The sequence below is a fragment of the Rhizobium sp. CG4 genome (genome assembly GCF_023701965.1).
GTDB lineage: Bacteria > Pseudomonadota > Alphaproteobacteria > Rhizobiales > Rhizobiaceae > Agrobacterium.
This window is the reverse complement of sequence record NZ_JABAEG010000003.1, coordinates 228,729-344,071: the sequence shown is the minus strand read 5'-3', so window position 1 is coordinate 344,071 and position 115,343 is coordinate 228,729. Positions and strand designations below refer to the sequence as shown.

The window sequence follows — 115,343 nt, the reverse complement described above, 5'->3', positions numbered from 1 at the left end:
GTTGATGGGCAGAATATTGCCGATGTGAAAAAGGCGTCGCTGCGCCACCACATCGCTTATGTTTCGCAGCAACCTTATCTGTTTGAAGGCACCATTCGCGACAATATCCGTTATGGCCGCCCCGATGCGAGCGATGCCGAGATTGAAGATGCGGCAAGACAGGCCTATGCGCATGATTTCATCATGGCTCAGCCGATGGGGTATGACACACCGGTTGGTGAAAATGGCATGAGCCTTTCCGGCGGCCAGCGCCAGCGTCTGTCAATTGCCCGTGCGCTGGTTCGCAACGCGGCGATCCTGCTTCTCGATGAGGCGACCTCGGCGCTGGACACGGAATCGGAATCCTACGTGCAGAAAGCCTTGGAAACGACGATGAACGGACGCACCGTCATCGTGATTGCCCACCGACTTTCCACCGTTGTCCGAGCCGACAAGATCGTTGTGATGCATGACGGCCAAGTGCTTGAGCAAGGCACGCATGAAGAGCTTGCGAAGCAGGAAAACGGGCTTTACGCTCACCTCAATAATCTTCAATCGACCGGCAGCGGTCTGAAGTCATCCGCAGAAGAGTGAACTGACGCATGAGCAGCAACGACATGAAACTGGTGGTGGTCGGCGCTGCCGGTCGTATGGGACAAACCCTGATCCGTCTTATTCACGAGACCCCGGGTGTCACGCTGCATGCTGCCATTGAACGCGAAACCTCTGCCTTCATCGGCAAGGATGCCGGTGAAATTGCCGGCTTAGGCGTGAACGGTGTTGCGATCACCAGCGATCCGCTGGAAGCATTCGTGAATGCAGAAGGCGTTATCGATTTTACCTCCCCTGCCTCAAGCGTCACCTTTGCTGCACTTGCAGCACAGGCTCGTATCGTGCACGTGATCGGCACCACCGGTTGCTCGCCGGAAGACGAGGCCAAGTTTGAAGCAGCGGCCCGTCATGCCCGCGTCGTCAAGTCAGGCAATATGAGCCTTGGTGTTAATCTTCTCGGTGTGCTGGCTCGCCAGACGGCAAAGGCTTTGCCTGCCAATGCGTGGGACATTGAGGTGGTTGAAATGCACCACAAACACAAGGTAGACGCGCCATCCGGTACCGCATTGCTTCTGGGTAATGAAGCAGCAATAGGTCGTGGTATCGATCTGGCATCATCGTCGGTGCGGGTGCGTGACGGCCATACCGGTGCACGCGTCGAAGGCACGATCGGTTTTGCAGCGCTGCGCGGCGGTTCGGTTATTGGCGACCACTCAGTGATTTTTGCCGGCGAAGGCGAGCGTGTAACGCTGTCGCATTATGCCGGCGACCGTTCGATTTTTGCACGCGGCGCACTGGCAGCAGCCATATGGGCACGCGGCCAGAAGCCCGGTCTTTATTCGATGCTTGATGTTTTGGGGCTGTCTGAAGACTGATAATTTCATTTTTACGGAGGGAATTGACTATGAGCGGAACTCTCGTGCTTGTTCGCCACGGCCAGAGCGACTGGAACCTGAAGAACCTTTTCACCGGCTGGCGTGACCCCGACCTGACCGAGCTTGGCGTGCAGGAAGCCAATGCAGGCGGCAAGGCACTGGCTGATTACGGCATCAAGTTCGACATCGCTTTTACGTCGGACCTGACCCGTGCGCAGAAGACCTGCCAGATCGTTCTCAACAATGTTGGCCAGCCTGACCTGACAACGATCCGCGACCAGGCGCTGAACGAGCGCGACTATGGCGATCTCTCGGGCCTGAACAAGGACGACGCCCGCGAAAAGTGGGGCGAAGAACAGGTTCACATCTGGCGCCGTTCCTATGATGTACCACCTCCGGGCGGCGAAAGCCTGCGCGACACGGGCGCGCGCGTCTGGCCTTACTACCTCACCGAAATTCTGCCGCGCGTGCTGCGTGGTGAAAACGTACTGGTTGCCGCTCACGGCAATTCGCTGCGTTCGCTGGTGATGGTTCTGGATCGCCTGAGCAAGGAAGAGATCCTCAAGCTCAACCTCGCGACCGGTGTCCCGATGGTTTACAAGCTGAACGCGGATTCCACCGTTATCTCCAAGGACGTTCTCGGCGACATGTCCGCCGCGCACTGAGTCCTGGCAGCACGGAAATTGAAAAGGTCGGGGCGTTCTGCGCTCCGACCTTTTTTATGTGACATCGTTGAATGTGTAAGTCCTGAAAATCAGTTCTCCATCCGGAATTCCACCGTGTCTGCCGGAAAACGGCTGATGGCATATTGAACGGGTTTGCCATCCAGATCGGTGTTCAGCGCATGCGTCACCAAAAGGATCGCCCCCGGTGAAAGCTCAAGTGCTACGAGATCATCGGCGCTGGCATGCATGGCAGAAATCTTTGTCGAGGCGCGCATATAGTCATTGAGGCCCACCGCCTTGAAAGCCGCAGTAATCGATCCGCTTTTTTCGTAGGCTGCGGCAATGCCTTCAAACCGGCCGGCAGGAAACCAGGTGGTGGAGCGTGATACCGGGCGACGGTCGGCCTTGCGCAACAGTTCGAGACAGATGACGGCCGCACCCTGCACCAGTCCCAGTTGTCGGGCAACTTCGATTGGTGCCGTCTCAATTGATGACGACAACAGCAGCCCCTGCATTTCGCGAACCTGATCGCCAACCCCTTCGGAAAAGCGGGTTCGTTTTGAAATCGGGAAACTCAGCCGATCCTTGCGCACAATCATCGTGCCACGACCTTGCAGTGGCTGAACGATCCCCTCATCCGCCAAGGCCGAGATGGCGCTACGTACCGTGTGCCGGTTGACGCTGAAGGTTTCAGACAGCACCATTTCAGGGGGAAGCATGCCAGCTTCATCATACTCACCGGCCAGAATAGATTGCCGAATGCGGTCGGCAATCTGCCGCCAGAGAGCGACGCCGTTTTTCCTGCGCACATTGGCGCCCATCGAGGCCGTTACAGTCATATGTCACACGCTTGTCATGTCATTCGGATAGCAATATCCTATCTTGTATGGTTATCTATATCAATAGACATTTGAGGATAAGATGCAAACAAAGAACATACCATCGATTGAAGGTCGTCAGCGGGTCGCAGCCCTGCTTGCACGCGCCAGCATGGAAGAACTGATGAGCGTGTGGGGCGGACTGGAACAGTCGCCCGAGGCTGAAAAGGTGCGTGGGCCGGAAACCGGCCTCGTCATGGTACGCGGCCGCATTGGTGGCGGTGGCGATGCATTCAACCTTGGTGAAGCAACCATGACACGTGCCACGATCCGCCTGGCCTCCGGCACGGTCGGTCACGCACATGCACTTGGCACCAACAAAAAGAAGGCCTGGGTTTCCGCGATCTTCGACGCCCTTTGGCAGGAACCGGCGACGCGGGACATGATTGAAGCCAATCTGCTGTCGCCGGTTGAACAGCGCCTTCAGGCCACCGCCAACCAAAAGAAACAGGAGACCGCGGCAACGCGCGTCAATTTCTTCACCATGGTTCGGGGAGACGACTGATGGACCACAAGGGCGATATTTTGTCGGGCGGTTTTGCCGATCCCGTTTTTGAATCCCAGGGCGTGTTTCGCAAGCTGATGGATGGCATGGCGCAGCCCGGAACCATTCATGTGGCTGACGCCCGTGTCAAACCGCCAGCACCGCTGGGCAAGGCCGCAGGTGCCGTGTTGCTGACGCTTTGCGACCACGACACGCCATTCTGGATGAACGGTGAGCTGGCCAAGTCAGGCGTTCCAGGCTGGCTTTCCTTCCATACCGGTTCCGAACTTGAAACCGACAAAAGTGGAGCCCGTTTCGCGGTGTTTGAAGCTGGCGCGGCCCTGACCTCGCTCGGCTTGTTTTCAGTCGGCACGCAGGAATATCCGGACCGCTCGACGACAGTGTTGATCGAGGTTGCAGCGCTTATCGGTGGTTCACCTCTTCGGTTGACCGGTCCCGGTATTCGCGACGAGCGCCAGATTGCACCGCAAGGATTGCCGCAGGTGTTTCTGCATATGTGGGCGGAAAACCGACTGGCCTTTCCACGCGGTATCGATGTCATCCTGACAAGTGGTGACAGTTTCCTCTGCCTGCCGCGCAGCACGCGCATAGACCTGATGGAGAATTGATCGATGTATGTTGCCGTCAAAGGCGGAGAGACCGCCATTGCCAATGCCCATCGTCTGCTGGCCGACCGTCGTCGCGGCGACCGTTCCTTGCCAGCATTGACCATTGAGCAGATCGTTGCGCAGCTTGGCCTCGCGGTTGACCGCGTTATGGCCGAAGCTTCGCTTCACGATACTGCACTTGCAGCACTGGCCATCAAACAATCGCGCGGCGACATGATCGAGGCGATCTTCCTGCTGCGCGCTTACCGCACGACACTACCGCGCTTCGGCACATCAAAGCCGATTGAGACGGGCACTATGCGGGTCGAACGCCGCGTTTCCGCCACCTATAAGGATTTGCCCGGTGGTCAGTTGCTTGGCCCAACCTTCGACTATACGCACCGTCTGCTTGACCCATCGCTACTGGAAGACGGCTTTGTTGAAGAAGCGGCGCTCGAAAGCGATGGCATCGACCCTGTTTCTAAAGTATCCGACATTCTGGCAGCCGAAGGCCTGATTGAAACCGATGGCGAAATGCCATTGGATCATAAGGCCGGTGACCTGACGCGCGAGCCGATGGAATTCCCGATGCCGCGCGACTTGCGTCTGCAATCGCTGGCACGTGGCGATGAGGGTTTTCTACTCGCACTCGCCTACTCCACGCAGCGTGGCTACGGCCGTAACCACCCGTTTGTGGGTGAGGTGCGTATCGGCGAAGTCGAAGTGGAAATCGACGTGCCGGAATTGGGCTTTGCTGTCTCGCTTGGAGAAATCCGCGTCACGGAATGCCAGATGGTCAATCAGTTCAAGGGTTCGTCCAAGGCGCCACCGCAGTTTACCCGCGGTTATGGGCTGGTGTTTGGCCAGAGCGAGCGCAAAGCCATGTCTATGTCACTGGTGGACCGCGCGCTTCGCGCCGAGGAATTTGGCGAGGATATCACTGCCCCTGCTCAGGATGAAGAATTCGTCATTTCCCACGCGGACAATGTCCAGGCAACCGGCTTTGTAGAGCACCTCAAGCTACCGCATTACGTCGATTTTCAAGCGGAACTCGCGTTGGTGCGACAAATGCGCTCCGACTATCAAGCGTCAAAAAACAGCGTGGCAGCCAATATTACGGGAAGTATTGCCGATGCTGCTGAATGAGCTTGTTCCTGCTACGCAGGCTTTCCGCATACCAAACTGCACAAACGATGTTCAGCGCAATGAACAGTGCAAAGAACAAACCAATCAGAATGCCAGTATCCATGAGCTTGTACTCCTTTTACATGAAGGGATAACGCACAATGCCGCCTGAAGTTTCATTCAAGGATGATTTAGCCGGTTACAACTTCGCTTATCTGGATGAACAGACCAAGCGAATGATCCGCCGCGCTATTCTCAAAGCCATCGCCGTGCCGGGTTATCAGGTACCGTTTGCATCGCGCGAAATGCCCATGCCATACGGCTGGGGCACCGGTGGTGTGCAGGTCACAGCTGCCATCATCGGACTGGACGATACGCTGAAAGTTATCGACCAAGGCGCCGACGACACCACCAATGCGGTTTCCATCCGCGCCTTCTTCCAGAAGGTGGCCAATGTCGCTGTCACCACCCATACCAGCCAAGCAACCATCATCCAGACCCGTCACCGCATTCCCGAGGAAAAACTGACGGCAGGTCAGGTGCTCGTCTATCAGGTACCGATTCCCGAACCATTACGTTTCCTTGAGCCGCGTGAAACGGAAACCCGTGTCATGCATGCGCTCGAAGAATATGGTCTCATGCATGTACGTCTGTATGAAGACATTGCCCATAATGGCCGTATCTCGCGCACCTATGCCTATCCGGTGAAGGTTGCTGGTCGTTACGTCATGGACCCGTCTCCGACGCCAAAGTTCGACAATCCGAAAATGCACATGTCCGATGCCTTGCAGCTGTTTGGTGCCGGTCGTGAAAAACGCATTTACGCAGTCCCGCCCTATACCGAGGTTGTCAGCCTCGATTTCGACGACCACCCGTTTGAGATCCAGACATTCGACAAGCCCTGCGCGCTGTGCGGCGCTGACAATGTCTATCTAGATGAAGTCATTCTGGATGATGCGGGCGGACGTATGTTCGTCTGTTCGGATACCGACCACTGCGAGGACCGTCGTGACCACGGCCACCGCGGTCACCTTTCACCAGACATGCCGGAGGCAGCAGAATGAACAGCGATACGCCTTTGCTGAAAGTGAGCAATGTCTCCAAGTTTTACGGTGGCCGGATTGGTTGCAAGGATGTGTCTTTCGAACTATGGCCCGGTGAAGTGCTGGCCATCGTCGGTGAATCCGGTTCGGGCAAGACGACATTGCTCAACTGTATCTCGACGCGCCTTCTGCCGACCGCCGGCACAGTTGAATATCGCATGCGCGACGACGTGACCCGCAATCTCTACCACATCAACGAAGCAGAACGCCGCCTGCTGATGCGCACCGACTGGGGTTTCGTGCACCAGAACCCTGCCGATGGCCTGCGAATGACCGTTTCGGCTGGAGGCAATGTCGGCGAGCGGCTGATGGCGGTTGGCGCACGCCACTACGGCAACATCCGCGATACGGCGTCGGACTGGCTGCAACGGGTGGAAATCGGCATTGACCGCATTGACGACCAGCCTCGCGCCTTTTCGGGAGGTATGCGCCAGCGACTGCAGATAGCCCGCAATCTCGTGACCTCGCCACGTCTTGTGTTCATGGATGAACCAACCGGTGGCCTGGATGTGTCCGTGCAGGCCCGTCTGCTAGATCTGGTTCGCGGACTGGTCAACGATCTCGGCCTTGCGGTTATCGTTGTTACTCACGACCTGGCAGTTGCACGTCTTCTGTCACATCGCATGATGGTAATGAAGGATGGCCACGTCATCGAACACGGTCTGACGGACCGTGTGCTGGATGACCCTCGCCAGCCCTACACACAATTGCTCGTTTCCTCGATCCTGCAAGTCTGAAAGGCATACTCTCATGACAACGCCTCTCGTGGTTTCAGAAGTCTTCAAAAGCTTCACCATGCATCTTCGCGACGGCATCGTTCTGCCCGTGGTCGAGAATGTCAATTTTTCAGTCGCCACCGGCGAATGTGCCGTGCTGGGTGGCCCATCCGGTATCGGCAAAAGCTCGATCCTGAAAATGCTCTACGGCAACTATGCCATCGACAGCGGGCAGATCCTGATCAGCCATGAAGGCCGGGTGATCGATATTGCCATTGCGCCGCCGCGCACCGTGCTGGAAGTGCGCAAAAGCACCATCGGCTATGTCAGTCAGTTCCTGCGGACCGTGCCGCGTGTCTCCGCACTCGACGTTGTTGCCGAACCATTGCTGGCAAGACAGGTACCATTGGAAGATGCACGTGAACGGGCACGGGCACTGCTGTGCGCCCTCAATCTGCCAGAGGCATTGTGGTTGTTGCCACCTGCCACCTTCTCCGGTGGTGAGCAACAGCGCGTCAACATTGCCCGCGGCTTCATTACCGACCATTCCATCTTGCTGCTGGACGAACCGACGGCTTCACTCGATGCACGCAACCGCCGCGTTGTCATCGACATGATCCAGAAGAAGAAACAGCAAGGCGTCGCACTGCTCGGCATTTTCCATGACGAAGAAGTGCGTGAAGCGGTTGCCGACCGCATCATTGACGTGGCCCAATTCTCGCCGAGAAAGATTGCAGCATGAGTGTGAAGGTTGGTCTTCAACCCGTTATCCACCCGACGGCCGATGTACAGAATTCGACCATTGGTCGCTACACGGAAATATCCGAACGCTGCCGCATCCATGAAGTGGAGATGGGCGACTACTCCTATGTGATGCAGGATGGTGCAATATGGTGCGCGACTATTGGTCGTTTTGCCAATATTGCCGCCTCGGTGCGTATCAACGCCACCAACCATCCGGTGGAGCGCGCCACGCTGCACCACTTTACCTACCGCGCCGCCAGTTACTGGGACGATGCCGAAGACGAAACGGATTTCTTTGAAGCCCGGCGACAACGGCGCGTCGTCATCGGCCATGATGTCTGGATCGGTCACGGTGTAACCGTCCTGCCCGGTGTCAAAATCGGCAATGGCGCGGTGATTGGTGCGGGTGCCGTGGTGTCCAAGGATGTCGCACCCTACACCATCGTCGGTGGTGTTCCGGCCAAACTGATCCGCGAGCGTTTTTCACAGGAACTGGGTGAGCGCATGGACCGCCTGGCATGGTGGAACTGGGACCACCAGACGCTTCGGTCCGCACTTGAGGATTTTCGTTCGATGGATGCGCAATCGTTCGTTGATCGATATGAGTACCGCGCGGCGGGCTGATCTGGCGTTTGTAACAATTTCTTCACCAAACTGACACTTCCGCTTCACAGGGTGGTGTTAGGTCCAAGTCCCGAAGCAATAGCGTACGGGACAGACAATGAGCCTTGAACTTCAACACGTCACACGCCGGTTCGGCAATCACGTTGCTGTAAATGCCGTGAACGTGGAAATTCCTCAAGGACAGATGGTCGGCGTCATCGGACGTTCGGGCGCCGGCAAGTCCACGCTGCTGCGCATGATCAACCGTCTGGTCGATCCGACCGACGGTTCCATCCGCTTCAACGGTACGGAAGTATCCAGCCTGCGCGGCTCCTCGCTGCGCAACTGGCAGCGCGACTGCGCAATGATTTTCCAGCAGTTCAACCTTGTGCCACGTCTCGACGTGTTGACCAATGTGATGCTGGGCCGCCTGAACCATCGTTCGACCGTGCTCAGCCTCCTCAGCATTTTTTCCCATGACGAACGCATCATGGCGATTTCCGCACTTGAGCGCCTTGGCATCGAACATGTCGCCCTGCAGGCCGCAGGCACGCTTTCCGGTGGTCAGCAGCAGCGTGTGGCGATTGCCCGCGCCCTGATGCAGTCTCCAAAGATGGTACTGGCCGATGAGCCAATCGCGTCGCTCGATCCGCTTAACGCCAAGATCGTGATGGACGCGCTGCGCGACATCAACGAGCGCGAAGGCATTACCGTACTGACCAACCTGCATACTCTGGATACAGCGCGCAATTATTGCGAACGCATCATCGGCATGTCGGCTGGCCGTGTGGTTTTTGACGGCACACCTTCGGAACTCACGGCTGCCGCCGTCAAGGAAATTTACGGTACGGATTCGCATGGGGCAGGCATCGACGAGAGCATGACCTCCACCAGCATCACCATACCAGGAGCTCGGCTTGACGCCGATGCAAAGCAATCTGCCGGTCTGGAGCCTCTGGCTGTCGCCGGGGTTTGAAGACCGCACAGTATCGTTACGCCCGCGTCAAGGGCATCACTCATCAGCAAAACCGGGCAACCGGACATCAGGAGATGATCTCATGTTCAAGAAAGCTCTTCTCGCGGCGACTGCCGTTGGTATGCTTGCAAGTGCCGCTATGGCTCAGGACGTCAAGGTTCTGCGCATCGGTCTCGACGGTTCTGAAAACGAAGCCGACCAGATCCGCAACACCCAGTGCCTGGTTGAAGGCCTGAAGGCTGCGACCGGCGTTTCCGAAGTTCAGATCTTCCCATCGCCTGACTACAACGGCGTTATCCAGGGTCTGCTCGGCGGCACCATCGACATCGCTTCCATGGGCGCGTCTTCCTACGCCAAGATCGCTCTGACAGATCCAAACGCTGTTGACCCGATCCTCACCTACACCCAGGCTGACGGCTCTTCCGGTTACTACTCCATCATGGTTGCCCGCAAGGACAGCGGTATCAAGTCTCTGGCTGACGCCAAGGGCAAGAAGATCGGCTTTGCTGACCCTGACAGCACCTCTGGCTACCTCGTTCCAAACGTTGCGCTGCCAAAAGAAATCGGCGCTTCCGTCAAGGAATACTTCTCTGAAAGCGGCTTCGGCGGCGGCCATGAGAACCTCGTTCTCGCCGTTCTCGACAAGAAGTTCGACGTTGGCACGACCTTCGGTTCGGGCGTTGGCAAGTGGGAAGAAGGCTACACCGGTGGCAACCTTCACCAGATGGTCAACAAGGGCAACCTCGACATGGACGATATCGTTGAAGTCTGGAAGTCCCCTCTGATCCCTAACGGCCCGCTGATGGTTTCCAACAAGGTCGGCGAAGAAATGAAGACCAAGGTTGAAGACTTCTTCCTGGCTCTGCCAAAGAACGACAACGCTTGCTTCAAGGCATTCACACAGGGCGACAACAAGGAATACATCAAGGTTGATGCTTCCTTCTACCAGACCATCATCGACGCCCGTAAGTCCGTTATCGGCGGCTGATTGGTACGGATAAAAACAGAGCGGCGGCTTCTAAGCCGCCGCTTTTTTTCGCAACAGGAAGATGCAGCATGAGCGGACATTCGACGACTTCGACACTGGGCGGGCTGGGACAATCCGCGTCCACCGTCATGCGTCATTATCAGCAGCAGTTGAGAACACGACGGATCTATACGGCCATTTCGATTGTCGTTTTCCTGATCGCGCTCGGCGCATCGCTGAACTTCGCGAACAATGCAAATTCGGGCAAGTTCTTTGAACGCCTTCCTTACCTGTTCGATTTCATCAAGACATTCGTGCCGGATAGCCCACTGGAAATTTTCCGCGCCATGTTCGATCTACCATCGCCCTATGATGATGGCTCACTCAAATACAACTACACGGCTGACAGGGTTTATGTGACGGACAATTTCTATATTCCGTTTTTCATCTACCAGCTGATCATCACCCTGAATATCGCGCTTGTTTCGACACTAATCGGCACCGGCTTTGCATTCATCCTGTGCTTTTTCGCCTCGACCAATCTGGTTGGTGCCGGAATTGTGCGCTGGGTTGTACGCCGTATCATGGAAGTGATGCGCGCCTTCCCGGAAATCGTGGTCGCCGGTCTGCTAACCGCCATCCTGTCCATCGGTCCGATTGCCGCTATCGTTGCCATTACCATCCACACCGTGGGCGCGCTGGGCAAGCTGTTCTTCGAAGTGGTCGAGAATGCCGATATGCGCCCCGATGAAGGTCTGCGCGCCGCTGGTGCCAACTGGCTGGAACGCGTCCGCTACGCCATCGTGCCGCAGGTTCTGCCAAACTTCGTTTCCTATGCGTTGCTGCGCGCTGAAATCAACGTGCGTGCCTCCACCATCATCGGCGCGGTCGGCGGTGGCGGTATTGGTGAGGTGTTCCGTCTGGCCATTGGCCGCGATCACGCTGCAAAGACCTACGCCATCATCATCCTGCTGCTGATCACAATCATCGCAGTGGACCAGTTTTCGTCATGGCTTCGCCGCCGGCTGATTGGCCAGCAGGCATTTGACAGCGCGCAAGGAACAGTCTGATGAAATCCACACCATCGATCCACGCCTCCGAACGCGAGCGCCTGACAAAGACCTACCCTCACGTCTTCCACAAGAGCTTCATGCAGCGCTACGGCCTGCTCATCAGCCTTGGGGCCGTGGTCTCCTATCTAGCGCTGTGCTTCGTGTTCTTCAACGTTGGCCCCGCGCTGATGCAGGGCCGCTGGGACCGTGCGTCGTCCTATATTCAGGATTGGTACTCCTGGCGCGCGCAACCGCGCCTGCGCTTCCAGGATGGCGCCGTGGTGCCACAATGGTCGAGCCGCGGACAATATCCGGCGGGCGCTGACATCGACTGGCTGATCCCCGGTCAGAATGGCAGCTATACGGTAACCTATGGCAGCATGGATGACCGGCTGGACATTACCACCGACAAGGTCGAGGTTTTCGTTGCCGGCACGCCTTATACGGTCACCATCTCACAGGACATGGTCACTGCGCCGGTTGATGCACCAGCCGCCATCCAGCAGGATGGAAGCAAGGTCATCGTCAACTACGGTTTCGAAGGTCAGGCTGAAATTCGCAACAGCCAGGTTTACGTGCAGCGTCGTTTCATGGGCTGGGCCAACTTCTTCTTCGATACGCAGTCGGAATTCTGGGGCAAAAGCGTTGGTGAGTTGATTGCGCTGGCGACGGTTGGTGAACGGCTGGATCCGAACCAGTCCAACATCGCCAACATGACCGACGACTTCCTCAACAACAAGGTCTGGCAGCATGCGGACATTCTGTCCAAGCTGATGCAGACGCTGGTCATGGCTTTTGTCGGTACCCTGTTGGGTACGCTGGTCGCGTTTCCCTTCGCCTTCATCGCGGCGCGCAACATCACGCCAAACCGCCTTGCCAACTGGGGCATGAAGCGCGCCTTCGATTTCCTGCGCTCCATTGATATGCTGATCTGGGCGCTGTTCTTTACCCGCAGCTTTGGTCCTGGGCCAATTCCCGGTATTGCGGCTATCTTTTTCACCGACACTGGCGCGCTTGGTAAGGTTTATGCCGAGGCGTTGGAAAATGTCGATGACAAGCAGCGCGAGGGCGTCAAGTCGGTGGGTGCGTCACCTGCGGTGGTCAATCGTTACGGCGTGGTGCCACAGGTGTTGCCAGTGTTCATTTCACAGTCCCTGTATTTCTGGGAAAGCAACACACGTTCTGCCACCATCATCGGCGCCGTGGGTGCTGGTGGTATCGGCCTCAAATTGCTCGAGGCCATGGGCACCAATGCCGACTGGGACAAGGTTGCCTATATGGTGCTGCTGATCCTGTTTGTGGTTTTCCTGTTCGACGGCATTTCCAACGCCATTCGCTCACGACTGATCGGCAAAACCGCACATTAACGATCGAGACGTAAACAGCATCATCATTCTGTCATGGAAATCATTTAGGCGCATGGCCTGACTTGCAGCGAACCCGGCTTTGGCTTCAAATGAGGTTCGCTGTAGTTCCCATGATGTTTGAAAGATCCCACAGTGCGATACGCTGTTTATTTCACACCTCCGCAGACACACCCTTTGAACCTTGCCGCAGCCCGTTGGTTGGGGCGAGATCCCTTCACCGGTGAGATCCACGCCGACAATGAAGCGCGCGAAGAGCTAACGGCCGAGCCACGACGTTACGGTTTTCACGCCACGCTGAAAGCGCCATTCGAGCTGTCGGAAAAAAAGACCGAAGCGCAATTGATTGCCGCTGTCAAAAACTTCGCTGAAACGCGCACGGCATTTGATATTCCGCAGATCGTGGTTGGTCAGCTCGGCCCGTTTTTCGCGCTTGTCCCGCATTCCGTGCACGGGCCATTGCAGGATTTTGCCGCTGATATCGTCGATTTTTTCGATGAATTCCGCGCACCGCTTTCTGACTCCGACATCGCCCGTCGCCGCCCACAAAATCTCACACCCAAGCAGCGCGACAATCTCATGCTGTGGGGTTACCCGCATGTGATGGAAGAATTTCGCTTCCACATGACCCTGACCGGTCCAACCGAAGAGCCGGATCGCCCTGATATTCATTCCGCGCTCAACGGGCATTTTTCAGAATTTATCAACCGTCCACTCGCAATTACCGGCCTTGCGCTTTTTGTTGAAGAACAGCGTGGAGAGCCTTTTAAAGTTCACTCCTGGCACTCGCTTGCCAACCGATAGAAAGACACCAGCAATGCGTTCCGAACAGGTTCTTTCCAACGCCCGTATCGTCCTTGAAGAAGACATCATTTCAGGTTCGGTCCTGATCCGTGACGGGCTTATCGCTGATATCAGCGCTGGCCCTTCTACAACCGGTGAGGATTTCGAAGGCGATTACCTCATCCCCGGCCTCGTTGAACTCCACACCGACCATCTGGAGCAGCACTATTCGCCACGTCCAGGCGTAACCTGGAACAAAACAGCCGCCGTGCAGGCCCATGATGCACAGGTTGCGGCCTCCGGCATCACCACGGTGTTTGACTGCCTGCGCCTTGGCTCCGACGAGGATGGTGGTTTCAAAAAAGGCGAGATGCGTGAAATGGCTGATGCCATTGAACAAGCCGCCAGCCAGAACCGTCTGCGCGCCGAGCACCTTCTCCACCTGCGCTGCGAAGTGGCGTCATCCGACGTGCTGGAACATTTCGATGATTTCGAAAACGATCCGAATGTGAAGCTGATTTCGCTGATGGACCACTCCCCGGGCCAGCGCCAGTTCCAGTCGCTCGATCAGTATATCCTCTACTACCAGAAGAAGCGTGGCCTAAGCGATGAGGCATTTGCCCGTTTTGTCGAACGTCGCAAATCGGCATCGGCGCAATATTCCGCCCCACATCGTGACTATCTGGCGGCGCGCTGTGCAGAACGCGGCATTACTGTCGCCAGCCATGACGATGCCACTACCGAACATGTGCAGGAAGCTATCGCCCATGGTGTCAAGGTTGCGGAATTCCCAACCAGCATCGAAGCCGCCCGCGCCTCGCACGAGGCCGGCATGAGCGTGCTGATGGGTGCGCCGAACATTGTGCGCGGACAGTCCCACTCCGGAAATATTGCCGCCAAGGATCTGGCAGAGCTGGGTGTACTCGATGTGTTGTCATCCGATTACGTTCCATTCAGCCTGCTATACGCGCCGTTTATCATCGCAGATTCGGTAGAAAGCATATCGTTGCCACAGGCACTTGCATTCGTGACAACCAATCCAGCCCGCTCTGTCAGCCTTGATGACCGTGGCGCTATACGCACCGGCCTGCGCGCCGATCTGGTACGTGTACACCGCGAAGAAGGCGTACCAGTGGTTCGTTCCGTCTGGCGTCACGGACGTCGCGTCGCCTGATGGACATCGACCCTACCGCCCAGTCCATGACACAAGGCAGACACGGCACTTTGGTTGCCGTGGTCGGCCCCAGCGGTGCCGGCAAGGATAGCTTGCTGGCGCTGGCCGCGCAGCATTTTCAAGGCTGCGCGGATGTGCACTTCGTGCGCCGGGTCATTACCCGCAGCAAGGATGCGGGTGGTGAGGATCACGACAGCGTCACATCAGATGAATTTGCGGCGCTTGAGGCGCAGGATAAGTTTGCCGTGTGCTGGAAAGCCCACGGCCTGAGCTACGGTGTTCCGGCTGACGTGTTTTCGCAGTTGGAGAAGGGCGATCTTGTCATCGTCAACGGATCGCGCTCTACCCTGCCCGATTTCCAGTCAGCCTTTGCTCGTCTGCAGGTCATCAACATTACGGCGCGGACGGAGGTTTTGGCGGAACGGCTCGAGAAACGCGGCCGTGAAAGCAAGGCCGACATTCTCTTGCGGCTGCAACGCAGTGTTTTTGACATCCCCCCCAACTTTAATGTTGCCACGATCGACAATAGCGGTAATCTTGAAACGGCTGGGCAAGCTCTCATTCGAATGCTGGAAAACTACCGTCAGAGATAAATCTCAAAGGCCTTCTTCAGTCCTCAAAACAGCTTGAGTGCAAGCCGGTGAAATTCAGGGCACTTCGCGAAAGAAAATTTCAAAACCACTCGACATCTAGCAATATCGCGATTACCATTTGGCGACGTTTGTTAAACATTACACGCCAATTGTGCTATGCCCCATCCAAGGCTCATAGACGAGATAACGATTGTGGCCGGTTTAGGATCGGCTATTTCCGGCTATGCGCAATCCTGTGGCATCGATATCAAGCCGATTGCTAAGTCCTTGGACATTGATCCTGACGTTTTGCAGAGTATGACAGCACGTGTCAGTCTCGATCGCCTGTGCCGTCTTCTGGAGACCTGCGCGACGCTGGCGGATGATGACACATTTGGTTTGCAGTGTGCGGGTTTTCTCACCCCTGGTGCAACTGGCCCATTCGGTTATGGCCTGATGAGTGCACCAACTGTGCGCGATTACCTGAAATTCGTGGACGAACATCTCTATTACGCGACCAATGCCAGCGATACACAGCTGGAGTTTGGCGAGAAGTTTGCCAGTCTCTCGTGGACTTTTGCGCCTGTGATTGCCAAACGCGACCAATATACCGATATGTCGCTCGCGATGGCGTTTAACCGGTTGCGGCAGATTACTGGCGACGAAATTGACACTCTTCTGGTCGAGTTGGAACGGCCTAAGCCCAAAAACACCAACCTTTTCAAAAAAGCTTTCTCCAAACACATCGAATATTCACGGCGTATCAACCGCGTACATGTGCCGGTACATCTACTGGACGCGGTGAACCCCAAAGGTGATATTCGCCTGTTTACGCTGATGGATTTGCAGTGTCGGGCCATGCGGCCGGAAATTTCATCTTTATCCGAGCAGAACTTTGTCAGTCAGGTTCGGCGTTACATGCAGATGCGCATGAATGAGCGCGATATTTCTCTTGAGGAGATATCACCCTACTTCAGCCTGTCGGCCCGTACATTCCAGCGGCGGCTTGCGGAAGCCGGGACCAACCTCAACACATTGCGGGACGAGGTCAGGCGTGAAGCCAGCCATACACTTCTGACCGAAAGCGAATTACCTATTGCGGACATTTGTTACCGACTGGGTTATTCGGCGCCAAGTGCCTTTTCGCGATCGGTGTCGCGCTGGTTTGGCATGACCCCAAAAGCCCTGCGCGAAAGTACGTCACGAAATTTTTGAATAACACAACCCGCTTTGACGCAGCAAAACATCGTAAAGTTGCTTGACATGTTCGATAAAAATCAGGAAATTCAGTGAATTGACCCAAATTGGCACAACACATTACTAAAAAATGTCTTTAGTGTACATTTTTTGGCGCCTGAGGTTATATATTTCCCATCTCCCTCTGTATATTAGGCTCCGCAACTGAATGACCGGACGCAACGTAGCGCCGTGCCTTTTCACTCATGACAGTCGCTGAAGTTGTGCTGCATTTGGCAGCATGCTTCCTAATTCTTGGAATAACGACAAAACCACCGACCCGCCCAAGCGGGCGATGAGCATGTTTGTCAGAATGGTATTGAAAAGAATGACCATGTCTCCGCATAAACAGCATGCGGGCGATTTTGCACGCCCTGAAACGCTGACCGACTGTGAAAAAACCTATCTCACCATGGCGGCGGAGGGCACTCACCCTTCGATTATCGCCAAAAATCTTGAAAAATCGGAAGATGAAATTCAGGCGGCACTTGCGAGTGCACGTCAAAAGCTTGGCGCGAACAATCTGTTGCACGCTATCAGTATAGCTCTGCTTAAGGGTATTATCGAGCGCGACATCTGATCCGCGACAAAAGTATTTTCCGCTCAACCCCGTTGTATTAGCGGAAAATAGCCGTTTTCTCTGCTTATTGCATGTGCCTACCCCAAAACGGTTAGTTGTGTTCGGTGAGCATGCTTTAGTTTTCGTATCGGATGCCCTCCACCCCGCATTGGGGAACCACTTTGGGGAGGGATGTTTTATCTTCGCTGCCAAGTTTTGCGTTTGCAGCGCAGCCCGTGTGGTGTTTCAAGGCGATGACGTCTTCGGTGCCATACGTAACCGCAGTGGCCGGGTTTACCCGGTGGCGGATCGCACTTGCGGTTGACGGCCTGGTGAGGTGAATGATTGCCTCACCAGGCCGCCTAGTTTTTGCAAACAGCACTTAACAGATCAGAGCGCGGCGATCTCTTCCAGAATGTCAGTTTCAATGATGATACCGTCATCATATGCGCGCTTGCGGTTTCCTTGACTGCGCCGCCCCGGCAAACGCACCTCCGGTTGCGCCTCGATCTCCGCGGCAAACATTGCCAGACGACTTGTAAACATATCTCCGGCCGTCACCGACGGATCAATGGCGATGATGGTGTGACCCAGCGCAACAGAACGGCTGTTTTCATCAAACAGCGATGGCGATTCAAATGCAAAGTCCCCCCCGGTCAGACCTGCCGCCATAATCTCCACCATGAAGGCGAGTGCTGCCCCCTTTGCGTCACCCGCCGGGATCATGGTGCCCGCCATTGCCGCCTCTGCGTCCGTCGTTGGTTTGCCATCGATATCGAGCGCCCAGCCCTCGGGGATTTTTACGCCTTTCTGCCGGGCGGCCATGACCTTTCCGCGCGCCACTTTGGACAGTGCCAGATCGATGACCAAGGGGTCCTGACCGGAAACCGGCGCTGCAAAGGCAATCGGGTTGGTGCCAAATAGTGGTTTGGTGCCACCCCATGGTGCAATTGCCGCGGGAGCATTGGCGACCATCAGTGCCACCAGACCCTGCTCGGCAAAACGTTCCACGGTCAAGGCCATGACACCCGCGTGGTGTGAGCGCGAAATGGCAGCCAAGGCAATGCCCTGCTCCCTGGCAATAGCTGGCAGTTCGGAAACCGCTGCATCCAGCGCTGGATAGGCGTAGCCATGGGCAGCATCGATAGCCAGAACGCCCGGTTTCAAACGTCTCGTTGTCACGACAGCCTTGCCGTCAACCTTGCCGGCGCGTGTCTGTTTGACATAGGCCGGAATGCGTCTGAACCCGTGACCGCCCTGCCCGGCAGCTTCTGCTGCAACAAGCGCTTTTGCGGTGGAGCGGGCGCTTGTGGAAATCACACCATTCTTTTCAAAAATATCGGAAACAAAATCTTCCGCATCGGAAATACTGAACTTCATAAAATGCTGGCCTTTTCTCAAATGCACCGCAAACAAACGTCTACGGAAAAGCACGTCATGACAAGCGATAGCAAGCTACCCTTGTCATGACCAGACGAGCATTCGGGATCATCCGTTGTAAATGCAGTTCACCACTCAGCGAATGGTGAACTGCACCGGTGCGACAATCGTCTTGCTGACGCCAGGTGGCGGGGCCGGAACCGGTGAGGCACGACGGACCATGGAAACGACTTCTTCGTCCAGTGCAGCAGAACCGGAAGAACGCGACAGCGAAACCGACAGGACATTGCCGCCCTCATCAATCTGGAACCGCACATAGGCCGTTCCCTGTTCCTTGCGGGAGCGAGCATCTGACGGGTAACGCTTGCGACGCTCCAGATGCGCCATTACTCGGTTTTGCCAACGGGCAGGTGAGACGGAAGACGAGGATGAACCAACACTGGTCTTCTGGGCCGCGGTACGATTGGACTCGGTCGCATCGACCTTGGCCATCTGCGAGGACTTTGAAGCTGGCGGCGGCTTTTTAGGTTGCGTGTCAGGCTTCTTTTTCTTGTCTTCGACCTTCTTTACTTCAGCCTTCTTTTCAACAGGTGGCGGCGGACGGCTGACCGGCAACGGTACTTCCACATTTTCAAGTGCAGCAACCATTTCCTGCTGAATCGGATCAATTTCTTCGATCGGTTCCGGCAGTTCTTCCGGCAGAGGTTCTGCAACCTCTTCTACCGGCTCAGGTGGTGTTTCCTCGACAACAGGCTCCGGGATAGGCTCTGGCTCAGGTTGCGGCTCAGGGGGCGGAGGAACCTCGGTCACTTCTTCGACTGGTTCTACCGTGTCACTCTTGATATCTTCTGCTTCAGCCGTATCGGGATTGATGACATTTTCCGTCGTATCAACCGATTCCGGCAGGGCAGCCATTTCAATCATGATTGCTGCCGGAGGCGCGTCCTGTGCCGCAGTCGGTACTGGTTCCAGCAACAGCAGTGCCGCAAGCCCTGCATGTGCCGAAAGCATAACGACGGCAGCGAAAGACCAGACCAGGATTTCTCCTACTCTGGAATGTCTTGCCTGCGGCTGACGGAGCGTTGTCATTGAGCCGTTCCCGTTGTTCCAGCGTTTGGCGCAGTTCCGGTTTCACCCGGCGCCGTTTGAGAAACCGGTGCGGGCAATGCTTCAAGCCCGACCAATGCGATTTTGAGATAACCCGCATCACGCAGCGCATTCATGACTTCCATGAACTGCCCGTAATCGACAGTTTTGTCTGCGCGCAGAAAAATGCGGGCATCCTTGTTGCCCTGCGTCTTGCCATCCAGCATCGAGGCAAGATTGGCCTTTTCGACGGGATCATTGCCAAGATTAAGGCTCAAGTCTTCCTTCACCGTCAGATAGATAGGTTCATCGGGACGCTCTGCAGGTTTGGCCGTCGAGGCCGGCAGGTCAACATTGACGTCGACCGTGGCCAGAGGTGCTGCCACCATGAAGATGATGAGCAGCACCAGCATGACGTCGATAAATGGCGTGACATTGATCTCATGGTTTTCGGAGAGATCGTCGCCGCTTTCTTCACGAATGCCGCCAGCCATAATCCTTATCTCCCAACAAGCGAAACGGAAGGTTTGTTGTCGCTAGGGGGAACGCGACGGAAATCGAGATCACGGCTAACGAGACGCTCGACACCTGCCGCAACGTCTGCCAGCAGGTGGCGATAACCGGTAATCGAACGGGCAAAGACGTTATAGATCACAACAGCAGGAATAGCGGCGACCAGACCGATCGCAGTTGCCAGCAGAGCTTCAGCGATACCCGGTGCCACAACGGCAAGGTTGGTGGTCTGCGATTCCGAGATGCTGATGAACGAGTTCATGATGCCCCAGACCGTGCCAAACAGACCGACAAACGGTGCGGTGGAACCAATGGTCGCCAGTACACCCGTACCGCGCGACATGCGACGCCCGCCGTGGCTTTCAATACGCGACAGGGCCGAGGCCACGCGCTCCTTGATGCCGGCGCCATCGGTGTGTTCGACAACTGGATCGGAAACCTTCGTTTCAAACGATGCCACCTTCAGCATCAATGCTGCAGGGCCGCCCTTGTTTTCAACCGCCTGAACAGCTTCCTCCAGCGAACGGGCACGACGAACAATGCGCAAGGCGGCGCCAACGCGCACGCGCGCACCGGCCAGTTCGATAATCTTGGCAAAACCAACGGTCCAGGTGACGATCGATGCGAAAGCAAGCCCGATCATAACCGCCTTGACCACCCAGTCCGCTGCCATGAACATGCCGACAGGCGACAGGTCGTGCGGAATGTCGGAGCGTTCGCCTGGGCTCTGGAAAATCTGCTCCAGCATGGTAGCGGGCTGCTCAGCTTCTGCTGGCGCAGCTTCTGGCTCCTGCGCTGCTGGCTCGGACTGCGGAGCAGCCGCTGGCTGTTGTGCGGGACCAGTCTGGGCCGCATTCGGCGCAGGTGTAGCAGCAGGTGGTGTCTGTTCACTGCCTGTTGCTGGCGCGTTGGTTGATGGCTCGGCGGCCTGCGGTGCAGGTGTCGCTGCCGGTGTTGTAGGAGCCGCCTGAACCGGAATTGCTTGTGCAGGATTTTGCTGGGTCGATGTTGCCGGCGCCGGCGATACCGGGGCGGTGGTCGCTGCAGGTGCCTGGACAGCTGCCGGTTGTTCAGAACTTACAGAAGGAGCCGAAGTCTGCGCCGCGACACTACCCGCAGTCATAAGAGCTGCTAAAGCGACAGCGTAAAAAGACGCAATGGATGTATTGCTGCGTCGCGCGCTGGTAGCAGATGAGGTGATGGACGTTTCGGCGAGCATGATATTGGTTTCCCGGTCTACCGTAAAAAAAGAGCACCCATGAATACCGTCAAGCCTTTGGCTCAATTGAGCGAGGATGCCCCGGCTCTCTTTCATAGCAGTCCGATAATAAACATGAGTACGTTTGGCAACTATATATTTACCGATTTGCAGAGTCTTGTACTTTTTGGATGTTTTTGTACGAACCATGGCCTTGACCTGCCGGGATTTGCCCACAAGCCCATGTGAAGATCACAAATTGGTGTAGCGCGACCGCAACCACAGGTGACGCATACTGCGCCCTATCCCTTGCGTTCAGGGCCGATTGAACCGAGAGGCTGCGATGTAAAGTTGCAGTGATCAGGGGAATGAGCCTACAACAAAAGCTCAAGCATTCTATTTTGAGTCGGACCCGACCCGCGCATCACCACGGCTCGCCGGCCCGCGAAACCTATTCGCAGTCGAGCAGATCATGACACGACAAAGACGCCGCTCTCTTATCAAGGCCAAACGCACCGGCATGGGTATTGCCCTTGTCGCTACCCTTTCCTTTATCGCCGGCATGACAGACGCCATAGGTCTTCGCATGTCCGGCGACTTCGTCTCATTCATGACAGGCAACACAACACGGGCAGCCATGTCATTGCAGGACGGTAACTGGGGCCATGCCCTGAAACTGTTGGGGGCTATTGCCACCTTTGTGCTGGGAAATGCGGTGGGGATTGTCATTGCGCACAGGGCCGACAACCGCATCTTTGCGGTGCTTGCCGCAGTTGGTGCAACATTGGCCGTCGCCTCGGTCATGCCGACCAGTGAACTGCCGCTTGTACAATTCTATTTGGTGGTTCTGGCCATGGGCATGATCAATGCCGCCGTCGAGCATGTCGAAGGCCTGCCGATCGGGCTGACCTATGTGACCGGGGCGCTGTCCCGCTTCGGGCGTGGCATTGGCCGCTGGCTGATCGGTGAGCGCAAGATGGATTGGACCATCCAAATTGTACCGTGGCTTGGCATGTTGAGCGGGGCTTTATGCGGTGCTGTTGTCGGGGCGTATATGGACTATGCGTCCCTTTGGATCGTTGCCGCTATCGTCACGCTACTGGCCTTCATCACCATGCTGATGCCGCGCTCACTGCGGCATCGTTACAATCAGCGCGTGACGATAAGAAAGATGCCTGGCCCCTGAAACGGGTGCAGGCGGATCAGTTCTTGGAAATGGTCACAAAACGGGTGCCGCGCACGCGAACCGTCATCTCGCACTGGCGCTCATCGGTGCGTTCGCAATATTTCGGATGCATCTTGAATACGAAGACCATGTTGCCGAAACGCTTGATGAAGTCATAGCTGTAGAGCTGTGCCGTTGCGATCATGATATGACCGCCTTCCTGAACCTGGACATAGAAGTTGTAGGGGCAACCTTCGTCGGTGCAGCTCATGCCCTTCTCACCGTCGCAGGTGATTGCGCCGTGATTGGTAACCACATCCATAAGGCCGTCATTATTGATGTCCAGTTGCGTAATGAAGTCATCCCCAAACTCCACTTTCTCGCAGACCTTGCTGAAGTGGGCTTGTTCATATTCGGCAGGATCCCGCACCAATTCCTGCTGCGCCAACGCACCTTGCGAAAAAAAGGGCAACATGAATATCAACTGAAGCAGGATTACGATTGGCAATCTCACGGCATTTTCCTTTGCATTGCTTTCCGCTATGGATGTCTGCGAAGCTTGGCCCAAAAAATTAAGCCATTGTGCTTGCGTGACACTGACGCCGTTTTGCTGAATTCGAGGTAAATTGCATGACCCTGCTCGGTTTTCTTGATTATGCAGGCGTTGCCGTGTTTGCCGCGACGGGCGCTCTTGCCGCATCCCGCAAACAGCTCGACTTTATCGGCTTCATGTTTCTGGCTGCCGTAACAGGTATTGGCGGCGGCACGTTGCGGGATCTGGTCCTTGGTCGCGCTCCGGTCTTCTGGGTCCTCAACCCGACATACATTCTCGTTTGTGTCTCGGTGGCTGTCCTGGTGTTTTTTACCGCGCACTTGTTCGAGTCACGGTACCGTCTACTGATCTGGCTAGATGCCATCGGTCTGTCGGCCTATTGCGTGATGGGCGCCGCCAAGGGCCTTGCCGCCACCGGCTCACCGACCGTTGCCATTGTTACCGGCACACTGACCGCAACATTCGGCGGCATCTTGCGTGATCTTCTTGCGGGAGAACCATCTGTGTTGCTGCGCCCTGAGGTCTATATAACCTGCGCACTGGCAGGCGCCTGCGTTTTCACAGCAGCCAATGCCATGGGCTTTCCGCTTTACGCTGCATCGGCCGCTGGCGTGACGACGGCCTTTGCGATCAGAAGCGGCGCATTGATTTTCGGCTGGACTTTCCCGCGTTATCGCACACGTCCAGGCAGACCGCCGGAAGACGTTCTATAATAAAGACAAGAAAGTCGGAAATTCGCGGTTCAATCGCGGGTGCGGCGAAGCCTGATGACAACATCCACATGGGCGATTTCCATGCCCGGAGGAGGCTCCGGTAGGTTATCGATCTGAATGTTGCTGACCGGGATGTCGAGCACTTCATTGTCGTCTTCGACAAAGAAGTGGTGGTGGTCAGACACGTTGGTATCGAAATAGGTGCGCGCACCTTCCATGGCCAACACACGGATAAGCCCCGCTTCGGTAAACTGGTGAAGCGTATTATAGACGGTAGCCAGAGAAACCGGCACGCCAGCCAACACGGCTTCTTCATGCAGTTCTTCGACTGTCAGGTGGCGGTCACCCTTGGCAAACAACAGGTCACCCAGCGCAACACGCTGCCGTGTCGGGCGCAAGCCATAACGGCGAAGCCGGGAACCGATATCGATATTTGCGTCTAGTGACATACAGGCCGTTCCTAAAAACCATCCAATTTCAGGTTAATCTCTTAAAGCATATAACTTTTACAAGAATACGTTTCAATAGCTTCTATAGCCTGCAGAAGCTGCAACACCTGTGAATTGGCCTTGTTTTTGATTTTTTCTCTGGTTCATAAGGACTGCTTCCTGTATGCGGACCGGAAAGAACATTAGGATTTGTTATTTGCATGCATCATGATGACGCGCCGCCGACCCCTTGCAACGCTTCATTTTGAACCTCACATGCTCTAGACAGATTTGAGTTGAACAGTATTGGGGAAACGGAAAAGAGCATGACGACGAGGCAATCAAGCTACAATTACGAGGAAATCCTGGCATGCGGCCGTGGAGAGCTTTTCGGCCCCGGCAACGCGCAGCTCCCTCTGCCTCCCATGCTTATGGTTCACCGCATTACTGAAATATCCGAAACCGGCGGCGCCTTCGACAAGGGCTTCATTCGTGCAGCTTACGATGTCAGCCCTGACGACTGGTATTTCCCTTGCCATTTCCAGGGCAACCCAATCATGCCTGGCTGCCTTGGCCTCGATGGCATGTGGCAGCTGACTGGTTTCTTCCTTGGCTGGCTGGGTGAAGAAGGCCGCGGCATGGCGCTTTCCACCGGCGAAGTGAAGTTCAAGGGTATGGTTCGCCCGCACACCAAGCTTCTTGAATACGGCATCGACTTCAAGCGCGTCATGCGTGGTCGCCTTGTACTGGGCACCGCAGATGGCTGGCTGAAAGCCGATGGCGAAACCATTTACCAGGCATCCGACCTTCGGGTTGGTCTTTCGAAAGAAAAGACTGCCTGAACCTGGCAGTTAGAGTCTGACAGGCGCCCGGCGGTATTTTGACCGCCAAGCGACAATCTAAAGAAAAGGTCCACGTTCATGAGACGCGTAGTTGTCACCGGCCTCGGCATTGTTTCTTCCATCGGCAGCGATGCCGCAGAGGTAACAGCATCCCTCAGAGGCGCAAAGTCCGGCATTTCATTCTCGCCAGACTTCGCCGAACACGGTTTCAAATGCCAGGTATGGGGCAAGCCTTCGCTCGACCCGACCGACCTGGTTGATCGTCGGGCCATGCGCTTCCTGAGCCAGGGCGGTGCATGGAACCATGTTGCCATGAAGCAGGCGATTGCGGATTCCGGTCTTGAGGACAAGGACATCAGCGAAAACGAGCGCACCGGCATCATCATGGGTTCTGGCGGTCCATCCACGCGCACCATCGTTGAAGCATCCGACATCACGCTGAAGAACAACAGCCCAAAGCGCATCGGCCCGTTCGCCGTGCCGAAGGCGATGTCTTCAACCGCGTCCGCGACACTTGCCACCTGGTTCAAGATCCACGGCGTCAACTACTCGATCTCTTCGGCCTGCTCGACATCCGCACACTGCATCGGCAATGCTGCTGAAATGATCCAATGGGGCAAGCAGGACATCATGTTTGCTGGAGGTCATGAAGACCTCGACTGGTCGATGTCCAACCTGTTCGACGCCATGGGCGCAATGTCTTCCAAGTACAACGACACACCTGAAACGGCTTCGCGCGCTTATGACGCAAACCGCGACGGTTTCGTCATCGCCGGCGGCGCGGGCGTCCTGGTTCTGGAAGAGCTGGAACATGCCAAGGCACGCGGCGCAAAAATCTACGCGGAAGTCGTCGGTTACGGCGCAACCTCTGACGGCTACGACATGGTTGCTCCGTCGGGCGAAGGCGCGATCCGCTGCATGCGTCAGGCTCTGTCGACCGTAAAGGGTGACGTAGACTACATCAACACACACGGCACCTCGACCCCTGTTGGCGACAGCAAGGAAATCGGCGCGATCCGCGAAGTGTTCGGTTCCAACATCCCGCACATCCAGTCCACCAAGTCGCTCACGGGTCACTCCCTCGGCGCTGCTGGCGTACAGGAGTCCATCTATGGCCTGTTGATGATGCAGGAGCGTTTCATCGGCGAGAGCGCCCACATTTCCGAGCTTGACCCGGAATTTAATGGCGTGCCGATCGTTCGCAGCCGTATCGACAATGCAAAGATCGATACCGTTCTGTCCAATTCCTTCGGTTTCGGCGGCACCAACGCCACGCTCGTATTCCAGCGCTACAACGGATAAAAGCCATGAATGGCATCATGCAGGGAAAACGTGGCCTCATCATGGGTGTGGCCAACAACCATTCTATTGCCTGGGGTATCTCCAAGGCGCTCTCTGCACAGGGTGCCGAGCTTGCCTTTACCTACCAGGGCGAAGCATTGGGCAAGCGAGTAAGACCGCTTGCTGCAGAGCTGAATTCTGATTTCGTGGTGCCATGCGATGTTGAAGACATTGCTTCTGTCGACGCGCTTTTTGCGACTTTGAAAGAACGTTGGGGCAAGATCGATTTCGTCGTTCACGCCATCGGTTTTTCCGACAAGAACGAGCTGAAGGGCCTTTACGCCGATACGACGCGTGAAAACTTCAGCCGTACCATGGTCATTTCCTGCTTCTCGTTTACGGAAATTGCCAAGCGCGCCGCTGAACTGATGACCGATGGCGGTTCCATGCTGACGCTGACCTATAATGGTTCCCAGCGTGTAATCCCCAACTACAACGTCATGGGCGTTGCCAAGGCAGCTCTTGAAGCATCTGTACGTTATCTGGCTGCGGATTACGGTCCGCGCGATATTCGCGTCAACGCAATCTCTGCCGGCCCGGTACGGACACTGGCTGGTGCTGGCATTTCCGATGCACGCGCCATCTTTGCCTGGAACCAGAAAAACGCCCCGCTTCGTCGCACGGCCGACATCGAGGATATCGGTGGATCTGCACTTTACCTGTTGTCTAACTTGTCACGTGGCGTGACCGGCGAATGTCATTACGTCGACTGCGGCTTCAACATCACCTCGACGCCAACGCTTGAGGTTCTGTCGAAAGCCGATCACGACTGATCCAGTTTCAGACGACACGATCAGAGTCTGCCGTTTTATCAACGGCAGACTTTTTGTTTTGAAACCGGTCATTTCAACGAAAAAATGACCGTTAAAGCTACATTTGCGTCGCATTCTTCCGACCAGCGCAAGATATTTTAAACATTGAGCTTCTAACGTGACCGCGTATTGCCGTTGATGAGCATCGGCAGGCGCCATGCATCATGAAGATAGTCACGCTCATGCGTTCAGTATTCAGATTTTTCGGACAGATCAGAAAACTGCGGAAATCGAGCGATGGCGCCGCCGCGATAGAATTCGCAATTCTTGCCATTCCCTACTTCATGATCATCTTTGCGATCATTGAAACCTTCATTGCCTTTACCGGCGAACAGCTGGTTTCCAATGCCGTTGAAAACATGTCGCGCAAACTGCGCACGGGGCAGATCACCTACAAGGTCGATTCCACGACGGACAAGGAAGCCGAACAGTTTCGCCAATTGTTCTGCAATGAAATTGCCATCATGATTACCTGTTCCACGACAGAGGCAAAGATACCACAAAAGCTGTTTATCGACGCACGTACGTTTACCAATTTTGCCGATATGCCGAGCTCGGTGCCGGTCAAGAACGGTGACCTCGACACATCGGCATTCAAATACGAACCGGGCGGTCCCGGCACGATCAACATGCTGCGCGCCTATTACAAGTGGCAGGTCATGACTGACCTTATCCGGCCCTATATCAGCAATATTCGCCCGACGGATGCCTCCGTACCGTCCTATTTTCTGATTGTCGCAACATCGGCCTACCAGAATGAACCACGATTCAATTGAGCGGACGATGAAGCAACAACGTAGCTTATCCGGAATATTCAGAAGACTGGTGAAAGATCGCGAGGGCATGGGTGCCGTCGAGTTTGCGATTATCGTGCCCATTTTGCTGATGGTCTACATCACGTCTTTCGAGCTGACGATTGGCTTGAGCGTGGCAAAACGTGCGACGCGTGCCTCCGGCTCAATCGCCGATATCGTGACGCAGCAGACCAGCGTCAACAAGGCCTATCTGAAAACCATGATCAATGCTGCCGACGGCATTTTCGAGCCTTACGGTATCACCGGCCTCAAGCTGAAAATTACCGGCATTTCCATTGATGCGTCATCAAAACCGACAGTCGCCTGGTCGTGGGCACAGGATGACTCACGGCCTTATGCTGTGGGTGCGGCCGTTACCATTCCAAGCGCCCTTACCGTTGCCAATACGTTTCTTGTCCGCTCGGAACTGACCATTCCGCATGAATTGCTGATGTTCATGCCAAGCGTTATGCCGCCGCAGGTCAAGACGGTGAATATCTCGCGGGAAGACTTCTTCCGTCAGCGTGCTGGTACGACGCTTGCCTGCACAAATTGCTGATCAATCCAGGGATATCCGCAGCAACATTCCGTAAAATCCTCGAGGCCGCCCCCGAGGATTTTTTCTTTCAAGGCAATCAATAAACGTCGCGCAGATATCGCTTCTCGCGCTTCAGCCCATTGACGTAATCACCCGCTGCTTCCGCTGACAGGCCGCCATGGGTGGCAACGATATCATGCAAGGCATCGTCGACATCCTTGGCCATGCGCGTTGCATCACCGCAGACATAAAAATGGCCGCCCTCTTCCAGCCAGGCACAGAGTGCCTTGCCATTTTCCTTCATGCGGGTCTGCACGTAGATTTTTTCTGCCTGATCACGGGAGAAGGCCAGATCAAGGCGTGTCAAAACGCCGTTGCTGCTCATTTCGCCCAGTTCCTGCTCGTATATGAAGTCATTGGCACGATGCTGGTCACCGAAGAACAGCCAGTTCTTGCCCTTGGCACCACGCTGCTGCCGTTCCTGCAGGAAGGCACGGAATGGTGCAATGCCGGTGCCCGGACCAACCATGATCATGGGTGCGTCATTGTTGGCTGGCACCCGAAAGGCCTTGTTCTGCGACACGAAGATGCCAGCATTTTCTCCCTGCGCAACACGGTCGGCGAGATAGGTTGAGCAAACACCACCATGATCACGACCCTGCGCGTGGTAACGCACGCTGGCAATGGTGAGATGCACGCTACCTTCGGCGGCAAGTGGGCTGGACGAGATGGAATAAGCGCGATGCTGCAGCGGCTTCAGCAGCTTCACAAAATCTGCCGCGTTCAAATCCATCGCCGAGTTAAGCGACAGGAGATCAAGTGTGTCCTTGCTCCATAGGAAGGCGTCCAGCGCCTGCTTGTCACCATTGCGCAAGATATGGTTCAACTCTTCATGATTGGCACGCTTGCCAACATCCTGCACCAGTTCGCGAGACGGGGTCGAAATTTCAAACTGTTTCAGCAGGGCATCGCCAAGTGGCTGATCGAGACCGGCAACGGCATCATCGGCTTTGGCACCAAGACGCTGGAGAATGGCGTCAACCAGCGCCGGATCATTGAATGGTACAACACCCAAGGCGTCACCGGCTTCATATTCCAGACCACTGTCACCGAGATCGAATTCGTAATGGCGGATTTCCTTACCGGAATCGATACCCGACAGGCGACGATTGACCGAAACAACCGAAGAGAACGGGCTCTTGCGGTTCCATGTCGATTTCACCCTTGCCGGTTCCGCAACAGCGACTGGAACTGCATTCGCCGCGGCATCACCACCATCGACAGCGCCAGCGACGGGCAGTGCCTCGCCAATCCAAGCGGCAGCGGCATCTTCATAATCGATATCGCAGTCAAGGCGGGCATGCAGGCGCTTGGCACCCAGTTGCTCAAAGCGTGTATCGATCAGTTTGCCAGCCTGGCAAAAGCCGTCATAGCCGGTGTCACCCAGCGCCAGCACCGCAAAATTGACGGTTTCCAACCGTGGCGCGGTATCGGCGGAAAGCGCATCCCAGAACAGTTGGGCATTGTCAGGCATTTCACCTTCGCCATAGGTCGAGGCAACCACGATCACCCGCTTCATAACGGCGAGGTTTTCCATGGAAATATCGTCCAATGCGGCGACAACCGGCTGCATGCCCTGTGTGCGGGCAGCGGCCGCTATGTCCATCGCCAGTCCTTCGGCATTACCTGTCTGCGTGCCGTAGAGTACATTCAGTACCGCAGCTGCGGCCTTCGGCGACTGACCTGCGACAACGGCTATACCGCTTTCACCACCAATACTGATGCGTGAGTGCAGGCCGGCCAGAAAACCGGACAACCAAGCACGCTGGTCGCCATTGAACGGAGCATCTTCTGGAATGTAGGGTATCTTCATCGTTCTCACTCAGTTCAATCTGTCTCAGTCAGTTCTGTCTGGCTGCGAGGGCAAGGTCCGGCAACGCATTGGCTGCGAACAGTTCCTCGAAGCCCGGCAGGCGTCCGATCTTTTCAATGTTTCTGGCATTCTGCTGAATGATCCAGCCATAGGTGCCCGGGCTGTCCATAGACAGGATGTTGCGCTTGGAAAGCGCCTGCCTGTAGTCGTCCAGTCGCTTGGCGGCGATCATCACAGCAAGCTGCTCGTCACTATGGTCGGCCAATGCTTCACGTGCATATTTCAGCAGACGTTGCATCAGCGCAAAATCTTCGGTCAGAATGAGGTTGCGTACCGCCTTTTCAATCGCCGGATCGGATGGGCCACGCGCCAATGGCACACGCTGCATGGCAATGGCCTGCGCCATGCTGAGCACCGTGTAATTGTTCAGAAGCGCATACATCTCCTCGGTATCGGTCTCGCCGTAACCCGGCACCGAACCGTTCAGTACCGCCCGCTTGTCGCGATAGGCCAGCTTGAACTTGCGAACCTGATGGGCTGCAAGCGCCGTTGCCAGTTCCTCCAGCAGTTCCTTGCGGGGCTTTGCCTTCAGGATTTCGTTGCTGTCCTGGTAAAGCAGCAAGGCGCGCGGCATGCCGTACACGAAGTTATGCTGCTCGCTCTCCCAGTTTTCCAGAAGCCATGCGGCCTTGGCAGAGCCGGTTTCGGCAACATGCCAGCTCAGCAGCTGGTGAACGGCCTGATTGTGGATCGCAGCCTGTTCATCATCACCGGTGATCGAGCCCAGAAGAATGGAATCGTGGCTGACCTTCTTTGGCAGATCGCCATAGGGGTCATACTGGTAAACGAAACCGCCACTCATGCCGTTGCCGAACCCCTTGCCGAAGCTGCCAAGGTTCAGGACCGCACCATTGGTCATGTATTCGCAGGCAAAGTCGCCCACACCTTCAACAACCGCTGTCGCACCGGAGTTGCGCACCGCAAAGCGGTCACCCGCCTGCCCTTCAACAAAGGTGCGACCACCCGTTGCTCCGAACAGGGCGAAGTTGCCAACCAGAACATTACCACCAGCCTCGGCCGAACCGCCACCTGGCGAACGCACAACAATGGTGCCGCCGCAGGCACTTTTGCCAACGCCGTCATTGCAGGTGCCGGTGTGAACCATGACCATGCCGTCATTGCAGAAGGCACCGAAGGATTGACCGGCAGACCCCGATGTGGCGATACGCACGGCACCGGGCTCCAGAAAACGACGACCACGTTCATCCTGGCGGACGGCAGGCAGTGTCGCCACCTGTTCATCACTCAGTTCATGGTTCAGAATGCGCTCGATATCGACCGCAAGCTGACCGCCAACACTCTTGTTGCAGTTGTTGAGGAAGCGGTTGCCACCAAGCTCGATGGTGTCACGCTTGCCATCAACCAGGGCCGAACGCACCAGTTCGATGAAAGCATCATCGAGGGCGAAGTCCTTTTCCATGTAAACCGGGTTGGCGATCTTCACCTCCTCAACCACAGTCAACATTGCCCGGAGGTCAAGCTGGCCAACACTGGATGGGTGGTCGAGAAGGTGAAGAAGATCGGAACGGCCACGGGCCTGCGCCAGAGACTGCAGACCAAGGGCCGCCAGAATCTCGCGTGTTTCGTGGGCAATGTTCATCAGATACTGCGCCAGAGCGCGCGGGTCACCATTGAAAACTTCCTGGTTGGTGGTGAGACCAGCCGGGCACTTGATGTTGCAGTTCTTGGCCATGACGCATTTCAGCATCATCAGCGCCGTGGTGCCGAATTCGAAGCTGTCGCCGCCCAAAAGGGCTGACTTGACGACATCACTTGCGGTCTGGTGTGCGCCGGAGCACCGTAACAAAACCTTGGCACGCAGACCATTGGCGCACAGTGCCTGGTGCACTTCTGCAATGCCGATTTCCGCCGAACGGCCGGTATATTTCAGACTGGTAACGGCAGCAGCACCCGTACCGCCGGTGTTGCCGGCAACGTTGATGACATCTGCACCGGCCTTGGCAACGCCAACCGCAATCGTGCCGATGCCTTCCGACGATACGAGCTTGACGATAACTCGCACACGCGCCGCTTTGGCGTCATGGATCAGTTGCGCCAGATCCTCGATCGAATAGGTGTCGTGGTGCGGTGGTGGCGAAACCAGTTCAACGCCCGGTGTGCCGCCACGGGCTGCGGCGATTTCCACCGTGACCTTCGGTGAAGGCAGCTGACCACCCTCGCCCGGCTTTGCGCCCTGACCGATCTTAATCTCGATTTCTTCCAGCATCGGGTCAGCAAGATACCCTGCCCAGACTCCAAAACGACCGGACGCGAACTGCTTGATACGCGAGGCACGTATGGTGCCGTAACGCGAGATATGCTCACCACCTTCGCCGGAGTTGGACATGCCGCCAACCATGTTGGTGCCATGCGCCACCGCTTCATGAGCGGCGGCAACCAGCGCGCCATGGCTCATGGCGCCGGAAGCGAGAAGTCTGGTGATGTCACTTGCCTTTTGAACATCCTCAAGCGGGATGCTGGCAGGCGCAGTGTGGATCAGCGACAGGTAATCCAGTGCCTGTCCCTTGACCTGAACGGCCAATGCGCCGCCCTCCAGCCAATGACCGACAATATCCTGCCCGAAACGGATGACCAGTGATTGGCCAAGGGCAGCAAGCCGTGTCAGGTCACTACCGGACGGGCCGGTCAGACGCAGGCGGAACTCTTCGTCACCAACGCTCTCAACCGTCAGCCCACGCACCATGAAGCTGTTGTTGCCCTTGCGGGAAAAACGGCCCATTTCCTTGCGGAATTCTGCTGGCGAATTGGCAAAGGTGACGTCAGCTGGCAGGTCCAGCACATCGCGCAACGCAGACGGACGGCGCATACGTTCTTCGCTCATCATGCGGGTAAAGGCACGATAACCCGGCGTGATCTGAAACTTGTCGATTGCCTCCGGTGTCAGACGGTCGAAGCTGTTGTGGTAATAGGCGGAATCGTTGAGGCCGAAGGCATCTTCCAGCCGGTTGAGCGGCAGCAGGCGCAACACGTCTTCGTTTTCGCCAACGCCGTTTTCGGCGTCCTTGTCGAACGTGATCTTTTCCTCGGTCATGTCAACGAAACCACGCACAGCCGTGGTGCCATAGGAATGGCCAGCACCTTCGGCACGTTCCTTGAACAAGCCAAGCAGCGGAATGTCGTTCTCACCCTTGACGGTCAACGCCTTGCGGTGCCAGTCGGCGACGGCCTGCGCGATAACGGCAAAGTTGACACCACCAACCGGCGTCTTGACGTTGGGGAAGTACTTCTTCAGCACCGGATCGCTGGTGTCGAGAAAGTTCGGTTCAAAGAACTCACCGCCGATATAGCTTTCAGCGGTGCAGAGCCCGACTTTGCCCATGGTCTTCATCAGAGACTTTTCAGCAGCCTTGGCGAAACGCTTGAAGGCCTTGTCGGCATCTGCACCAAACTTTTCCTCGGCGCGGAACTGCACACCGAGCGGATAAACGCCGGATGCACCAAAGCCGAGAGCCGCTGCAATGTGATGCGACGAGGAGAATTGACCGCTTTCGGCAATCAGCGACACGCGAAGGCGCAGGCCTTCCTCGATCAGCTTCTGGTTTAATGCCGAGATAACAATGATCATCGGCAGTGCAGCGCGATCAGTCGCAACGTGGCGATCGGTGATGACAGCAATGCCACCCTCTTCGGCAGCGAAGGCTGCGACCTTTTTGCAAACACTGTCGATACCCGCCTGCAACGCGGCCTCGTTGGCCTTGGGATCGTTGTAAACTGGGGTGTAGAGCATCTCAAAACGACGAACCGGCGTTTCCGTCTGCTCACGGATTTTCAACATGTCGAGATGGGTCAGGATCGGCGAGCGCACGACGATCTGGCGGGCAGCCTTTGCGCCGATATTAGGCTTGGCGCCCAGCGCAACGCGCAACGTCATGCCGTCGGCTTCACGGATACTGTCGAGCGGTGGGTTGGTGACCTGTGCAAAACGCTGCGAGAAATACTTCGCAACGCCGCCTTCCTGATCCGACAGCGCATTGATGGCGTTGCCATACCCCATGGCAGAAATTTTTTCAGCGCCGGTCGCCAGCATCGGGTCCATCAGGAACTTGAAGCTTTCCTGATTGTGCGAATAAGCGACATAACGCTGATGGCGTTCCAGATCGCCATTGTAACGCTGGGGCGATCCCTGATTTTCTGCGGGAACCTCAGGCAATTCTTCCAGCGTGACACGGGCTTCACGCAGCAACGTTGGATAATCGCGGCGCGATGCTAGCATTTCCAACGCCTCGACGGTCGACCATGCACGGCGCTCAGCCTGATCGAAATACAGCATGCCGCCGGCTTCGATACGGCCGCGATGGATGACACTTTCCGGCGGGAAGGCAATCTGGCCTGCTTCCGACATTACGCAGAGATACTCGTCTGTTTCGACCGTGCGCAGTGGGCGTAAGCCCAGACGGTCCAGGCGCGCGCCAACGATGGTGCCATCGCCAAATATCAGCGCGGCGGGACCATCGTTCTTTTCTTCGTAAAGGGAGAAATATTCAAACATCGCCCGCACTTGCGGCGACAATGTCTCGTCATTTTCCCAGGCTGGCGGCATCATCGAAACGACAGCCGTTACCAGATCAAGCCCGTCTTCCATAACGCGGGCCTGCAGCGTCTGGTCTAGACGGCAGCTATCCGACTGCCCCTTGGGACGGATGATGCTGGCATTGCGTGCCAAGGCGACAGCAGCTTCAGACAGGCGGTTCTTCTTGTCGGTGTTCAGTTCGCCATTATGCGCCATCAGGCGGAATGGCTGCGCCATGGATGGATGCGGGTCGGTGTTGGTGGAGAAGCGGGTGTGAAAGTACATCGTGTGTACTTCATGGCGCGGGTCCACCAGGTCGCAGAAGTATGGCATGACTTCCGTCGAATTGAGACGACCTTTGAAAACCTGGGTGCGGGCACTCAGCGACAGCGGGTAAAAACCCGACAGTTCCGGGCGCGTGTAGGCAATGGCTTCGATGGCCAGCAAGGCCTTATGGATACGCCAGTCAAACTCGCCACGATCGCGGCAACCTGCATGGGCCGAAAACACCCATTGGCGAATGGGAAGCTGGTAACGAACCGCAGCTTCACGAATGGCGCTGTTATCAACCGGGACGTCGCGCACCAGAAGCACGGAGAAACCCTGCTCCTCAAGCGCCTTTTCGATGATCTCTATAGCCTCATCATGGAAGGCGGCGTTTTGCGGCAGGAAGAAATTACCAACACCAAACCGACCGGCTTCCAGTTCGACAGAGCCGGTCAGTTGACGAAAAAAAGACAGGGACAGATCCACCGAGATACCGGCACCATCACCAACGCCTTCTGCCGACATGCCACCGCGATGCGGCACGGCACAAAGCGCCTGGTGGCCACGCTTCAGCACGTCATGGGTCTGTATACCGTCTTTGCGCGTAATAAAGCCAACGCCGCAGCTGCTCTTTTCGGCAGCAATGTCATAAAGGCCATAATCAGGGTCATTCACGCTCATCGGTCTCTCCCGTTCCGGCGCAGTTGCGCAGCGAGGCGTCACCTTTTTCACCCGCAGGCGGAGCCGCAGGTGACCTGACTGCTCCTTTTCAGATTTCTGTTATCGGCGTTTCGCGGCGCGAATAATCGACGTGCGCGTATTGGCTGGCACCGCGGTGCCGGCAATCGCCACTTTCATCGATTTTATGGTCGAAAAGTATTTCATGACCCGCGCCAAACTGTGCTGTCGACACGAACATCGCGCCAATTTATGTCAGCATGACTTACATATCTATGTTGATTTCAGAAATCAAGATTAATTAACGTCCGCGCAATAAAAATACGAAACGCCGTGAAATCCTTTACGAATTTCACGGCTTCCAGGTTAATCAGGTTAGTTTGTTGCTAAAAATCAATCAGGTCGCATCGAGTGTCGTGCTGAATGCAAGGGCAATAAGCGTCGCGACTGCGCCGGAGAGCAAATAAAGTCCGGCCGCTATGAGACCAAATTCTGACGAGAACCCAAGAGCCACCAGTGGTGCGAAACCGGCACCGATGAGCCATGAGATATCCGATGTCAGAGACGCACCGGTATAGCGGTATTCACGGCTGAAACGCGAAGCAAGCGCACCGCTTGCCTGACCGAAGGACAGACCCAGCAGCGAAAAGCCGATCAACACGAACAGGTAACGGCCAATATCGCCCGAGTTAAGCAGCAGCGGTGTGACGAGACTGAAGAGCGCGATCAGAACAGCAGCCGCGCCGAGCAGTTTGCGACGGCCGAATTTGTCAGCCAGTACGCCGGACACGACAATCATGCCACCACAGATGATGGCGCTAACGAACTGTACGAACAGGAAGTCTGAAATCTTCTGGTTGGTGTTGAGCGTGACCCAGCTGAGCGGGAACACGGTGACCAGATGGAACAGTGCAAAACTGGCCAGCGGAACGAAGGCACCGGTCAGAACGATGCGTGACTGCGACCGCAGCATTTCAAAAACCGGCCTGGGTTCCAGCTCATGGCTTTGCACCATGGCCTGAAATTCCGGAGTCACAATCATGCGAAGACGGGCAAACAGCGCCAGCACATTAAGTGCCAATGCCACGAAGAACGGGAAACGCCAGCCCCATGCCAGGAATTCAGCATGTGACAGCTGAGTGAAGAAAACGATGAAGAAGGCGCTTGCCAGACCAAAACCCATAGCCGCACCGATCTGCGGCATCATGGCATACCAGCCACGTTGTTTCGCAGGTGCGTTCATCGCCAGAAGCGAGGTGAGGCCGTCCCATGCACCACCCAGACCAAGTCCCTGCCCTATACGGAACACGGCGAGCAGGACTGGCGCCATCATGCCGGCGTCCGCAAAGGACGGCAGGAAGCTGATCGCCATGGTGGAACCACAGAGTGTAAACAATGCGACGGTCAATTTCGCCGCACGCCCAAACTTTCTGTCGATCTGCAGCGAGATCATTGAGCCGATGGGGCGGGCAATAAAGGCCAGTGAAAAGACCGCGAAGGAATAAAGAGTTGCTGTCAGCGGATCTGCATATGAGAAGAAGACGTAGGGAAAAACCAATGCCGATGCGATTGCGTAGACAAAAAAGTCAAAAAACTCTGTCATTCTTGCCAGAATGACCGCGATGGTGATGCGGTCCGGATCGACTGTCGCAGGTGTTTCAGGATAGGTCTGCGAACTATTGATATAACTCATTTTATTCCTCCTGCGTATGGCGCACCATGTTGGGTAACGCGCTGGCTCCTCTTCCGTTGCGTTACCTGCGGCGGATTGTCACATAGTCTGCGCACAGCCGTCAAATGAAGATTGCAGGAAGGACTTGCTCCAAGAGCCTTCTATGAGATAATGCACCCAGCCATGCCGTGGCTGTTGCGCTGCGGCGATCCCGCTGCACCGCGACAAAATACCTCATTACAATAATGACGTTTGGCAATTATTCGCGGTACAATTGAAACAGTACGAGTTTTAAGAACGTGCCCACGATCAAGAAATTTTCTTCTGCCTTCATGGCATTTTCGTCGTTGCTGCTGCTCAGCGGCTGCGATCTCGTGGTTATGAACCCTTCCGGGGACATTGCCATCCAGCAACGTGATCTCATCATCACCTCAACAGTGTTGATGCTGCTCATCATCGTTCCGGTTCTTGCATTGACGCTGTTCTTTGCGTGGAAGTACCGTGAATCGGCGAAGGCTGAAGATTACGATCCAGAGTGGCACCACTCCACGCGCCTTGAAATGGTGATCTGGTCTGCGCCCGTTGCCATCATTCTCATGTTGGGAACCGTGACGTGGATCGCAACCCACCGTCTGGATCCGTACCGCCCGATCGACCGCATTGATGCGGACCGTCCTGTGACAGCCGAAACCAAGACCCTGACGGTCGAGGTTGTGGCCATGGACTGGAAGTGGCTGTTCTTCTACCCGGAACTGGGCATTGGCAGCGTCAATGAATTTGCTGCTCCGATCGATGTTCCGATCAACTTCAAGATTACCGGCACCACGGCGATGAACTCGTTCTACGTGCCTGCACTGGCTGGCCAGATTTACGCCATGGGCGGCATGCAGACCAAGCTGCACGCAGTCATCAACAAGGAAGGCGTTTATGACGGCTTCTCGGCGAACTTCTCCGGCCCTGGCTTTTCGCACATGCGCTTCAAGTTCCACGGTCTGAGCAATGAAGGCTTCGACCAGTGGGTTGCCAAGGTCAAGGACGGCGGCAAGGGCTTTGGCCGTATGGAATACCTCGAATTCGCCAAACCGAGCGAGCGTAATCCTGTCGAGTATTTCGCCAGTGTCGACCCACAGCTGTATGACGCAATCCTCAACCGCTGCGTAGAGCCGAACAAGCTTTGCATGCGTGACATGATGCACATCGACGCCAATGGCGGCGGCGGCAAGGAAGGCATCGATATCGCCAAGGCGCTGAACTCCGTGATCTGCACCCCGCTTTCGCCTTACGGCATGGCATCCGGTTCGCAGTCCACGCCGGCGGCTATCGAAGGCCAGACATTCGTTCCTGCTGCTCTGCCTGACATCAAGGCTGCCCTGCCGGAAAGCAAACCGGTTGCCGGCTGACTGGCATCACTGACTTTCAACGGCGCGGAACCCCCGCGCCGACATTTGTTTTGAATCGCAAGAGGCTAAAATGGTCGTCAATTCCGATCAAACGTCCTTCCTTTTCGGGAAGCTGACGTGGGAGTCCATCCCGCTCCACGAGCCAATTCTCGTTGTAACTTTCGCGGCTGTTGCCCTCGGTGGCGCGGCACTTCTCGGTATTCTCACCTATTTCCGCGTTTGGGGCTACCTGTGGAAAGAATGGTTTACCAGTATCGATCACAAGAAGATCGGTATCATGTACATCATTCTGGCCCTCGTGATGCTGCTGCGCGGCTTTGCCGACGCCATCATGATGCGCATCCAGCAGGCCATCGCTTCAGGCGGATCCGAAGGTTATCTCAACCCGCACCACTATGACCAGATCTTCACGGCACACGGCGTGATCATGATCTTGTTCGTGGCAATGCCGATGATTACAGGTCTGATGAACTTCGTCATTCCCTTGCAAATCGGTGCGCGTGACGTTTCTTTCCCCTTCCTCAACAACTTCTCGTTCTGGATGACGACAGCTGGCGCTATCATCACCATGATCTCGTTGTTCATCGGTGAATATGCACAGACAGGCTGGCTGGCCTATCCGCCGCTTTCCGGCATTGAGGGCAGTCCCGGCGTTGGCGTGGATTATTACATCTGGGGTCTACAGATCGCCGGTGTGGGAACGACGCTGTCAGGTATCAACCTGATCGTCACCATCATCAAGATGCGCGCACCGGGCATGACCATGATGCGCCTGCCGATCTTCGTCTGGACATCGCTGTGTTCCAACATCCTGATCGTGGCCTCGTTCCCGATCCTGACCGGAACGATCGCCCTGCTGACGCTTGACCGTTACGTTGGTACGAACTTCTTCACCAACGATCTCGGCGGAAACCCGATGATGTACGTCAACCTCATCTGGATCTGGGGCCACCCGGAAGTCTACATTCTGATCCTGCCTGCCTTCGGCGTTTTCTCCGAAATCGTCTCGACCTTCTCGCGCAAGCGTCTCTTTGGTTACGCTTCGATGGTTTACGCGTCGGTGGTGATCACCATTCTGGCCTATATCGTTTGGCTGCACCACTTCTTCACCATGGGATCCGGCGCCAGCGTCAATGCCTTCTTCGGCATAACGACGATGATTATCTCCATCCCCACGGGTGCCAAGATCTTCAACTGGCTGTTCACCATGTATAAGGGCCGCATCAATTTCGATGTTCCCATGCTGTGGACCATCGGTTTCATGATCACCTTCGTCATCGGCGGCATGACCGGCGTTCTTCTTGCCGTTCCTCCAGCAGACTTCGTGCTGCACAACTCGCTGTTCCTGATCGCCCACTTCCACAACGTGATCATCGGCGGCGTGCTGTTCGGCGTTCTCGCCGGCATCGTCTACTGGTTCCCGAAGGCATTCGGTTACCGCCTTGATCCGTTTTGGGGCAAACTGTCTTTCTGGTTCTGGTTTGTCGGCTTCTACTTCGCCTTTATGCCGCTCTACGTTCTCGGCCTGATGGGCGTTACCCGCCGCCTCAGCCAGTTCGAAGACACGTCGCTGCAGATCTGGTTCATCATTGCCGCATTCGGTGCGTTCCTTATCGCACTCGGTATTGCATGCTTCCTGATCCAGCTCTTCGTAAGCTTCCTGAAGCGTGACCAGTTGCGCGACGTGACCGGCGACCCCTTCAACGGTCGTACGCTGGAATGGTCGACGTCTTCTCCGCCACCGGCCTATAACTTCGCTTTCACGCCTGTCGTGCATGAAGTCGATGCTTGGGCCGACATGAAGAAGCGCGGTGCAGAACGTCCTGTGGAAGGGTTCATTCCCATTCACATGCCGAAGAACACCGGTACGGGCGTCATTCTCAGCGCCATCAGCATTGCACTTGGCTTTGCTCTGGTGTGGCATATCTGGTGGTTGGCTGCGCTATCATTGCTTGCCATCATCGGCGTCTCCATCGCTCATACCTTCAACTACAATCGCGACTACTACATTCCGGCTTCGGACGTGACCAAAGTAGAAGCGGAGCGCACCAAGCTGCTCGCAGAACAGGCGTAACAGAATGGCCCAGACACACGCACCAACCGCCGATACAGGCGAAGCGCCGGTCTTTTACCTGAAGGAAGACCACCACCCGGAAAACGGCACATCGCTGGGTTTCTGGCTCTACCTGATGAGCGACTGCCTCATCTTCGCAACCCTGTTTGCAACCTATGCCGTGCTCGGCCGCAGTTATGCGGCCGGTCCTTCCGGTGCAGACCTTTTCGACCTCAAGCTGGTTGCCATCAACACGGCGTTCCTGCTTCTTTCCTCGATCACCTATGGCTTTGCCATGCTGGAATCGGAAAAGAAGAATATCAAGACGACGTTGATATGGCTCGGCATTACCGGCGTGTTCGGCCTCGCCTTCCTATGCGTTGAACTTTATGAGTTCTACCACCTGATCCACGAAGGTGCGACACCGCAGCGCTCCGCGTTCCTCTCGGCGTTCTTCGCGCTGGTTGGTACACACGGTCTGCACGTGACCTTCGGTATCATCTGGCTGGTCACACTGATGTTCCAGGTTGGCAAGCACGGCCTTATCCAGGCCAACAAGCGTCGTCTGATGTGCCTGTCGATGTTCTGGCACTTCCTTGACGTGGTCTGGATCGGCGTATTTTCCTTCGTATATCTGATGGGAGTTCTGTGATGGGTTCCGAAACACACGCACACCACGATGATCATGAACACGACCATCACGATGGCGCAGATCACGGCAGCTTCAAGTCCTATATGATCGGCTTCATCCTGTCGGTTCTTCTGACAGCTGTTCCGTTCTGGCTGGTTATGGGCGACGTTCTTGATAACAAGACCTTCACCGTTCTGCTGATCATGGGCCTCGGCGTCATCCAGATTTTCGTTCATATGATCTACTTCCTGCATATGAACACGAAGTCTGAAGGCGGCTGGACCTTCATGGCGCTGATTTTCACCGTTGTTGTGGTGATGATCACGCTGATCGGCTCGCTCTGGGTCATGTACAACATGAACAAGAACATGATGCCGACAATGACAATCGAGCAAATGCGAAACTTGCCCTGATCTTTCAGGGCAATGTCAGCGCCGTGCATTCACCCGAATGCACGGCGTTTTTCTTTCCGGCACGGACATTGAGTGCAGGGCCGGAACAGGCAGGAAAGATCCCCATGACCACCCCGACACCCCATTCCACGCCAGCTGCGCACCGTACCGGCCCTTCACGTCTGGCTATTGCCATTCTCTATACGCTGTCAGCCTGCCTGATCGCTGCACTGGTGACACTCGGTACATGGCAGGTGCAGCGGCTTGGCTGGAAGCTGGATCTGATTGAGCGCATCAATGCGCGTGTGCATGCCGAGCCTGTTGCACCACCCGCACGCGCTGAATGGACGGCTCTGAAGCCCGAAGATTATGAATATCGCCGCGTTCAGCTTTCTGGTGAGTTCCAGAATGACAAGGAAGCGGCTGTCTATACGGTTACCGATTATGGCCCAGGCTACTGGATCTTGACGCCACTGCGGCTCGAGGATGGCTCCACAGTCATCATCAACCGCGGTTTTGTGCCAACGGACAAACGCTTGGCCGAAACGCGCCAGCAGGGCCAGATAACCGGTTCTGCGACGGTGGTTGGCCTGATGCGTGCACCGGAACATGGCGGACTTTTCCTGCGCACGAATGATCCCGCGAATGCCCGCTGGTATTCGCGCAATATTGAAGAGATCGCTGCCGCGAATGGGCTGAGCGACACTGCGCCATTTTATGTTGATGCCGACGCCACCCCGAATGATGGCGGCGTGCCGATCGGCGGCCTGACACAGTTGAAATTTCCCAACAGCCACCTCTCCTACGCTATCACCTGGTATGTCCTTGCGCTGATGGTTGCGGTTGCAACATGGTATGTGCGCCGGAATATGAACACCCGCCGTAAGCCACCTGTGGAAGATTGAGAACGGAAAGCCCATATTTATCACGGGACTAGCGAAAACTTTGGCGGCTAATCAGCGATCATTTTTTTTAACCGTGAAATTCCTCAAAAAAAATGCTTTCAGGCGCTGGACATGGCCGAACAAGATGTTATAACCCCGCTCACTTTCGGGAGAGCAAAACTCTCGGTGACCTGAAAAGGTCGAGCCTCATACGAGGTAAAGTGCCCGAATAGCTCAGTTGGTAGAGCAGCGGATTGAAAATCCGCGTGTCCGTGGTTCAAATCCGCGTTCGGGCACCACTTCTTTTCCTTAATATCATTATCTTTTATCATCGTATGCCTCTTTAGGCTTGAAACGAGTTTGACAACTTTGGTTTTTCGTTTGTTCACTTCCGCCTCAAAATCCACCGCTACACTTTGTGCTTGCTTGGATCGATCGGCGCGGCGGGAATAGTGTTTTGCCATGGTTTCCATGGCGTTGCCGAGGGCGAGCGTAATAGCCCCAGGATCCTTGCCAATTCCGCGAGAATGGTTGCCACAGCGCACCGTAGACTTTTGAGCTTAAAGTTAAGCCTCGAGTTGCCGCAAAAGGCCATCAACAGGGTAAAATGACCAACCAGCTATATTGGCGACCCACTTTTGAAGACGAGCAGTTGCGCCGTATAAGTGACCGGAAACAAGGGAGCCACACCTCAACCGCCGCCGACTCAGCGGCGCCAATCCACGAGAATCGACTCAGACATCACAGCCGTTTGCAAGCAAAGAGCGAATTTGAGCGATTTTCCCTGTGGATTTTAAGGCCATCAAACCACAATATATAGTATTAACAATATCTTAACGCAAAGCTCGCAAGTAGCTGATTCAAAAGAAATTTTCAAAAATAGTAACTAGCTACTTCGTTGGTTTTACCGGGTTTTCTGCTTGTGGATCGAATGGCGACGAAGAAAGATCGCTTGACTGTTTCGCGGTATTTTCATTCTATCCGTGGTGCACACGCATAAGCGGTGCCGATAAAGAAAGCCGGGGTTTGCAGACCCCGGCTCTTATATCGAAACGCAAAGGCTAGGAAGACTTGCGGATCGCTATCGTTAACAAGGGCACACTACGCGCTGATACCGACCTGTCAAGTTTTCCTATCCATTTTCCAATGATAGGAACATGAATGTCACAGTCATATCAACTTACCGAAGCAGATGCGGCACAGATCTGGGTTCGCCACTGGAAAGGCGAATACCAACACGTGATTGCTGCCACTTTTGGCGTTAATCAAGGCCGAGTGAACGAGGTTCTTAAAGGACACCGACATCCTGGAAGCAAAGATATCGCTCGCCAGATCAACGACGCTAATTGAGGGAGGCGCTCCGTGTCAGTTTATATGGTGACGTATGACCTCAATGCGCCTGGTCAGGACTATAGTTCTCTCATCAAAGAAATCGAAAAGTACACCCATTGCAAAGCCCTCAAGTCTGCTTACTTCGTTGACAGCTCTGCATCTGCAGCAGCAATACGCGATCACTTGCACAATCATATTGACGGCTCCGATGTACTTTTTGTGATGGAACTCAAGAAACACTGGGCCGCAAACAGGAATACAACGGCGACAAATTGGCTCAAGGCCGATAACCGTACGTGGTCATAATCTAAGCGTTTGGCTCGCTAACGTCTCACGTTGGCGGGCCTTTTCGACAGAATTACACAATTGCCTCTCGGCAGCCGCAATATGTGCCGCGCGGCCTCATAAAGCTATCACCCAAGCAGAGCGACAGAGCCAATCATCGCAGATATACGAAACACGATGAAACTTGCCGAATGAGATACCGGCTTTGAAGCTGTATGTTAAGTTCGAATGAAGTCCTTGGCTTCCTCTAAAGGATGTAATCGATTGTTGGGTTCATAGCTTTCGCAATTACGATCGATCAACTTTTGCAAATCAAACACGGTTGCAATGTGACCGCATGCGCCACTTGATAGCGCCTGCAGCTTACTAAAGCTGCACAAACACAGATTTAAAAAGTTGATTGATATGATAAAAATGGTGCCGCTTACGTGACTCGAACACGTGACCCCGTCATTACGAATGACGTGCTCTACCAACTGAGCTAAAGCGGCACTTTCGTTATCCGTGAACGGATAAACATCATGCGGGGGCTGATACAGATAATGACGGTGGATTTCAAGTGCTGAAATAACCGCAGGTCAATTTTCCATTGTCATGCCACCGCCAATTTGAGCGACGCAAAGCCCCATTTGCGCAACGTCAAATTTGCCAGTCGGCAGCATGCCTTCGTCAATGTTGGGGCACATTCCGAGTGCATTTTTCGAGCACCATAAACCCCGTCAGAAGCGGCAAGATTTCATAGCGCCAGACGCTGACGTGCCTCGTGGTATTCAGCCTCCAGCCGGTCAACAAGGGCGGCAACACTGCCCACACCATCAATCGAACCAACGCCCTGCCCAGCACCCCAAATGTCTTTCCAGGCCTTGGCGCCGGTGACGGCAGCGCCAAAATCCATCTTGGAGGGATCGGCCGAGGGCAGATTGTCTGGATCAAGCCCGGCTGCCGTGATCGACGATTTGAGGTAGTTACCGTGAATGCCGGTAAAATAGTTCGAGTAGACAATATCACCGGCACGCGCCTCGACCAGCGCCTGCTTGTAGGCGTCCGTGGCGCGAGCCTCTTCTGTGGCGATGAATGGCGTGCCGATATAGGCCATATCTGCGCCCATGGCCTGCGCTGCCAGAATTCCGCCGCCTGTGGCAATCGCACCGGCCAACAGTAGTGGGCCATCAAACCAGCTGCGTATTTCCTGAACCAAGGCGAAGGGTGACAGCGTTCCCGCGTGACCACCGGCGCCGGTTGCCACGGCAATCAAGCCGTCCGCCCCCTTGCGAATGGCAGACTGCGCGTGGCGATTGTTGATAATGTCATGCAGGACAATGCCACCATAAGAATGAATGGCGGCATTGACCTCTGGAACCGCGCCCAGCGATGAAATCACCACCGGCACCTTATATTTCACACAGAGCCCAAGATCATGCTCAAGGCGCTTGTTGGACGTATGCACAATCTGGTTCACGGCAAATGGCGCGGCCGGGCGTTCCGGATGCGCCGCATTATGTGCAGCGAGTTCTTCTGTCAGCTGGGCCAGCCACTCATCCAGCTGGCTTTCCGGGCGGGCATTCAAAGCGGGAAACGCGCCAATGACACCGGCCTTGCATTGCGCCAGCGTCAACTGCGGGTGCGAAATAATGAACAGCGGCGATGCCACGACAGGCAGCCTCACATTGTTTTTCAGCACTTCTGGCAGCATTCGTTTCCTCCAACTTACGTTTACGCACACGTCAATAATATAAGAGTGAACGTGCCACACAAGTCAAAATCATTGATGGCTTAAGTGTTTTGCGCGACCATCCAAAGGCCAGAGTGCTTGTTTTCCCGGGATCAATGATGCATTTGATTAGCTTGAAGCTTGTGATTGCCAAAATCTGACGGTAGCGATTGCAAAAGAATCAACTGTGACGTCAAAAAAGGACCCTTTGTGAGCGGACTGGAAACGGCAATTCGCAATGCGCTTGAGAAATCGGACCGGGCAAATCCTGAGGTTCGCGCGCGCATTTACCAGTCATCACGTCAGGCCCTCGAAGCGGGCATGCGTAAGCAAGGCATAAATGACCCAGAGGTCATTGCCCAGCAACGACACCGTTTGGAAACACTGATCCGCGAGATAGAAACCCAGGAACGCGACAGGCTGCTCGACAAGATCGAGTCGCATATGGTCAGGCCCCCATCACCGGCTGCCCCTGCCGTCGCGCCAGCCGTCTCCGCGCAGAAAACCGCACCAACCTTCACGGAATCCGTTGAGCCAGAAATGCGCTCCGCTCCGGTGGATGATTATGACGAGGCACCTAGCCTTGATGATCACGACAGGCACTATCCGCAGCCTGAAGCGCCATCCCGCGATGTTTACGCAGCTGAACCAGCGCAACAGCGCACAGCGCCATCTGAAGGCGGCTCGCTGGCCTTCAAGCCAGAACGTGCAGTCCGCCCTAGAAAACGACGCGGCTTTTTTGCACGTCTTCTGCTGACCTCTGTTACCCTTGCCTTTATCGGCATGGGGGCATGGTGGGTGTATTCCTCCGGGCTGCTGCTCAGCGAAGCGGAGCGCGACACCAGCGTGCCGAACCCACCAGCGCAGGTCGAATCGGAAGATTTTCAGGGCAACGCCCCTACGCCTGCTTTTGATCCGGCACGTGGTTTTTCTGACGACTGGGTCGAAATCTACCATGCCGACAAGCGCGGACAGGGCATGAAGGCCGGGTCCAACGCCAGCATCGAGCAGATTGCTACGGCCGCAGGTGTAGCCAGCCGCATCACGTCCAGAACGCCGTCGGAACAGGGCAACATCAGCATTGAAGTGCCCGTCAATGTACTGCAGGAAATGGCTGGCAAATCCTCAACGATTGCGGTGACGCTGCAATCCTCGACCGATCGCCAGACGCAGGTAGCCATCAGCTGTGATTTCTCAAGCCTGGGTGATTGCTCACGCCACCGCTTCACGGCGACGCCTGAAAAGGCTGACCTGCTGTTCCGCGCAACGTTTGAACGGTCACTCGTGCCGAACTCTCCCGGCCAGTTGCTGATCAACAGCGATATCGATGGCAACGGCCTGCCGATCAATATTTATTCGGTGCGCATTCTGCCGGGCCAATAAGGCTTTTCCACATACTGAAAAGATTAGCTTTGACGTGAGGGGCGACTGCGCCTCTCTCAGCGAACGCAAAAACGCGTGATTTAACGCAATAAACCGAATTCCGGTTAAACGGAAAATCATAAGTTATTTTAAGTAGGTAAATGGTGCTGCTAGAGAGATTTGAACTCTCGGCCTCTCCCTTACCAAGGGAGTGCTCTACCCCTGAGCTATAGCAGCATCTGGTGTCTGACTTGGTCTCGACACTTCAAGCGTGGCGCCTATTGCCATAGGTTTTTCCCGAGCGCAAGCAGCAATTTGATAGTTATTCACATAGTGGTGCAAAAAATAGCCGGCTCTATGGATTTGAGGATTTTTCCGATAATGTCGAAACATGACTGAAGACACCACAAAACAAGGGCTCGAGCCCATTTCCTCCGCCGCTGATGACACAGCAGATACCCTTGAGCAAAAAATTGCGAAAAAGGGCGACCGCAAAGATCAGGTGAAAGAACGTGAGGAGCAGCGCAGGGCGCGGGCGGCACAAAAGCTGCGTGAGAACCTGCAACGGCGCAAACATCAGGCCCGGGCACGACGTTCCGGTGCAGAAGATGAAACAATCGGTTTGCCTGCCGCAAAAACGGACGAATCGTGCTGACAAGAAATCTGACTGCCAAAATTGCAACGCTGCAGGATTTCGTCTAAGGACACCAATCCTTCACAAAGGCACGAGAAAGGCGGGCGCAAAGCCCGTAGGGACGTATGGATCGCATCAAAGTAACCGGCGGCAACAAACTTAACGGCATTATCCCGATTTCGGGTGCCAAGAATGCTGCCCTGCCGTTAATGATCGCCTCGCTGCTTACCAGTGATACCCTGACACTTGAGAACGTGCCGCATCTGGCCGACGTGGAGCAGTTGATCCGCATTCTCGGCAACCATGGCGTTGATATTTCCGTCAATGGCCGCCGCGAAAGCCAGGGTGAATCCTACTCGCGTACCGTTCACTTCACCTGCCGCACCGTTGTCGACACGACAGCACCTTACGAACTGGTTTCCAAGATGCGCGCCAGCTTCTGGGTTATTGGCCCGTTGCTTGCCCGTGAAGGCAGAGCCCGTGTTTCGCTTCCCGGCGGCTGTGCCATCGGCACACGCCCGGTCGATCTGTTCATTGACGGCCTAGAAGCGCTCGGTGCAACGATGGAAATCGATGGCGGCTACATCACTGCCACTGCCCCCAAGGGTGGTCTAGTTGGCAACAGCTACACTTTCCCGAAGGTTTCGGTCGGTGCCACGCATGTCATGCTGATGGCGGCCACACTCGCCAAGGGTACGACAGTTATTCACAACGCGGCCAAGGAGCCGGAAGTTGTTGATCTCGCCAAGTGCCTGACCGCCATGGGCGCAAAAATTGAAGGCGCCGGCACATCCACAATTACCATTGAAGGCGTGACGTCGCTTTCCGGTGCGCGCCACCGCGTGCTGCCAGACCGCATTGAAACCGGCACTTATGCCATGGCGGTGGCCATGACCGGTGGTGACGTTGTGCTGGAAGGCACCACTGCTGCCCTGCTGGACACAGCCCTTGAGACCATTCGCCGCTCTGGCGCCACCATTACCGAGACCGAAAGCGGTCTGCGTGTGGTGCGCAACGGCAATGGCATTCAGCCGGTTGATATTGTCACCGAACCTTTCCCCGGTTTCCCGACCGACCTGCAGGCACAGTTCATGGCGCTGATGACCCGCTCGCAGGGCGTGGCCCATGTGACGGAAACCATTTTCGAAAACCGGTTCATGCATGTGCAGGAACTGGCGCGGCTTGGCGCAAAGATCACCCTCTCCGGCCAGACGGCCCGCATTGAGGGCACCGAGCGCCTGCGTGGCGCACCAGTCATGGCAACAGACCTTCGCGCCTCTGTTTCGCTTGTCATTGCCGGTCTCGCAGCCGAAGGTGAGACAATCGTTTCCCGCGTCTACCACCTTGACCGTGGTTTCGAGCGGCTTGAAGAAAAGCTGACCCGTTGCGGCGCGCTTGTCGAGCGCATCAGCGATTAATAACAGGCCGTATTTTCGGCAAAGCATGTGTTGCGCAGCTTCATTCCCCCGTTGCGCAACGCCACCTGATTTCCTATCTCCTTGATAAAGCATTTCCTGTTTACACCGAGCCACCAGTGCGGCAGCACTGGGCTCGGCAGGATGTGCGCTCAAACAGGTGCGGCGCGGCACAGAGGCGCTATGCCACAAGGAATAGAACAATGGCTGATCTTAAACTTCTGGCACTCGACGGCGAGGATCTCGCGGTTATCTCCACCCATATGCAAGACAGTGTCTTCAAGCTGGCGGATGCATCCTATGATGCTAAGCGGGGCCAATTTGCGCTTTCCGTCAACCGCTTTGTGTGGGAAACGGCGACCGTTAAAAACAGGCCTTTTGAGCGCAGCCGCGCTGTTCTCGTTTTAAAACGCGTTCAAGCCGTGCGATCTCACGACATCGATCGCAGCAACAAGGATCAGGTTCATTCGCTGCTGGCCATTCGTTTCACCGCAAAGGGAGATGGTCCAGACGGGACGATCGAGTTGACGCTGTCCGGTGGCGGTGCAATCGCGCTTGATGTGGAGTGCATTGAAGCACAACTGGCTGATGCCAGCGGTTCCTGGGAAACTGCATCAATGCCCCAGCACGTAGACGAGTAACAGCTGGGCGAATAACACTCCAGATGTTGCACAAAACATCCGTTTCGATCTATGCCACAGCCCTGAAATCGCTATACACTTACTGCGATATGCAATACCCCGCCAATCGATGTGGCGGGGCATGAGAGGGTTATACGACGTGGCAATCTGGCTGGAGCAGACATCCGAGACGTTTGAAAAGACTTTTGCGGATTTCCTGACAACCAAACGTGAAGTTTCCGAAGATGTGAACGCAACCGTCCATGCCATCATTGATGATGTCAGGAAACGGGGTGATGCAGCGCTGGCGGAATATTCGCTGCGGTTTGATGGGCTCGACTTCTCCAAGGTGCCGATGCGCGTCACCAAACAGGAAATTGCCGCCGCAATCGATTTGGTCGATCCGGCCGTTGTCGATGCCTTGAAGCTGGCTGCAAAACGCATTGAAAAGCACCATGCCCGCCAGATGCCAAAAGATGATATCTACGAAGACGATATCGGCGTTGGTCTTGGGTCCCGCTGGACAGCCATCGAAGCGGTTGGACTTTACGTGCCCGGCGGTACGGCAAGTTATCCAAGCTCGGTGCTGATGAATGCCGTTCCGGCCAAGGTGGCTGGCGTAGAGCGCATCGTCATGGTTGTGCCTGCCAATGGCGGCAGCATCAATCCTGCAGTTCTCGCTGCAGCGCATATTGCTGGCGTTGAAGAAATCTACCGCATTGGCGGTGCTCAGGCCGTGGCGGCCCTTGCCTACGGCACGGAAAGCATTGCCCCGGTTGCCAAGATCGTTGGCCCTGGCAACGCCTATGTAGCTGCTGCCAAGCGCCAGGTATTCGGCACGGTCGGCATCGACATGATTGCAGGCCCCTCCGAGGTTCTTGTTATTGCCGACAAGGACAACAACCCGGACTGGCTGGCCGCCGACCTGCTGGCGCAAGCCGAACATGACCGTGGTGCACAATCCATTCTAATCACCGACGACGCGGAACTCGGTCATGCGGTTGAAGCGGCTGTCGAGCGCCAGTTGAAATTGTTGTCGCGTGCAGAAACGGCAACGGCAAGCTGGGCCGATTTTGGCGCCATCATCATCGTTCCGGATCTAGCAGCCTCCGTTCCGCTGGCAAACCGCATTGCCGCCGAACATTTGGAACTTGCCGTGGAAGATCCTGACGCCCTGATCAGTAAGGTCAGAAACGCCGGAGCGATCTTTGTTGGTCGCCATACGCCTGAAGTGATCGGCGATTATGTCGGTGGTTCGAACCACGTTCTGCCGACCGCGCGCTCGGCACGTTTTTCGTCCGGCCTTTCGGTTCTCGACTTCGTCAAGCGCACCTCTATTCTGCGGCTTGGCGCCGAACAATTGCGACAGCTGGCACCTGCTGCCATTACCCTCGCCCATTCCGAGGGACTGGATGCGCATGCCAAGTCAGTTGCCATACGCCTCAATCCTGAAGGGTGATGAATGGCCACAGGCGCTTTCAGGCTTTGCGACGTTATTCTGGATGAGAGCATTGGCCGCTCTACGCCGGATGTCGAGCATGAACGCGCCGTTGCCATTTTTGACCTGATCGAGGAAAACAGCTTCGAGCCGCTTGGCCATGCTGGCGGCCCTTACCGGCTGTATATTTCGCTGGTGGAGGCCAAGCTGGTCTTTTCCATCAAAAGCGAAGACGACAAGGATGTGGCAACACATATTCTTTCGCTGACGCCGTTTCGCCGGATCATCAAAGATTACTTCATGATCTGCGAAAGCTATTATGAAGCCATCCGGTCTGCGACCCCAAGCCAGATCGAAGCGATAGACATGGGGCGGCGCGGTATCCACAATGACGGCTCACAAACCCTGATGGACCGCCTGTCCGGCAAGATTAGAGTTGATTTCGATACGGCACGTCGCCTGTTCACCCTTGTCTGCGTTCTCTACTGGCGGGGCTAGGTCGGGCGATGAGCGATCCTTCAGTCAGCCACACAGAGCCCAAAGCACCGCGCGCCATTCTATTTATGTGCGGTATGAATTCCATCCGCTCCCCCATGGCCGAGGTCATTGCCAAACAGCTGATTGTGCCGGGCATCTATATTCAATCGGCCGGTGTACGCTCAGGCGAGCGCGATCCCTTCGTCGATGCGGTGCTGGATGAGGTTGGTCTGACGCTTGGCAAACACAAACCGAGAACACTTGAAGAAATCGAGGATGATTTTTTCGATCTTATCATTACATTAACACCGGAAGCCCATCACTCCGCACTGGAATTGACCCGCTCCAATTCGCTCGATGTGGTCTACTGGCCGACCATGGATCCGACCGTCGTAACCGGCACACGCGAGCAGATTCTCGATGCATATCGTGACGTGCGGGATTACCTGACACGCATGATTACAGAGCGATTACCCACCCGTGGAAAACCGTTCTCAGAGACGGTTTGAAACAATTGAAGATTTCGTGAACTGCAAGGTTCACAAATGGGTGGCGATTGTGTAGTTTCCGCCCAATTTTCCCGGACTTATCTGTCCGGTATAGATAGAACAGAAAGAAAACCTCCACATGACAAAAGAAGAAGTCCTCGAATTTCCGGGTGTCGTCACCGAACTCCTGCCTAATGCGACCTTTCGCGTGAAGCTGGAAAACGAACATGAGATCATTGCCCACACCGCTGGTCGCATGCGCAAGAACCGTATTCGCGTTCTGGCTGGCGACAAGGTTCTGGTTGAAATGACACCATACGACCTGACCAAGGGCCGTATTACATACCGCTTCAAGTAAGACGACAAGGCTGGCGCATCGATCCGGACATATGAAGCGATTTTCGGAAACAGCGTTGCGCCGATAAAACAGGGTTGAGCGCCGCAAGCGCCCGACACTCGAGAAGCGGCTGGGGCATTCATGACGGCACTCACTCAAAAGCTGATACTGGCTTCCGGCTCTCCGCGCCGGCTGGATCTTCTTAACCAGATCGGAATCAAGCCTGCGCGTTTGATGCCGATGGACATTGATGAAACACCAGTACGTCTTGAGCATCCCAGAACCCTGTGCCGCCGCCTGTCTCTTCAGAAGGCACAAGCCGCTTATGCTGCCGTCAAGGGTGAGTTGAGCTGGAGCGATGCCTATGTGCTTGGCTCGGACACTGTTGTCGCCGTTGGCCGTCGCATTGTCGGCAAGGCGGAATATGTCGAGGAAGCATCAGCTGCACTGCATCTTCTTTCCGGACGCAGCCACTGGGTTTATACCGGCATCTGCCTGGTGACGCCCGGCGGCAAGATCCGGCAGAAAATTGCTGAAACAAAGGTGCGTTTCAAGCGCCTTTCCAGCAGTGAAATCGACAATTACATTGCCTCGGGTCAATGGCGCGGCAAAGCCGGTGCCTACGGCATTCAGGGCATTGCTGGCTGTTTCGTCCAAAAATTGACCGGTTCCTATTCCAATGTCGTGGGACTGCCACTTTATGAAACAGCAACATTACTGGCTGGAGAAGGCTTTGATGTCGTATCCGGCTGGGCGGAAGGCTGAGACGGATGACGACGACAGGAAATGTAACGCCCTTGCGCAAAACACAGCCGTGCCCGGAATGCGGGCATCCATCTACGCGGGATAATTATCCTTTCTGTTCGGATCGCTGCCGGTCTCTTGACCTCTCACGCTGGCTTAAGGGCTCCTATGCCATTCCGGTGGCAGAGGATGAAAGCAAAGCCTTCGCCGAACGTCAGGGTGACGAATAAGACAAAGCGTTTCCGGGGGCAGTTCGGATGGATAATCATCCTCTCAAACGAAAAAGCCGAACGCTTCCAATCCTGATTTCCGTTGCATTGGCCTGTGCCGCGATTGGCACGCCGTTACTGTTGGCCAATGACAAACGGCACCTGCGCGCCCTGCTCGACTACTTCCATATTGACTGGCTGCACCCAAAACCTCCTGTCGAAGTTGCACCGGACCAAAAGACAGAACGACCACAGGCCTCACAACTACCGCCGATCCCGGCGCGGTTAGTGCTGCACACCCTCAACGATCTGCCTTCGGCTTTTGTGCGCCAGTTCCGTATTCCAGGCCAGAGCCTGTGCGATGTCTTTGCGCAAAGCGGTTTTATCATTGCCGGTAGCGGCTGGCAGGCCAGCCCCTATGACGCCAATACCTTCGAATGCCTTGCGGAAGAAATGCATGAGGCAACCGATGGCACCACCGACTTTGCCTCGTTTTTTCTGGACATAAAGGGTGCGGCTGACGGACGGGTGACGTCACTGCGCATGAAAATTGCCAGCCCTGCGACTGATGAAGGCAAACGCATGCGTGAGCAGCTGGACAAGGCTTTGACGCTTGCTGCCCAGCAACTGCGCTGGACAGACCTGCCCCAGACCATTCCCGCAGAAGACTATGATACCGACCATTTTGGCATGCGCGTTTCCATCAAACGGGAATTCAGCAATCAGGACCGCTACAATATTCTGATTGTGCCAACCGACCGGACGGCCGAGTTGAAGCGCACCCGCAACTTTTTTGATACGGCGCAATGGCTTGTCGCTGCGGCACCGGAACGTGACATGCCTTTCCGGCATCAACCCGCCCACAAGGCGGCACCGGGCTGACATTTACAGCCCGGCTGTTTCGGTCGATTTAACGATAGCCGGCGACCGCCAGCTTGCGCTGAATTCTGTCCAGATCGCCTGCACGCTGATCTTCCAAGGTTTCCTCCCAAGCCAGCGCTGTGCGGATGATCAGGTTCAGGTCATCGTAACGCGGCTGCCAACCGAGTTCAGTTTTGGCAACGGTTGAATCAGCCATCATGCTGGCCACATCACCTGGACGACGCTGGCAATAATTCACCTTGATCGTGCGGCCGTATTCCTGCTGGACCGCAGAAATAACGTCCATGACCGAATAGCCGTGGCCATAACCGCAATTGGCAACCAGGGGCTGGCCACCGGCGCGCAGATACTCCAGAGCGCGGATATGCGCATCGACCAGATCGTTGACATGAATATAGTCCCGCACACCCGTACCGTCATGCGTGTCATAGTCGACACCATAAACGTCGACATGGTCACGTCTGCCGGTTGCTGCCTCACAGGCAACCTTGATAAGGTGTGTCGCACCTTCGGCCGACAGGCCTGTACGTCCCTGAATGTCAGCGCCCGCCACGTTGAAGTAACGCAGCGCCACATAACGCAGATCATGGGCGGCAGCGGCATCGCGCAGCATGATTTCCGACATCAGCTTGGAAAGGCCATACGGGTTTTCAGGGCTCAAAATGGCGGTTTCTGCGACCGGGCCATTTGCATGCTGGTTGCCGTAGACAGCAGCCGTCGAAGAATAAACGATGTTCTTCACGCCATGCGCCAGCGCCGCGGACACCAACTTTCCGGTTTTGCTGGTGTTGTTCTCGTAATAATCGAGCGGGCTGGAAATAGAATCCGGTACAATCACCGATCCTGCAAAATGCATGACCGTATCGATGTCATTTTCAGAGAAGATCTGGTTCAGCAGTTCGCCATCGCCGACGTCGCCCAGGTAGAAACGAGCCTGCGGTGCGACAACCCAGCGAAAGCCGGTCGAAAGACGATCCAGAACGATGACGTCTTCGCCTGCATCCAGCAGTGCCCAGACCATATGGCTGCCGATATAACCAGCCCCACCCGTAACCAGAACAGACATTTATGTACTTCCCTGTTTCTTTTTGTTGGAAGCACAAAACCATTCAACTGTTCACTATTCATTACGTTACGGGTGCGCCGGCAGAAAACGGCAAGTAATTCAAAAAACGTTACTTACAAGCCGTTTTCAAAACCGATAAAATTTTATCTGATCTCCTATCGGCTCAAAATATAGGACGACAGGCGGTCTGCAGCGTCGCGAATGTGGTCAGGATTGCGCAGGAAGCAGGCGCGCAGGAACAGTTCTCCACCCTTGCCAAACGCGGTTCCCGGAGCAAGGCCGACACCTGTTTTATCGACGATATCAAACGCCGCTTCACGGCTGTTGGTGACACCGTCAATTTTCAGGAATGCGTAGAGGGCACCGTCCGGCTTCAGCGTTTCTACCCGGTTGGTAGCAATCAATGCGTCGCAGAGAATGTCACGCGACAGTCGGGCGCGCTCATAGTTCTGCTGCACGAAATCATCCCCTTCATTCAACGCGACTACCGCACCACGCTGCATGAATTGTGCCACGCCCGACGTAGAATATTGGATGAGGTTCTCAATCACTTGGCCGATCTCTGGTGGTGCCACCACCCAGCCAACGCGCCATCCGGTCATCGACCAGTTCTTGGAGAAGGAATTGGCGAAAACAATGCGATCACCTTCGTCCATCACATCAAAAAACGATGGAGCGCGACCCTCGCCATAATAATATTGGGCATAAATTTCGTCAGCAATGATCCACAGGCCATGTTTTCTTGCCAGCGCCAGAATATTGGTAAGGTCTTGATGGGTGGCGACCCATCCCGTCGGGTTGGATGGTGTGTTGATGAAGAGCGCTCGGGTTTTGGGTGTGATGGCGTCTGCAATTTTCTCGATGTCCAGCGACCACTTGCCATCGGCAAAATCGATGCCCACGCCAACGGCACTCGCGCCAGCAACACCGATGGCAGCGACGATATTCGGCCATGTCGGTGAGAGGTAGATCATCTCATCACCCGGTGATGTCAGAGCCTGCACGGCAAGCGCGATGGCCTGCATGCCCGAACCGGTGACCAGAAAACTGTCCTGCGGCAAGGAAACGGAGAAGTGGCGCTGGTAATAACGCGAAAGCGCATCGCGCAATTCCGGAATACCGCGCTGCCAGGTGTAGAAAGTTTCACCGGCATTTAATGCTGCTACGGTGGCGTTGCTGATGAAATCAGGTGTCGGCAGGTCGCCTTCGCCAGTCCACAAAGGCAACAGGCCTTCGCGGCCACGGGCATATTTGACGATTTCAATGATACCGCTGGCAGGCGCGGCGAGAGATCTGGCACTCAAGCTATTCAATAAAGACATAAAGGACACACTCCGTTTGTCCTTTATTACGCAATCACCCTGCCCTCTTCCATGGAAATTACGTGAAGATCATATCGCATTTTGTGATGGGTCGAGAACCGGCCAGCCCTGCAACTGCCCGGTTCAAAAATCGATGGACGCCTAGGCTGAAAAAGATCAGCGCGTTTTGAGAAGATCGCGGATTTCCGACAGCAGCTTGATGTCTTCCGGTGGTGGTGCCGGTACAGCTTCTTGCGCTGCTTCCTTACGTTCCACACTGGCGCGGATCTTGTTTACACCCTTGACCATCAGGAAGATGATCCAGGCAAGGATCAGGAAATTGATAGCGACGGTAAGGAAGCTACCATATGCGAAAACCGCACCCTGCTCACGAGCGGCCGCCAGCGATACTGCTGTTACATTTGAGCTAAGTGGCAAGAAGTAGTTCGAGAAATCAAAGCCACCGAAGATCGCGCCGACAATTGGCATGACGAGGTCGTTGACGACGGATTCAACGATCTTGTTGAAGGCCGCGCCGATGATAACGCCGACAGCAAGGTCCATGACGTTGCCTCTGGCGATAAAGGTTTTAAATTCATTGAGCATTCAAGATGTCCCCAGTTAGATCAGTCCAACAAACGCCAGACTGCTTCATAATAACATGCTAAACCAAAGTTTAAATGCTTCTCTATCTATGCGCGTGATTATCTAGCCAACGCCAAACCATTGACGACCAAAGAGTAATTTCCAACCCTGCGCATTTGTCCTATGGTTTGCCTCGGAGGATCATGAAAGCCTGTCATTTTTGCCGGGCGATGGAGGACATGTGCTTCCCGGGTGGATTATTTTAGTTGCGGCATTTGCCTATATTCTGCTGTTGTTTGTTGTCGCCAGTCTTGGTGACCGCAACAGCCGCAGGACAAGTGTTTCCAAACGCGGCCGCCCGATCGTCTATGCGCTCAGCCTGGCGATTTATTGCACGTCCTGGACGTATTTCGGTGGTGTTGGACTTGCAGCAACACACGGGCTGGAATTTCTAGCCATCTATATCGGTCCGGTGCTTGCCTTCACCATCGGCATGCCGGTTATCAGGCGTATCATTCAGTTGGCTAAGGCCGAGAAACTGACATCAGTCGCCGACTTTATCGCAGCGCGCTATGGCAAGAACTCAGCCGTCTCGATCATCGTCGCGTTGATCTCGCTGATCGGAGCTATTCCCTATATCGCACTGCAGCTGAAGGCAGTTTCCAACTCCGTTGCCGCCATGGTGAACCCGTCAGATTATGGCATTGGCAGCGGCAATCTCTATTTCCTTGACCTTGCTTTTATCGTCACCGTGTTGATGGCGGGTTTTGCTGTGATTTTTGGCACGCGCCATACCGATGCGACCGAACATCAGGACGGGCTTATTCTGGCCATCTCGATGGAGTCGCTCGTCAAGCTTTTGGCGATCTGCACGGCCGGCATCTACGTGATATTTTTCCTGTTTGACGGTCCTGTGCAGCTTTGGGAACTGACCCGGCAAAACGAGCAGGCCATGGCAGCGCTGACCTATCAGACGCCGATCAGCCGCTGGATCGTGCTGACCATGCTGTCATCCTTTGCGATCATCATGCTGCCGCGCCAGTTTCATGTCACAGTTGTCGAAAACCGTACCAGCGAAGAACTGCGCATGGCAGGCTTTCTGCTGCCGCTCTACCTCGTCGCCATCAATGTGTTTGTGCTACCCATCGCCATGGCGGGTGTGATCACACTCGGCAATACTGGCGAGGCAGACCTGTATGTGCTGCAACTGCCGCTGACTGGACAAATGCCTGTTGTCACGCTGATCACGTTCATCGGCGGGTTTTCGGCGGCCACCGCCATGGTCATCGTAGCGTCGGTCGCACTTTCCATCATGATTTCCAACGACATCGTGATGCCGATTTTCCTGCGCCACAAGCTGATGAGCCGCACCACGCATCGCGCCGATTTTGCCAAGACGCTGCTGAACATCCGCCGCACCGCGATTTTTGCCGTTCTATTGTTGGGATATGCCTATTACCGCGCTGCCGACAGCACCACCGGTCTCGCGTCGATCGGCCTTCTCGCCTTTGCAGCTATCGCGCAGATGGCGCCGTCGCTATTTGGTGGCCTGTTGTGGCGCAGAGCAAATGCGCGCGGTGCCATTGCCGGTCTGGTGTCAGGTTTTCTGGTCTGGGCCTACCTGCTGTTTTTGCCAAGCCTTGGCGGACCCGACTATTCACGGGTTGCGGCAAGCATTCTCGGTTTCGTTTTCCCTGGCCTGTCGCTGTTCAATCCGGAAAACCATGATCCGCTTGTCAACTCGGTTATCCTTAGCCTGGTCGTCAACAGTCTAGCCTTTATCCTGGGCTCACTGTCGCGCAATCCACGGCCGGTGGAGCGCATCCAATCCGGCATTTTCGTCAAACGTCACTCCCGATCGCAGTTTGCGACACGTGGCTGGAAAACACGGGTCAGTGTTGGCGACCTTAAAAGTGCAGTGGCCCGTTATCTCGGCGAAGAGCGCATGCAGCGTTCACTGGCCACCTATGAAAAAACCGCCGGGCGAAAGTTGGATGACGATCAGCCGGCCGATATGGCCCTTATCCATTTCTCCGAACAGTTGCTCGGAAGCGCCATCGGCTCGTCATCGGCACGGCTCGTGTTGTCATTGATCCTGCAAAAGGCGGAAGATACCAATGCCGATACGGCCTGGTTGCTCGATCAAGCAAGCGAAGCGCTGCAGTATAATCAGGACATGCTGCAAACCGCTCTTGCACAGATGGATCAGGGCATTGCGGTTTTTGACAGCTCGCACCAGCTGACCATCTGGAACAGGCGTTTCAGAACCCTGCTTGACCTGCCGGAACAGTTTGGCCGTGTCGGTCTGCCGCTTTCCGACATTGTCGCCATGTTGCAGGAACGAGGTGATGTAACGTCGCGGGATTCCGACCAACTCATCGGCAACTTCCTGACGCTCGACATGCCATTCGCGATAGTCCTGTCGCAGAGCCGGCGCATCATTGAAGTGCGCTCCAACGCGATGCCGGACACCGGCATTGTTGCGACCTTCACCGATATTACAGAACGGGTGGCTGTCGACCGCGCCTTGCAGCAGGCCAATGAGACACTCGAACAGAGGGTGGCGGAGCGCACCAGCGAGTTGACGCGGGTGAATTGTGAACTCGCCGAAGCACGCGCCCTTGCCGATGAAGCCAATATCGGCAAGACGCGGTTTTTTGCGGCAGCTGGCCACGACATTCTGCAACCACTCAACGCCGCGCGGCTTTATTCTTCGGCACTGGTTGAGCGGCTAGGCACGTCCGATGACAGCACACTGGTGCAGAACATCGATTCATCGCTCGAATCCGTGGAATCGATCCTCGGCGCAGTTCTCGACATTTCCCGCCTTGATACCGGCGCGATGAAGCCCCGCTTTGCGTCTGTGCCACTTAATGATCTGCTGCGGCGGATCGAAACGGACTTCGCACCGATTGCCCGCGAAAAAAATCTGAAGCTGGTTGTCATGCCGACCTCGCTTTCCGTGCGCTCCGACCCGAACCTGTTGCGTCGCTTGGTGCAAAACCTTGTCTCTAACGCCATCAAATATACGCTGTCGGGCAAAGTACTTGTCGGTGTGCGCCGTGACGGGAAGAATGTTGTGCTGCAGGTGATGGATTCCGGCATCGGCATTCCAGCCTCCAAGTTCCGCACTGTCTTTAAAGAGTTTGCGCGCCTTGAGGAAGGCGCCAGAACGGCAACTGGGCTCGGGTTGGGGCTTTCTATCGTGGATCGCATTTCTCGTGTGCTGAACCACCCTGTGCAGCTTTCTTCGACGCTCAGTAAAGGCACGACCTTCCGTATCAGCCTGCCTCGTGACAAGTCCGAAAATATCAGCGTCACAGCGCTACCAACCGGCAATGCCGGGGGCATGCACGAACCGCTGGCCGGTTTGCGGGTGCTGTGCATCGACAATGAGCCGAAAATCCTTGAGGGCATGGCGCTGCTGATCAGCGGCTGGGGCTGCGAGGTGCTAAAGGCCGATGCGATTGCCGCGCTTGATCTGTTGCCCGTGACATCACCACAGCCGCCAGACCTGATTATCGCCGATTATCATCTCGGCGATGGCAGTGGTGTTGGTGCCATCCTGCTTTTACGCGCACTCTATAAGGCGGACATCCCTGCGCTATTGATCACGGCCGATCGCACGCCAGAGGTGCGCAACGAGGCCGAAAAACACAACATCACCATTCAGCACAAGCCGGTGCGGCCTGCGGTGCTGCGCGCTTACATGACGCAGCTTTCAGCGCGTATTCGTGCAGCAGCAGAATAAGGTCCTGGAAATACCCTGCCAATGACAAATGCCCCGCAATTACGTGCGGGGCATTTGTCATTTTGGCGATTTCTTCGAGTGGATCAGGCTACCCGTGCAAAGTGCTCACCGGCGTAGGATTGTGATGCCTGTTCGATGCGGAACTGCTGCACAAGGGCCAGAAGCTCCTGCACCTCATTGGCCAGCATCTGGCTTGCAGCACTGGATTCTTCCGCCATGGCCGCGTTCTGCTGGGTCATCTGGTCCATCTGGTTGACGGAACTGTTGACCTCATGCAGGGCAGATGACTGGTCCTGCGCAGCGGTTGCGATGGTTTCAACATGTTTGCTGACATCCACGATCTGACCGCTGATTTCAGACAGAACTTCACCAGCCTGCTGCACCAACAATGCGCCGGTCTCAACTTCATTGCTGGATTGGTTGATGAGACCCTTGATTTCACGCGCCGCATCGGCGGAACGCTGTGCCAGTTCGCGCACTTCCTGCGCCACGACCGCAAAACCTTTGCCAGCCTCGCCCGCGCGTGCTGCCTCAATACCGGCATTCAACGCCAACAGATTCGTCTGGAATGCGATATCGTCGATGACTTCGATGATCTGCTCGATCTTCTTGGAAGCGTCTTCGATACGGCCCATAGCGGCGACGGCATTGCTCACCACCGTGCCGGAACTATCGGCACTCTGGCGGGTGCGGTTGACAGCCTGATTGGCTTCACGGGCGCGCTCAGCCGACGATTTGACCGTGATGGTGATTTCTTCGACAGCGGCTGCGGTCTGTTCCAAAGACGCGGCCTGCGATTCCGTGCGACGTGAAAGATCGTTTGAAGATTGCAGCATTTCGTCGCCATTATGCTGAATGGTCAGCGTACGTTCGCGGATTTGCTGCAAGACGTTTTTCAAATGCGCCAGCGACGTGTTGAAGTCCATGCGCAGCTGATCAAGACGGCCAGAGAATGGCTTGTCAAGTGTGCGGGTCAGGTCACCCTGTGACAGGCGTGCCAGACCAGACGCAAGTTCGGTCACCGCAAATTCGATCTGCCGATCGAGTGTGCGCTTTTCATCATCGTTGCGGGCGCGTTCCTCATCAGCGGCAATCCGGTCTGCCTCACTGCGACCTTCGATAACCAACTTCTCATGCGCGTTGGTGCGGAACACTTCCAGTGCTTTGGCAATATTGCCAAACTCATTGGATCGATCTGCATAGGGGATGACAGTATCGAGATTGCCGCTCGAAAGCGAATTGACGGCACCAGTGAGCACACCGAGGGGACGCAGTGCACGACGGATGACGAAGTAACCCAACAGGCCCACGGCGCCCATGACAAGCGCGCTGGAAAACAGGATCATAGTCTGAAGCCCAGCCAAATGATCGAAGAATACTTGCATTGGAATACCGACAAACAGGATGCCGACAGGCGCGCCCGACTTGGATTTTACCGGGATGTAGCCGGTCATGTATTCGCTGCCAAACAGGGTCGCCTTGCCAATGTAGACTTCACCCTTGCTGATTTTTGCATAGGCTTGGCTGTCGGTTGCCAGCTTGGTGCCGATGGCACGCTCGCCGTTTTCCTTCTTAACATTTGTAGACATGCGGACGAAATCTTCGCCCTGCTTCTGGAACACTGTGGAAACGCCACCGATGATCAGTGCCGTGCGATCCACCAGATCCGTATCACGCAATGTACCAATGCTTGCACGATCAACACTGACAAGGTTTCCATTATCGATGTTCAACGTGGCACCACCAACCTTCAGCTCATAGAGAACCGCCATGGCGCGGGCTGCACTGTTCGTCTGGATCTCCGCCGTCTCCATGACGTCTTCTTCGAGACTGACATAAGTCGAGACACCGATGGCCGCGATACCCAAAAGAACGAGGCAGGCTGTCAAAGCAATGATTTGCACTGCGACGGGTGCAGAAAGGAGCTTCTTCATCTCGGAGTTCCCCAATTTTTTACGATTGAAGCATCGTAAGGGGAAATCGTTAAAATTGAAAAAATTTCAAAAAATAACTAATCCGCTAATATTCAAGGCGACTTGATTAGGTGACAAATATCAATTTCTAATATTCAGCAATACTTCAAAACGCAGATAATACTACAATTAATGAATGTAGCCCATGCGAATTGCTTTGGCGATTGCTTGAATTCGATTGACGGAATCAAGCTTGATTGTCGCTGAGCCAAGATAGGCGTTGACCGTGTGAACGGACAGGCCAAGCTTAACGGCAATTTCTTCACTGATCTTGCCATCACCTGCCAATTGCAAGCAGGCAATTTCGCGCTCGCTTAAGGCTTCTGTCGGAGTCGAGCGGCGCTCATCCAGCGCCAGAAGATCAATCATCACCTGACAGCACTTCAGGTGGTGATCAATGGTCGTGCCGCAGTCGAGCTCGAGAGCCGTGCCGCAGAAGACAACCAGACCATTACCGATGTTGCCGAGTTTGATCGGCAGGGCCACACCTGCATAGGGCAGATCGGTATTGTCGGCCTGCTTCAACATCGGCACCATTTCAGGTGTTATGGAAATGCCCTTGCCCTGATCGGTAGACCAGATCAGTGGCAGCAGCGAGCCGTCAATATGCTCCAGAAGTGTGGTGCCGAGTGCCGAAACCAGCGCATTGGTCTGCTCGGCTGCGCCCATTCCCCAGTTCTCGAGTTCACACACCAGCTTGCGCTTGTTGGGAAAGCTTGAAATCGCAGCACGGAAGACGGCAAAATTTCTTGCCCCCATTTCCTTCTGCATACCAATCAACATTGGAAAAAGATCTGATCGATTGGACGTGCGGCTGACGCGGACAATCTGTACTCCGCCTTGCTCATCCGTGGTGGTGTCTCTCGAATAAGCCATCAATCAACCATCAAACAAGATTGTTACGAACCGCGTAAGCGATTGCTTCGGAGCGGGTTTTCGTCGCGGTTTTACGCATGACGCTAGTAATGTAGTTGTTGATTGTATTACGCGAAATTCCAAGAATAGTCGCCATTTCGTCACTGGTCTTGCCTTCGGCAATCCAGTAGAGGCATTCAAGTTCGCGCTCGGTCAGATCAATGTCACGCTCGACCTTGAGATCATAGCCAATACCGAAGCTGGCGCTATAGCCGCACAACAAGCCGACTTCACGCAAACGCTCCATGGAAGGCACTGTACCTTCTGGGAACATCAGCAGAAGTGCAAAGCGTATGTTGCCGACGCAGAACGTCATTGCGCAATACTGTCGGTCCGTACCTTTGGGGATGCATCCCTCATCGGGCAGGATATGCAGTTGTGGCTGAAGGAGCGAGAGGCACTTTTCCATCTCACTCACGCGCGCTTGGCTGGCAGCAAGCGTACCACCAATCTTCTTGACGAGATCAAATGGCCAGTTGGATGTGATGACGAAGCTTAGACCATTCTCCTGAAACATATCCTCGCGGGCCAGCATATAATATGAAGCGCCCGCATAGGTGGCCAACACATCAAGAGAACCGGACATGTCCCCCGTTCCGGCTATCTCGCCCATCCAGCTGATGACTTGTACCCGCGATGAAGGTTGCACCGCTGGGTTCAGCGGTTTTACCGTCAGTCTGCGAATATCCACATCTGCCTTCAACTGATGAGTTTCCTTTAGGAAGGCCAGACCGGCCGGAGATGCACGCATTGGTATCACCTCTGAGCCGCCCAAAAGCATTTTCAAATTTCAGCCTACGAATCACCTCATTCTAGGAGACGGTCAAGGAAATACCACTATCAGAATTTGGCATTTCCACTCCTTTCACCGGGCGACATGGAACAGACCATGAATGCTGTACCAATCTGGCATTGGTGTTTCATGTCATGGCACAGATCTGGTTTGTGATCTTCTGGAATACCGCCGGAAACCGAGACATCCTCACATTTTTCAGGCGGTTTTGAAGTCTGCCCTGCGTAAGCGTGGCCGGCGTCAGACGATTCGGTGATGGGGATAAAGCGCATCCCACCGAAAAAGTTCCTTCGCTCCTATCATTAATGTCCGGCAAAACCGCGGCTGACAGTTGTCAATTATCGAAACAATGCCGGAATGGAAAAAGGCCGGGAAAAACCCGGCCTTGTTATCAAGCGGCCTTTTCGATGGCCCATTTGCGGAGGATCTTGGCAGCTCTTTCTTCGCTGATCTCCACCATACGCGACAGGCGACGTTCTGGCCCTTCGCGTACCCGGCGGTTGAAGCCGCCGTTGGGATCTTCGCCAGACAGCAGGTCGTCTGCGCTGTCGAAGCCAAAGTCTGCACCAAAGCCTTCCATGAGACCACCACCACCACCGCCCATTGCTGGCGAGAAGTCTGGCAGTTCGAGGCCGGCTGCATCCTGTGCCAATTCCGCGTTTGCCGAACCATTGCCCATGACAGAGCGGACAACCGGGCGAATTCCAAGCCACACGATGAGGAAAGCCACAGCGATGAAGGCGAAGGAGTTGATAATACCTGCAGAGTTGCGTGTCAGGACTTCCATAAAACTTGGGCCGCTTGGTGCTTCATCAAGAAGCTGGCTTTCCAAGAAGGTCATGGCGGTCAGCGTTACATTGTCACCACGGTCAGAGGAGATGCCTGCCGCAGAGGTAACGATCTTCTGCATCTCGGCGAGATAGGCGTCGATCTTGGCTTGGTCGACCGGTTCACCAACCATACGGGCGATACGGTCCTTGTTGACCACGACAGCGACGGAGATTTTTTCGACCTGATAGCTGTTACGAACCGTGGCAATTGTCTTGCTGTTAATTTCGTAGTTGGTCTGCTCTTCCTTCTTGTCGGATTCGTCAGACGATTCAGGACCACCGCTACCACCTTGTGGGGCCGCCTGCGGAACGTTCTGTTCAACCGTGGCTGCCGTGTCAGGGGTACGTTCCTGAGACTTCTGTGCTTCCTTGATCGTTCTGACCGAACGCTCGACACGTGATTCAGGATCGTAGACGGTTTCCTGAATTTGCTGGCTGTCGGTGTTCAGCTGTGCAGTCACGCTGGAGCGGAAGTTGTCCATGCCAAGGAACGGTGCGAGCGCCTTGTCAATGTTGGTTTCAATTTCCTGCTGTACGGACTGCACAAGTGTCAGCGAACGGCTCATTGCGCCGTTGGCAGCATCGTCGCCGGAGGCCAGAAGCTGACCGGTCGAGTCGAGGATGGTGACATCATCAACCTCAAGTCCAGGCACTGCCGATGCGACGAGGTGGCGAATAGAAGCCGCAGCCTTGCGACCTGCTGTCGCGCTGGCCCGGATCATCACGGAAGCCGTCGGCTTCTGTTCGCCACGGCGGAAGTTACCCACATCGGGCATAACGATGTGAACGCGTGCCGCAGTTATGCCGTTGATTTGCTGGATGGAGCGGCTGATTTCGCCTTCAAGAACGCGAACGCGGGTTACTTCCTGCATAAAGGAGGTAAGACCAAGCGAACCGACATTGTCGAAAAGCTCATAACCGGCATTGGCGCTGTTTGGCAAACCGCGTTCGGCAAGCAGTACGCGTGCGCGGCTGGTCATGCCAACCGGCACCTGGATGCTTGTGCCGTCGGAGCCGACTTCAAACTGGAAGTTGGATTCGGCAAGCGCAAGGCTGATCTTGTTCAGGTCGGCATTTTCGAGGCCGACATAAAGTGTTTCGTAAGCTGGCTTATTAACGTAAACAGCCGCCGCAATGACCAAGACCATGGAGACGATACCAACGCCACCAAGGAGCAACAAGCGCGTTTGGCCTAGCGCTGCAATATTTCTTAAGACCTGAGGGACTTGATTTAACAGATTCATTCTGTTCCGCACCGTCATTCATGGAGTCATAGACCGAATAGTCCTAGTGGCAACCTAGAAGACGAAGCTTGCGCGAGCGTTTCGCGCAGTGCGGTTTGTCAAATTGATGCTATTGGGGCTTTCACACCCGCCGGATCAGAACAGGTCGACGTCTCCGGAAACCTTGTCCAGCGGCTGCGAATGGCCGTGACGTAAGCCGGTGCCCAGCGCCTTCTGCATTTCGGCAAGCTTCACCAGGCTGAGCGCTGTGGTGACGTCGATCACCCACTCGGTTGGAATGGTACCGGTAATCGTGTCGATAAATTCCGCCAGGCCACGGGTTTTCTGGACTGCAAGGTCAATGCCCTGCAGCAGTTTCAAACCATCTTCGGAGATGGCGCCATCGGCCATTTCAAGCAATTGGGGTTCGATACGCTCAATCAGATAGGCAACGTCATGAAGTTCACTCACAACGCGCATCAAGACATCGGGCAGAGCTTCTTCCAATGGTGCCACCCGTGAATGCTCGGCAATATACATAAAAAACCCCGTTACTAGAAAAACTCGATATCGTTGGCCACCGGCTTGGGCGCCGGCTGCGGCCGGGCTTCCAAAGCGACGGTTTTTTGCGCTTCCGCACCGGTAAGCGGATGTTGGCGGGCCCGTCCGGAAACAGGCCAGTACTCAACCTTGCGACCATGATCCCCGCCCGTTGAGGAACTGATCACCGGTATGCCTTCATCCTTCAGAAACTGCATGGCAAACAATGCGTTCTGCTCACCGACATTGGAGAAGCTGGCAATGGTTTTTGCGCCGCCAAAGATCTTGGCTTCAAGCCTGTCCCTGCGCGCACCCTGCTTGAGCAGGCCGTTGATCAGCAACTCCATAAGATGGACACCGTAACGGGTGGCATCCCCGCCGCTCACTCCCCCCGTACCCGGCAAAAGGAAGTGGTTCATGCCGCCTACACCGGCGACAGGATCTCTCATACACGCAGCCACGCACGAACCCAGGATCGTCGTCAGAACCACATCGGGATCCTTGATGACCTTGTATTCTCCTTGAATGATATGCACGCGCTTGGCTGCAGCTTCCATCATTTAAGCGATCCGAATACGGCTTCGATAGCAGCCTTCATTTTTTCGATGGAGAAAGGCTTGGCCAGCACGTTGTTGGCACCCAGCTGTGCAGCCTTCTGCACCAGCGCGCGGTCACCCTGCGCCGTCAGAATGATGAAGGCAGCCTTCTTTGTGTTTGGGTTGGTGCGCACAGCCTGCAGGAAACCCAGACCGTCCATCTTCGGCATGTTGAAGTCGGAGATAACCAGGTGGTGAGGTTGCTGCTCCATAATCTTCATGCCCTGCTCACCGTCACCGGCGGACGTGATCTGCTTGAAACCAAGCTGGGTCAGCGCGTCACTCAGCAACAGTCGGCTGGTTACCTGATCATCAACGATCAGAACTTTGATTTTCTCTGCGATAGACATTATTCAGAACCTTCTTTCCGGGCAGCAGTTAACTTCAAAATTTCCTCGCCAATCGCGGTTAACGGCAGCTGTTGCTCGACGGCACCCAGTTCGTAGGCCACTCTTGGCATTCCATATACGACACATGTCTTTTCATTCTGTCCGACGGTGCGCGCGCCGGCATGCCTCATTTTCAAAAGGCCTGCCGCACCATCACGCCCCATGCCGGTAAGGATGACCCCTACTGCATTTCGGCCTGCCAGTTCGGCAACAGAATCAAAAAGCACATCGACCGATGGGCGGTGACCGTTTACCGGCTCCCGCTCCAACAACCTGCAACTTGGCGCAGAGTGATTGACAACTTGCAAATGCCGCTCCCCACCGGGCGCTAGGTAAATTTTACCAATCTGCAATCGCGCGCCGTCGGTTGCCTCTTCCACGACCGGTGCACACAGGCGGTTAAGCCGTTCCGCAAAGCTCTTGGTAAAGGTCGGCGGCATATGTTGGGTGATAACTGTCGGTGGGCAATTGGCCGGAAATTTCTGCAAGACAGTAATGAGAGCTTCCACACCGCCCGTCGATGAGCCGATCGCCACGATCTTGCGACCACCGCGATAATCATTCACGGACATGGCCTTGGGTGGTGCTGGCCGCTCGGCAACCGGTGCAGGCGCGGTGCGATAGCTGACAAGTTGAGACCGTGCGGCAGCCTTCACCTTTTCGGCAAGATCGCCAAACGGATTGCGATCGCCAGGTGCTGGTTTGCCCACACAATCAAAAGCACCGATTTCCAGTGCGGTCAGAGATGCATTTGCACCGTGATGCGTCAGCGTCGATACCATGATCACCGGCATCGGTCTCAGGCGCATGATCTTTTCGAGGAATTCGAGGCCATTCATATCAGGCATCTCGATATCCAGCGTAACGACATCAGGATTAAGTTGCTTGATTGCAGCACGCGCTTCCATGGCATCGCCAGCCTGACCCACGACCTGAACGTCCGGGTCAGCTTTCAAGACAGCCGTGATCAATCCGCGCATGGTCGGAGAATCATCGACAACGAGAACTCTGGCTGGAGCACCCATTATTTCCTCCCCTTTCCGATATAGCGGTAGGTGGTGATGCCGATATTATCGAACACGTTTTTGGCGTCGCCAGACACGCGTTCGGAATGACCGATGTAAAGATGTCCGCCTTCAGGAAAGAGGCCAGCAAAACGATTCCAGATTTTCATCTGGGTCGGCTCATCAAAATAAATGACGACGTTGCGGCAGAAGATGATGTCGAAATTTCCCTTGAAGGGCCACTGCGTCATCAAATTAAGTTCGTTGAACGTAATCAGACGTTTTACCTTGTCGCTGATCTGGTACTTCTTACGACCACCAGCATCAACCTCGGTAAACCACTGCTTGCGCATGGATGCAGAGACCGTCTCAAGCGCCGTTTCATCGTAAACACCAGCGCGCGCCAATGTGAGAATCTTCGGGTCGATATCGGTCGCCAGGATCTTGAAATCGTAATCCGTGACATTGGGGAACATCGCCAGGACCGTCAGCGCAATCGAATAGGGCTCCTGCCCGTCGGAGCATGCAGCCGACCATATACGAACGCGTCCACCGGCTTTCGCACGGTTGATCAGGCCTGGCAGCACTTCGTCACGCAGGTGGTCAAAGTGATGGTTTTCACGGAAAAAACGCGTGAAATTGGTCGTCAGATGCGACAGCATTTCACGACGCGGCTGCGCTCCCTCTGGAGAGGCGACAAGCGCGCAATATTCCTTGAACCCACTCAAGCCAAGATTGCGGATATGCTTCGACAGGCGAGAATAAACAAGCGACGCTTTGGAATCGTTGAGATAAATCCCTGCATCGGCGTAAATCATCGCCGCAATATCCGTCAGATCGCGCCTTGTCAGCGGATATTCTCCGCTGGCAAGCACTTCATCAGGCGACTGTCGTTGATCGTTCAACTTGAGCGACGTCATTCATCACCGCTTTCAACCGGTTGCAGCAAGAGACATCTCTTGCTTCAGGGACTGGCCACGCGATGCGCCAACTACGGCATCGACGTCGAGAATAAGAGCAACGCGACCGTCGCCGAGAATGGTTGCAGCAGCAATGCCCGGAACGTGGGTGTAGTTTGCCTCAAGCGACTTGATAACCACCTGGCGCTGGCCCTGGATCGCATCGACCATCAGGGCGCGCTGGCCGCCACCTTCAGATTCCACCAAGAGAGCAACACCTTCGACCGGGTTTGCCTGGGTTGCGCGGAAGTTGAGGATACGACCGACATCCACCAGTGGGCAGAAGCTGTTGCGGATCGAGATCAGACGCTGGTTGGCACCGAACGAATGGATGCTCTGCGCTTCCGGCTGTAGTGTTTCGACAATCGCCGTCAAAGGTACAACGAGCGTCTGCCCGGCAACCGTAACCACCATGCCGTCGAGAACGGCCAGTGTAAGCGGAAGGCTCATGGTAAAGGTAGAACCAAGACCCGGACGCGAGGTGATGCTGATACGACCGCCAAGCGCCTGAATGGAGCGCTTGACAACGTCCATGCCCACACCACGACCCGAAATATCGGAAATCTTGTCAGCGGTGGAGAAGCCCGGCATGAAGATCAGGTTGTCGATCTCTTCATCCGACAGGTTTGCGTCAGCGGCAATCAGATCGTTGTCGATGGCCTTCTGGCGTACGCGCTCGCGGTTGATACCGGCGCCATCGTCCTGCAATTCAATGAGAATGCGGCCAGAACGGTGCTTTGCAGACAGCTTGACTGTGCCCTCAGGGTTCTTTCCGGCAGCTTCGCGTTTTTCCGGTGTTTCAATACCGTGGTCGACGGCATTGCGGATCATGTGGGTCAGCGGCTCGGCTAGCTTGTCGATAACCGTCTTGTCCACTTCGGTGTTTTCACCTTCGGTAATAAGACGGATTTGTTTGCCGATCATGTCGGCAACTTCGCGGACGATACGCGACATACGCTGGAACACAGGCTTAACCGGCTGCGCGCGGATAGCCATAACGCTATCCTGAATTTCGCGGGTCAGTTGCTGAAGTTCTTCCAGACCCATGTTGACAGCTGAGGTGCCGGTCGTGTCGTTCTCGATCACGCTCTGCGACAACATCGCCTGATTGATGACCAGCTCGCCAACCAGGTTGATGAGGCGGTCAACGCGATCAAGGTCAACGCGGATTGTCTGGCCAGCACTGGCATTTGCAGCAGCAGCAGCGTTGGCAGGAGCAGCCGCTTCCTTGGCAACTTCTTTCTTTTCAACCGCAGCAGAGACTTTTCTCAAGACGTCGCTTGCAGCACCAGCGGTTGAAACGGCATCGTCAGCAGCAGACAGTACCGCAGGCTCTTCGATAGCCTCTTCATCCAGGATAGAAAGGTCGAAAGGAACAGGCACCATTGGCAGTTCTTCAGCCGTGGCTTCCGGCTCCGGAGACGTGATTTCGAGATCACAATCCCACTCTGCAAACTCGAACACGCTGCGAACGTCTTCCGCGCTCTTGTCCGTCTTTACGGTGATAGTCCAGGAAAAATAGGCTGCTTCAGGATCGATATCTTCCAGCGATGGCAGCGTGGACATGTCGCAGTTGATGCCCATTTCGCCAAGACGCGAAAGGTCGCGCAACAGCAAAGCGGCCTCATTGCCCTTGGAGTAGAGCGATGCCTTTGGCTTGAACACGACATTGTATACCGACGGCTCCATGAGCGGCGTGATATCGTCTTCAAAATCACTGAAGGAGAATGCGACGGGCTGGAAACCGCTTTCATCGGTTGGTGCGGGTGCATCTGCGACTTTTGGCGCAGTAGCTTCCGGCGCACTGGACGCGCTTGGCATTTCACCATTCGCAAGTGCTTCAAGTTCTTTAACCAGACCACGGGTGCGGGTTGCCTCGACCTGGCCACCATCGCGCGCTGCGTTGGTCAAATCGGCCAGAACGTCTGCCGACTTCAGCATGACCTTCAAGACGTCCTGATTAGGCTCAAGCTTGTTCGAACGCACGCAATCGAGCGTGGTTTCGAAAACATGGGCGAAGGCAACCAGATCGTCCAGACCAAATGCGCCTGCGCCACCCTTGATGGAATGAACGGCTCGGAAAACGGCATTGACTGTCTCGGGATCACGATCGCCGTCGTTCAGCTTCAAAAGACCTGATTCCAGTTCGGCGAGCTGTTCCTCGCATTCCTGGAAGAAGATTTCTTTGATTTCGTTCATATCCATTGTGAAAAATCCCGTATCAGGCAGTTACACGTTCAATGGCATCAATAAGTTTGGCAGGATCGAAGGGCTTGACGATCCAGCCGGTCGCTCCGGCCTGCCGCGCACGGTTCTTCTTTTCCGCATCACTTTCGGTTGTCAGCACCAGGATCGGTACTGCACGGAACTTTTCGTTCCGGCGCACACCTTCGATAAAGCCGAAGCCATCCAGGCGCGGCATGTTGATGTCGGTTACGATCACATCCGGGTTGCTCTGCTCGAGAACCTCAAGGCCCTCAACGCCATCTTCAGCCTGCACGGTCTCGAAACCGGCATTGTTGAGCGTTACCAGCAGCATGTTGCGGATCGTGCGGGAATCATCCACCGTCAGCACTTTTTTCTTCATTGCCGTATCTCCTTCGGGAGCAGATGATCTATGTTGACGCCGATCAATTGGAGCGTTTTTGCAAAAGCATCCGATGCTTTCGCGAATGTGATTGCCTTGCCGTCGGTTTCCCATGTCTTGATGCCGGCCATCAGCACCTGAACACATTGAACGCCAACCCGCTCGACTGCCGATGCATCAATGGCAAGCGCAGAGCCGCGCAACTCCATCAATTTACCGCGCAGCACCGACGCTTCGTTGAGGTCCAGCACCGCGCTCAACTGCAATGTTGCCTGCGTGCTTTTTCTGCCTGCCATCAATTCACTCCTTGCCGTCTGAATTGCTGTATCTGTTCTTGGAAATATCTCGGGCTGCTCACGACCGGCTCCGGTTGAGTTTTCGGAGCGGCAACCGGTGCAGCCTGATGGTAATTCTGGTGCGAAATGTGGAATTCGCGAACCGTGCGGCCTAGCTCCAGAATAACCGTGTGAAGGTCATCGGCTTTTGCCGCGACATTGACGGTGCGCTGCGCACTCGCGCTGGCTTCGGAACCCAAAGCATTGATTTCGCTGGCCGCCGATTTCAGGTGACCGACATTGTCGCTAGTCATGGCTGTCATGTCGGTAATCATGCCGCTGACGTCAGAGACCTGACGGACAACACCTTCGATGGCATTCTGGGTGCGGTTGACCGTTTTCACGCCGGAATCGACTTGCGTTTTCGTCTCGCTCACCAGAGTTTTAATTTCACGCGCCGCATCGGCGGAACGTTGCGCGAGGGCGCGAACTTCCTGCGCGACAACAGCAAAGCCACGGCCACTGTCGCCAGCGCGTGCCGCTTCAATGCCGGCATTCAATGCAAGCAGATTGGTCTGGAAGGCAATCTCGTCGATAGTGCCGATGATCTTGCCAATCTGTTCGGCGGACTTTTCAATGTCAGACATGGCATTGATGGCTTCGCCCACAGCCTGGCCACTTTCCTGCGCCGACAGTTTTGCTGAAGATACCGCCGTTTCAGCGGTTTCCATCTTTTCAGCGCCATGTCTGAAAGCCGAGAGAATATTTTCAATGATCGAGACGGCATCCTGAAGACGTTCGGTCTGCCGCGATGCATTGCCGGAAAGCGCCTTGCCTTCCTGAATGAAGTCATTGCTCAACGAATGGGCCTCGTCAGCATTTCTGCTCACCGCCGCAACAGCATCTTCAATGCGATCAAGCGCAAAGTTAAACAGCTTCACAAGCTCGCCGTAGGCTTCCGGCAGATCGTCATCGGCAACACGTGCCGACAGGTTGCCATCGGCGATCGCCCGCAATGTTGCTTCAAGAATGGTGACGGTGCGGGCCTGCTCTTCGCTGCGCAAGCGTGCCAGTTCTTTCTGGTGGTTAATGCGCTGCTCATTAAAGCGCAGAGAAACCGCAATTTCCGTATCTGTCATGACCAAACGGACAACGGCTTTCACCAAATCTGCAAGTTCGTTGACCCGTTTGCGAGAACCCGGAAAAATCGAACGCGGCATGCCCTGCTGGATCAGGCCAACCAGCAGATGCTCCAGCACCACGGCGTGGCTTGCAACGTTCCAGCGCGGGTCGAGACCCATGCGCGTTTCACTGTCGGACAGAACCTTCACACGCTCTGCATAAAGCGCATCAAAACGGGCATCGGTCAGCACACCCCAATGGGCAGTTTGCAGATCGTGCAGCCGGTCAAGCTGGTGTTCACTTTCGAATGACGGAGAACAGTCCGGCAGCGACTGGAAGCGCAGCATCAGATCGCGCAGGCCGCCACGAGCCAGGGGCTCAAGTGTCATGCGGTTACGGCGCAACAGCTCACACTGCTCTTGGTCGAGCCCAGCAAAGCGCAAACGTCCGCCAAGGCTGCTGCCCTGCGTCTTACGCGACTGATCTGACGGCAGTTCATGCCCCAAGAGACGACCCCAAATCCTTATACCGGCCCACGTTCCGGTATATTTGCCTGTTTGCAGTCAGTTTTGGCGGCATCCGACCAAGCGAAACCAAATGGGTTTCCCAAGCCGACACTCAAAACTGCTGTAAATTTGAAACGAGAATACCGGATCAGTCCCGGTACGGCAGAGCGGCTTCATGCCTAGGAGGAGTTGGAAAAACTCCCTTTTCGCCGTGAATACAGGTAATCTTTATGGTTAATTCCTTGCTCGAAGGTTAAGAAACAATAACCGCCGCGTCAAACGGTAAAATTTGTTTCGACTTTGACCTATCGGCCTCATAACCACATTCAAAATTGCGATTTTTTCTCAAAAGACAGCGCATTTCTTGTCCCTATGTGCTGGACAAGGCGTCCGCCCTTACCCTAAAACAAAATCAACGGGATATTACGAGCGGCGCGGATCGAACGAATAAAGGAGATGTAACCTTGCCATGGATGGGGAAAAGCGAAACAGCCCTGCGCCATCCTTACGGGTTCATCGTTCTTGCAACCACCTGCCTGTTCGTTCTTATCAGCGCTCACGTCGGGCTTAGCCAAGGCTCCCCGATAAAGCCTTACCGTCTTGAGCGGCTGCAGCCACAAGAACTAGCGCGTAAGGCCTTTACCGACGACGGAACGTCGACCTGCGCAGCACTCAACCGGTTTGATACACCGTGTGATTTGCGAAAAAGCAATTCCGGCATAGAGGGTTTACAAACGGCTGTCATAGACAGCCTTGTCAAAGCCGGTACAAAAACCCTGACGGGTCGTTACGCGCAGGGCATTCCTGAATCACCTTATTCAGTTGTCAGGGTTCCGCGCGGTCCCCCTTCCGGAGCTTCATAACCGTAAGGCATACTTTTCTACTGGTTCGCATTCAGCGAGGTTGCGGTTTGAAGAGAGCCCTCGGTTCAGAGACACCATTTGCCCCTGAAACCCGCTTGATGAATGACCGCCGCCTATGAATCCTGAATACCTTCTGCCACTGCTGATTTCCTTGCCCTTCATCGGCAGCATCGTCACCGGGATGATGCTGCGAACGAGTGCGGCAGCAGGTCCAGCATCGGTGGCAGGCGCAGTCGCCCTTTGTGGACTGCTGATCAGCCTGTTCCTGTACCCGACCGTCGCCGGTGGTGCCGTTCTGCGTTACGACGCCGAATGGCTGCCGCAACTTGGCCTGAACTTTACGCTGCGACTTGATGGCTTTGCGTGGATGTTCTGCGTGCTTATCACCGGCATTGGCCTGTTGGTCGTGCTCTATGCACGGTATTATATGTCGACCGAAGATCCGATCCCGCGTTTCTTCGCCTTCCTGCTGCTGTTCATGGGCGCAATGCTCGGTGTCGTCGTTTCAGGCAACGTCATCCTGCTGTCGATCTTCTGGGAACTGACCAGCATCTTCTCCTTCCTGCTAATCGGTTACTGGCACCACAATGCGGCCGCTCGCGATGGTGCGCGCATGGCGCTGACTGTCACGGGCATCGGTGGTTTCTCCCTGCTGGCCGGTCTGCTGGTTCTTGGCCATATTGTCGGAAGTTACGATCTCGACGTTATTCTGAAATCCGCCTCCGTTGTGCAGTCGCATTCGCTTTATGTGCCGGCACTGGTGCTGATCCTGATTGGTGCGCTGACCAAGAGCGCGCAGTTCCCGTTCCACTTCTGGCTGCCGAACGCCATGGCTGCGCCGACACCTGTGTCGGCCTACCTGCACTCGGCAACCATGGTGAAGGCCGGCGTGTTCCTTCTCGTGCGATTGTGGCCGGTTCTGTCCGGCACACCGGAATGGTTCTGGCTGGTTGGTTTTGCGGGTATCTCCACCCTGCTGCTGGGCGCCTATTTCGCGATGTTCCAGCAGGACCTCAAAGGTCTGCTCGCCTATTCGACAATCAGCCATCTAGGCCTGATCACAACCCTGCTCAGTCTTGGAAGTCCGCTTGCCGCCGTAGCTGCGATCTTCCACATGATGAACCACGCGACCTTCAAGGCGTCGCTGTTCATGGCCGCAGGTATCATCGACCATGAAACCGGCACTCGCGACATGCGCAAGCTGAGCGGCCTCTATACCTATCTGCCGGCGACGGCCACTCTCGCTATGGCGGCAAGTGCCGCCATGGCTGGTGTTCCGCTGCTGAATGGCTTTATTTCCAAGGAAATGTTCTTTGCCGAGGCGGTGGAAACCCACGCGGATTCCATTCTCGACAAGGCCCTGCCCTACGTCGCGACAATTGCTGGCGCCTTCAGCGTCACCTATTCTTTGCGCTTCATTCACACGGTGTTCTTTGGACCTGCGCCAACCGGCCTGCCAAACCCGAAGCCACATGAGCCACCGCGCTGGATGCGTTTCCCGATCGAGTTTCTGGTGTTTGCCTGCCTTGTGGTTGGGATCGTTCCTGGTCTTTCTATCGGCCCTTACCTGCATTCTGCAGTTCTGTCGGTGCTTGGTCCGGAAACCCCTTATTACAGCCTTTCGATCTGGCACGGTTTCAATCTGCCGCTCATTATGAGCTTGATTGCACTGGCCAGTGGTGTGCTGCTTTACGTGCTGCTGAACGGTTATCTTGCCAAATGTGATGATGGTCCGCCGGTCTTCCGCCACCTCCGCGGCCAGCGTATTTTCGAGCGTATTATCGTTACCGTTTCCTGGAAATGGGCACGCTGGCTGGAAAGCACTCTCGGCACACGCCGCCTTCAGCCGCAATTGCGCCTGCTGGTGCTGTTCGCACTGGTGGCTGGTATCTCGCCGCTGATAATGTCTGATTTCGCACTGACCTTGCCACGCGTCACCTCTTTTGATCCGGTATTTGTCATCTTGTGGCTGATCGGGATGGTCGCCGCACTTGGTGCTGCCTGGCAGGCGAAATATCACCGTCTCGCTGCGCTCATCATGCTTGGTGTGACCGGCTTGGTGACATGCCTTACCTTCGTATGGCTGTCGGCGCCGGATCTGGCGATCACCCAGCTTCTGGTTGAAATTGTCACCACGGTCCTCATCTTGCTTGGTATGCGCTGGCTGCCAAAGCGCGAGGAAAAGGTGGACAACAGCACAGAATTGCCGGCCCAGCTTCGCCGCGCCCGCGACTTTCTGGTGGCCGTTTCATGCGGAATTGCGATGTCGGTTGTTGCCTACGCCGTGATGACGCTGCCGGTGCCGAACACCATCGCCAACTACTTCCTCGAGCGTGCCTATTCGGAAGGTGGTGGCCGTAACGTCGTCAACGTTATCCTCGTCGACTTCCGCGGCTTTGATACGATGGGTGAAATTGCGGTTCTTGCCATTGTGGCGCTAACCGTGTTTGCGCTGCTGCGTCGTTTCCGTCCAGCCAGCGAGAGTATCGGTAAAACCGAACAGCAGAAGATACAAAACGCCTTCGATGCCGCCCGGCCGGAACGTTCGGCTGGCGATACCGCGAGGGACTACTTGCTTGTTCCATCAGTTATCATGCAGTGGATGTTCCCGGTAATCATTACCTTCGCTGTCTACCTGTTCATGCGCGGGCATGATCTTCCAGGTGGCGGTTTCTCGGCAGGCATCACCATGGCGATTGCCTTCCTGCTGCAATATCTGGCCGGTGGTACACGCTGGGCAGAAGACCGCATCCGTATTCTGCCACTGCGTTGGATGGGTTTTGGTCTGATCGTTGCTGCCATGACCGGCATGGGATCATGGTATCTCGGATATCCGTTCCTGACATCTTACTCGCAATATCTGGAGCTGCCTTATATCGGCAAGATCCCGCTTGCCACCGCATTGATGTTCGATCTGGGCGTGTTCTCTCTCGTCGTTGGCGCTACGGTTCTGATGCTCATCGCGATTGCCCACCAGTCGCTGCGTAACTACCGCGTCAAATCTGCGGACACGAAAGCGGAGGGCGCGTAAATGGAACTCATTCTCTCAATCGGCATCGGCGTCATCACAGGCTCTGGCATCTGGCTCATCCTGCGTCCGCGTACCTATCAGGTCATTATTGGCCTGTCGTTGTTGTCCTATGCGGTGAACCTGTTCATCTTCGGTGTCGGAGGCATCAAAAGCAATGCGCCGCCGGTACTGGTGGATGGGGTTGATATCTCAACCCTGACCGATCCCGTACCACAGGCACTGGTTCTGACAGCTATCGTCATCGGTTTTGCAACCACGGCGCTTTTCCTCGTCGTTCTGCTTGCCGCAAGAGGCCTGACCGGCACAGACCACGTTGACGGAAGGGAGCAGTCGAAATGAACTCCTTCCCTTCGCATATCGTCATCGCACCTATTATGCTGCCGCTTTTAACCGGTGCTCTGCTGCTGTTCTTTGATGAGCGTCAGCGTTTTGCCAAAGCGATGATCAGTCTGGTGTCCTGCTGTGTCTTGCTTTTGATCACCATCACATTGTTCCAGCAGGTCAATTCGACCGTCAACACGGAAGTGGCGGCTGTCGTTTCAACCGGCGTTTACCTGCTCGGTAACTGGCCGGCACCTTTCGGCATTGTGCTGGTGGCTGACAGACTTTCCGCGATGATGTTACTCTTGACATCGCTTCTGGCCATTCCGGCACTGATTTATTCGCTGGCGAAGTGGCACAAGTCAGGTGCACATTTTCACTCACTATTCCACCTGATGCTGATGGGCATTAATGGTGCTTTCCTGACAGGTGACCTGTTCAATCTCTTCGTGTTCTTCGAGGTGATGCTGGCAGCGTCCTATGGCCTATTGCTGCACGGCTCCGGCCAGCTTCGCGTCAAGGCCGGTCTACATTACATCGCCATCAACCTTGTCAGCGCGCTTTGCTTCCTGATCGGCGTCAGCATGATCTACGGCGTGACCGGCACGCTGAACATGGGCGATCTGGCTCAGCGTATTCCTACCCTACAGCCCGACCAGCGCATGTTGCTTGAAACGGGTGCCGCCGTTCTTGGCGTGGCGTTTCTGGTCAAGGCCGGTATGTGGCCTCTGAACTTCTGGCTGCCCTCAACCTACAGCGCGGCATCGGCACCGGTCGGCGGTATCTTTGCCATCATGAGCAAAGTCGGCATCTACGTGATCGCCCGCCTGTCCTTCCTGCTGTTTGGCTCAACAGCCGGAGAATCAGCAGGTTTCGGTCATGATGCGCTGTTGTATGGCGGTATAGCCACAATTGTGTTTGGCGCCATTGGTGTGCTTGCCTCGCAAGCACTTGGCAGGCTTGCCGGTTTTTCGGTTCTTGTCTCGTCCGGCACGCTGCTGGCAGCCATGGGCACGGGCAATGCGACGGTCGCCGCAGGAGCCTTGTTCTATCTGGTCAGCTCGACGCTAACGATCAGCGCATTCTTCATGCTGATTGAATTGGTGGAACGCGGACAGGATGCCGGCGCGAACGTTCTTGCCGTGACCATGGAAGCCTATGGTGACGCGGAGGATGAAGAGGAAGACGCCGAAATGGGGGTGACTATGCCTGGAACCATGGCGGTTCTCGGCACGTGCTTTGCCGCCTGCGGTATTCTTCTGGCGGGTCTGCCGCCGCTCTCGGGATTCATCGCCAAGTTCTCGATCCTTTCCGCCATTCTCAACCCTTCGGGGCTTGGCGCGAATGACAGCATCCCGGCACTGTCGTGGTGGATCGTGTTTCTGATCGTGTTTTCCGGTTTTGCGGCCCTGATCTCGATGACCCGTGCAGGCATCAGAACCTTCTGGGCCTCGATTGAAGGCACCGTTCCACGCGTGCTGGTGATCGAAATTGCACCTGTGATGGCATTGCTCGGCCTGACACTGCTGATGACCATCCAGGCCGGTCCTGTTATGCGCTACATGGAAGAAACGGCCCGCATTCTCGACCTGCCGGAATCCTACATTCAGGGTGTTATTTCCGCACCACGGGCGACCAGCCCAGCCGAGGAGGCACGCCCATGATTGCGCGTATCTTTCCTTATCCGCTGCTGACGGTTTCGCTTGTGATCTTCTGGCTGGTGCTGAACACGTTTTCGCTTGGCCACCTTATTCTGGGAAGCATCGTTGCCATGATCGCCTCCATGGCGATGGCGGCGTTGCGACCGGTCAAACCGACGTTTCGTCGCTGGTATCTACTGCCCAAGCTCATCCTGATCGTGCTTTTCGATATTGTTCGCTCGAACATATCAGTTGCGCAGATTATCCTGTTCAAGAAGGAAAAAAATCGTCGTTCCGGCTTCTTGAATATTCAACTTGAGCTGAAACATCCGATGGGACTTGCGACGCTCGCAATCATTTTGACCAGCACACCGGGCAGTGCCTGGCTGGAATACAACTCCAGTCAGGGAACGTTGCTCTTGCACGTGCTCGACAATGTCGACGAGACGGCATGGACCGCTCTTATCAAAAACCGTTATGAAAAACTGCTGATGGAGATATTCGAATGAGTTCAATCATTCTGTTCTGGTCAATCAGCCTTGCGCAACTTTTTCTGGCCATCGCAATGGGAATATCGGTTTCGCGTATTGCACGCGGGCCCCGCGCACAGGACCGCGTGCTTGGCCTCGACACGTTATATGTCTGCGCAATGCTACTGCTGCTGACCTTTGCAATTCGCACCGGCAACGTCCTTTATTTCGAAGCTGCACTGGTGATCGCCATCCTTGGTTTTGTGTCGACTGTTGCCCTTTCGAAGTTCCTGATGCGTGGTGAGGTGATCGAATGAGCGAATATGGTGAGTTTCCGCTGTGGGCAGCCATCGCCGTTGCCTTTTTCATCCTGCTGGGCTCCAGCCTTGCGCTGATCGGCACTATCGGCTTTGCCCAACTCAACAGCTTTTATGAGCGGCTGCATGCGCCGACCCTTGGCACAAGCTGGGGAACGGGTGGCATTGTCATGGCATCAATCATCTATTTTTCGGTGTCTGAAGGACGATTTGCCTTTCACGAGATTTTCATCGGCATCTTCATGACGGTGACCACACCTGTCTCGCTGATGTTGCTTGGCCGTGCAGCGCTTTACCGTGACCGCACCGAGCAGAATACCGAAGTGCGCAACAGTCTGGATGACGAACAACCGTAATTTCCAGACTGCGCCAAGATTACCGTTGTTTTACGTGGCCCTGCAGCCCACATATTGAGCATGTTCCGCACATTGGCTGCGGGTTGCGGCAATACCTGCAAGGCGCGAGTGATTGAACAGCAAGGCACAAACCACGACACTTCCGGATGTTTTCAGAGGCTGGTTTAAGGATAAAGGCTGGCAACCACGCCCTCATCAGCTTGAATTGATGGCGCGGGCGCGCGGTGGCGAGAATATGCTGCTGATCGCTCCGACCGGCGCCGGTAAAACGCTTGGCGGTTTTCTCGCCTCTCTGACCGACCTTACGCTGCAACAGAAGTCTCGTAAGCTGCCAGGCGAAGCTTTTCGGGGTGTGCACACTCTCTACATATCGCCGCTCAAGGCGCTGGCCGTCGATATCGAACGCAACCTGATGAAGCCGGTTTCGGAAATGGGGCTTCCCATTACGGTTGAAACTCGCACCGGCGACACCCCGCAGGGCAAACGGCAGCGACAAAAACTGAACCCGCCCGATATCCTGCTGACCACCCCTGAACAGGTCGCGCTTCTGTTGGCCAACCGCGAAGCGGAAAGGTTCTTCAAAGACCTGAAATTTGTCGTGCTGGATGAGTTGCATTCACTCGTTACATCCAAGCGCGGGCATCTGTTGTCGCTTGGTCTAGCGCGGCTACGCAAACACGCGCCGGGCATGCGTACAATCGGTCTGTCAGCGACGGTTGCCGAACCGATGGAGCTGCGGCAATGGCTGGCACCCCAGCATTGCGATACCGGTCCTGCCGGTGTCATAACCGTGTCCGGTGGCGCGAAACCGGATATCGCAATATTACATGCGCAGGAGCGCATTCCCTGGTCCGGCCACTCGGCACAATATGCAATGCCGGAACTCTATGAGATCCTGAAACAGCATCAGACAACGCTGATCTTCGTCAACACACGCTCACAGGCCGAACGGATTTTCCAGGAACTCTGGAGCATCAATGACGACAATCTGCCGATTGCCCTGCATCACGGCTCGCTGGATGCCGGACAACGCCGCAGGGTGGAAGCGGCAATGTCAGAAAACCGGTTGCGTGCCGTTGTCGCCACCTCGACATTGGACCTTGGCATTGACTGGGGTGATGTTGATCTGGTCGTCCATGTCGGTGCTCCGAAAGGAGCAAGCCGTCTGGCGCAGCGCATCGGCCGATCCAATCACCGCATGGACGAGCCGAGCAAGGCAATCCTGGTTCCGGCCAATCGTTTCGAGGTGATGGAGTGTCAGGCGGCACTCGATGCGAATTACATTGGTGCGCAGGACACGCCACCGGTCAGCGCCGGCACGCTGGACGTGCTGGCGCAGCACATTCTGGGCATGGCCTGTGCCGCACCTTTTGATGCCGATATGCTGTTTAAGGAAGTGACCAGTGCCTATCCCTACGCGCCACTGGCACGCGGTACATATGATCGGGTTCTCGACTTTGTCGCGACCGGTGGCTACGCACTACGCACCTACGAGCGATACGCCCGCATTCGCAAGACGAAGGATGGCTTGTGGCGGGTCTCCAATCCGCAGGTCGCGCAGCAATACCGCATGAACCTCGGGACCATCATCGAAGCGGCAGAACTGAATGTGCGGATGGTCAAACGTAATGACCGTGGCACGCTTGGCCGCGGCGGAATGTCACTGGGCAAGGTCGAGGAGTATTTTCTGGAACAGCTCGTTCAGGGCGATACATTCGTGTTCTCCGGCAAGGTGCTACGTTTCGAGGGTATCCGTGAAAATGAATGTCTTGCCTCGCAGGCCTCTTCCATGGACCCGAAAATTCCGTCCTATGCAGGGGGAAAATTCCCGCTATCGACCTATCTTGCCGATCAGGTCCGTTCCATGCTGGCGGACCCTGCCCGCTGGTCGCAACTGCCCGATCAGGTGCGCGACTGGCTGGAAATCCAAAAAGAAAGATCGCTCATTCCGGCGCGCAATGAGCTGCTTGTTGAAACCTTCGAACATCGCAAACGCTTTTACCTCATCTGTTATCCGTTTGAAGGCAGGCTGGCGCACCAGACGCTTGGCATGTTGCTGACCCGTCGACTGGAACGTGCCGGTGCCAAACCACTTGGTTTCGTGGCGACAGATTATTCGCTTGCCATATGGGGCATGGAGGACATGGGCCGGATGCTGGCCAACGATCGTCTCTCCCTCAATGAGCTTCTTGACGAGGATATGCTGGGCGACGATCTAGAAGCGTGGCTCAACGAATCCTTTTTGCTGAAGCGGACATTTCGCAACTGTGCCGTGATTTCAGGGTTGATCGAAAGGCGGCATCCAGGCAAAGAAAAGACCGGACGACAAGTCACTGTATCAACCGATCTGATCTATGACGTGTTACGCAGCCATGAGCCCGACCACATTCTGATGGAGGCAACACGCATTGATGCAGCCTCCGGACTTTTGGATATCGGCAGGCTTGGAGATATGCTGAAGCGAATCAGAAGCAGTATAACCCACCGGGCGCTTGAGCGGGTTTCGCCGCTGGCCGTGCCGGTGATGCTGGAAATAGGACGCGAGCACGTGGCTGGCGAAGCCCATGAAACGGTGCTTGAGGAAGCGGCAGAAGACCTTATTCGCGAAGCCATGAAGGAATAACGCAACAGCATGAACCGTATTGCCAGCTACCGCGATGTGACTGCACAGACACCAAGCCAGTGCGCCGAAATTGGTGTGCATGATGTTGCTGTGCTGTGCGATCCGCTTGGCGGATTGGTTATCCCCCAACATGGCATGCTTGTTGTCTCGGACCTGCATCTGGAAAAAGGCGCTGCCTTTGCGCGTCGTGGTCAGCTGCACCCACCTTACGACACACTAGCGACACTGCGACTGTTGCAAATCCTCATCGACCGTTACGCTCCCAAGACGGTGGTCACCCTTGGCGATAATTTCCACGACCGGAGAGGCTCGGCGCTGCTGCCCCCGCTGTTTCGCCAATCCATCAAAGATATGGCGAAAGGTCGTGACTGGCTGTGGGTCAATGGTAATCATGACCCTGATGGCGCGGTTGGATTGCCTGGGAACTCGGTCGATGAACTACATTGTTCCGGCCTTGTCTTCAGACATGAACCGAAACCAGGCCAAGCAAATGGCGAAATCGCCGGACATCTGCATCCGGCAGCCGTGGTCAGGCGACGTGAAAAGTCGGTACGCCGCGCCTGTTTTGCCACCGATGGCACACGTCTTGTGATGCCGGCCTTTGGCGTAACCACCGGCGGGCTGGACCTCCGGCATGCCGCCATGAACGGCCTGTTTAACAGGACGCATCTCGTGGCCCATTTGCTCGGCCGCGACAGGATTTATTCCGTACGTTTCGACAACCTGATCGGCTGACCCGCCAATTACTGTCGGTAGACCAGAACTGGAATGTTCGAATTGCTCAACACCTTCGACGTGACGCTGCCCAGAACCATGGCACGGACGCCCTTGCGACCATGAGAGGCCATGGCAATCAGGTCACAGCCATTCTGGTTTGCAGCCTCGATAATAGCTTCATGCGCCTTGGTGGCGCGGGCAAACAGCGCGTCACACTCCAGCCCCAGTGTTCTTGCCCTCGCCTGCATATCCTTCAATACGTGCTCGGCCTCATCACAAATATGCGTCTCTTCCTGTTCGGTGATGATGGCAATGTTCTCCGCATCGGCCGCGACGATGTGAAACGGTTCAGCAACCGTGATGACCGTGACTTTGGCTCCGGCATCCTTTGCCAGCGCAAAACCGCTATCGATAGCGATCTGCGCCAAGGGTGATCCGTCGGTTGGAATGAGAATGTGCTTGAACATGGCATTTCCCCTTTCGCAGCAGAGGACCCATCAGGTTGCCGACCTGCCGCAACGCTTGAAAAACAGCGCTACCAGAACGGAACTATGCCAGTGCGCTGATAGGGACATCATGCACCTGCACGGCAATTTGCAGATTGATCCGTATCAAGCAATCAAGCTGATATCACAGGGGGGATATCAGTCCTTGCGGAACAGGATGCTGGCGCTCCAGCCGGTAATGACGGCGATCAGAACACACAACATGCCATACGCAAGTGGTGTTTGATGGGCAGCATCGGTAATGGCCTGTTCGATACCAGTTTTGACGACACGCAGGCGCAGCTCTCGTTGCGCAATGAAGTCACCGCTCTTGAACAGATAGGCACGGGCGGTGTGTACGCCATTCGGTACGTTGGCTGGCAGGCGCAGCGTTGCCCAAAACAGACCGGTACGCTCCAGACGCACGCCGGTTTCATCATTGCGATAAATACCATCGGACAGTTTGAGGCGACGATAGGCCTGACGGAACTCTCCGATATTGTCAGGCTCGCCCGCGTAGCCGGCCGTTACCAGAGGCAGGTGGTTTACACCAAGGCCGATATCGTTGAGCACTTCGGGGCTGGCAATGGAATTGACATCGCGTGTGCTGGCAAGCGCATAGGATTCCGGCAGCGGCTCAAAGCTGATCGAGCTGGTGTTGACCCAGATGCCAAAGACACGTTCTTTCTTGCGCACCGTCGCCAGGTCCAGCGGGCCTGCCAGTGTGACGATGACATCGTATTGGCCAATGGCCAGCAGCAGTTGGTCGGGATTGTTGAGCGCACCGAACATCGTAAAATCGGCACCACGGAAATCCGAGGTGATGGCGATTTCTGTCGTCGAAGCACCAATCTCGATGGTCTCACGCACCGTCTGTGGTTGGCCGTAAGGTGAAGTCGTCAAGGCCGGGATTTGTGGCGGTGTTTGTGCCCATGCGGAACCACCCAGTACCATAGTGGCAAACAGCGCGCGAAGAAGTTTGCGGATCAAAAGCCCACCCCTCCCACAGCAACCGAGAAGAGGTCCTCTGGCCGGACGACCAGCGCGATGGCAAGACGTACACCAACAGCCAGAACAAGAAGGGCAAGAAGGGCGCGCAGCTGTTCGCCGCGCAGCTTCTGACCAACGCGTACGCCATATTGGGCGCCGACTACACCGGCAATCATCAGGATGAAGGCCAGAACAATATCGACGGAATAGTTGGTCGCCGCCTGCACGATCGTCGTATATGCGGTCACGAAAATGATCTGGAACAGCGAGGTTCCGACAACGACGTTGGTCGGGATACGCAGCAGGTAGATCATGGCAGGAACCATGATGAAACCGCCGCCGACACCCATTACCGAGGTCAGGACGCCGATAAAGAACCCAAGGCCAATCAGCGGAATGATGCTGAGATAAATCTTGGATTTCTTGAACCGCATTTTAAACGGCAGGCGGTGTACCCAGTTATGATGCCCCGGTCTTTTCAACGTGACTTGCTCATTACGGGCAGCGCGGCGAAGCGCCACAATGCTTTCCATCAGCATCAAACCGCCGACGGTTCCGAGAAAAATCACGTAAAGCAGCGAAATGATAAGGTCGAGCTGGCCGGCCCGCCGCAGCAGCGAGAACAGCCAGATACCGGCCGTTGCCCCACCAATACCGCCAATAAGCAGGATACTTCCCAGCTTCACGTCCAGCGTACCGCGCCGGAAATGCGATATCGAGCCGGAAATCGACGATGCGACAACCTGATTAGCACCGGTCGCAACCGCAACAACGGGGGGAATATTGTAGAAAATCAGCAGTGGAGTGATCAGGAACCCGCCACCTACACCAAACATGCCGGACAGAAATCCAACAGCGGCGCCCATGCCCAGAATGATGAAAATATTCACCGACAGTTCCGCAATCGGCAGATAAACAGTCACGGTCGGACCTCAAGCAGGGTGGTTCAAGGCTGGAAGGCAAAGCGGTCGTTTGGAGTGTTTGCCTGATCTTAGCATTCCGGCAGTCAAGGAACGCGGCTTTACCGCATATCCTGAACTGTCATGCCTGCCGGGGGCAGGCAAGTCAATTCATCTACCGGAATTGCGTTGATAATTTGGAAACTTTGCTGCCGGAGCGATTACGCGTTGCGCTCCAGCAGGGCCTTAACCAGATTATCGGAAATGCGGCCGTCAGGTTCCTGTCCAATGGACTGCTGGAATGCCTTGATGGCGGCAACCGTCTTTTTGCCCATCTGCCCGTCGGCAGTTCCCGCATCAAAACCGTTCTTGTTCAGAATGGCCTGAATGTTGCGGATTGCCTTGGTCATGTCGACCGTGGAGGTTTTTACACCTTCCATGCCAGCCCACTCATCCGGCATGTTGACGGCATTGGTGTCTTCGTTAAGTGGTGTCGGCTTCCAGGCGGCAACCTTGGCGCGGGCGCTTTCAAGCTGTGCAGGCTGCATTGCCTTTGCAACTTCATCGCGCTTCTGGGCCGCGTCATTGTCTCCGCCATTGGCGGCGATAGCAAACCACTTGTAGGATTCTTCAATGTTCTGACTGACACCGCTGCCACGTGCATAGAGAATGGCAAGGTTGAACTGGCTGTCGTGAACACCAAGTTCAGACGCCTTCTGGAACCAGTTTGCCGCCTGCACGTAATTTGGCTGGCCAATCGCATCAGAGGCCAGAAGCACCGCCAGATTATGCATGGCACCGGCATTGCCCTGCTCTGCAGCCTTGGCGTAGTAGGCGCTGGCTTCATTCAGGTCGCGCGAAACGCCGTTTCCTTTTTCCAGCATGTTGCCAAGGCGGTACTGAGCGGGCGCGAGACCACGGTCTGCAGCAAGTTTGTACCATTTCGCAGCTTCGCCCGCATTTTCAGCAACGCCACGTCCTTCGGTGTAACGTGCGCCAACCTCAAACAATGCAACTGCATTGCCGGAAGCAGCGGCCTCAGACAGAGAAGCCGGCTGAATTTCCGACGGGATGGCAATCTTTTCAGCAACAACGGCATCTACCGGTGCACGCAATGTTTCCTGCGGCGGCTGGGCTGTCGTTTCAGCTTCAGGCAGCGGTGCACCACCGATGGTCCTTTCATCAATGGCATTCGGCTGCTGATTGGCGGTCATTGCCGCGTCCTGTTCAACGGCCTTGTCGTTTTCCAACAGCAGGTCGGACGGAATGGTCACCGGCTCATGTGCAACTTCCGGAGAGGCAGGAGGTGTGATCGCAGAGTTTTCACCCGGGGCCTGTGTTGGGGCCTGGGTTGGAGCCTGCTCGATAACCTGCGATGCAGGTTCACCTTCGATAGCCGACTTGACCAGCGGCAGAGCCATCATCACCAGCAGGATCGCACCGATACCCATCAGGATGGGGCGGCGGTAACGTGCAAATGCGGAAGCTTTGCCTTCCTGACCTGCGGCATCCTTGTTGGCAGCACCAGATGCCTTTTCAGGCATGGTTTCCTGTGCTGCGGCCTGCGCGGCGCGGCGGGCAGCAGCGATGAAGTCTGCCTTGCTAACCTCAGGACCGGCAGGTTTACCCGTGTCACGCTGTGCATTCTGGCTGGCACGGACACGCTCAAGGATCCTCTTGACGTCCGGTACGCCAGAGCCTGGCTCAAGCAGCTCGTTTTCCTGACCGGCAGGCAGAACGTCGATCGGATCCAGCGATGGGGCAGGATTGATCTGGGTGCGCTGCTGTGGCTCGGACGCTGTTGTGCGCGATGCCTCGGACTTGAAACGGCTTGTCAGGCTCGCGAGCAGACCACGCTTTTCCTTGACCGGAGCGGCTGGCTTGTCAGCGATCGCGACATCGGCAGACGGACGCGCTTCTGGAATGATCAGGGCTTCTGCCGCGGTTTCCAGTTGCTGGGCCGCCTCTTCCGACAGCTGGCGCTCAATGGCTGCGCTGTTGAACAGCGGCTTTGCGGGTGCCGCCTCTTCGTCACCGGCATAGGCAAAAAGGCTGCCGGATGCCATTTCGGCAACGGGTTCGCGCGCCGGTCGGTTTTCGACCGGTTCCTGATGCCAGGATTGCTGGGCTGCTGCGAAATTTGTTTCCGAGAAAGAGCGGTTGTCGAAGCTGTCGAGACGACCGGCAATCTGCACGAGGGTTTCATGCAGCGCTTCGAATGTGCGATGGGTACGCTCTTCTGAAGAGCGGCTGAGGTTTTCCAGATTGCGCAGATCGCTAGCCAGGTCGTTCAGCATCGTCATGTCGGTCTGCTGGACATTGCCCGACAAACCCTTGCGGGAATAGGCATCCACCACGGCTTCTGCCGCCTGACGTGCCGCCTCGATGATATACTCATCGTTGGAAGCCATATAATCTTCGATTGCAGCCATGCGGGCATCAAGTTCCGCAGGCATTACAAACGGCTCAGGCTGCACCGGCTGGCTGATCAGCGAGGACAGGTTGGCAATCTGGTCTTCCAGATTTTGCAATGCGTTGTAATCGGTCGGTGATGACGACGAGGTTTCGTCAAGGCGGGCGGCGATATCGACCAGCCGCTCTTCCAACCGCAGGAAAGCACCACCATCAAAGGCGGCGACCGGCTGTTGCTGCTGTTGTGCCTGACGGTAGTCGAGGTCCTCGATACGGCGTGCCAGATCATCGAGACGCGAGGCCAGGGCATCATTGAACGTGCCATGATCCAGCGCTTCGATCTTACGCGAAATGTCGGTCAGAAAACCTGTCAGCTCCGGCTGCGCAATCGGTTTTTGAGCACGTTCCATCATCAGCGAAAGCTGATCGAGCCGCTCATCCAGATGGACGGCATTGCGCTCGGTTGCCAGATCTTCGATCCGAAGGGTCAGTGCTTCCATGCGACCGGCAAGTTCGTCTGCCGGATTGCTGCGAGCGGAGGCATTGCTCAGCTCATCAATCTGCACAGCCAAACCGTTCAGGCGGCCTTCAAGACGCTGAAACAGCGATGTATCCAGAGCCGGCGCGGCATTGCGCGAACTGGTTGCGGCAATCGCACGGCTGATTTCATCAAGGCGCTGGTCAAGATTGGAGAATTGCTCCGTAATTGCGCCACCGGAAGGCTGCATATGCTTGCCAAGCTGCTCCACAGCTTCTGCGATGGTGATCAGCTTTTCTTCCAAAATGCGAACCGCAGGGCTATCGCTCATCGCACCAAGGTGGCCCTTGATGTCATCCAGCCGGTAGGCCAGCGAAACGATCTCTTCTTGCAGTGCAGATGTGTCGAACTTGCTGAGGTTCTCCTCAACGTTCTCCCAGTGATCTTCAATACGGCTGACGGTGTCCTGCCGCGCAAGCTGATCCATCAGGGCGCGCAGATCATCGAACTCCTCGCGCAAGCCATAAGCATTCGGCGAAGAACTGCCACCGAGCTGATCGATGCTGGCAGCCAAGCGGTCGATGTCGGAGCGGATATCACCGGCAAACTGATTGTCTTCAGCGATTGATTTGATGCTGCGGATTTCCGAGCGCAGGCCCTGCACTTCGCGCGCAATGCCTTCTGAAAGATCTTGCTTCAGTTCCTGGCGCAGGCTGACAAGCGCCTGCGCGATATCACGCATGGCGGTATCGTTGGGCTGGGAAACGACTGGCGGCTGAGGCGGCCGTGGCTCGTAAGACTGATAGGCGCGCTGAGGAGCGTCTGCGGGCGGTGTAGCAGTCGAGCGCGCCAAAGGTGGGCGCGGCGCGGGCACAAATGGGGCGCGCTCCGGCTGGCGGGGCGCTGGGCGTTCTTGCCGCTCGAGACGTTCCTGGCGATCTTCCTGCCGTGGCGGTCTCGTCGCTGCATTGAGGGCACGCTGGCGCTGGCGAATCTCGTTGATTGGATCAAAACGCTCCGGCCGAGCTGCAAGCGGCGGCTGAACGTGGCGTTCTACCGGCTCTGGCCTGCGCTGAGGGTGTGGTTCCTGCGGAGGCTGACCCATGAGGCCCTCGATGCGAGCTTCCAGCCCCTCAATGGTCCGGCTCAAGGCATCAAGGGACGATCTGCCATCGCTATACCGATTTGGTCTCGATCCGTTCATGTTCCTGCTCACTTCGCGATGGTTGGCATTGGTCCGCCATAGCGTCGATCTGCATTGTCATCGAGAATGGGCCACCCCAATCCCGACTCGTTGCGATGCACGTTTGAGGTAAACGAGCAGACAACGCGAACAGACACCACGTTTCGAACAATTTACGAAACGTGGTAAAAAAGTGGTTAACCGACGTCGGTATTTTTTAACTTTTCCTTTAATTCCCTTAAAAAATTATGGATTCTCGCTTTTCCAACGCCAATAACCGCTCCTTGCTCCCGATAAATTTACCCACCTGAGCATTTTGACGTTTACGCAAACGTCAAAATTTGCAACTATGCTCTCATACGTGCTTGAACGATGCGGAGGAACATCGGTAATGCCTGTTTACAAGGCCCCTGTTAAAGATACGCTTTTTATTCTCAACGATGTGCTCGGTTTGGAGCGCTACAATAATCTTCCCGGTTTTGAAGACGCCACTCCCGATATGATCGAGGCGATTGCCGGTGAAGCGGCCAAACTGGCGGAAGAACAGCTTTTCCCGCTTAACCTGCCCGGCGACAGCCAAGGCTGCAAACGCGCAGACGATGGATCCGTTTCCGTACCGGACGGTTTCAAACAGGCTTACGATGCCTATTGCGCCGGCGGGTGGATCGGTCTTGCCGTTCCCCAGGAATTTGGCGGGCAAGGCCTGCCTTACACCATGCATGCCGCCATCGGTGAATATATGTCGTCTGCCAACCTGTCGCTGATGATGTATCCCGGTCTGACGCAGGGTGCGATTGCCGCAATCCTCGTGCATGGCACCGACGAGCAGAAGCAGACCTACCTGCCCAAAATGGTGGAAGGCACGTGGTCCGGCACCATGAACTTGACCGAACCCCATTGCGGCACTGACCTCGGTCTGCTGCGCACCAAGGCGGTTCCGCAGGGCGATGGCACTTACAAGATTTCCGGCCAGAAGATTTTCATCTCGGCTGGTGAACACTCCATGACCGACAACATCGTGCATCTGGTGATCGCCCGCATCGAAGGCGCGCCTGAAGGCACCAAGGGTATTTCCCTGTTCATCGTGCCGAAATTCCTGGTGAATGACGACGGAACACAGGGTGCCCGCAACGGTGTGGTCTGCGGAGCCATCGAGCACAAGATGGGCATTCATGGCAACTCGACCTGCGTCATGAACTATGACGATGCGACCGGTTATCTGCTTGGCGCAGAGAACAAGGGCCTCTCGGCCATGTTCGTGATGATGAACGAAGCCCGCCTCGGCGTTGGCCTGCAAGGTCTTTCGGTTGGCGAAATTGCCTATCAGAACGCCGTCGAATATGCCCGCGAACGTATTCAGGGTCGCTCATTGTCTGGGGCCAAGGCCCCGGACAAAAAAGCTGATCCGATTATCGTGCATCCGGATGTGCGCCGCACGCTGATGACGATCAAGGCCTATAACGAGGCTGGCCGTGCGTTCCTTCTATGGACCGCGTTGCAGTCGGATATCGCCCACCGCTCTACGGACGAAAAAGAGCGCCAGGCGGCGGACGACCTGCTTGGACTGGTAACACCAATCCTCAAGGGCGTGCTGACCGACAAGGGCTTTGACCATGCGGTTATGGCACAGCAGGTGTTTGGCGGCCACGGCTACATCGAAGAACATGGCATGAGCCAGTATGTGCGCGATGCGCGCATCACCATGATCTATGAAGGTGCCAATGGCATTCAGGCGCTGGATCTGGTCGGCCGCAAGCTGGGCCTGAATGGCGGACGTGCTGTCATGGCGCTTTTTAAGGAAATCGGCGATTTCTGCGAGGACAACCGCGCGGATGAGGCGCTGGTTACCTACACCAAGGGTCTGAAAAAGGGCTTGAACGATCTGCAGGCGGCAACCATGTGGTTCATGCAGAACGCCATGGCAAAACCTGACAATGCCGGCGCCGGTTCGACCGACTACATGCACCTCTTCGGCCTTGTAGTCCTAGGTTATATGCATGCCCGCATGGCCAAGGCAGCGCAGAGCGCTTTGTCATCCGGCAGTGCATCGGACGTGGACTATCTCAAGACGAAACTCGTGACGGCAAAGTTCTTCATGGAGCGTATTATGCCCGAAACCGTTCTGCGCAAGACCCGCATCGAGACGGGTGCCGACACGATGATGGAACTGGCTGCCGAGGCATTCTGAGGGGCAAACGCCCCTCTTTTGCCCCTCCAAGATTTCGAAGACGCTCCATGCGTCACAGGGAGATAGATAATGACCGAGGTTTATATTTACGATCATGTCCGCACGCCGCGCGGACGCGGCAAGAAGGACGGCAGTTTGCATGAAGTGCCATCCGTTCGTCTTGCTGCCAAGACATTGGAAGCAATCCGCGATCGTAACGGACTGGATACGGCAACCGTTGACGACATCATCATGGGTTGCGTCGATCCTGTCATGGATGCCGGTGCGGTGATCCCGAAGGCCGCCGCTTTCGAGGCGGGTTATTCGACCAAAGCACCGGGCATGCAGATCTCGCGCTTTTGCGCCTCGGGTCTGGACGCCGTCAATTTTGCCGCCGGCAAGGTTGCCGCTGGCTCTGACGATATCGTTATTGCAGGCGGCGTAGAAAGCATGTCGCGCGTTGGCATGGGCATGTCTGGCGGAGCCTGGTACATGGATCCATCAGTCAATTTCCCTGCATTCTTCATGCCGCAGGGTGTTTCCGCTGACCTGATTGCCACGAAATACGGCTTTTCCCGCGATGACGTGGATGCTTATGCCGTGGAAAGCCAGAAGCGTGCTGCCCATGCCTGGGAGAACGGCTACTTCAAGAATTCGGTTGTTCCGGTCAAAGACCAGAATGGCATCACCATTCTTGACCGTGACGAACATATGCGTCCGGGTACCGACATGCAGGCACTTGCCTCGCTCAACGCATCGTTCCAGATGCCGGGCGAAATGGGTGGGTTTGAAGCTGTTGGCATCATGGCGCATCCGGAAGTCGAGCGTATCAACTACGTTCACCACGCAGGTAACTCCTCTGGGATCGTTGACGGCGCGGCCGCTATTCTGGTCGGTTCGAAGGCCGGTGGCGAAAGCATGGGTCTGAAGCCCCGGGCGCGCATCAGACATTTTGCCAATATTGGGTCCGATCCGGCACTGATGCTGACCGGTCCCGTGGACGTGACGGAAAAGCTTCTGAAGAAGACGGGCATGTCGATTGCCGACATCGACCTCTTCGAACTCAACGAAGCCTTTGCTGCCGTGGTTCTGCGCTACATGCAGGCCTTCGACATCAGCCACGATAAGATGAACGTCAATGGCGGTGCGATTGCCATGGGCCATCCACTTGGCGCCACCGGAGCAATGATCCTCGGTACGGTTCTGGACGAACTGGAACGTCGTGATCTCAACACAGCACTGGTCACGCTCTGCATCGGTGCTGGCATGGGTACGGCAACGGTCATTGAGCGCGTTTGATTTCGGGAGGAAACCGATGAGCTATACAAATTTTACCGTCGAAACTGACGCTGACGGCATTGCCCTCGTGACATGGGACATGCCTGAAAAATCCATGAATGTCTTTACTGCGGAGGTTTTGCAGGAACTCGACGCCATCGTCGATGCAACCGTGGCCGATGCTGCCGTCAAAGGCGTGGTCTTCACGTCGGGCAAAAGCACCTTTTCCGGCGGCGCCGACCTTTCGATGATCAAATCGATGTTCTCGTTTTACCATGAGGAAAAACAGAAGAACCCGGATGAAGCCGCACAAAAGCTGTTCGATCTCGTCGGCAAGATGAACTGGCTGTACCGCAAGGTGGAAACCAACGGCAAACCATGGGTATCGGCCATCAACGGCACGTGCATGGGTGGCGCGCTGGAGCTTTCGCTCGCCTGCCATGGCAGGGTTGCCTCTAATGCCAAAAGCGTCAAGCTGGCACTACCTGAGGTCAAGGTTGGCATTTTCCCCGGTGCTGGCGGTACACAGCGCGTTCCACGCCTGACCGATGCCCAATCAGCCCTCCAGATGATGACAACGGGGCAGTCGTTGACCGCCCAGCGCGCCAAGGCGATGAACCTCGTTCATCAGGTCGTCGAGCCGGATCAACTGATTTCTGCCGCCAAACAAATGATCAAGGATGGTCTGAAACCGGTTGCCCCGTGGGACGAAAAGGGTTTCAAGGCTCCCGGTGGCGGCATCTGGACACCGGCGGCAGCCCAGCTATGGCCTGCGGCACCGGCTATTCTGCGTCGTGAAAGTGCTGGCAACTACCCGGCAGCCCTTGCCATTCTCAAATGCGTTTACGAAGGCCTGCAATTGCCGTTTGATACCGCATTGAAGGTTGAGCAGCGTTATTTCACCGAAATCCTTCGCTCGAAGGAAGCCTTCTCGATGATCCGCTCGCTGTTCATCTCGATGCAGGAACTGGGCAAAGGCGCACGCCGCCCGGCCGGCCAGCCGAAGAGTGATCTGAAACATGTCGGCGTAGTTGGCGCCGGTTTCATGGGCGCATCCATTGCTTATGTCACCGCCGTTGCCGGCCTTGATGTCACCCTGATAGACCGGGACGACGAAGCCGCCGCCAAGGGCAAGGCGACCTGCGAAGGTCTGGTCAAGGACAGCGTCGGCAAGGGCCGCATGACGCAGGATGAAGGCGCTGCCATTCTCGCCCGCATCACGCCAAGCGCCGACTACGCGACGCTCAAAACCGCAAACCTTGTTATCGAAGCGGTATTCGAAGATCGCGATGTCAAGAAAGCGGTCATAGAGCAGGTGGAAGCCGTGCTGTCGGAAGGCGCAATTTTTGCCTCCAATACCTCAACCTTGCCAATCAGCGGACTGGCGAAGAACTCCAAACGCCCAACCGATTTTATCGGCATTCACTTCTTCTCACCGGTTGAGAAGATGATGCTGACCGAAGTCATTCTGGGCAAGGAAACCGGTGACAAGGCTCTGGCTGTGGCACTGGATTATGTGGCGAAAATCAAGAAGACTCCGATCGTCGTCAACGACACGCGTGGTTTCTTCGTCAATCGTTGCGTATTGCGTTACATGGCCGAAAGCTATGAGATGCTGATCGAGGGTGTTCCGGCGGCAATGATCGAAAATGCTGCGAAATTTGCGGGCATGCCGGTTGGCCCATTGGCGTTGAACGACGAAGTTGCCATTGATCTTTCCTATAAGATTCTCAAGGCAACGGTTGCCGATCTCGGGGACAAAGCTGTCGATCCACGCCAGATGGCACTGGTGAAAAAGCTGGTGGAAGATGAAGAGCGTTTTGGCCGCAAGAACGCCAAAGGCTTTTATGACTATCCACCGAAGCCTGCAAAGAAGTCTCTGTGGCCGGGCCTTAAAAACCTCTACCCGCAAAAGAAGCCAGACGATGTGGACATGGACGTTCTAAAGTCTCGCTTCCTGGTGACCATTGCACTGGAAGCTGCACGAACGGTGGAAGAAGGCATTGTGACCGATCCACGCGAGGCTGATGTCGGCTCCATTCTCGGCTTTGGTTTTGCGCCGTATACGGGTGGCGCGCTGTCCTACATTGACGGCATGGGTGTGAAGACCTTCGTGGAACTGGCTGAAAAGCTTAGCCAGAACTACGGCCCACGCTTCAAACCAACACTTTTGTTGCTGGACATGGCCGCCAAGGGAGAAACCTTTTATGGCCGGTTTGACCCCTACGCGGCACAAAAGGCTGCCGCATGACTGAAGGGCGCCGTGCAGGCCATGCACGGCGCCTTCCTCTTCCCATAAAGATAAAATTTACCTTAAATTTTACTTATTTGAACTTTTGCTTATGCAGCACGTTAGCGCCCCAGACAGAAAGGGCGGCAACTATGATCTGCAACATTGCAAAACTTGAAAAAGAACGCGAAGACCTGATCGAGGTGATAACCGGGCTGGAACGGTGGAGGCGCTTCTCCATCGATGACAGAAATGCCATCGCTCTTCACATCACGTCGCACATGATGCGCCTGAGCGCGCTTGATGACGAAATCAATGAGGCAAAGACACAGTCAGGCCGTTATGCGCTTACGGCCTGATTTGGCGCCAATCAATGGGGTGACTGACATTCCAGACGCTTGCCTGATTTGTCCTGATAGGTGTTATCCACCGGATGATAAGACATGTAGCGTTTGGCGCACCATTGCACATGCTGCACTTCCTCCGCTGATAGCAGGAAGTTATCCTGGCCAGAATTCGAAGCGCCTTCTCCGGCAAAGGCTGCCAAAGGATAATGGCGTTTGGCTGTATTGCCGTCGGCCGCCTGATTCTGCTCTGCAGGAGCGATGATACTGAAAGCATGGGCAGGCATCGTAACAACGCCCAGCAGGCCAAGGCTCAAAGCAAACACAGAAGCGAATTTTTCCACTCTAAACATGGGAATTTCCCTCTCTTCGTTGCAAAACAAACGAAGGCTGAGGCTTTTTTGTTCCCGGATGGTTGGGCCACCAAGTCACGACGTGAACAATACTTGGTGAACGCAAGACAACAGGCATCCAATTTTTCAAGCTGATGAAGTTGATATTTCCGCCGTGATCACTGGCTGCGACCACAACCCTATTTTCGGGGGAACAATGCCCGGTCTGTCACGTTCACTTAACAGAAGCGCGCCGTGTCAAACGAACGTGACGGCGCTGAAGAACATCAGGATTTTTTCGTTTTCTCCTGATGGCCAACGAAAAGGCAGACGAGCTTCTTACCCGTCCGGTGCGCTTCGCCCGAAGACATTTTCCATCCTGTTACGTGAGGACACGCATATGGAAAAGACTGAGACACGCACTCTTGCCGAACAGTACCTGAACCTCGGCGGCACTCGACAAGTGATGATCGACGACAACAAGACATTCATTCGCCAGTACGAGGAAGAGCCAAGCAAAGCTGCTGCATTCTGGCATGAGCATATTGAAAGTCTGGATCAGGCAACTCGCGAAGATGTCGAATTTTTTCTGCCGTCAATCAACGCTGACGGAAACACCGATACAACCGAAAGGACGAAAACATGACTGAAATTACTAACGCTAACATCGTAATTTTGGCGACTGACGGCTACGAACGTTCGGAATTGCGCGTCCCTTACGAGGAATTGCAGCGTCGTGGCGCGAATGTAAAAATCGCTTCCATCAAATCAGGAAAGATTAAAAGCTGGGACAAGGCAGATTGGGGAGATACTGTTGATGTCGATCTTCAGGCCGAGAACGTGCATCTAACGGATTTTGATGCTCTGGTGCTTCCGGGCGGTCAGATCAACCCGGACAAGCTGCGCGCAGATGCAAATGCCATGCGTGTGGTTCGTGAATTCACTGAATCCGGCAAGGTGGTCGCGGCTATCTGCCATGCTCCATGGCTGCTGATTGAAGCCGACGCCATTAACGGACGGAAAGTGACGTCCTACGGTTCCATCAAGACGGATGTTCAGAATGCCGGTGGCATCTGGATGGATGAGAAGGTGGTTGTTGATCAGGGCATCATTACGTCACGCTCACCTGATGATCTTGAGGCATTTGTCGACAAGATCGTTGAAGAAATTGAGGAAGGGCGCCACCCGCGCCGCGCCGCTTGAGGCGGCAACCATAACGGGCCGCCAGTTATGCTGGCGGTCTTTTTTTGAGCCATGAAGATGGCAGCCCGACATAATAAGGGAGAAGAACCGATGCAGAGCAAGCTGCTGTCCAACGACAGCGATCGCATTTTTATGCTCGTGATCGAACCCGGCGAAGAAGCATTTGGCATTATCAAGGATTTTGCCATTCAACACGACATCAACGCCGCGTCGGTGACGGCGATTGGCGCATTTGAAAAAGCCACATTAGCGTTTTTCGACCTTGCTTCACAAACCTACGATGACATTCCAATCGATGATCAAAGTGAGGTACTGAGCCTGATCGGCGACATCACTCTGGATGAAAGGGGCAAACCCAATCCGCACCTGCATGCAGTTTTAGGGTTCTCCGATGGGCACACGCGCGGGGGCCATTTCGTGAAGGGGTACGTCCGCCCGACGCTGGAAGTGATCGTCAAGGAAACGCCCGCCCAGCTTAGACGCACCTACCGTCCGGAATTTGGCATCGCGCTGATCGACACATCCGCCTGAGGCGGGAACAAGGTTCGTTACCACACGTTATCGCTTGCAGAACGCTGGAGGCGATACATGGCAGCGGCAGCATCCGGTCAGTCCGGGGGTAACGAAACAGAACATTTTCTGACAGGTCTGGCCCGCGGTTTGGCAGGTGCCCTGCTATTTGCCCTGCCGATGCTGATGACCATGGAAATGTGGTTCCTGGGCCTTTACGTCAATCGCACGCGATTGCTGCTGCTTTGCCTTCTCAACCTGCCTTTGCTGATTATGCTTGCGCGCCGCATTGGCTTTGAAAAAACCTCTTCATGGCATCAGGCTATCCGTGATGCGCTCACCGCTTATGGGCTGGGCATCGCAGTCAGTGCCGCAATCTTGCTGCTCCTGGGCGTCCTCAACGACCAGCTGACCACAAGTACCATTGTTGCTAAAGTGGCATTGCAATCGGTCCCCGCCAGTATCGGCGCATTGTTGGGACGCAGCCAGCTGGGTGCGCATTCAGAAGAAAAAGAACAGAATAACGGCGAAGGCGAGACCGGTTATCTGCATGAGCTTTTCATGATGATGGTCGGCGCCCTGTTCCTAAATCTGAACGTCGCACCAACGGACGAGATGATCCTAATTGCCTACAAGATCACACCATTTCACACCGCCTGTATCGTGCTAATCTCAATCGCGCTGATGCATGGTTTCGTCTATGCCCTGCATTTCAAGGGATCGCACGGCTTGCCTGATGGAAGCCAGTGGTGGCACTCTTTCATTCGTTTCACCATGCCCGGCTATGTCATTGCGCTTGCTGTCAGCATCTATGCGCTGTGGACCTTCGAGCGACTGGACCACACTTCACTCTCTCAAATAATGACCGCGGCCGTCATTCTTGGCTTTCCCGCCTCGATCGGTGCTGCGGCCGCCCGTCTTATTCTGTGAGCAATCATGACAAAATCCGTTGGAAGCAAACACACGGAAACCGCAGATCCCCATTGGCTTGAGTGGCTGGTGGGCGGCGTTTGTACGTTTCTGGTTGTTACCCTCTTTGTCTGGCTCGGCTGGGACATCTACCGCTACGAGGATCAGGCCGCGCAGTTCGAGATTTCGGTACTATCGGTACAGGCGGAACACGACAATTATCGCGTCACATTCGACATTCACAACACCTCGCTTTCAACGGCTGCAGAAGTGCATGTGCGTGGCGACCTTGTCTCCCCTGACAGTCCTGAAAGCTCTGATGTCACATTCGATTATGTCGCTTCTGAATCCCATGAAACAGGCATCCTGTTTTTTAAAAAAGACCCCGACTCCGGCGAGTTCAATCTCACTGTCATGGGTTACACCCAACCATGATTTCCCCGCCGAAAGAATGTCATGAAAAAAGCCAAACTTACAAAAGAGCGGGATCTGAGGGATTCACGACCACTGTGGATCGACAGCCCGCGCATTTCCGTGCGCAGCAAAAGCTTTATTGGTAAAAGCCATTATGACATTGTCATCATTGGTGCGGGCATCAGCGGCGCCTTGGTGGCCCAGGCGCTGGCGAAGCCTGGAAAATCGGTTCTGATTGTCGATAAGCGTAAGCCGGTTCGTGGCAGCAGCATCGCCAGCACCGCAATGATTCAGCATGAAATTGATGTGCCTCTTCACAAACTGCAAGGCATGATTGGCGAGGACAATGCCAATCGCGCCTGGCAACGCTCCGCCAAGGCTGTGTTGAAACTTGAAGATATCGTCCGATCGCTGGAGATTTCTTGCGCGATGCAACGCAAGCCAGCGCTTTATATAGCAGGCAATGAATCGGGTGCGCGCGGCCTGCAAACGGAAGTGGATGCGCGCCTGAAGGCTGGCATTGAAGCGACGTTCATCGACAAGGCCGATCTCCAAAGCCACTTTGGGCTTGATCGCGATGGTGCCATCTTGAGCGACATATCGGCATCGGCAAATCCCGGCCAGTTAACGGCGGGCTTGTTGCGCTACGCCGCTAAACAGGGGGCGGAAATCGTCAGTGGGGTTGAAATTACAGACCTCAAAAGTCTCGGTGATGACGTGGTCATGGCAACCGCAGAAGGAAAGCTTATCAGCACACAGCATGTCGTGTTCTGCACCGGCTACGAATTTCTGGAAAACGTTGCCAACAAAAAACACGAGATCATCTCGACATGGGCAATTTCCAGTAAAGCCGGTTTGTCCCTCCCGGATTGGTTGCACAAACATATTTTGTGGGAGGCCTCTGACCCCTATCTATATCTCAGGACGGATGAAGCAGGACGTCTGATTGTTGGCGGTGAAGATGAAAACAACTCCAATGCCTATCAGTCCGAGGCAAAGTTGCACAGGAAAGCCCAAACCATCCGGCGCAAGGTCAACAACCTGCTAGGCCTTGATATCGGGCCGATAGACTATCAATGGGCTGCTGCATTCGGCTCAACCACAACCGGTTTGCCGTTGATCGGCTCCGTACCGGCTATGCAGAATGTCTATAGCGTGATGGGGTTTGGCGGAAATGGTATCACATTCAGCCAGATTGCTGCAGAACTTGTCGCGGCATACATTAACGGCACCAGCGACCCGGATGCCGCGCTGTTCAAACTCGATTGAGGTTTGCCTACCGCACGTATTCAGTTCCATGGAAGCCCGTCATGGGACGGGCTGACGGTCGGTACCTTCCGTTGCTGGTCTGCTGCCTTCGGGTGGATTGTCACTGAAACCGGCGCCGCTACTGGCACCTGGATTGTTATTGTCAGCAGGCGCAGAGGCGCTTGGCGGGTTTGGTATGTTTGGTTCGTTGACGCTGCCCCAGATTTCTGCAGCAAGCCAGACTGCTGCAACCAGAATAAGGCTGACAATCAACACCACAAGAACGGGACTTCCTCGCCACCCTTGTCGGGCTTCGCGGGCGCTAAAAACCGCAGGTTTGGGTTTATTTGCCATGTGAAACTCCTTCAAAAACTCAACCCATCGATCTGGGTCCTATGGCCTTGAACAAGTTGCATTGATTATCGTTCCATCGCTTTTGCGGGAGAGGGTGAAACACACGGCTGAGCGGGTAGCGCTTAAGGGCACGGAACCGGGAAGAACGGTACATCGTTGTGACCAATATGTACGGAGGTAAACTCAATGGATGACCCCAAGTTGGAAAAACCCGTCAAAAGTGACCTGACCTCGCAAGTCGACGCCCCGGTATCGACTGTTATTGATGGCCAAAATCTTCGTATTTACCGGCTTATTCCAACGGCTGCCAACGATGATCCTAACTGGCTTGATGCGACAACACATGATGAACTTGTCGTTTGCGCAGTGTCTGCTGGCGATGCGCGAATTGTCGCTGCGGACAGAGAGCTGGATTTTCTGGAAATCGATGCTGCGCCGGCAGAAGATGTCACAACTGTCAACGCCAGCATGTACCGCAACGAAAAGCTTTACAGCGTGGTAGATGATGGTCCGGCAATAGCCGGAATCGAGCGTGGTATTATCGATGGCATAGTGCGGGTCGATAATATCAAGCCAAGCCAAACAAATTAACTCCTTGCCGGTGCCCAGATGGATACGCTTGTAACTCGTGAGTTGAAGAAAAGTGGTTTGATATATGTCCAAGACAAGGAGCCGGGCATTACTAGGCTTCGGTCGGGTAGAGGTTTTCATTACAGATTTCCTGATCGAGAACCGGTCAGGGACACCACCATCATCCAGCGCATCAAGAGCCTTGGCATTCCGCCAGCCTACAAGGATGTCTGGATTTGCATGAAAGAGAACGGTCACTTGCAGGCGACCGGACTGGATGCGAGAGGCCGCAAGCAATATCGTTATCACCCGGATTGGCAGACTTTGCGGGGTGAACGGAAGTACGACCAGCTCCTGGAATTTTCACAGTGCCTGCCAGCGATCCGGCGGCGGTCAATTTCCGATATCGAGCGCAGTAAAAGCCCAGAAACCGTGACATTGGCAGCCATAGTGCTGTTGCTTGACGCCACATTTCTGCGGGTCGGCAACAAATCTTACCTGCGCGACAATGGCACATACGGCGCGACAACGCTGCTGAAACGTCATGTGAAATTTGGAAACACCATCGACCTCAAATTTAAGGCAAAGGGTGGCACCAAGGTGCAACGGACGCTGAAACAGCCACGCCTGCAGAAAATACTCGAAGAGATTGCTGATCTGCCCGGCAAGCAGCTTTTTGTATGGCAGGATGCCGACAATAAAATTCATCCCGTCGATTCCAGCCAGTTAAACGGATATCTGGCAGGTATTGCCGGCCAGAGTATTTCTGCCAAAACTTTCCGAACCTGGGGAGGGACGCTGGCAGCGTTCAGCTACGCGTTGCGGTGTCTCGCTACCAGCCAACCACTGACCCTCAAGGCCATGTGCCATGCAGCATCGCTGGAACTGTGCAACACCCCTGCAATCTGCAGGAAAAGTTACATCCACCCAGCGGTTCTGGCTCTGGCAAGCGATGAGACGACGCGTACCAAACTTCTAAAGCTCACTCAATCGGCGGCCAAACGCACCGCCCATATGCGCAAGGACGAAGTTCTGCTGCGGGATTTTCTAAGCTGTGTCTAGCACCATATTCTTTGTCCGCTAGATGACAAAAGAGCATTCGACGGAACTATCTGCCATCTCAAAGGTTTAATCCATACTACAGCTCGAAAGGATCGAAAAATGAAAAATCTGGTTATCGCCGGAGCGGTTACTCTATTGTCTACGGTAGCCTTTGCGCAGCAGCCGGCCCCTACGCAGTCGGGAGAAACCCCTGCAGTTACCACACCGGATAGCACCAACCCGACAGCACCTGTTGCCGGTGAAAACAGCTTCACAGAAGCACAAGCCAAAGAGCGCATCGAGGCTGCAGGTTATACTGCGGTGACGGGTTTGACGCTTGATTCACAGGGTATCTGGCGCGCCAAGGCCACCAAGGATGGTGCTGAAGCCGATGTCGGCCTCGACTATCAGGGCAATATTGTCACTCAGTAAAATTCAAAAAAATTTGGAGGAACCATCAATGCGTACAATAACCGGACTTTTTGACACTCGTGACGATGCGCGCAACGCAGTAACTGCGCTGGAGGCAGCAGGTATTCCTTCGCAAGATATCAGCATCGTTGCGCATGACGGCACAACCAAAGACGAGACATCTGAAACCAAAGCCGCTGAAGGTGCCGGAACCGGCGCAGGCGTCGGCGCGGTCGCCGGTGGCGGCGTTGGTTTGCTGACCGGCCTTGGTGTGATGGCTATTCCCGGCGTCGGACCGGTGGTGGCTGCAGGTTGGCTCGCTGCGACGGCGGCAGGCGCTGTTGCTGGCGCTGTAGCAGGTGGCGCAGCTGGCGGTATTATCGGTTCGCTGGTCAGCGCCGGTGTGCCTGAGGAACATGCCCATGTTTATGCCGAAGGTGTACGTCGCGGCGGTAGCATCGTTGTTGCGAAGGTAGACGAGGCAAAGGTTGATGAAGCCTCGGCAATTCTCAAACGCTCAAACCTGGTTGATCCGGTTGAACGTCGACGCACTTATGAACAAGACGGCTGGAGCCGTTTTGACGACACGCGTGACCCTTATAGCCACGACGAAATCGCAGCGGAACAGCGCCGATATCAGACCCTCCGCTAAAATCCATGCAGCTAGATGGAGCGCTTCCCACCGGTGGCGCTCCATTTGCCGTTTAAGCAACCGTATCAGGGAGAGCACACATGAATGACCGCCTCACCATTCAGGATCCACGCAAGCAATATCCCGCGCCGCCCTTCGATGCGCAGCCACAACCTATGCCGGGCCTAGTGCAGAATATGGTTCCCTCTCCTGACCACGGCGAAGAAAGTTACAAAGGCTCGGGCAAACTCGCAGGACGAAAGGCTCTGATTACCGGCGGCGATTCCGGTATCGGTCGCGCCGTCGCAATCGCATTTGCCCGCGAAGGTGCTGATGTCGCCATTTCTTATCTCGAAGATGAAGAGCCAGACGCTGAGACAGTGATCGAACTGATTGAGGCTGAGGGACGCATCGGAGTTGCCTTGCCGGGAGACATCAAAAATGAAACTTGGTGCCGCGAGATGGTTGAAAAAGCGGTCAGCGACCTCGGCGGTTTGGATATCCTCGTCATCAATGCTGCTAGACAGCAATACCGAGAGAACCTGAGCGAGCTCTCCACTGACGATTTCGATCAGACCATGAAGACCAATCTTTATGCGTTGCATTGGATTGCCCAAGCGGCTGTCCCACATCTGCAGCCGGGTTCCTCAGTCATTACCACCGCCTCTGTTCAGGCCTATGAGCCCTCCCCCATCCTGCTTGATTATGCCACGACGAAAGCCGGTATCGTGGCCTACACCAAGGCGCTGTCAAAACAGCTGATTGAAAAGGGTGTGCGTGCCAATGTGGTGGCGCCCGGCCCCTTCTGGACGGTGCTGCAACCGAGCGGTGGCCAGCCTGACGAGAAGGTTCGGCATTTTGGTGAGAACAGCGATTTTGGTCGCCCGGGTCAACCGGTGGAACTTGCCCCCGTTTATGTCCTTCTCGCGTCACAGGAAGCAAGCTTCATCAATGGTGAGGTTTATGGTGTGACGGGCGGCAAGGGCATCGCCTGACGATTTAACACCCAGTGGCGGTTTCACGTTTAATGCTTCCGGCCGAAGGACAATCAAACGTTAACCGCCTCTCGGCAACTTTAGATGTATATTAATATAAATTTAATGGCGTCTTTAAAACAAACGCCACTTTCGTTGGCTTTCAGCCATTTTACAGACACACTTCCATTCAGCGGGTGATGAGCCATCCAGGTGTCACCGTATTGAACGAATGTGGGTTTCGGCCGAATGATTGGTTTTATTGTCCGGCTTAGAAGCCGCGCTCACTTCCGCGTGGAAGTGAAAGGCAAGGCGCCGGGGGGAACCATCTCGGGCAGCGGAGCGCGTCGAACACGACAGGCCCGGCAAAGGCTTACTCTTTTGATTGCCACTTTTGCCGTCATGTATGTGACGATCGGCGCACGCCTCGTCCAATATGGCATGGCCGACCCCTCCGTTACCGGTGCCATTTCATTCAACACCCACGCCATGGCCTCACGCCCTGACATTCTCGATCGCAATGGCGAGTTGCTTGCAACAGACATCAACACAGTTTCCCTCTATGCCGAACCGCGAAAAATCATCGACGCTAACGAGGTCGTGGAAAAGCTGGCAACGGTTCTTCCCAATCTCGACTGGAAGGACACCCACAGAAGGCTGCAATCGGGAAGCGCGTTTCAGTGGTTACGGCGTCAACTTACACCGAAACAACAATCAGATATTCTGGCACTCGGCATCCCCGGTATTGGTTTTCGTCCGGAGAAACGGCGTTTTTACCCCGGCGGCCCGGTTGCCTCGCATATTGTCGGCCACGTCAACATCGACAATCTCGGTCTGGCGGGAATGGAACGCTACATCGACCAGCAAGGTTATGCCGATCTCAGATCCGTCGGCCTGACCTCCGACACCCGTCTTGAACCCGTCCGGCTTTCCATTGACCTGCGCGTGCAGAATATGGTGCGGGAAATCGCCGCAAAAGCCATGATCGATTATCAGGCCGAGGCGGCAGGCGCAGTTATTCTCGATGTCGATACGGGCGAAGTGATCGCCATGGCATCGGTACCGGATTACGACCCCAATCAGCCCTCGCGCGCACTTGCCGATGGCAGTGTCGACAAGGAATATGAAAAGGGGTGGTTCAACCGAATGAGCAATGCCACATTCGAGATGGGCTCCACCTTCAAGAGTTTCACGCTGGCCATGGGCCTCGACGCCGAAAAGATAAATCTGAATACCGTGATCGATGCTTCCCGTCCGATCCGCATGGGTGGTTTCACGATCCGCGATTTCAAGGGCAAATACCGCCCGCTTTCGATCCCGGAAATCTTTCAGTATTCCTCCAATATCGGCACGGCGGATATCGCCGATCGCGTTGGCATTGAAGGTCATCAGGAATTTCTGACCCGGCTTGGTCTTCTGTCCAAGATGGACACCGAAATGCCTGGTGTGGCCACGCCCACCCAGCCGAGAACATGGAAAAAGATCAACTCGGTGACGATCTCCTTCGGCCATGGCATTGCAACGACGCCTTTGCAGACGGCCGTCGCCGCAGCCGCGCTAATCAATGGCGGCAACCTGATTAGCCCGACCTTCCTGCCTCGCAGCATAGAGGATGCAGCGGCTATCTCGCGCGCCGTGATCAAGGAAAAAACCAGTGCGGATATGCGTTACCTCTACACATGGAATGGCCTGAAAGGTTCAGGCCGCGCAGCCCAGGTTGAAGGTTTTAATGTCGGTGGAAAAACTGGCACGGCCGACAAGGTCATCAATGGTCGTTACGCCAAAGACATCAATTTCAACGCATTCGTCGCCGGTTTTCCAATGGACGACCCGCGTTACGTTGTGTTGACCATCGTTGACGCGCCCAAAACCGGCGTCAATGGCGGACGAACTGCCGCGTCCACTGCGGCACCGATGACCAAGGAAATCATTGCACGGACGGCAGCCTTGCTTGGCACCAAACCAAGCTTCAAAATTGAAGGCAAACCACAGATGATCGTGAATTACTGAAATTACTGGAGCGGGTGAAGGGAATCGAACCCTCGTATTCAGCTTGGGAAGCTGCTGCTCTACCATTGAGCTACACCCGCAATGGATGAAGAGATTCAACAGATCACCGCGGCTGTCAAGCCGCGGTCAGTCTTGGGTGGGCTGCGGCCCCATCACATCCGGAAATGTTTGGAAAGCTTGAGGCCCTGCGCCTGATAATTGGAACCTGCGCTGGTACCATAAAGGCCCTGCGGTTTTTCCAACATGTGTTCATAGACCAACCGCCCGACAATCTGGCCATGTTCCAGAATGAAGGGCACTTCGTGGCTGCGCACTTCCAGAACAGCACGGCTGCCTGCGCCTCCGGCGCTGACATGACCAAAACCGGGATCGAAGAAACCGGCATAGTGCACGCGGAATTCGCCGACCAGCGGATCGAAAGGTGTCATTTCCGCGGCGTAAAGCGGTGGCACATGCACAGCCTCTCTGGACACGAGAATATAGAACTCGTCGGGATCAAGGATCAGTTCGGAGCGGCCACGGTTATAAAGAGGCTCCCAGAAATCAAACACATCATGCTGCGCCTTGATGTCGACATCTACCACCGAGGTGTGATGTTTGCCGCGATAACCGATCAGACGGTCCTCGCCAAAACCTTCTAGATCGATCGACAGCGCAATGCCGCCGCCGGATACGTTCGGGGTTTCACTGGCAACCAGGGTTTCAGCCGCGTGCAGTGACAGAAGTTCGGCTTCATTGAGGAGCGCATGGCCGATGCGGAAACGGATTTGCGACAGGCGCGAGCCACGGCGCACAACAATCGGGAACGTGCGCGGGCTGATTTCGAGGTAAAGCGGGCCCTTGTAGCCAGCCGGGATTTTGTCGAACTCCTGCGCGCTATCTGTGATGACCCGGGTAAAGATATCCAGGCGGCCAGTCGAGCTTTTCGGATTGGCAGACGCGGACATTCCGGCGGGCAGATCAACCGTTTCCATCAAGGGCACGATGTAGACACAGCCGGTTTCCAGAACGGCACCGTCACTGAGGTCAATAGCGTGCAACCGCAGGCGCTCGAGTTTGGACATGACTGTGCAATCAGGACCCGGCATGAAGCTGGCACGCACACGATACGCGATTGCACCAAGCCGCAGATCAAGGCTGGCAGGCTGAACCTGGTCGGCATCCAGTGCTGCCTCGCTTTTCAAATTGCCGCTTTCGAACAGGCCGCGGATGGCTCCATCCGTTAAAATACCGGTCGTTCTTTTCATGATACTCACCTGTTGCTTTTCCAACCGACAAAACCAAAACACCGGCATTGACGCAAGCCGTTAACGGGCGTATGCCAATTTTATCCCGTGGTGATTTGGCCGGTCGGCTTGCAGCCACGTTAAATAAGTGGCTAAAAAGACCGGGTGTTCGAAACCGGTCTGCTTTTGCGGCCGGTTTTTTTGTTTGAAGGTGATGGACATGAGCAATAACTGGCGCCCGGCAACGAAACTCGTTCACGGCGGAAGCCTGCGTTCGCAGTTCGGCGAAACATCAGAAGCACTCTACCTGACACAGGGTTTTGTCTACGAAAATTCAGAAGCCGCCGAGGCTCGCTTCAAGGGTGAGACGGAAGGCTTTATTTACGCCCGTTACGCCAGCCCTACCAATGACATGTTCGAAAAACGCATGTGCCTGCTGGAAGGCGCCGAAGAAGCACGCGCCACCGCATCGGGCATGGCTGCTGTTGCCTCCGCCATCCTGTGCCAGTTGAAGGCCGGCGACCATATCGTTGCCGCCCGCGCCCTGTTCGGCTCCTGCCGCTGGGTTGTCGAGACGCTGGCTCCAAAATACGGCATCGAATGCACACTGATCGACGGTCGTGACCTTGCCAACTGGGAAGGCGCCATCCGCCCCAACACCCGACTTTTCTTCCTGGAAAGCCCGACCAACCCGACCCTGGAAGTGGTTGATATTGCCGGTGTTGCCAAGCTGGCCAACCAGATTGGCGCAAAGGTGGTTGTTGACAACGTTTTCGCCACACCGCTTTTCCAGAAGCCGCTGGAATTGGGTGCACATATCGTCGTCTACTCCGCGACCAAGCACATTGATGGTCAGGGCCGCTGCCTTGGCGGTGTCGTGCTTTCCGACAAGAAATGGATCGAAGAAGAGTTCCAGGAATATTACCGTCATACCGGCCCTGCCCTGTCGCCGTTCAATGCATGGACGATGATGAAGGGACTGGAAACATTGGCGCTGCGCGTCAAGCAACAGACCGCCAATGCTACCCGCATTGCCGACTTCCTTGCTGAACAGAAGCAGGTTGCAAAGGTTATCTACCCGGGCCGCAAGGACCACCCGCAGGCAGATATCATTGCCCGCCAGATGACCGGCGGGTCGACCATGGTGGCTTTTGAGTTGAAGGGTGGCAAAGAAGCAGCTTTCGCGCTGCAGAACGCCCTTGATATCGTGAAGATTTCCAACAATCTCGGCGATGCGAAGAGCCTGATCACCCACCCTGGCACCACCACCCACAAAAACCTGACGGATGAAGCCCGTGTCGAAATGGGTATTGCCAGCGGTACGCTGCGTCTGTCCTGCGGCATTGAAGACACTGACGATCTGGTTGATGACTTCGCCCAGGCGCTGTCCAAGGTCTCGGCCTGATACCAAACGAAGCCGTGCTCTCCATCAAGCACGGCTTTTTACTTCGCCCTAAATTTACCTTCTATTTCAGCATTTAATCTACTATCCGACATTGTCAGCGTTCGGTACCGCCTGTTTTATGTCAATTCTTGACGAATACCGGATGTTATAGTGTAGAATAAAGCAGATCATTAAAGGTAGCGCGTATGTATCGTGCAACGACAAATGGGATCGAAGTTGCTGTCGACCCTTATTATCTTGAAGAACAGTCGGATCCGGACGATAGTCGCTACGTCTGGGGCTACAAGATTGTCATTGCCAATAACTCCCATGCAGCCGTGCGCCTGACCCACCGTTATTGGCACATTACCGACCAGAACGGTCAGGTCGACGAAGTTTCCGGCCCTGGGGTGGTTGGCGAAGTTCCACACCTGCAACCCGGTGAAACCTATGAGTATTCCTCCGGTTGCCCGCTCGATACGCCTTCAGGCATGATGTTCGGCCACTACCAGATGGAAACCGATGACGGTGAAGTTTTCGATGTCGCCATTCCAGCCTTCTCGCTGGATACGCCCGGCTTGACCCGCGTCCTTAACTAAATAAAAACGGGCGCAACTTTCGTCACGCCCGCCTTTGATAGTGTGGTGCTTGTCGACCATCCGCCAGATCAGTTCTTGGCAGTTGCCAGAACGTCGAACTCGCTGGTTTCATAGCGGTAGGTTGTCGAGCAGAACTCGCAAGTTACCGAAACCATGCCGTTTTCTTCACTGTCGCGGATTTCCTCTGCGGTAAAGCCGGACAATACGCCCTTGATCTTGTCGCGCGAGCAATTGCAACGGTCAAATACCGGCTGTGGATCGTAGATCCGTACACCACGTTCATGGAACAGTCGGAACAGCAAGCGCTCAACAGGCACCTGCGGATCGGTCAATTCGTCGGTATCGACAGTTTCCAGAAGTGTTGCCGCTTCCGTCCATGCGTCATCATGATCGGTTTCGAAATCGCCTTCATCGCCATCTCCACCGTGCAGATCCTTTTGGCGCAGACGTTCCGGCGCCTGTGGCAGAAACTGCGCCAGCACGCCGCCAGCGCGCCAGCCGTGCCGCGGCTTGCCGTCTTCATCACGATCGAAGAACTCGGCAACGCCCAGACGGATGCGGGTTGGCAATTGTTCCGACTGACGGAAATAGGTGCCAGCAATTTCTTCCAATGACGATCCATCCATCGGCACAATACCCTGATAGGGTTGCATGCCCATGCCCTGATCGATGGTAAAGGCAAGAATACCCGTGCCCAGCAGTTCCGCCGGGCTAGTTTTTCCTTCGGCAAGGGCAGCATCCAGCCGTTCCTGATCGAAGCGGGCATAGGCGCGCATGCTTTCAGGGGCGGTGAAATCCGCAACCAGCAGATCAACCGGACCGTCGCCCTTGGTCTGCAGGGTCAACTTGCCCGAAAATTTCAACGACGTACCAATCAGCGCGGTCAGCACCGTTGCTTCGGCCAACAGGCGCGCAACTACTGGCGGGTAGTCATGACGCTGCAGAATGGTGTTCAGCAGAGGGCCAACCTGCACAGCACGGCCGCGCACATCCAGTCCTTCAATCTGAAACGGCAGCACGTTATCGTCACCCGCAAATTTCAGATCGTCCAATTCTACGGTTACATCTGCCATACCAAATACTCCTTGCAGCACCCGCTCCACTTACAGGACACGCGTGACGTCATTGTGTTTTTGCACAGGGGCACGCAAAGTGAAACCACCCGTGGCATACACGTTTCCCGCCAAAACCGGCCGGTGAAACGCTCAATTGGTTGTTTTTTGCATTTTCGGAGTGAAAATGCTGCATCTGGAAAGGTTACGACAGAGCCTTGCTTTTTAACAAAGCCGCATTGAGAGCGCTGTTGAACCTTTTCAAAGCTGCATGTTTTGCCGCAAAACCACACTGAGTTTGAGAAACCATGCAGTAAAACGCGCAAGTCCTGCCGAGATGGCCAAGCTTGCGCGCTTCGAAGACACCCAGATGGGAAGTCAGCAATAAAAGATCAAGACCCTTTCAGGCCTTGTGATCAGACAAGTCCCATGCACCATGCAATGATGGACTTCTGGGCATGCAGGCGGTTTTCCGCCTCGTCAAACACAACGGACTGCGGTCCGTCGATAACCTCGTCGGTCACTTCTTCACCACGGTGAGCCGGCAGGCAGTGCATGAACAGTGCTTCCTTGTTGGCCTTTTGCATCAACGCGCCATTGACCTGGTAAGGTTGGAAGATGTTGTGACCACGTGCCTTGTGTTCCTGGTTCATCGACACCCACGTATCGGTCACCACACAATCGGCATCTGCAACAGCACGCTCTGCGTCATGGCACAGCATGATGTCGCCACCATTGTTGCGCGCCCAGTTCAGGAACTTGTCATGCGGCTCGGAGCCCATCGGCACCGCCATGTTCATGCGGTAACCAAAACGGGCCGAACCTTCGACCAGCGAATGCAGAACGTTGTTGCCATCGCCAGTCCAGGCGATAGTTTTTCCTTTGACCGGACCACGATGTTCTTCGAACGTCAGGATATCCGCCATGATCTGGCAAGGGTGGGTGTCGTCTGTCAGGCCGTTGATGACAGGCACGGTTGCGTGCTCGGCCAGCTCCAGCAGACGGTTATGATCTGTGGTACGGATCATGATGGCGTCAACGTAACGCGACAGAACCTTGGCGGTATCGCCAATGGTTTCAGCGCGGCCGAGCTGCATTTCCGTGCCGGACAGGAACAGGGTTTCGCCGCCGAGCTGGCGCATGCCGACATCAAACGACACGCGGGTGCGCGTGGACGGCTTTTCGAAAATCATCGCCAGCATTTTACCGTCCAGCGGCTTGTCAGCCGTACCGGCTTTCGTTGCACCTTTGCGTGCTCGTGCGTCATCGAGGATTGAGCGCAGATCGCCGCTTGAAACAGCCGAAAGATCCAGAAAATGCTTTGGAGATGCCATTCTTTTTACCCTATTTCCGCAAGCTGCCCCTGGCCGCCTGCTTCTTACCCATTCAGGCGCTTTTTGCCTTTAGTGATGCCGAAAGTGCGATTGCTGCGTTTTCGATACGACGCAGCCCTTCTCTTGCCTCATCTGCCGTCACGACCAGTGGCGGAAGAAGACGGATGACGTTGTCGCCAGCCGGCACGCCCAGAACATGTTCCGTGCGCATGGCATGCAAGAGTTCCGAGGACGGCATTTTCGGCTTGATGCCGAGAAGAAGCCCTTCGCCGCGAATTTCTTCGATGACATCTGGGAAACGGTCCTGCAAGGATGCCAACCCCTGGCGGAATATCAGCGTGATGTCGCGGACATGATCCAGGAAACCATCAGCCAGAACAATATCCAACACGGCGTTGCCGACAGCCATGGCAAGCGGATTGCCGCCATAGGTCGTGCCATGTGTACCAGCGGTCATGCCGGAGGCAGCCTCTGCCGTTGCCAGGCAGGCGCCGAGCGGGAAGCCACCACCGATACCCTTGGCAACCGCCATGATATCAGGCGTGACACCGGTCCATTCGTAACCGAAAAGCTTGCCCGTACGACCAACGCCAGTCTGGACCTCATCAAGGATCAGCAGAAGGCCATGCTCATCACACAGGTCACGCAGCGTGCGCATGAATTCTGGTGGAACGATACGAATGCCGCCTTCACCCTGCACCGGCTCGATCAGCAGGGCTGCGGTTTCCGATGTGATCACTGCCTTCAAGGCTTCAAGATCGCCAAACGGCACCTGATCGAAACCTTCGACCTTCGGGCCAAAACCTTCGAGATATTTTGCCTGTCCACCGGCTGCGATAGTGGCCAGCGTACGGCCATGGAACGCGCCTTCAAAAGTCACGATACGGAATTTTTCCGGATGCCCCTTGGAATAGTGGTAACGGCGCGCCGTTTTGATGGCGCATTCCAGCGCTTCAGCACCGGAGTTGGTGAAGAATGCCTTGTCGGCGAATGTGGCATCGGTCAGGCGCTTGGCAAGCTTTTCCTGGCCGGGAATTTCATACAGGTTGGAAAGGTGCCAGACCTTTTCTGCCTGCGCCTTGATGGCTTCCACCAGATGAGGATGGGCATGGCCGAGCGAGTTTACTGCAACGCCCGCCGCGAAATCGAGATATCGCTCGCCACTCTCC

109 protein-coding genes, 4 tRNA genes and 1 riboswitch (2 of these 114 cut by a window edge) are annotated in these 115,343 nt (G+C 55.4%); of the genes, 73 read left to right on the top strand and 40 right to left on the bottom strand.

Translation table 11 applies throughout. The features are described from left to right. The 3 genes in view from HGO37_RS11895 to HGO37_RS11885 are tightly spaced (at most 29 nt apart) and all read left to right on the top strand, a layout consistent with a single transcriptional unit that may run on beyond the window. Positions 1–573: the final stretch of an ABC transporter ATP-binding protein gene (locus tag HGO37_RS11895; protein ID WP_502941410.1), read on the top strand. It extends 1,200 nt beyond the left edge of the window; only the last 573 of its 1,773 coding nucleotides appear in the window; its start codon lies beyond the left edge, outside the window; it ends in the stop codon at positions 571–573. A gap of 8 nt (positions 574–581) precedes the next feature. Continuing rightward, complete coding sequence (gene dapB / locus HGO37_RS11890; protein WP_250983480.1) at positions 582–1,406, top strand: 4-hydroxy-tetrahydrodipicolinate reductase; 825 nt, start codon at positions 582–584, stop codon at positions 1,404–1,406. Between the two features lie 29 nt (positions 1,407–1,435). Continuing rightward, positions 1,436–2,071 (top strand): 2,3-bisphosphoglycerate-dependent phosphoglycerate mutase, encoded by a 636-nt coding sequence (locus tag HGO37_RS11885; protein ID WP_250983479.1) that lies wholly within the window; start codon positions 1,436–1,438, stop codon positions 2,069–2,071. Between the two features lie 89 nt (positions 2,072–2,160). Here the strand turns inward: HGO37_RS11885 and phnF are convergent, their stop codons facing one another. After that, positions 2,161–2,892: a phosphonate metabolism transcriptional regulator PhnF gene (phnF, locus tag HGO37_RS11880; RefSeq protein WP_250983701.1), complete on the bottom strand. Its 732-nt coding sequence runs from the start codon at positions 2,890–2,892 to the stop codon at positions 2,161–2,163. 100 nt (positions 2,893–2,992) lie between these two features. On the opposite strand from phnF, the gene phnG reads away from it, so the two are divergent. From phnG to HGO37_RS11800, 16 genes are all read left to right on the top strand, one after another. Beyond that, positions 2,993–3,454 carry a phosphonate C-P lyase system protein PhnG gene (gene phnG / locus HGO37_RS11875; RefSeq protein ID WP_250983478.1) on the top strand — a complete coding sequence of 154 codons (462 nt, stop codon included), beginning with the start codon at positions 2,993–2,995 and terminating at the stop codon, positions 3,452–3,454. Next, the gene (gene phnH / locus HGO37_RS11870; protein ID WP_250983477.1) at positions 3,454–4,062 is read left to right on the top strand and encodes a phosphonate C-P lyase system protein PhnH; all 609 of its coding nucleotides are present in this window, start codon (positions 3,454–3,456) and stop codon (positions 4,060–4,062) included. Before phnG ends, phnH begins: the two co-directional genes overlap by 1 nt. A gap of 3 nt (positions 4,063–4,065) precedes the next feature. Next, positions 4,066–5,187, top strand: coding sequence for a carbon-phosphorus lyase complex subunit (locus tag HGO37_RS11865; RefSeq protein WP_250983476.1), 1,122 nt, complete (start codon positions 4,066–4,068; stop codon positions 5,185–5,187). Positions 5,188–5,327: 140 nt separating this feature from the next. Then, complete coding sequence (locus tag HGO37_RS11860) at positions 5,328–6,230, top strand: alpha-D-ribose 1-methylphosphonate 5-phosphate C-P-lyase PhnJ (RefSeq protein ID WP_250983475.1); 903 nt, start codon at positions 5,328–5,330, stop codon at positions 6,228–6,230. After that, the gene (phnK, locus tag HGO37_RS11855) at positions 6,227–7,006 is read left to right on the top strand and encodes a phosphonate C-P lyase system protein PhnK (RefSeq protein ID WP_250983474.1); all 780 of its coding nucleotides are present in this window, start codon (positions 6,227–6,229) and stop codon (positions 7,004–7,006) included. Before HGO37_RS11860 ends, phnK begins: the two co-directional genes overlap by 4 nt. Positions 7,007–7,019: 13 nt before the next feature. Then, positions 7,020–7,727, top strand: coding sequence for a phosphonate C-P lyase system protein PhnL (phnL, locus tag HGO37_RS11850; RefSeq protein ID WP_192486870.1), 708 nt, complete (start codon positions 7,020–7,022; stop codon positions 7,725–7,727). Beyond that, positions 7,724–8,353 (top strand): transferase hexapeptide repeat family protein, encoded by a 630-nt coding sequence (locus HGO37_RS11845; RefSeq protein ID WP_250983473.1) that lies wholly within the window; start codon positions 7,724–7,726, stop codon positions 8,351–8,353. Before phnL ends, HGO37_RS11845 begins: the two co-directional genes overlap by 4 nt. 97 nt (positions 8,354–8,450) lie before the next feature. Continuing rightward, the gene (gene phnC / locus HGO37_RS11840) at positions 8,451–9,308 is read left to right on the top strand and encodes a phosphonate ABC transporter ATP-binding protein (RefSeq protein WP_250983472.1); all 858 of its coding nucleotides are present in this window, start codon (positions 8,451–8,453) and stop codon (positions 9,306–9,308) included. A gap of 82 nt (positions 9,309–9,390) precedes the next feature. Further along, complete coding sequence (gene phnD, locus HGO37_RS11835; RefSeq protein WP_192486867.1) at positions 9,391–10,296, top strand: phosphonate ABC transporter substrate-binding protein; 906 nt, start codon at positions 9,391–9,393, stop codon at positions 10,294–10,296. Positions 10,297–10,424: 128 nt separating this feature from the next. Beyond that, entirely contained in the window at positions 10,425–11,345 is a 921-nt protein-coding gene (phnE, locus tag HGO37_RS11830; protein ID WP_192487822.1) for a phosphonate ABC transporter, permease protein PhnE, read from the top strand. Then, positions 11,345–12,694, top strand: coding sequence for a phosphonate ABC transporter, permease protein PhnE (gene phnE, locus HGO37_RS11825; protein WP_250983471.1), 1,350 nt, complete (start codon positions 11,345–11,347; stop codon positions 12,692–12,694). The genes phnE (HGO37_RS11830) and phnE (HGO37_RS11825) overlap by 1 nt, the downstream gene beginning before the upstream one ends. A gap of 132 nt (positions 12,695–12,826) precedes the next feature. Next, positions 12,827–13,495 (top strand): DUF1045 domain-containing protein, encoded by a 669-nt coding sequence (locus HGO37_RS11820; protein WP_250983470.1) that lies wholly within the window; start codon positions 12,827–12,829, stop codon positions 13,493–13,495. A gap of 13 nt (positions 13,496–13,508) precedes the next feature. Continuing rightward, the gene (locus tag HGO37_RS11815; protein ID WP_250983469.1) at positions 13,509–14,648 is read left to right on the top strand and encodes an alpha-D-ribose 1-methylphosphonate 5-triphosphate diphosphatase; all 1,140 of its coding nucleotides are present in this window, start codon (positions 13,509–13,511) and stop codon (positions 14,646–14,648) included. After that, complete coding sequence (gene phnN / locus HGO37_RS11810) at positions 14,648–15,241, top strand: phosphonate metabolism protein/1,5-bisphosphokinase (PRPP-forming) PhnN (protein ID WP_250983468.1); 594 nt, start codon at positions 14,648–14,650, stop codon at positions 15,239–15,241. The genes HGO37_RS11815 and phnN overlap by 1 nt, the downstream gene beginning before the upstream one ends. A gap of 156 nt (positions 15,242–15,397) precedes the next feature. Further along, the gene (locus HGO37_RS11805) at positions 15,398–16,435 is read left to right on the top strand and encodes an AraC family transcriptional regulator (RefSeq protein ID WP_250983467.1); all 1,038 of its coding nucleotides are present in this window, start codon (positions 15,398–15,400) and stop codon (positions 16,433–16,435) included. 262 nt (positions 16,436–16,697) lie between these two features. After that, positions 16,698–17,036 (top strand): helix-turn-helix transcriptional regulator, encoded by a 339-nt coding sequence (locus HGO37_RS11800; protein ID WP_250983466.1) that lies wholly within the window; start codon positions 16,698–16,700, stop codon positions 17,034–17,036. Between the two features lie 369 nt (positions 17,037–17,405). On the opposite strand, the gene HGO37_RS11795 is transcribed toward HGO37_RS11800, so the two are convergent. The 4 genes from HGO37_RS11795 to exbB form a co-directional block, all read right to left on the bottom strand. Continuing rightward, a complete protein-coding gene (locus HGO37_RS11795; RefSeq protein ID WP_250983465.1) occupies positions 17,406–18,395 on the bottom strand; it encodes an Ldh family oxidoreductase in 990 nt (329 codons plus the stop codon). A 135-nt stretch (positions 18,396–18,530) separates the two neighbouring features. Next, positions 18,531–19,484, bottom strand: coding sequence for an energy transducer TonB family protein (locus tag HGO37_RS11790; RefSeq protein ID WP_250983464.1), 954 nt, complete (start codon positions 19,482–19,484; stop codon positions 18,531–18,533). Then, positions 19,481–19,975 (bottom strand): TonB system transport protein ExbD, encoded by a 495-nt coding sequence (gene exbD / locus HGO37_RS11785; protein WP_250983463.1) that lies wholly within the window; start codon positions 19,973–19,975, stop codon positions 19,481–19,483. Before exbD ends, HGO37_RS11790 begins: the two co-directional genes overlap by 4 nt. 5 nt (positions 19,976–19,980) lie before the next feature. Further along, a complete protein-coding gene (gene exbB / locus HGO37_RS11780) occupies positions 19,981–21,213 on the bottom strand; it encodes a tonB-system energizer ExbB (protein ID WP_192486858.1) in 1,233 nt (410 codons plus the stop codon). Positions 21,214–21,664: 451 nt separating this feature from the next. Here exbB and HGO37_RS11775 point away from each other — a divergent pair, with 451 nt between their 5' ends. Further along, a complete protein-coding gene (locus HGO37_RS11775) occupies positions 21,665–22,378 on the top strand; it encodes a YoaK family protein (RefSeq protein WP_250983462.1) in 714 nt (237 codons plus the stop codon). 16 nt (positions 22,379–22,394) lie between these two features. On the opposite strand, the gene HGO37_RS11770 is transcribed toward HGO37_RS11775, so the two are convergent. Further along, entirely contained in the window at positions 22,395–22,871 is a 477-nt protein-coding gene (locus HGO37_RS11770) for a hypothetical protein (protein WP_405049436.1), read from the bottom strand. A 116-nt stretch (positions 22,872–22,987) separates the two neighbouring features. On the opposite strand from HGO37_RS11770, the gene HGO37_RS11765 reads away from it, so the two are divergent. After that, the gene (locus HGO37_RS11765) at positions 22,988–23,623 is read left to right on the top strand and encodes a trimeric intracellular cation channel family protein (RefSeq protein ID WP_250983461.1); all 636 of its coding nucleotides are present in this window, start codon (positions 22,988–22,990) and stop codon (positions 23,621–23,623) included. A gap of 29 nt (positions 23,624–23,652) precedes the next feature. Here the strand turns inward: HGO37_RS11765 and irrA are convergent, their stop codons facing one another. Continuing rightward, on the bottom strand, positions 23,653–24,072 hold the full coding sequence (irrA, locus tag HGO37_RS11760) for an iron response transcriptional regulator IrrA (protein ID WP_192486855.1): 420 nt from the start codon (positions 24,070–24,072) through the stop codon (positions 23,653–23,655). A 305-nt stretch (positions 24,073–24,377) separates the two neighbouring features. Here irrA and fabA point away from each other — a divergent pair, with 305 nt between their 5' ends. The 5 genes from fabA to HGO37_RS11735 all read left to right on the top strand — a co-directional run bounded on the left by fabA (position 24,378) and on the right by HGO37_RS11735 (position 28,399). Continuing rightward, positions 24,378–24,893 (top strand): 3-hydroxyacyl-[acyl-carrier-protein] dehydratase FabA, encoded by a 516-nt coding sequence (gene fabA, locus HGO37_RS11755; protein WP_192486854.1) that lies wholly within the window; start codon positions 24,378–24,380, stop codon positions 24,891–24,893. 78 nt (positions 24,894–24,971) lie between these two features. Then, positions 24,972–26,195, top strand: coding sequence for a beta-ketoacyl-ACP synthase I (fabB, locus tag HGO37_RS11750; protein ID WP_250983460.1), 1,224 nt, complete (start codon positions 24,972–24,974; stop codon positions 26,193–26,195). A 5-nt stretch (positions 26,196–26,200) separates the two neighbouring features. After that, positions 26,201–27,007, top strand: coding sequence for an enoyl-ACP reductase FabI (gene fabI, locus HGO37_RS11745; RefSeq protein WP_192486852.1), 807 nt, complete (start codon positions 26,201–26,203; stop codon positions 27,005–27,007). 221 nt (positions 27,008–27,228) lie between these two features. Continuing rightward, positions 27,229–27,822, top strand: a complete 594-nt coding sequence (locus tag HGO37_RS11740; protein WP_250983459.1) for a TadE/TadG family type IV pilus assembly protein — start codon at positions 27,229–27,231, stop codon at positions 27,820–27,822. A 7-nt stretch (positions 27,823–27,829) separates the two neighbouring features. After that, positions 27,830–28,399 carry a TadE/TadG family type IV pilus assembly protein gene (locus HGO37_RS11735; protein ID WP_250983458.1) on the top strand — a complete coding sequence of 190 codons (570 nt, stop codon included), beginning with the start codon at positions 27,830–27,832 and terminating at the stop codon, positions 28,397–28,399. A 76-nt stretch (positions 28,400–28,475) separates the two neighbouring features. Here HGO37_RS11735 and HGO37_RS11730 read toward each other — a convergent pair whose 3' ends face one another. From HGO37_RS11730 to HGO37_RS11720, 3 genes are all read right to left on the bottom strand, one after another. After that, positions 28,476–30,251 (bottom strand): sulfite reductase subunit alpha, encoded by a 1,776-nt coding sequence (locus HGO37_RS11730; RefSeq protein ID WP_250983457.1) that lies wholly within the window; start codon positions 30,249–30,251, stop codon positions 28,476–28,478. A 28-nt stretch (positions 30,252–30,279) separates the two neighbouring features. Continuing rightward, positions 30,280–35,790 (bottom strand): glutamate synthase-related protein, encoded by a 5,511-nt coding sequence (locus HGO37_RS11725; RefSeq protein ID WP_250983456.1) that lies wholly within the window; start codon positions 35,788–35,790, stop codon positions 30,280–30,282. A gap of 394 nt (positions 35,791–36,184) precedes the next feature. Further along, a complete protein-coding gene (locus HGO37_RS11720) occupies positions 36,185–37,480 on the bottom strand; it encodes an MFS transporter (protein WP_250983455.1) in 1,296 nt (431 codons plus the stop codon). A gap of 311 nt (positions 37,481–37,791) precedes the next feature. Here HGO37_RS11720 and cyoA point away from each other — a divergent pair, with 311 nt between their 5' ends. The 8 genes from cyoA to HGO37_RS11680 all read left to right on the top strand — a co-directional run bounded on the left by cyoA (position 37,792) and on the right by HGO37_RS11680 (position 44,457). Further along, positions 37,792–38,859, top strand: a complete 1,068-nt coding sequence (gene cyoA, locus HGO37_RS11715) for a ubiquinol oxidase subunit II (protein ID WP_192487819.1) — start codon at positions 37,792–37,794, stop codon at positions 38,857–38,859. 70 nt (positions 38,860–38,929) lie between these two features. After that, the gene (gene cyoB, locus HGO37_RS11710) at positions 38,930–40,933 is read left to right on the top strand and encodes a cytochrome o ubiquinol oxidase subunit I (RefSeq protein ID WP_250983454.1); all 2,004 of its coding nucleotides are present in this window, start codon (positions 38,930–38,932) and stop codon (positions 40,931–40,933) included. A gap of 4 nt (positions 40,934–40,937) precedes the next feature. Next, positions 40,938–41,564: a cytochrome o ubiquinol oxidase subunit III gene (gene cyoC / locus HGO37_RS11705; RefSeq protein WP_250983453.1), complete on the top strand. Its 627-nt coding sequence runs from the start codon at positions 40,938–40,940 to the stop codon at positions 41,562–41,564. Continuing rightward, positions 41,564–41,956: a cytochrome o ubiquinol oxidase subunit IV gene (gene cyoD / locus HGO37_RS11700; protein ID WP_250983452.1), complete on the top strand. Its 393-nt coding sequence runs from the start codon at positions 41,564–41,566 to the stop codon at positions 41,954–41,956. The genes cyoC and cyoD overlap by 1 nt, the downstream gene beginning before the upstream one ends. Before the next feature lie 104 nt (positions 41,957–42,060). Continuing rightward, positions 42,061–42,840, top strand: coding sequence for an SURF1 family protein (locus HGO37_RS11695; protein ID WP_250983451.1), 780 nt, complete (start codon positions 42,061–42,063; stop codon positions 42,838–42,840). A gap of 202 nt (positions 42,841–43,042) precedes the next feature. Beyond that, a tRNA-Phe gene (locus HGO37_RS11690) sits at positions 43,043–43,118 on the top strand. Positions 43,119–43,980: 862 nt separating this feature from the next. After that, on the top strand, positions 43,981–44,169 hold the full coding sequence (locus HGO37_RS11685; protein WP_250983450.1) for a hypothetical protein: 189 nt from the start codon (positions 43,981–43,983) through the stop codon (positions 44,167–44,169). A 12-nt stretch (positions 44,170–44,181) separates the two neighbouring features. After that, the gene (locus HGO37_RS11680; protein WP_250983449.1) at positions 44,182–44,457 is read left to right on the top strand and encodes a hypothetical protein; all 276 of its coding nucleotides are present in this window, start codon (positions 44,182–44,184) and stop codon (positions 44,455–44,457) included. Between the two features lie 394 nt (positions 44,458–44,851). On the opposite strand, the gene HGO37_RS11675 is transcribed toward HGO37_RS11680, so the two are convergent. Together HGO37_RS11675 and HGO37_RS11670 are read right to left on the bottom strand one after the other, a co-directional pair. Continuing rightward, positions 44,852–44,927: transfer RNA gene (locus HGO37_RS11675), tRNA-Thr, on the bottom strand. 245 nt (positions 44,928–45,172) lie between these two features. Further along, on the bottom strand, positions 45,173–46,129 hold the full coding sequence (locus HGO37_RS11670) for an NAD(P)H-dependent flavin oxidoreductase (RefSeq protein ID WP_250983448.1): 957 nt from the start codon (positions 46,127–46,129) through the stop codon (positions 45,173–45,175). 228 nt (positions 46,130–46,357) lie between these two features. Between HGO37_RS11670 and HGO37_RS11665 the strand changes: the two genes are divergently transcribed. Continuing rightward, complete coding sequence (locus tag HGO37_RS11665) at positions 46,358–47,530, top strand: hypothetical protein (RefSeq protein WP_250983447.1); 1,173 nt, start codon at positions 46,358–46,360, stop codon at positions 47,528–47,530. Between the two features lie 141 nt (positions 47,531–47,671). Here HGO37_RS11665 and HGO37_RS11660 read toward each other — a convergent pair. Next, positions 47,672–47,746 (bottom strand) — tRNA-Thr (locus HGO37_RS11660). A gap of 154 nt (positions 47,747–47,900) precedes the next feature. Between HGO37_RS11660 and HGO37_RS11655 the strand changes: the two genes are divergently transcribed. The 10 genes from HGO37_RS11655 (at position 47,901) to HGO37_RS11610 (ending at position 54,753) form a co-directional block, all read left to right on the top strand. Then, a complete protein-coding gene (locus HGO37_RS11655) occupies positions 47,901–48,164 on the top strand; it encodes a hypothetical protein (RefSeq protein WP_250983446.1) in 264 nt (87 codons plus the stop codon). Between the two features lie 104 nt (positions 48,165–48,268). After that, the gene (gene murA / locus HGO37_RS11650) at positions 48,269–49,561 is read left to right on the top strand and encodes a UDP-N-acetylglucosamine 1-carboxyvinyltransferase (protein WP_192486840.1); all 1,293 of its coding nucleotides are present in this window, start codon (positions 48,269–48,271) and stop codon (positions 49,559–49,561) included. A 200-nt stretch (positions 49,562–49,761) separates the two neighbouring features. Then, positions 49,762–50,199, top strand: a complete 438-nt coding sequence (locus tag HGO37_RS11645) for a DUF2948 family protein (protein ID WP_250983445.1) — start codon at positions 49,762–49,764, stop codon at positions 50,197–50,199. A 139-nt stretch (positions 50,200–50,338) separates the two neighbouring features. Then, positions 50,339–51,637, top strand: a complete 1,299-nt coding sequence (gene hisD / locus HGO37_RS11640) for a histidinol dehydrogenase (RefSeq protein WP_250983699.1) — start codon at positions 50,339–50,341, stop codon at positions 51,635–51,637. A gap of 3 nt (positions 51,638–51,640) precedes the next feature. Continuing rightward, the gene (locus HGO37_RS11635) at positions 51,641–52,114 is read left to right on the top strand and encodes a UPF0262 family protein (protein ID WP_250983444.1); all 474 of its coding nucleotides are present in this window, start codon (positions 51,641–51,643) and stop codon (positions 52,112–52,114) included. A gap of 8 nt (positions 52,115–52,122) precedes the next feature. Then, positions 52,123–52,602, top strand: a complete 480-nt coding sequence (locus HGO37_RS11630; RefSeq protein ID WP_192486837.1) for an arsenate-mycothiol transferase ArsC — start codon at positions 52,123–52,125, stop codon at positions 52,600–52,602. A gap of 118 nt (positions 52,603–52,720) precedes the next feature. Beyond that, positions 52,721–52,939 (top strand): translation initiation factor IF-1, encoded by a 219-nt coding sequence (gene infA / locus HGO37_RS11625; protein ID WP_027673809.1) that lies wholly within the window; start codon positions 52,721–52,723, stop codon positions 52,937–52,939. 120 nt (positions 52,940–53,059) lie between these two features. After that, a complete protein-coding gene (locus HGO37_RS11620) occupies positions 53,060–53,683 on the top strand; it encodes a Maf-like protein (protein WP_250983443.1) in 624 nt (207 codons plus the stop codon). A 5-nt stretch (positions 53,684–53,688) separates the two neighbouring features. Further along, complete coding sequence (gene yacG, locus HGO37_RS11615) at positions 53,689–53,892, top strand: DNA gyrase inhibitor YacG (RefSeq protein ID WP_250983442.1); 204 nt, start codon at positions 53,689–53,691, stop codon at positions 53,890–53,892. A 27-nt stretch (positions 53,893–53,919) separates the two neighbouring features. Continuing rightward, positions 53,920–54,753: a DUF6030 family protein gene (locus tag HGO37_RS11610; protein ID WP_250983441.1), complete on the top strand. Its 834-nt coding sequence runs from the start codon at positions 53,920–53,922 to the stop codon at positions 54,751–54,753. Between the two features lie 28 nt (positions 54,754–54,781). On the opposite strand, the gene galE is transcribed toward HGO37_RS11610, so the two are convergent. The 3 genes from galE to mscL form a co-directional block, all read right to left on the bottom strand. Beyond that, on the bottom strand, positions 54,782–55,819 hold the full coding sequence (gene galE / locus HGO37_RS11605; protein ID WP_250983440.1) for a UDP-glucose 4-epimerase GalE: 1,038 nt from the start codon (positions 55,817–55,819) through the stop codon (positions 54,782–54,784). 155 nt (positions 55,820–55,974) lie between these two features. Further along, positions 55,975–57,141, bottom strand: coding sequence for a pyridoxal phosphate-dependent aminotransferase (locus HGO37_RS11600; RefSeq protein ID WP_250983439.1), 1,167 nt, complete (start codon positions 57,139–57,141; stop codon positions 55,975–55,977). A gap of 156 nt (positions 57,142–57,297) precedes the next feature. After that, positions 57,298–57,726: a large conductance mechanosensitive channel protein MscL gene (mscL, locus tag HGO37_RS11595; protein WP_250983438.1), complete on the bottom strand. Its 429-nt coding sequence runs from the start codon at positions 57,724–57,726 to the stop codon at positions 57,298–57,300. Positions 57,727–57,946: 220 nt separating this feature from the next. Between mscL and HGO37_RS11590 the strand changes: the two genes are divergently transcribed. After that, entirely contained in the window at positions 57,947–61,456 is a 3,510-nt protein-coding gene (locus tag HGO37_RS11590) for a PAS domain-containing hybrid sensor histidine kinase/response regulator (RefSeq protein WP_250983437.1), read from the top strand. An 83-nt stretch (positions 61,457–61,539) separates the two neighbouring features. Here HGO37_RS11590 and HGO37_RS11585 read toward each other — a convergent pair whose 3' ends face one another. From HGO37_RS11585 to HGO37_RS11525, 13 genes are all read right to left on the bottom strand, one after another. Continuing rightward, entirely contained in the window at positions 61,540–63,390 is a 1,851-nt protein-coding gene (locus tag HGO37_RS11585; RefSeq protein ID WP_250983436.1) for a methyl-accepting chemotaxis protein, read from the bottom strand. A gap of 168 nt (positions 63,391–63,558) precedes the next feature. Next, positions 63,559–64,305 carry a transcriptional regulator VisR gene (gene visR / locus HGO37_RS11580; protein ID WP_192486828.1) on the bottom strand — a complete coding sequence of 249 codons (747 nt, stop codon included), beginning with the start codon at positions 64,303–64,305 and terminating at the stop codon, positions 63,559–63,561. Between the two features lie 10 nt (positions 64,306–64,315). Further along, positions 64,316–65,095: a transcriptional regulator VisN gene (gene visN / locus HGO37_RS11575; RefSeq protein WP_502941409.1), complete on the bottom strand. Its 780-nt coding sequence runs from the start codon at positions 65,093–65,095 to the stop codon at positions 64,316–64,318. A 433-nt stretch (positions 65,096–65,528) separates the two neighbouring features. Further along, positions 65,529–67,211: a flagellar basal-body MS-ring/collar protein FliF gene (gene fliF, locus HGO37_RS11570; protein ID WP_250983435.1), complete on the bottom strand. Its 1,683-nt coding sequence runs from the start codon at positions 67,209–67,211 to the stop codon at positions 65,529–65,531. A 135-nt stretch (positions 67,212–67,346) separates the two neighbouring features. Next, positions 67,347–67,730, bottom strand: coding sequence for a chemotaxis protein CheT (gene cheT, locus HGO37_RS11565; RefSeq protein WP_192486825.1), 384 nt, complete (start codon positions 67,728–67,730; stop codon positions 67,347–67,349). Positions 67,731–67,744: 14 nt separating this feature from the next. After that, positions 67,745–68,290, bottom strand: a complete 546-nt coding sequence (gene cheD / locus HGO37_RS11560) for a chemoreceptor glutamine deamidase CheD (RefSeq protein ID WP_192486824.1) — start codon at positions 68,288–68,290, stop codon at positions 67,745–67,747. Further along, the gene (locus HGO37_RS11555) at positions 68,287–68,676 is read right to left on the bottom strand and encodes a response regulator (protein ID WP_192486823.1); all 390 of its coding nucleotides are present in this window, start codon (positions 68,674–68,676) and stop codon (positions 68,287–68,289) included. Before HGO37_RS11555 ends, cheD begins: the two co-directional genes overlap by 4 nt. Beyond that, the gene (gene cheB, locus HGO37_RS11550) at positions 68,676–69,740 is read right to left on the bottom strand and encodes a protein-glutamate O-methylesterase CheB (RefSeq protein ID WP_192486822.1); all 1,065 of its coding nucleotides are present in this window, start codon (positions 69,738–69,740) and stop codon (positions 68,676–68,678) included. The genes HGO37_RS11555 and cheB overlap by 1 nt, the downstream gene beginning before the upstream one ends. Beyond that, positions 69,740–70,639, bottom strand: coding sequence for a protein-glutamate O-methyltransferase CheR (gene cheR, locus HGO37_RS11545; RefSeq protein WP_250983434.1), 900 nt, complete (start codon positions 70,637–70,639; stop codon positions 69,740–69,742). The genes cheB and cheR overlap by 1 nt, the downstream gene beginning before the upstream one ends. A 12-nt stretch (positions 70,640–70,651) precedes the next feature. Then, on the bottom strand, positions 70,652–72,883 hold the full coding sequence (locus HGO37_RS11540; RefSeq protein ID WP_250983433.1) for a chemotaxis protein CheA: 2,232 nt from the start codon (positions 72,881–72,883) through the stop codon (positions 70,652–70,654). Between the two features lie 16 nt (positions 72,884–72,899). After that, complete coding sequence (gene cheY1, locus HGO37_RS11535; RefSeq protein WP_250983432.1) at positions 72,900–73,265, bottom strand: chemotaxis response regulator CheY1; 366 nt, start codon at positions 73,263–73,265, stop codon at positions 72,900–72,902. After that, entirely contained in the window at positions 73,262–73,561 is a 300-nt protein-coding gene (locus HGO37_RS11530) for an STAS domain-containing protein (RefSeq protein WP_192486818.1), read from the bottom strand. The genes cheY1 and HGO37_RS11530 overlap by 4 nt, the downstream gene beginning before the upstream one ends. After that, on the bottom strand, positions 73,561–75,168 hold the full coding sequence (locus HGO37_RS11525; protein ID WP_250983431.1) for a methyl-accepting chemotaxis protein: 1,608 nt from the start codon (positions 75,166–75,168) through the stop codon (positions 73,561–73,563). The genes HGO37_RS11530 and HGO37_RS11525 overlap by 1 nt, the downstream gene beginning before the upstream one ends. Before the next feature lie 332 nt (positions 75,169–75,500). Between HGO37_RS11525 and HGO37_RS11520 the strand changes: the two genes are divergently transcribed. From HGO37_RS11520 to pdeM, 9 genes are all read left to right on the top strand, one after another. Continuing rightward, a complete protein-coding gene (locus tag HGO37_RS11520) occupies positions 75,501–76,031 on the top strand; it encodes a hypothetical protein (protein ID WP_250983430.1) in 531 nt (176 codons plus the stop codon). 115 nt (positions 76,032–76,146) lie between these two features. Next, a complete protein-coding gene (locus tag HGO37_RS11515) occupies positions 76,147–79,062 on the top strand; it encodes a monovalent cation/H+ antiporter subunit A (RefSeq protein WP_250983429.1) in 2,916 nt (971 codons plus the stop codon). Continuing rightward, positions 79,063–79,401 carry a Na+/H+ antiporter subunit C gene (locus HGO37_RS11510; RefSeq protein WP_192486815.1) on the top strand — a complete coding sequence of 113 codons (339 nt, stop codon included), beginning with the start codon at positions 79,063–79,065 and terminating at the stop codon, positions 79,399–79,401. It abuts the gene before it with no gap. Further along, complete coding sequence (locus tag HGO37_RS11505) at positions 79,398–81,047, top strand: monovalent cation/H+ antiporter subunit D (RefSeq protein ID WP_192486814.1); 1,650 nt, start codon at positions 79,398–79,400, stop codon at positions 81,045–81,047. The genes HGO37_RS11510 and HGO37_RS11505 overlap by 4 nt, the downstream gene beginning before the upstream one ends. Next, a complete protein-coding gene (locus tag HGO37_RS11500; RefSeq protein WP_250983428.1) occupies positions 81,044–81,532 on the top strand; it encodes a Na+/H+ antiporter subunit E in 489 nt (162 codons plus the stop codon). Before HGO37_RS11505 ends, HGO37_RS11500 begins: the two co-directional genes overlap by 4 nt. Further along, positions 81,529–81,810 (top strand): K+/H+ antiporter subunit F, encoded by a 282-nt coding sequence (locus HGO37_RS11495; RefSeq protein ID WP_192486812.1) that lies wholly within the window; start codon positions 81,529–81,531, stop codon positions 81,808–81,810. Before HGO37_RS11500 ends, HGO37_RS11495 begins: the two co-directional genes overlap by 4 nt. Further along, positions 81,807–82,166: a monovalent cation/H(+) antiporter subunit G gene (gene mnhG, locus HGO37_RS11490; RefSeq protein WP_192486811.1), complete on the top strand. Its 360-nt coding sequence runs from the start codon at positions 81,807–81,809 to the stop codon at positions 82,164–82,166. The genes HGO37_RS11495 and mnhG overlap by 4 nt, the downstream gene beginning before the upstream one ends. 112 nt (positions 82,167–82,278) lie before the next feature. Then, positions 82,279–84,789, top strand: a complete 2,511-nt coding sequence (locus HGO37_RS11485) for a ligase-associated DNA damage response DEXH box helicase (protein WP_285200562.1) — start codon at positions 82,279–82,281, stop codon at positions 84,787–84,789. A 9-nt stretch (positions 84,790–84,798) separates the two neighbouring features. Beyond that, on the top strand, positions 84,799–85,524 hold the full coding sequence (gene pdeM, locus HGO37_RS11480) for a ligase-associated DNA damage response endonuclease PdeM (protein WP_250983427.1): 726 nt from the start codon (positions 84,799–84,801) through the stop codon (positions 85,522–85,524). 8 nt (positions 85,525–85,532) lie between these two features. Here the strand turns inward: pdeM and HGO37_RS11475 are convergent, their stop codons facing one another. The 4 genes from HGO37_RS11475 to HGO37_RS11460 form a co-directional block, all read right to left on the bottom strand. After that, complete coding sequence (locus HGO37_RS11475) at positions 85,533–85,973, bottom strand: universal stress protein (RefSeq protein ID WP_250983426.1); 441 nt, start codon at positions 85,971–85,973, stop codon at positions 85,533–85,535. Between the two features lie 177 nt (positions 85,974–86,150). Then, complete coding sequence (locus HGO37_RS11470) at positions 86,151–86,945, bottom strand: TIGR02186 family protein (RefSeq protein WP_192487815.1); 795 nt, start codon at positions 86,943–86,945, stop codon at positions 86,151–86,153. Between the two features lie 32 nt (positions 86,946–86,977). After that, on the bottom strand, positions 86,978–87,904 hold the full coding sequence (locus HGO37_RS11465; RefSeq protein WP_192486807.1) for a sulfite exporter TauE/SafE family protein: 927 nt from the start codon (positions 87,902–87,904) through the stop codon (positions 86,978–86,980). A gap of 197 nt (positions 87,905–88,101) precedes the next feature. Beyond that, complete coding sequence (locus HGO37_RS11460) at positions 88,102–91,974, bottom strand: peptidoglycan-binding protein (protein WP_250983425.1); 3,873 nt, start codon at positions 91,972–91,974, stop codon at positions 88,102–88,104. Between the two features lie 370 nt (positions 91,975–92,344). Here HGO37_RS11460 and HGO37_RS11455 point away from each other — a divergent pair, with 370 nt between their 5' ends. The 4 genes from HGO37_RS11455 to HGO37_RS11440 all read left to right on the top strand — a co-directional run bounded on the left by HGO37_RS11455 (position 92,345) and on the right by HGO37_RS11440 (position 97,987). Further along, on the top strand, positions 92,345–94,141 hold the full coding sequence (locus HGO37_RS11455) for an acyl-CoA dehydrogenase C-terminal domain-containing protein (RefSeq protein WP_250983424.1): 1,797 nt from the start codon (positions 92,345–92,347) through the stop codon (positions 94,139–94,141). A gap of 69 nt (positions 94,142–94,210) precedes the next feature. Continuing rightward, the gene (locus tag HGO37_RS11450; protein WP_250983423.1) at positions 94,211–95,419 is read left to right on the top strand and encodes an acetyl-CoA C-acetyltransferase; all 1,209 of its coding nucleotides are present in this window, start codon (positions 94,211–94,213) and stop codon (positions 95,417–95,419) included. A gap of 16 nt (positions 95,420–95,435) precedes the next feature. Further along, a complete protein-coding gene (locus HGO37_RS11445) occupies positions 95,436–97,649 on the top strand; it encodes an FAD-dependent oxidoreductase (RefSeq protein WP_250983422.1) in 2,214 nt (737 codons plus the stop codon). A 131-nt stretch (positions 97,650–97,780) separates the two neighbouring features. Beyond that, the gene (locus tag HGO37_RS11440; RefSeq protein WP_250983421.1) at positions 97,781–97,987 is read left to right on the top strand and encodes a hypothetical protein; all 207 of its coding nucleotides are present in this window, start codon (positions 97,781–97,783) and stop codon (positions 97,985–97,987) included. Positions 97,988–97,998: 11 nt separating this feature from the next. Here the strand turns inward: HGO37_RS11440 and HGO37_RS11435 are convergent, their stop codons facing one another. Then, positions 97,999–98,325, bottom strand: a complete 327-nt coding sequence (locus tag HGO37_RS11435) for a BA14K family protein (RefSeq protein WP_250983420.1) — start codon at positions 98,323–98,325, stop codon at positions 97,999–98,001. Between the two features lie 379 nt (positions 98,326–98,704). On the opposite strand from HGO37_RS11435, the gene HGO37_RS11430 reads away from it, so the two are divergent. The 6 genes from HGO37_RS11430 (at position 98,705) to HGO37_RS11405 (ending at position 102,609) form a co-directional block, all read left to right on the top strand. Beyond that, positions 98,705–98,950 (top strand): hypothetical protein, encoded by a 246-nt coding sequence (locus tag HGO37_RS11430; RefSeq protein ID WP_250983419.1) that lies wholly within the window; start codon positions 98,705–98,707, stop codon positions 98,948–98,950. Further along, on the top strand, positions 98,947–99,507 hold the full coding sequence (locus tag HGO37_RS11425) for a DJ-1/PfpI/YhbO family deglycase/protease (protein WP_250983418.1): 561 nt from the start codon (positions 98,947–98,949) through the stop codon (positions 99,505–99,507). The genes HGO37_RS11430 and HGO37_RS11425 overlap by 4 nt, the downstream gene beginning before the upstream one ends. Before the next feature lie 90 nt (positions 99,508–99,597). Beyond that, positions 99,598–100,038, top strand: coding sequence for a PPC domain-containing DNA-binding protein (locus tag HGO37_RS11420; RefSeq protein WP_192486799.1), 441 nt, complete (start codon positions 99,598–99,600; stop codon positions 100,036–100,038). A 57-nt stretch (positions 100,039–100,095) separates the two neighbouring features. Then, positions 100,096–100,947: a TIGR02587 family membrane protein gene (locus HGO37_RS11415; RefSeq protein WP_250983417.1), complete on the top strand. Its 852-nt coding sequence runs from the start codon at positions 100,096–100,098 to the stop codon at positions 100,945–100,947. A 6-nt stretch (positions 100,948–100,953) separates the two neighbouring features. Then, on the top strand, positions 100,954–101,361 hold the full coding sequence (locus tag HGO37_RS11410) for a TIGR02588 family protein (protein WP_250983416.1): 408 nt from the start codon (positions 100,954–100,956) through the stop codon (positions 101,359–101,361). A 21-nt stretch (positions 101,362–101,382) separates the two neighbouring features. Further along, positions 101,383–102,609 (top strand): NAD(P)/FAD-dependent oxidoreductase, encoded by a 1,227-nt coding sequence (locus HGO37_RS11405; RefSeq protein ID WP_250983415.1) that lies wholly within the window; start codon positions 101,383–101,385, stop codon positions 102,607–102,609. Between the two features lie 39 nt (positions 102,610–102,648). On the opposite strand, the gene HGO37_RS11400 is transcribed toward HGO37_RS11405, so the two are convergent. Then, the gene (locus HGO37_RS11400) at positions 102,649–102,942 is read right to left on the bottom strand and encodes a hypothetical protein (protein ID WP_250983414.1); all 294 of its coding nucleotides are present in this window, start codon (positions 102,940–102,942) and stop codon (positions 102,649–102,651) included. Positions 102,943–103,128: 186 nt separating this feature from the next. Between HGO37_RS11400 and HGO37_RS11395 the strand changes: the two genes are divergently transcribed. From HGO37_RS11395 to HGO37_RS11370, 6 genes are all read left to right on the top strand, one after another. After that, on the top strand, positions 103,129–103,533 hold the full coding sequence (locus HGO37_RS11395; protein WP_250983413.1) for a hypothetical protein: 405 nt from the start codon (positions 103,129–103,131) through the stop codon (positions 103,531–103,533). Between the two features lie 18 nt (positions 103,534–103,551). Next, positions 103,552–104,574 carry a DNA topoisomerase IB gene (locus tag HGO37_RS11390; protein ID WP_250983412.1) on the top strand — a complete coding sequence of 341 codons (1,023 nt, stop codon included), beginning with the start codon at positions 103,552–103,554 and terminating at the stop codon, positions 104,572–104,574. A 99-nt stretch (positions 104,575–104,673) separates the two neighbouring features. Next, complete coding sequence (locus HGO37_RS11385; protein ID WP_192486793.1) at positions 104,674–104,985, top strand: PepSY domain-containing protein; 312 nt, start codon at positions 104,674–104,676, stop codon at positions 104,983–104,985. Between the two features lie 28 nt (positions 104,986–105,013). Next, on the top strand, positions 105,014–105,616 hold the full coding sequence (locus HGO37_RS11380; protein WP_250983411.1) for a general stress protein: 603 nt from the start codon (positions 105,014–105,016) through the stop codon (positions 105,614–105,616). A gap of 80 nt (positions 105,617–105,696) precedes the next feature. Then, the gene (locus HGO37_RS11375; RefSeq protein ID WP_250983410.1) at positions 105,697–106,590 is read left to right on the top strand and encodes an SDR family oxidoreductase; all 894 of its coding nucleotides are present in this window, start codon (positions 105,697–105,699) and stop codon (positions 106,588–106,590) included. 228 nt (positions 106,591–106,818) lie between these two features. Continuing rightward, positions 106,819–108,579, top strand: a complete 1,761-nt coding sequence (locus HGO37_RS11370; RefSeq protein ID WP_250983409.1) for a peptidoglycan D,D-transpeptidase FtsI family protein — start codon at positions 106,819–106,821, stop codon at positions 108,577–108,579. A gap of 6 nt (positions 108,580–108,585) precedes the next feature. Here the strand turns inward: HGO37_RS11370 and HGO37_RS11365 are convergent. Together HGO37_RS11365 and HGO37_RS11360 are read right to left on the bottom strand one after the other, a co-directional pair. Next, positions 108,586–108,659: transfer RNA gene (locus tag HGO37_RS11365), tRNA-Gly, on the bottom strand. A 72-nt stretch (positions 108,660–108,731) separates the two neighbouring features. Then, positions 108,732–109,826, bottom strand: a complete 1,095-nt coding sequence (locus HGO37_RS11360; protein ID WP_250983408.1) for a 2'-deoxycytidine 5'-triphosphate deaminase — start codon at positions 109,824–109,826, stop codon at positions 108,732–108,734. Positions 109,827–109,903: 77 nt separating this feature from the next. Then, positions 109,904–109,982, top strand: a riboswitch (SAM riboswitch). Between the two features lie 43 nt (positions 109,983–110,025). On the opposite strand from HGO37_RS11360, the gene HGO37_RS11355 reads away from it, so the two are divergent. Both HGO37_RS11355 and apaG read left to right on the top strand, forming a co-directional pair. Further along, on the top strand, positions 110,026–111,210 hold the full coding sequence (locus HGO37_RS11355) for an O-succinylhomoserine sulfhydrylase (RefSeq protein ID WP_250983407.1): 1,185 nt from the start codon (positions 110,026–110,028) through the stop codon (positions 111,208–111,210). A gap of 185 nt (positions 111,211–111,395) precedes the next feature. After that, positions 111,396–111,788, top strand: a complete 393-nt coding sequence (apaG, locus tag HGO37_RS11350; RefSeq protein ID WP_192486787.1) for a Co2+/Mg2+ efflux facilitator ApaG/CorD — start codon at positions 111,396–111,398, stop codon at positions 111,786–111,788. 68 nt (positions 111,789–111,856) lie between these two features. Here apaG and HGO37_RS11345 read toward each other — a convergent pair whose 3' ends face one another. From HGO37_RS11345 to HGO37_RS11335, 3 genes are all read right to left on the bottom strand, one after another. After that, positions 111,857–112,861 (bottom strand): Hsp33 family molecular chaperone, encoded by a 1,005-nt coding sequence (locus HGO37_RS11345; protein ID WP_250983406.1) that lies wholly within the window; start codon positions 112,859–112,861, stop codon positions 111,857–111,859. A gap of 395 nt (positions 112,862–113,256) precedes the next feature. Next, positions 113,257–114,174 carry an ornithine carbamoyltransferase gene (gene argF, locus HGO37_RS11340; protein WP_192486785.1) on the bottom strand — a complete coding sequence of 306 codons (918 nt, stop codon included), beginning with the start codon at positions 114,172–114,174 and terminating at the stop codon, positions 113,257–113,259. A 52-nt stretch (positions 114,175–114,226) separates the two neighbouring features. Then, positions 114,227–115,343: the 3' portion of an aspartate aminotransferase family protein gene (locus HGO37_RS11335; protein WP_250983405.1), read on the bottom strand. The gene runs 83 nt beyond the window's last position; the window shows 1,117 of its 1,200 coding nt (coding positions 84–1,200); the start codon falls outside the window, past its right edge; the stop codon is at positions 114,227–114,229.

Coding starts and splice junctions, on each gene's coding strand:
- dapB (WP_250983480.1), top strand. CDS start 582: ATGAGCAGCAACGACATGAAACTGGTGGTGGTCGGCGCTGCCGGTCGT.
- HGO37_RS11885 (WP_250983479.1), top strand. CDS start 1,436: ATGAGCGGAACTCTCGTGCTTGTTCGCCACGGCCAGAGCGACTGGAAC.
- phnF (WP_250983701.1), bottom strand. CDS start 2,892: ATGGGCGCCAATGTGCGCAGGAAAAACGGCGTCGCTCTCTGGCGGCAG.
- phnG (WP_250983478.1), top strand. CDS start 2,993: ATGCAAACAAAGAACATACCATCGATTGAAGGTCGTCAGCGGGTCGCA.
- phnH (WP_250983477.1), top strand. CDS start 3,454: ATGGACCACAAGGGCGATATTTTGTCGGGCGGTTTTGCCGATCCCGTT.
- HGO37_RS11865 (WP_250983476.1), top strand. CDS start 4,066: ATGTATGTTGCCGTCAAAGGCGGAGAGACCGCCATTGCCAATGCCCAT.
- HGO37_RS11860 (WP_250983475.1), top strand. CDS start 5,328: ATGCCGCCTGAAGTTTCATTCAAGGATGATTTAGCCGGTTACAACTTC.
- phnK (WP_250983474.1), top strand. CDS start 6,227: ATGAACAGCGATACGCCTTTGCTGAAAGTGAGCAATGTCTCCAAGTTT.
- phnL (WP_192486870.1), top strand. CDS start 7,020: ATGACAACGCCTCTCGTGGTTTCAGAAGTCTTCAAAAGCTTCACCATG.
- HGO37_RS11845 (WP_250983473.1), top strand. CDS start 7,724: ATGAGTGTGAAGGTTGGTCTTCAACCCGTTATCCACCCGACGGCCGAT.
- phnC (WP_250983472.1), top strand. CDS start 8,451: ATGAGCCTTGAACTTCAACACGTCACACGCCGGTTCGGCAATCACGTT.
- phnD (WP_192486867.1), top strand. CDS start 9,391: ATGTTCAAGAAAGCTCTTCTCGCGGCGACTGCCGTTGGTATGCTTGCA.
- phnE (WP_192487822.1), top strand. CDS start 10,425: ATGCGTCATTATCAGCAGCAGTTGAGAACACGACGGATCTATACGGCC.
- phnE (WP_250983471.1), top strand. CDS start 11,345: ATGAAATCCACACCATCGATCCACGCCTCCGAACGCGAGCGCCTGACA.
- HGO37_RS11815 (WP_250983469.1), top strand. CDS start 13,509: ATGCGTTCCGAACAGGTTCTTTCCAACGCCCGTATCGTCCTTGAAGAA.
- phnN (WP_250983468.1), top strand. CDS start 14,648: ATGGACATCGACCCTACCGCCCAGTCCATGACACAAGGCAGACACGGC.
- HGO37_RS11805 (WP_250983467.1), top strand. CDS start 15,398: ATGCCCCATCCAAGGCTCATAGACGAGATAACGATTGTGGCCGGTTTA.
- HGO37_RS11800 (WP_250983466.1), top strand. CDS start 16,698: ATGCTTCCTAATTCTTGGAATAACGACAAAACCACCGACCCGCCCAAG.
- HGO37_RS11795 (WP_250983465.1), bottom strand. CDS start 18,395: ATGAAGTTCAGTATTTCCGATGCGGAAGATTTTGTTTCCGATATTTTT.
- HGO37_RS11790 (WP_250983464.1), bottom strand. CDS start 19,484: ATGACAACGCTCCGTCAGCCGCAGGCAAGACATTCCAGAGTAGGAGAA.
- exbD (WP_250983463.1), bottom strand. CDS start 19,975: ATGGCTGGCGGCATTCGTGAAGAAAGCGGCGACGATCTCTCCGAAAAC.
- exbB (WP_192486858.1), bottom strand. CDS start 21,213: ATGCTCGCCGAAACGTCCATCACCTCATCTGCTACCAGCGCGCGACGC.
- HGO37_RS11775 (WP_250983462.1), top strand. CDS start 21,665: ATGACACGACAAAGACGCCGCTCTCTTATCAAGGCCAAACGCACCGGC.
- HGO37_RS11765 (WP_250983461.1), top strand. CDS start 22,988: ATGACCCTGCTCGGTTTTCTTGATTATGCAGGCGTTGCCGTGTTTGCC.
- irrA (WP_192486855.1), bottom strand. CDS start 24,072: ATGTCACTAGACGCAAATATCGATATCGGTTCCCGGCTTCGCCGTTAT.
- fabA (WP_192486854.1), top strand. CDS start 24,378: ATGACGACGAGGCAATCAAGCTACAATTACGAGGAAATCCTGGCATGC.
- fabB (WP_250983460.1), top strand. CDS start 24,972: ATGAGACGCGTAGTTGTCACCGGCCTCGGCATTGTTTCTTCCATCGGC.
- fabI (WP_192486852.1), top strand. CDS start 26,201: ATGAATGGCATCATGCAGGGAAAACGTGGCCTCATCATGGGTGTGGCC.
- HGO37_RS11740 (WP_250983459.1), top strand. CDS start 27,229: ATGCGTTCAGTATTCAGATTTTTCGGACAGATCAGAAAACTGCGGAAA.
- HGO37_RS11735 (WP_250983458.1), top strand. CDS start 27,830: ATGAAGCAACAACGTAGCTTATCCGGAATATTCAGAAGACTGGTGAAA.
- HGO37_RS11730 (WP_250983457.1), bottom strand. CDS start 30,251: ATGAAGATACCCTACATTCCAGAAGATGCTCCGTTCAATGGCGACCAG.
- HGO37_RS11725 (WP_250983456.1), bottom strand. CDS start 35,790: ATGAGCGTGAATGACCCTGATTATGGCCTTTATGACATTGCTGCCGAA.
- HGO37_RS11720 (WP_250983455.1), bottom strand. CDS start 37,480: ATGAGTTATATCAATAGTTCGCAGACCTATCCTGAAACACCTGCGACA.
- cyoA (WP_192487819.1), top strand. CDS start 37,792: ATGGCATTTTCGTCGTTGCTGCTGCTCAGCGGCTGCGATCTCGTGGTT.
- cyoB (WP_250983454.1), top strand. CDS start 38,930: ATGGTCGTCAATTCCGATCAAACGTCCTTCCTTTTCGGGAAGCTGACG.
- cyoC (WP_250983453.1), top strand. CDS start 40,938: ATGGCCCAGACACACGCACCAACCGCCGATACAGGCGAAGCGCCGGTC.
- cyoD (WP_250983452.1), top strand. CDS start 41,564: ATGGGTTCCGAAACACACGCACACCACGATGATCATGAACACGACCAT.
- HGO37_RS11695 (WP_250983451.1), top strand. CDS start 42,061: ATGACCACCCCGACACCCCATTCCACGCCAGCTGCGCACCGTACCGGC.
- HGO37_RS11685 (WP_250983450.1), top strand. CDS start 43,981: ATGTCACAGTCATATCAACTTACCGAAGCAGATGCGGCACAGATCTGG.
- HGO37_RS11670 (WP_250983448.1), bottom strand. CDS start 46,129: ATGCTGCCAGAAGTGCTGAAAAACAATGTGAGGCTGCCTGTCGTGGCA.
- HGO37_RS11655 (WP_250983446.1), top strand. CDS start 47,901: ATGACTGAAGACACCACAAAACAAGGGCTCGAGCCCATTTCCTCCGCC.
- murA (WP_192486840.1), top strand. CDS start 48,269: ATGGATCGCATCAAAGTAACCGGCGGCAACAAACTTAACGGCATTATC.
- HGO37_RS11645 (WP_250983445.1), top strand. CDS start 49,762: ATGGCTGATCTTAAACTTCTGGCACTCGACGGCGAGGATCTCGCGGTT.
- HGO37_RS11635 (WP_250983444.1), top strand. CDS start 51,641: ATGGCCACAGGCGCTTTCAGGCTTTGCGACGTTATTCTGGATGAGAGC.
- HGO37_RS11630 (WP_192486837.1), top strand. CDS start 52,123: ATGAGCGATCCTTCAGTCAGCCACACAGAGCCCAAAGCACCGCGCGCC.
- infA (WP_027673809.1), top strand. CDS start 52,721: ATGACAAAAGAAGAAGTCCTCGAATTTCCGGGTGTCGTCACCGAACTC.
- HGO37_RS11620 (WP_250983443.1), top strand. CDS start 53,060: ATGACGGCACTCACTCAAAAGCTGATACTGGCTTCCGGCTCTCCGCGC.
- yacG (WP_250983442.1), top strand. CDS start 53,689: ATGACGACGACAGGAAATGTAACGCCCTTGCGCAAAACACAGCCGTGC.
- HGO37_RS11610 (WP_250983441.1), top strand. CDS start 53,920: ATGGATAATCATCCTCTCAAACGAAAAAGCCGAACGCTTCCAATCCTG.
- galE (WP_250983440.1), bottom strand. CDS start 55,819: ATGTCTGTTCTGGTTACGGGTGGGGCTGGTTATATCGGCAGCCATATG.
- HGO37_RS11600 (WP_250983439.1), bottom strand. CDS start 57,141: ATGTCTTTATTGAATAGCTTGAGTGCCAGATCTCTCGCCGCGCCTGCC.
- mscL (WP_250983438.1), bottom strand. CDS start 57,726: ATGCTCAATGAATTTAAAACCTTTATCGCCAGAGGCAACGTCATGGAC.
- HGO37_RS11585 (WP_250983436.1), bottom strand. CDS start 63,390: ATGAAGAAGCTCCTTTCTGCACCCGTCGCAGTGCAAATCATTGCTTTG.
- visR (WP_192486828.1), bottom strand. CDS start 64,305: ATGGCTTATTCGAGAGACACCACCACGGATGAGCAAGGCGGAGTACAG.
- visN (WP_502941409.1), bottom strand. CDS start 65,095: ATGCGTGCATCTCCGGCCGGTCTGGCCTTCCTAAAGGAAACTCATCAG.
- fliF (WP_250983435.1), bottom strand. CDS start 67,211: ATGAATCTGTTAAATCAAGTCCCTCAGGTCTTAAGAAATATTGCAGCG.
- cheT (WP_192486825.1), bottom strand. CDS start 67,730: ATGTATATTGCCGAGCATTCACGGGTGGCACCATTGGAAGAAGCTCTG.
- cheD (WP_192486824.1), bottom strand. CDS start 68,290: ATGATGGAAGCTGCAGCCAAGCGCGTGCATATCATTCAAGGAGAATAC.
- HGO37_RS11555 (WP_192486823.1), bottom strand. CDS start 68,676: ATGTCTATCGCAGAGAAAATCAAAGTTCTGATCGTTGATGATCAGGTA.
- cheB (WP_192486822.1), bottom strand. CDS start 69,740: ATGGGTGCTCCAGCCAGAGTTCTCGTTGTCGATGATTCTCCGACCATG.
- cheR (WP_250983434.1), bottom strand. CDS start 70,639: ATGACGTCGCTCAAGTTGAACGATCAACGACAGTCGCCTGATGAAGTG.
- HGO37_RS11540 (WP_250983433.1), bottom strand. CDS start 72,883: ATGGATATGAACGAAATCAAAGAAATCTTCTTCCAGGAATGCGAGGAA.
- cheY1 (WP_250983432.1), bottom strand. CDS start 73,265: ATGAAGAAAAAAGTGCTGACGGTGGATGATTCCCGCACGATCCGCAAC.
- HGO37_RS11530 (WP_192486818.1), bottom strand. CDS start 73,561: ATGGCAGGCAGAAAAAGCACGCAGGCAACATTGCAGTTGAGCGCGGTG.
- HGO37_RS11515 (WP_250983429.1), top strand. CDS start 76,147: ATGAATCCTGAATACCTTCTGCCACTGCTGATTTCCTTGCCCTTCATC.
- HGO37_RS11510 (WP_192486815.1), top strand. CDS start 79,063: ATGGAACTCATTCTCTCAATCGGCATCGGCGTCATCACAGGCTCTGGC.
- HGO37_RS11505 (WP_192486814.1), top strand. CDS start 79,398: ATGAACTCCTTCCCTTCGCATATCGTCATCGCACCTATTATGCTGCCG.
- HGO37_RS11500 (WP_250983428.1), top strand. CDS start 81,044: ATGATTGCGCGTATCTTTCCTTATCCGCTGCTGACGGTTTCGCTTGTG.
- HGO37_RS11495 (WP_192486812.1), top strand. CDS start 81,529: ATGAGTTCAATCATTCTGTTCTGGTCAATCAGCCTTGCGCAACTTTTT.
- mnhG (WP_192486811.1), top strand. CDS start 81,807: ATGAGCGAATATGGTGAGTTTCCGCTGTGGGCAGCCATCGCCGTTGCC.
- pdeM (WP_250983427.1), top strand. CDS start 84,799: ATGAACCGTATTGCCAGCTACCGCGATGTGACTGCACAGACACCAAGC.
- HGO37_RS11475 (WP_250983426.1), bottom strand. CDS start 85,973: ATGTTCAAGCACATTCTCATTCCAACCGACGGATCACCCTTGGCGCAG.
- HGO37_RS11470 (WP_192487815.1), bottom strand. CDS start 86,945: ATGGTACTGGGTGGTTCCGCATGGGCACAAACACCGCCACAAATCCCG.
- HGO37_RS11460 (WP_250983425.1), bottom strand. CDS start 91,974: ATGAACGGATCGAGACCAAATCGGTATAGCGATGGCAGATCGTCCCTT.
- HGO37_RS11455 (WP_250983424.1), top strand. CDS start 92,345: ATGCCTGTTTACAAGGCCCCTGTTAAAGATACGCTTTTTATTCTCAAC.
- HGO37_RS11450 (WP_250983423.1), top strand. CDS start 94,211: ATGACCGAGGTTTATATTTACGATCATGTCCGCACGCCGCGCGGACGC.
- HGO37_RS11445 (WP_250983422.1), top strand. CDS start 95,436: ATGAGCTATACAAATTTTACCGTCGAAACTGACGCTGACGGCATTGCC.
- HGO37_RS11440 (WP_250983421.1), top strand. CDS start 97,781: ATGATCTGCAACATTGCAAAACTTGAAAAAGAACGCGAAGACCTGATC.
- HGO37_RS11435 (WP_250983420.1), bottom strand. CDS start 98,325: ATGTTTAGAGTGGAAAAATTCGCTTCTGTGTTTGCTTTGAGCCTTGGC.
- HGO37_RS11430 (WP_250983419.1), top strand. CDS start 98,705: ATGGAAAAGACTGAGACACGCACTCTTGCCGAACAGTACCTGAACCTC.
- HGO37_RS11425 (WP_250983418.1), top strand. CDS start 98,947: ATGACTGAAATTACTAACGCTAACATCGTAATTTTGGCGACTGACGGC.
- HGO37_RS11420 (WP_192486799.1), top strand. CDS start 99,598: ATGCAGAGCAAGCTGCTGTCCAACGACAGCGATCGCATTTTTATGCTC.
- HGO37_RS11415 (WP_250983417.1), top strand. CDS start 100,096: ATGGCAGCGGCAGCATCCGGTCAGTCCGGGGGTAACGAAACAGAACAT.
- HGO37_RS11410 (WP_250983416.1), top strand. CDS start 100,954: ATGACAAAATCCGTTGGAAGCAAACACACGGAAACCGCAGATCCCCAT.
- HGO37_RS11405 (WP_250983415.1), top strand. CDS start 101,383: ATGAAAAAAGCCAAACTTACAAAAGAGCGGGATCTGAGGGATTCACGA.
- HGO37_RS11400 (WP_250983414.1), bottom strand. CDS start 102,942: ATGGCAAATAAACCCAAACCTGCGGTTTTTAGCGCCCGCGAAGCCCGA.
- HGO37_RS11395 (WP_250983413.1), top strand. CDS start 103,129: ATGGATGACCCCAAGTTGGAAAAACCCGTCAAAAGTGACCTGACCTCG.
- HGO37_RS11390 (WP_250983412.1), top strand. CDS start 103,552: ATGGATACGCTTGTAACTCGTGAGTTGAAGAAAAGTGGTTTGATATAT.
- HGO37_RS11385 (WP_192486793.1), top strand. CDS start 104,674: ATGAAAAATCTGGTTATCGCCGGAGCGGTTACTCTATTGTCTACGGTA.
- HGO37_RS11380 (WP_250983411.1), top strand. CDS start 105,014: ATGCGTACAATAACCGGACTTTTTGACACTCGTGACGATGCGCGCAAC.
- HGO37_RS11375 (WP_250983410.1), top strand. CDS start 105,697: ATGAATGACCGCCTCACCATTCAGGATCCACGCAAGCAATATCCCGCG.
- HGO37_RS11370 (WP_250983409.1), top strand. CDS start 106,819: ATGATTGGTTTTATTGTCCGGCTTAGAAGCCGCGCTCACTTCCGCGTG.
- HGO37_RS11360 (WP_250983408.1), bottom strand. CDS start 109,826: ATGAAAAGAACGACCGGTATTTTAACGGATGGAGCCATCCGCGGCCTG.
- HGO37_RS11355 (WP_250983407.1), top strand. CDS start 110,026: ATGAGCAATAACTGGCGCCCGGCAACGAAACTCGTTCACGGCGGAAGC.
- apaG (WP_192486787.1), top strand. CDS start 111,396: ATGTATCGTGCAACGACAAATGGGATCGAAGTTGCTGTCGACCCTTAT.
- HGO37_RS11345 (WP_250983406.1), bottom strand. CDS start 112,861: ATGGCAGATGTAACCGTAGAATTGGACGATCTGAAATTTGCGGGTGAC.
- argF (WP_192486785.1), bottom strand. CDS start 114,174: ATGGCATCTCCAAAGCATTTTCTGGATCTTTCGGCTGTTTCAAGCGGC.